We start from the raw sequence: 115,343 nt of genomic DNA on the forward strand, positions 1-115,343 counted from the left end.
TCCCGATCAACACAAGTCTGCCGTCGAGGGCCAGGGCGTTTATATTTTGCTCCCAATAAGGGGCTCCGACAAAGTCCAGTATAAGATCGACCCCGTCAGGCGCCGCTTTTTTTACCTCCGGAAGAAAAGGACCTTCTGTATAATTGATGACGGTATCAGCCCCCAAAGAACGGCAAAGGTCGAGTTTCTCTTGCGACCCGGCGGTGACAATGATGTTGGCGCCGACTTCTCTAGCAAGCTGAATCGCGGCAGTACCGACGCCGCTTGCACCCGCGTGAATCAATATGCTTTGTCCTTTCTGCAGCTTCCCCAAGTCAAACATATTCATATACGCTGTTAAAAAAACTTCCGGAATCGCGGCTCCTTCTTCAAATGACAAGTTTTCCGGAACCGGCATGGCCATCCCTGCCGGAATAGCCGCATATTGGGCATAACCGCCTCCGGGAAGAAGGGCACACACACGGTCCCCTTTATTCCAACCCTGAACATGCTCTCCCATCTCTTCTACAATTCCAGCCATTTCCAGACCCAAAATAGAGGATGCACCGGGTGGCGGCGGATAATGTCCGCGTTTTTGCAACAAATCGGCCCTGTTTAAAGCAGTCGCCTTTACCCGAATAAGAAGTTCATCAGGGGCAATGTCCGGTTTTTCTGTAGTTCCAATCTTTACATTTCCTTTTTCATCTACAAGGATTGCTTTCATCATGACCCTCCGTTCCAATTTGAAAAATCAAAACTAATGTAAATATGCGCTATCTCTGTTATCGTATAAAAATAAACATGTTTTTTCCAGAATATCGGGTTTCTAAAAAGAGGTTGATGAAGTAATGAACGAATTTTCCACAATGACAAAACAAGCTGCAAATCAGAGAGTATTTCTTGTATGTGCCATCATATTTATTGCTTTTAACTTGCGGCCAGCCATTACCTCTGTCGGTCCGCTTGTTAGTTCGATCCGCACAGATCTCGGGATGTCCAACGGGGTGGCTGGAATGCTTACCACTTTGCCTCTGCTGGCATTTGCCGCACTTTCGCCTTTTGCCCCTATAATTGGAAGGAAACTGGGAAATGAACTCGCCATATTAATAGGTATAGGGTTGTTGGCCGCCGGCATCATCATTCGTTCAAGCGGAAGTGTCGGCACGCTTTTTTTCGGAACAGTCCTGATCGGCATTGGCATTGCCATAGGCAATGTATTGTTGCCAGGCATTGTTAAGTTGAAATTTCCTGATAAAGCGAGCTTTATGACAGGCGTATATACGACGTCGCTCGGAATTTTTGCAGCCCTCGCTTCCGGACTCAGCGTTCCTTTATCGGAAAATCTCGGATGGGGTTGGAAAAATGCTTTATTGGCCTGGGCTTTGTTAGCGGTCATTGCGTCTGTTGTTTGGCTCCCGCTAACTCGTAAGCAAAAGGAAGAAAAAGGGAAAATCCATATCGTGCGGTCTAATGGTAGCTTATTTCGCTCCAAGCTTGCCTGGCAAGTCACATTTTTTATGGGGTTGCAGTCATTTTTATTTTACTCTCTGATCACATGGATTCCTGAAATTGCTTATAGCCATGGGTTTAGTCGCACGATGTCGGGCTGGATGTTGTCAATTCTCCAGTTTGCGGGTTTGCCGGCTTCTTTCATTGCCCCGGTGATTGCCGGCAAGTTACAAAACCAAAGAGGTATCGTACTTGTGATCGGCTCTATTTATTTGATTGCTTATTCCGGTCTTTTGGCGGGGGGCGGCCAAGCGATGTTGACCGTTTGCATCATATTATTGGGATTTGCCCAAGGAGCCGGCTTTAGCATGGCTTTGACTTTCTTTGTTTTGCGTGCAAAAGATGTGATGGATGCAGCACGTTTGTCCGGGATGGCACAATCTTTGGGATATTTAATGTCCGCTATCGGCCCCATGTTAATTGGATATGAACTTGACTTGACACAATCATGGACATTGCCGATTATTACCCTTATGGGGGTCGTTTGCGGAATGACTTTGGCTGGTATTGGCGCAGGAAAAAATAAATATGTCCTGTAATTGCTTTTGGCGTACTTTTATGCAGGAATCTAGGGAGGGAAGAAAATGAAAAAATCTGAAATCGAATATAAAATTGCCGATATTAAAGCGGATTATGTCAGGCTTCAACATGACTTGGAAAAACTGGAATATGTAAAAGGAAACCTTCATCCGCTGGAAAGACAGCTCGAGGGATTGGAAATAGAGCTGAAGAAATGTTATCAACAGCTTGATGAACTCGAACTTGCCGAAAAAAAGATATAAAGTGAAACTTCATTCAGTAGGAGGTTTCTTCCAACTCCTACTGAATGTTAGTTGAACAAATCGGGCATTTAGGTGCCGTTTTCTCCCACTTAGACCGTTTGCATCAATTCAGGTTTTGAAGTGGGAGTATTACGGCACTTTATATGCGGGATAAAGTACACATCAACAATTTCTTGCATAGGCTGGAAGAAAGAAACAAAAGCTAAAGTTTGAGGAGTGAAAAAGTGAACGCGAAAGTATTGCGGTACTTTGCCGGCGGAAATACCGCAAAGGGTTTTTACTGTTTGTACGACAGTAATTTGCGGGAACTGGATCGCGTATTTATTTTATCCGGAAAATCACATGTCGAAAAATCACGGTTAATCGGGGAGTTATTGGCTGACTGGATCGGAAAGGGTTTTGATTTGGAAGTAATCCACCGGCCAAGTGATCAGGACGCCGTAGAAGGTTTTATCATCCGTGACCTCGGATTCGGCATCGTGGATGGGGATCCGCCGCGTAATGTAGGAAAACATTTTGTCGGTGACGGTTGGGAAACGATTGATTTGGATGTAATGGAAAAAAACCAGAATGAAACGGAAAAAATAATGGAAGATAAGAATCAAGCCCTGGTCAAAGCGTACGAGTGCTATGCGAAGGCATTGCGCATTCATGATGATTGGGAAAAGTTGTATATCGACAGAATGGATTTCGCAAAAGCGGACGATGTGGCACAATCGTTAATCGAGAAATTATTTGGAGAAACATCCAAAGGATGTACAGGGACAGCCCGACGTCGATTTTTAGGAACAACAACGCATCAAGGCTCGTTTGATTTTGTTGAAAATATTACGGAAGGTTTAACGAAAAGATATTTGTTAAAAGGCCGGGCGGGAACGGGCAAGTCGACATTGCTGAAAAAAATTGTCGCGCAGGCTGAAAAGCGGGGTTATGACATGGAAATCTATCATTGCGGCTTTGATCCGGAAAGCTTGGATATGGTTCTTGTAAGGGAATTAGGCTGGGCTGTTTTTGACAGCACCGCACCCCACGAATATTTTCCATCAAGAGCGGGAGACGAAGTCATCGATATGTATGAATTGACGATCGCTCCAGGGACAGATGAATTAATAGCGGAAGAGGTCGCTAAAGTGGAAAGCAAATACCGTGAACAAATGGCAAAAGCACAAAAGTTTCTGGCCGAAGCCAAACAGTTTCAGGATCAACTGGACACAATTTATCGACAACAATCTGATCAATCCCGCTTATTAGAAATTTACAAGGATATTTCAAATGAAATAACCCACTTGGCCAACAACTTGGAAGAACATTAAAAACTACTTGACTAGAGGTAAGAAGGCGCTGTCCAGAAAGTCAGCCCAGACTGATTTTTCTGCGACAGGAGGTTTCTAAAAAGCCCTTAAAATAAATCAGGCGGAGGAAAACGGTTTGTTTTCCTTCGCCTGATTTTGTGTTTTTCGGGTCTCCCCTTGAAAGTAGCTGGCAAATGCCCGCCACTTTTAGGAAGTTGTGGGCCAGGGCCACAATCCCGAATTCCACGTGGATCTTTTTGAGTCCCCGCAGGGAGAATCGACGGAACGACCGATTGCCCTTGATGTGACCGAACACATTTTCTATCTCGGTCTTCCGCCTGGAGTAGATTTCTGCGTTCTCTTCACATTCAAGGGCTGTCTTCGCCTTTGCCTCCATCTCTTCATAGATCATATTTAAATGAACCTGCCGGTTGCCTTTGGCTTTTGTGCATTGGGCTTTTGGCGGGCAATCGGAACAGTCCTCGCATTCGTATATCTTATAGCTTTGGATATGGCCTGAGGTATTCTTTTTATTTTTGTATGTTATAAAAACCACTTTCCGGCCATTTGGGCAGATGAACTGATCATCATGCGCCAGATACAAATCTTTATACTCATCGTAGGTGAAAGTATTATCCAAAACACCTTCTTCTTGGAGAGTTTTAAATTCTTCTTCAGTGATGTTTTCTACGAGACCTTCGTGCGGCTCATTTTCTGCTGCATTCACTTGAACAAATGAAGATAAGAAAACCGAAAAGAGTACTGCTCCAAATAAAATACCTATTTTTTTTCATAAATAAAACCTCCCTTTTTTATTTAATATAGTATAATATAAACAGAATAATGTGAAATTTCTTATTTTAGGAAATGTAAAAAGGGATGATATTATTATGAGATTAGTTCTTATTATTTTTGGGTCTATCATTATAATCGTTGCTGGTTTTATTATTTATAAATACCCCATTCAAAAAGCGATAACTACTAATAAAGTCTTGGAACACGTTAAAAGTAAGGGGTTGGATGAGGATGATTTCATATCTATGGAAACCTTATACGATTCAAAAGTAGGAGAATATTATGTGGAAATTGTATATAAGGATGAACCGGATATCTCTTATATTTATATTTATAGAAAAAAACAAAAGCCTCCGATTATTGTTATCAAACAGTCGTAAGATAGATGACTTAACCCCTGGTAAACATGAAGAAAATTAAAAAATGAAAGAATTAATAAGGTTTGTCATATTTGAATTTGGAGTCAATGTTCTCGTTCGTTTTACATGATTCAACCAATAAATCGATCTTGCTTATTTGGATGGAAATATCTATATATAACTGCATATGAGGCGTCATCACAGAAACATGTGGGTATTTAATATTGCAGAACCTAATGCCTCAGCAGTAGTAATACTAAACTTCTTTGCTAATGGAACATGCTTCCACTTCTGCGTTCTGTATCTCCTGCGACGATCACACGCTTGTTTTGCAGAGAGCTATCTCTTACTTTTCCACAGAAGCGTAAAAGGTTCTTTTCTTGCAACACACAACCTTCTCCTTGCCAACCGACAGGCAGAATGTTGACAAGCTTATATTGAAAACGAAATAGTCAAAAAATAACCCTCCATAATCTGTTTTTCGGAAAATCTCAAGCAGTGACATTGGTTGAAGAATTGAGCTTAATAAGGTTTGAGGAAATTCAATGAATGAGAAGATTCATTTTAGAGGTTTATGTTTTTCGATAATGATATGAATAAACGATCCCTAACCGAAAGTTAAAATGGATAAAACCTTATGAAGGGATAGCTTTGTTTGAGGAATTTCTTTCAATGTCCATAATGTATATGCCTAGAGGGAGAGGGATCACGTATCATTTTATCTTCCCTGATACTGTCATAGGCTACTAGCTGATTCATAAAGTTTTTACAAAAATAAACATTTCGTTAGCAGGCTCTTGTATCTTGGTACCCACTAAATGAATGGATTTTATCATCTCCTTTATACGTTAGCAGTACAAACCGAGGCTTTGGGTTGTGCTGCTCATTTTTATTTTTAATAACGCTTTCAATTGTTTGTCTTTTCAAGAAAAACAATGTATTATATTTTTACTAGGTAAATAGTATAATATTGAAACACCATATTCATTTTGTTTTTCTGAGGTGAACAATTGTGTGTTCCATTATAATCAGGAGGGATGACGATGTCGGAAGCATTAAAGCAGTTTTTGGAAAAGAATGTAACCGCTTTACGTGAGCAAGGCCTCTATAACGAAATTGATACGGTGGAAACGCCTAACGGACCGGTTATCAAAATGAATGGAAAAGAGCAAATCAATTTATCCTCCAATAATTATCTTGGTTTGGCAACGGATGAGCGCTTGAAAGAAGCGGCTATTACCGCTGTCAAAGAATGGGGGGTCGGAGCGGGGGCTGTCAGGACGATTAACGGAACGCTCACACTCCACGATAAGCTGGAAGAAACACTTGCCCACTTTAAAGGAACAGAAGCGGCCATTTCGTTTCAGTCCGGTTTTAATTGCAATATGGCTGCGATATCAGCCGTCATGAATAAACATGACGCAATCTTGTCGGATGAATTAAATCATGCTTCCATTATTGACGGGTGCAGGCTTTCACGCGCAACCATCATCCGATACAATCATTCGGATATGGACGATTTGCGCAAGAAGGCAAAGGAAGCGAAGGAGTCGGGCAACTATAGCAAAATCATGATCATAACAGACGGTGTTTTTTCCATGGATGGCGACATTGCCAAGTTACCTGACATCGTGGAGATCGCCAAAGAGTTTGACTTGATTACGTATGTGGATGATGCGCATGGCTCCGGTGTTCTTGGAAAAGGAGCCGGAACAGTGAAGCACTTCGGCTTGGAAAAAGAAATTGACTTTCAAATTGGCACATTATCCAAAGCGATCGGTGTGGTTGGCGGGTATGTTGCGGGAAAAAAATTAGTAGTTGATTGGTTGAAAGTCAGCTCCAGGCCTTTTTTGTTTTCAACGGCTGTTACGCCCGCGGATGCTGCGGCAGCGACAAAAGCGATTGAGGTTTTGATGGAAAGTACAGAATTATGCGAACGTCTTTGGAAGAATGCCCGCTACTTACAAGATGGATTGCGATCGCTGGGATTTGATGTTGGAAAAAGTGAAACGCCGATCACGCCATGTATCATTGGAGAGGAAAAAACAACTCAACAATTTAGTCGACGCTTATTTGAAGAAGGCATATATGCCAAGTCCATTGTTTTTCCTACTGTGCCAAAAGGAACCGGTCGCGTACGCAATATGCCGACAGCGGTACACACGAAAGCCATGCTGGACCGTGCCATTGCGGTATATGAAAAAGTCGGCAAGGAACTCGGTGTTATTTAGCGTGAATTTACTCATATGAACGGACAGTAAGACTTTCCTTCTTCTATCCAATCTGGAAGGAGGTTATCTCCAACAAGCGCTCAATTGCTAAAGGGCGCTGTGGCGACAAGAAAAGGAAAGCCTTGGTATCGTCATCGCAAGGATTTTTCGAGGAAGGCGCTTTCCGAGCTTGCCAACGGGACATGACGATCTTAACCTTTGTTCTACTTTTGATCAGCGGGACCCGATGATTGAAGTTTCGCCTTATTCGTGAACCAAGGGGGAATTTTTTAATGAAAAGAATCTTGGTGACTGGCGCGCTTGGCCAAGTTGGTTCAGAACTTGTTTTAAGGCTGCGGCAAGAATATGGCAAAGAACATGTTCTTGCGACAGACATCCGGACATCCTTGGGGGAGGTCGTAGATTCGGGGCCGTTTGAAATAGTGGATGTGACGAACGGGGAAAAATTGCAGGAAGTCGCAAGTAGTTTTAAAGCAGATACGATCATTCATTTGGCAGCCCTGTTATCCGCGGTGGCCGAAACGAAGCCGTTAGTCGCTTGGAATTTGAATATGAATGGCTTGATCAATGCACTTGAAACTGCCCGGCAATTGAATATGAAAATTTTTGTTCCCAGTTCAATTGCCGCTTTCGGCCCGTCGACACCAAAAACGAATACCCCACAAACAACGATTCAGCGGCCGGAAACGATGTACGGTATTAATAAGGTGTCGGGTGAACTTTTATGTGAATATTATTTTAAAAAATACAAGGTGGATACGCGTGGCGTTCGTTTCCCTGGGCTTATCTCCCATCTGGCTCCTCCAGGCGGCGGAACGACGGACTATGCCGTTGAAATATATTACGACGCGGTGCAAAAAGGATCTTATATATCGTGTATTCAAAAAGGCACATACTTGGATATGATGTATATGCCTGATGCGCTTGAAGCCATTATCAATCTGATGGAGGCGGACCCTAACCGGCTCAAACATCGCAATGCCTATAATATTACTTCCATGAGCCTCGATCCCGAGGCCATCGCAAAGGAAATCCAAAAACATATCCCGCATTTTTCCATCCAGTATAAAGTGGAACCGATCAAGCAAATAATTGCCGACAGTTGGCCGAATTCTCTTGATGATACGTGCGCCCGTACCGAATGGGGGTATAATGCGGAATATGATTTGTCGAAAATGACTGCGGATATGCTTGATAAAATTGAAGCAAAACTGGAAAGAAGTCCTTCCTGACCATGGCTGGGGGGCTTCTTTTTTTGTATAATGGACATATTGGCAATTGGAGGTTTGTAATGTTGCTGAAAAAAGCAAAAGACCTGTTGCGGTCATATTTTGGATATGAACAATTTCGCCAAGGTCAAGATGTCATTATTCAACATGTATTGGGAGGACATGATACGCTCGGTATCATGCCGACAGGAGGAGGGAAATCCGTTTGCTACCAAATCCCGTCCCTTATGTTGCGCGGGATTACTCTGGTCATTTCCCCGCTTATTTCGTTAATGAAAGACCAGGTGGACGCGCTGGAAAAGTTGGGCATCCCCTCAACCTATATTAACAGCAGTATTTCTGATGAAGAAATGAGAGAGCGGCTTTCAGGTGTTTATCATGGAAAGTTCAAATTGATTTACATTGCGCCGGAACGTTTGGAATCCCCAAGTTTTTTGCGGCTTTTACGCCAGGTTCATATCTCTCTTATTGCCGTTGATGAAGCCCACTGTATTTCTCAATGGGGCCATGATTTTCGGCCAAGCTATTTAAAAATCCAAAAGCTGATTGCCGGTATCCGTCCGAAACCTGTCGTACTCGCCTTGACGGCCACTGCCACTTTGCAGGTGAGGGAGGACATTCGCCAACTGCTCCATATAAAAGAAAAACATGTCGTTGTGACTGGTTTTGCACGGGAAAATTTGCATTTCCATGTTGTTAAGGGCCAAGATCGTGATCTGTTCTTAATGGATTACCTAAAGAAGAACAGCGGCCAAGCCGGTATTATATATGCCGCGACGAGAAAAGAAGTGGAGCGGTTACAACGCCAATTGGCGGGAAAGGGAATAAAGGCGGGAAAATACCACGCGGGCATGTCGGAAACAGCGCGCAGCCAATATCAAGAACAGTTTCTATACGATGATATTCAGGTGATGGTCGCCACAAACGCATTCGGTATGGGGATTAATAAATCAAATGTCCGGTTTGTTATCCACTATAACCTTCCGGGCAATCTTGAAGCATATTACCAGGAAGCCGGACGGGCGGGCCGCGATGGTGTTGATAGTGACTGCATTTTACTTTTTTCCCCGCAGGATAGTCACATTCAGTCGTTTCTAATTGAGCAATCGGAGATGGACGAACTCCGAAAAGAAAATGAATATGGCAAGCTGAGAAAGATGATGGCTTATGGCCATACGGAATCTTGTTTACAGCAATATATACTCCATTACTTTGGTGAAGAGTCGTCGGCGGAGTGCGGACGATGCGGAAACTGTACGGATGACAGGGAACAAATAGATGTCACCGTTGAAGCGCAAAAAGTACTTTCATGCATTTGGCGCATGAATGAGAAGTTTGGAAAAACAATGATCGCAAAAGTGTTGACTGGCTCTTCTGATCAAAAGATCAGGAGTTTTGGTTTTGACAAGCTGTCAACGTACGGAATCATGAGTGAAAAAACGCAAAAGGAAACAGCCGAGCTGATCGACTTTTTAACAGCAGAAGGGTATTTGCGGCCAACGGATGGAACATATCCCGTTTTGATGCTTACTGAGAAAGCAGCCGAAGTATTGCGGGGGAATCAGCAAGTCAAACGGAAAGAAAAAGTGAGTATTTCACAAGTTGTGGAAGATAATCTGTTGTTTGATGCGTTGAGAAAGCTCCGCAGGGATATTGCCGCTTCCGAACGAGTGCCTCCATATATCATTTTTTCAGATACGACCCTAAAAGAAATGAGCGCGCATCTTCCCATGACGGAAGAAGAAATGCGCCAAATCAAAGGAGTAGGAAGGAAGAAGCTGGAAGCATACGGCGCCGCTTTTCTGGCGGAAATTGCCCGGTACTGCCAACATTCGAGCAGCTAAGCGCGGGGACACGCCTAGTCACCATATTACATATGAGATGCGGAATCAAGGCATGGAGATAGCAGAAATTGCTCAAGTCCGGCAATTGTCTGACCGGACAATTGAAACCCACTTATTAACATGCCCGGGGGATAACCTGCCGATTAATGGGTCGACGTTCGTTCCGGAACATTATGAGGAAATCATCGCAGAAACTGTGCGGGAAGCGGGAATGGAAAGGCTGACCCCGATTAAGGAGCTTCTCCCGGAGGAAGTCAGTTATTTCATGATAAGGGCCTATTTGGAAAAACAAAAAACAGTTTAATCAAACGTTTGAATGGAAGCTGTAATCCAATCAAACGTTTGATTGGATTACAGGAAAAGCATCCCCAGGCTGATGATGATTCCGCTTACAAAAAGGGTGATGATACAAAAACCCATGATATCCCGTGCTTTTAAACCAGCAATCGCAAGGGCAGGAAGTGCCCAAAAAGGCTGGATCATATTGGTCCACGCGTCTCCCCATGAAACGGCCATCGCTGTTTTCGGAACGGATGCCCCCATTGTTTTTGCGGCTTCCAGCATGACGGGAGCTTGAACCGCCCATTGGCCCCCTCCGGATGGCACAAAAAAGTTGACGAGTCCCGCACTCCAAAAAGCAAAGCAGTAAAATGTAAACTCATTGGAAATGGCAACAAATGCTTCAGACATTACGGTTGCCAGTCCTGAAACGGTCATCATTCCCATAATGCCGGCATAAAACGGAAATTGGATAATGATTCCGCCAGCCCCTTTTACAGCCTCGGAAACCGCTCTCAAAAACGCTCCCGGAGTTCCGTGAAAAAGAATCCCAAATATTAAAAATGTAAAGTTGACGATATTCAAATTCAATTGAAATCCGTTTTTTGAAAAATAATAGACTAAAAATATGATGCCAAAAATACCTGTCAATATGGATACCATTCGGCTATTTTCCAGTCTGACAGCAGGGGTTAGTTGCTCTTTTTCAAGTGTCGCTGCCTGTAGGTGATCCGCTCCTTCCAACAACTTCGGATCGATCGTTACCGTCTGGTTTTTATCGGGCATCATCATGCGGTTTAATAAAGGAAGAACAATAAACAGTGCAAGCAGGATGATCATATTAAATGAAGCAAAAATCGTCTCACCTGTTGAAATAACTCCAATTTTATCCTCAAACGGATGACCGGGTGTGGCGATGGATAAGGGAATAGAGCCTGAAAAACCGCCGTGCCAAACGATGAAACCGGTGTAAGCGCTTGCTATTAACAGGCGATAATCCACATTTTGCACTTTTTTCGCCAGCTCTTTGGCAAAAAGAGCGCCGATCACAAGCCCAAATCCCCAATTAATCCAGCTTGCCAGCGTGGAAATGACGGTTACAAGGATGATGGCAGAACCTGGAGATTTTGCAAGCGCGGCAAGGTTACCAAGTATTCTTTTAAAAACACCGCTGCTTGCCAGCACGTGTCCTGTTACGAGAACAAGCACCATTTGCATGGAAAATTCGAGCAGCCCCCAAAAGCCTTCACCCCAAAACTGGATCATTTGATACGGTGTGCTGTTCGTGAAAATAAGGCCAAGAATAAAGACGATAAACGATAATAGAATAACAAAGAGGAAGGGGTCAGGCAAATACCTTTGCATTAACCCGGTTGAAAAGCCGATCAACCTCTTCAAGACTATCAACCTCCATATATGGATTGGTCTTACTTCATGTAAGGTATATTCTACATTGTTTTGTAAAAATCCTTTATGATTGCCAGCCTTTGTGAGTTTTCGTTGCATTTTCAGTTTATTTTCGATAGAATACAAGCCGATATCAAGGGGGCATGACAGCCCTTAACAGAAGGAGACTTGTCATTGATTAAATGTATTGCCACCGATATGGACGGAACGTTGCTCAACGCCAATCAGGAAGTGAGTGAAGCCAATCAGGAAGCGATTCAGGAGGCGCGGGCGAGAGGAATAGACTTTCTTGTGGCCACTGGAAGATCTTATCATGACATGCGTTACGTGCTGGACCATACAAATATTGACTGCCCGGCGATTTTACTGAATGGAGCAGAAATTCGTGATGAAAATGGGGAGGTTGAATACGGGGTCGGACTCGATGAACAAACGGCAAATACCGTTGCTTCCGTGCTCAACAGGGCCGGTGTGTATTTTGAACTGTACACGAGCCAGGGAACGTATACGACGAGTTTTGAAAAAGGGATTCAGGCAGTGATGGATATTTATCGGACGGCAAATCCGTCCCTTGAAGTCTCCAGTTTAAGAAATAGAGTAGAAAAGCGTTTCAAAAAAAGAGCTATTCAGATCGTGGATAACTATAACGGAATTTTTGCCGCCGAAGATTGCGTCACCTATAAGTTTTTTGGCTTTTCAAAAGATATGGGACTGCTTGCCGATTTAAGCAAACGGCTGGAAGTCATTAAGGGAATAACGGTTACCGCGTCAGGGCGCCACAATATCGAAATTACGCACCGGGATGCCCAAAAAGGGTCCGCTCTGAAAAGATATGTGGAAAAACGGGGGATTTCCATGGAAGAAACGATGGCCCTGGGAGATAACTACAACGATTTATCGATGCTCAGGATGGTGGGACACTCGGTGGCAATGGGGAATGCTGAACAGGAAGTAAAAGACGCTTGTCACTATGTGACAGGGTTAAATACGGAAGACGGAGTGGCGGAAGCCATTTATAAGATACTTGAGGAAATGCCGATTTCATAACGATAAGCCTGTAGGAAAATGCAGCAAAAGTACCCGATAGTGCAGCACTTAAAAGTTGCCTATGGGGTACATTTTATTTTTCTTTTCGCATGCTGTTTACAATACTTGATCTTTTTCCCAGTTGTACGTCCAAAAACGTTCGTTTAACATTCTCTCTACCCAGGCCGGATTTTTTGCGGCAACTTGTTCGAGCATTTCATCCATCATCCACGCAGTTTGTGAGATGTGCGCCTTCAGGACGTCGGCTTTTTGATCCCAAACATCGCTGACGTCGTGGATGATGTCGGCTTTTCCGAGTTCCTCTTCGTGATTGTTGGAAAAGGCGACACAGTGCAGTTTTGGCCGTTTATCCTTCGGCAGCCTGCGGACGGCTCTGACAACAGCCCGGGCGGTTGCTTCATGGTCCGGATGTACGGAATAACCTGGGTAAAACGAAATAATCAAGGATGGGTTTAACTCTTCAATCATTTTGAAGACCATATTGGCCAATTCTTCCTCATTTTCAAATTCGAGTGTTTTATCCCGGTAGCCCATAAGCCTAAGATCTTGAATACCCATAATATTGACTGCCTTTATAAGCTCCGCTTTTCTGATTTCAGGCAGTGACTCTCTCGTGGCAAAAGGTGGATTTCCCAAGTTCCGCGCCATTTCGCCAAGTGTCAGGCATGCGTAAGTGACCGGCGTGCCGTTTTGGATATGTTTGATGATCGTTCCCGATACGCCAAAGGCTTCATCATCGGGATGCGGGAAAACAACAAGGACGTGCCGTTCTTTTTCCATTGGCGTCAGCTCCTTTTGAATCTATTTAAAAGGTGTTTTGCTTATTTGCAAGGCAACGGCCAATTTTCCGGAATAATCATGGCCGGCAAGAAGAAGTCTTCCGAGATCATCCACTTCAAAATGTGTCAAGCCCTCCGCATAAATCCATCCAATCGGGAGCTTTAAGCCTACTCTATAAGGACCGTCGCCTGTAATCTTTCCATGTTCATAACATACTTCAGCATTGCGAATAAACGCACCTGATGAGAAAAATGACGCATCTTTATGGGAAGCGTACGCACCGTTTGTTGTTTCCAAATGGATGAACACCGCTTCTCCAGCAAAGCGATTGATCATATGTTGGACTTGCTGAATATTGATCTCTTCCAAGTTGTTTACCTCCTTCACCCGTGAGCCTATGCTCATTTTACTAAAAAATGAATGGAATTACGAAAGATAGGATTTTTACGATGGGAGAGTGTCAACTCTTTTTCAATGATTCAACAATCAAATGAATATCGCTAAAAAAAGATTTTCAGCGTTTTCTCAGAAAAAAACACCCGGCAGAAAGGGCATCCGCCGGGGTTCCTTGATGTTCCTATTTATTTATGAAATGGACACCAAACAGTCCTTCAGAACGGGAATGGTTATTCATATTTATGAAGCGCGCCGTGCATGACTGGACCGACATATTGGTTTAATTTCCATCCATGCTTAATGGCGGCCGTAACAAATTCTTTTGCGGCAAGGACGGCATCCTTAACAGATGTTCCTTTTGCCAAGTTTGCTGTAATAGCAGCGGCAAATGTACAGCCGGCTCCATGATTGTATGTTGTATCGAGCTTGTCTTTTTCCAATAAGATAAATTCTTTGCCATCATAGAACAGGTCTGTGGCTTTATCCGTCTGTAACCCTGTTCCTCCTTTAATGATCACATGTTGAGCACCGAGTTCATGAATTCTAGCGGCCGTTTCTTTCATGTCATCGACTGTTTTGATCGGCCCAGTTTGGGCGAGCTGCCACGCTTCAAACAAGTTGGGCGTGACGATGGTGGCGCGGGGAACGAGCAATTCGCGCATCGCGTCGGTATTTTCCGGCTGAAGGACTTCGTCTTCACCCTTACAGACCATAACGGGATCGATGACGACATTTTTCAATTTGTGTTCATCTATTTTTTTGGCACCAAGCTCGATAATATCTACTGAACCGAGCATGCCCGTTTTCATCGCGTCGATTCCAACAGAAAGGATCGTGTTTAACTGCTTTTCTACGATTTGGACATCAATGGGGAAGACTTCATGGTTCCAGTGATTGTTGGGATCCATTGCCACAATGGAAGTGAGTGCCGTCATGCCGTACACATCATTTTCTTGGAAAGTTTTTAAATCCGCTTGTATACCGGCTCCTCCACTGGAATCGGACCCAGCGAGTGTCAAAGCTTTTTTCATGTAAATCGTGCTCCTTCCAATTTAAAGGTTGTACCAGTCCCACTATTATATACCTCTCGCGGGAAAAAGAAAATTCCCACACACCATGTGAATCAAGCGTATGCTTGACATAGATTTTGAGCGCGCTTAAACAAGCACTCCGCGTCCCAAGAACCAAGAAGAACGTCATTTCTGTTATAATGATGACAATCTCATTTTTCTAACACCATTTTTTTGTTGTTCAATAGGGCTTGCCGAAATGACGGGTTTCCGGTGCGAACTATCATGGCATTTTTGAAAAACAGCAAGTGGATTTTTTGGCGCATTATCAGATGGCACAGGATTGTGACATATAGAGAACCCGCGCTGCCGCTTGGAGGACAACCTGCAATATGCTCATCCCTATTTGTTTTTTCTCAATTCGGACAGGATTATTTACCAGAGGGACTACTTAGTTCTTACATTCGGGAGGCATAATATGGAAACCATTATTTTGGCCGGGGGAAAATCAAGTCGAATGGGACAAAATAAAGCGCTTATGCAAGTAGGTGGGCGCCGCGTGATAGACCGGCTCATTGCCGAATTCGAGCCTGTGTCAAAAAAAATCATAGTGATCGCCAATAATGTGAAAACTTATAAAAACCTGAATGTGCGTGTCCTGGAAGATGAAGCTGCATTTAGGGGGCAGGGACCGCTTGCGGGGATCTATACAGGGCTGCATACCGCTGGAAACGGACCGTGCCTGATTGTAGCCTGCGACATGCCGTTTGCTTCTGCAAAACGGGGGTGCCAATTGATTGATCTTTTAAAGAAAAATGATCGGGATGCTGTTATACTAAGAGATTCTGAACGGATCCACCCGCTTTTTGGCGCTTATAATGCTCGAATTGCCGAAGTGGCAAAAGCGGCATTGGAGGAAGGGAAACGGTCGGTAAAAGCATTGCTTGACCGGATTGATGCCGAATATATGATAGTTGATGATGGTACTCTGGATATCTGGAATATGAATACAATGGAAGACTACATAAAAGCTGGCGAATTGGCCAAAGGGAGTGAGAAAAATGACATGTGAGATTACGAGAGAGCCCATCAATATAAACGACGTTTTTCAAAAAGTCGTTCGAAGAGAAGCAGGAGCCGTGACAACGTTTATCGGTACTGTACGCGAGCTGACACATGGAAGGAAAACCCTTTATTTGGAATATGAGGCTTATCAGTCTATGGCTCTTAAAAAGATGGAACAAATTGTCAAGGAAATGAAGGAAAAATGGCCTGTTGTCGAGGTGGCCATGGTCCATCGAATCGGCCGGCTTGAAATAACCGATATCGCCATTGCCATCGCTGTTTCCTCTCCCCATCGCCCGGAAGCATATGAGGCAAACAGATATGCAATTGAAAGAGTAAAGGAAATGGTTCCGATTTGGAAGAAAGAGCATTGGGAAGATGGGGAGGAATGGATCGGCAACCAACAAGGAACGAAAGAATATGCGACAGGGAAACCGAAGGAAGGTGATTTGGTTGAATAAAGTACTGTTGTTTGCCCAACTTAAGGAAAATGCCGGTAAAAGTTTCATAGAAATCAATGCGGCCGGCAAAACAGTCGGGGAATTGCGTGCTTACCTTGAAAAAAAAGCGTCATTGGGTAGTTTGGACGGTATTATGATTGCCGTCAATGAAGAATTTGCCAAAGATGAAAAGGTCATCGGGGAACATGACGAAATCGCGTTAATTCCTCCTGTCAGCGGAGGGTGATGATAATGACCACCCCAGCAGGCCGTTATTCTCGTCAGGAGTTATTTAAGCCGATTGGACCCACCGGGCAAAAAGAAATTCGGAACAAAAGCGCGATTATTGTCGGCGTCGGAGCGCTCGGAACAAACACGTCCGAACTTTTGACAAGGGCCGGAGTCGGAAAGCTGATTTTGATTGACAGGGATTATGTAGAAATGAGTAATTTGCAGCGCCAGCATTTGTTTACAGAGGAAGACGCCAGGAAAAAGTGGCCAAAAGCGGAGGCGGCAAAAGAGAAGTTGGCGCTTATTAATAAAGAAGTGGATATAACCGCGATTGTTGCCCAGGCAGATGCTCCTTTGTTAGAAAATGTGATAGATGGCGCGGATTTATTAATAGATGGAACGGATAATTTTGAAACAAGATTTATCATGAATGATTTGGCACAAAAATACCGGATTCCTTATTTATTCGGCTCCTGCCTTGGCAGCTTTGGCATGGCCTTTTCCATCATGCCGGATGTGACACCATGCCTTCAATGCTTGATAAAAAAAATCCCATTACAGGGACAGACATGTGACACCGTTGGCATTATCGCGCCAGCGGTTCAAATGGTAACAGCCCACCAGGGGGCGGAAGCGTTAAAAATTTTATCTGGCAATGTAGCGGCGGTTAATCAGGCGTACGTTTCCTTCGATTTGTGGGAAAACAACTACTTATCACTAAAGACGGATGCTTTAAAAGAAAGTGGCTGTCGTTCATGCGGAGAAGAGCCGGCATACCCGTTTTTGGACCCGGCCCATGAAATGAAGGTGGCTGTTTTATGTGGCCGTGATACGGTGCAAATCAGGCCGGCAGACCAGAGAGATTTTCCTTTGGAGAAAATGGTCAGGCAATGGCGTTCAGCGGGATATGAGGTAGGCGGCAACCCTTTTCTTGTTTCCGTTCGCAAGGGAGGAGCGAGAGCTGTCTTTTTTCGCGATGGCCGTGCGCTTATTCATGGCACAAGCAACCCAGATACAGCCCGCAAAATTTACCATTCTTTAGTAGGGTAGTAATAGGGCCGGTTTTTCGCCTCTGCGAGTGCGTGGATTGAAATACCATGGTTTAAGTCAAACCGCTCAGCCACTCTACATGGCGCGTGGATTGAAATCGTTTCAATGTCAATGTCTAGCGTCTGGCCTCGTACGTCACACTCTACCTGAGTGCGTGAATTGAAATTTGGCCAAAGCGCTTGTATTCGGCGCGCACTCTACATGAGTACGTGAATTGAAATAGCGATAGCCAAAGGTATTCCTATATCGAAGTCGTCTCACTCTATATGAGCGCGTGAATGGAGCATAAGCATTTTTTGATAATAAGTCGCACTTTAAAAGAGGTGACGGCTTCATCATTCTTATGGAGAGAAGACACCCTTTTCATCTCAAGAACTGCAAAAGCAGGTGAAGTGGTTCACCTGCTTTTAGCCAATCGATCTATTATTTTTTTGCTACCAATACGATTTCTCCGCCGTCCAATACTTTTTCATATTTCTCGGCTTCTATTTCGGTTAGCCCAACTGCTTCCAATTCGGAACGAAGCTCATCTCCTCTTTCGCGGAATACGTTTGTTACCGTGTTTACTAAGCCTTGTTCAGATATTCCGACTTTTCCCGTTTCCAAAGCATCCGCCAAATCCTTTTCCCGTTCCTCGCCGTGGGCAAATACATATATATTTTCCCGATCGTAGCCTTCGGCTGTTAACTGGTTAATGATTCCTTTTGCCTGTAACCCATTTTCACATACTTTTACTGTATTCATAAAAGACACCTCCGAAGTCTTTTTGGGGAACGAATGGATCCACCAGTATGTATATATCCGGGGACGTTTCACATCAAACATCATCATACGCATTTCAATTTCCTTCTCTTTGAAAATATGCAAGAATAAATGGGGATAAAGGAGGAGTTAGCGTGTCAAAAAAAATTTTGAAAAACGATTGGTGGCCGCTTTTAAAAGAAGAGTTTCAGAAACCTTATTATTTGAATTTGCGGTCGTTTTTGATTGAAGAATATAGAGAAAAAGTGATTTATCCATCCATGCATGATATTTTTAATGCTCTGCATTTTACCGCTTACAACGATGTGAAAATAGTTTTGCTGGGTCAGGACCCTTACCATGGACCGGGACAGGCGCATGGCCTTAGTTTTTCCGTAAAGCCGGATGTCCGCATTCCTCCATCTTTGCAAAATATTTTCAAAGAATTAGAGAATGATCTGGGCTGTTATATTCCGAATAACGGCTATTTGGTGAAGTGGGCCAAACAAGGAATCTTGTTATTAAATACGGTCTTGACAGTAAGGGCCGGACAGGCCCATTCTCATCGCGACAAAGGCTGGGAAATATTTACGGATAAAGTTATTTCGTTAGTGAATGAACGTCAAAAGCCGGTCATTTTTATCCTTTGGGGGAGACCCGCGCGAGAAAAGCTTCGTTTGATTGATACAAAAAAACACAAAATCATTCAGTCTCCCCATCCGAGCCCTTTGTCAGCAAGCCGCGGGTTTTTCGGAAGCCGGCCCTTTTCCAAAGCGAACGCATTTTTACAAGAATGGGGCGAAGAACCGATTGATTGGCAAATTCCCAATTTGTAACGCTTTTGATTTTTTGGCGAAATGTCCTTATGCTTGTAAGGGAGAAAAACCAATAGTGAGCATGTAAAGGGGATGTGTCCGTGTACGTTACATATAAAGCATTTATTGATAAAATGGAACAAGAGTTGTCAAAGGCGAAACAAGCAGAAAGCGCAAAAGAAATCCGCAGCCGCATGTCCGCTGTCAAGGCTCTTGCTGAATTGGTCCTCGAAGCTGGCGGCCAGGAAGTAAGCCAAGAGCAGAAATGTCAACAAGTTTCGCCGCAACCAATGAATGACCTTGGTGCCAAAGTTTTGGAAGATGAAGAAGCAAATGGAGAATCCATTTTTGATTTTTAAGGATAGGAGCGTAGGCGGATGAAGACATTCATTATTTTAGGAGCAATCAATGCATTTCTTTCTGTTGCACTCGGGGCTTTCGGTGCACACGGACTAGAAAATAAGCTTGAACCCAAATATTTGGAAATATGGAAAACGGGTGTTCAATACCAAATGTTCCATGCTATGGGTCTCATTGCGATCGGTATCATTTCCGGGAAGATTGGGGCAAGCTCTTTGCTTTCATGGTCGGGCTGGCTGATGCTGATTGGCATCATTTTGTTTTCCGGCAGCCTATACGTCCTCAGTACTTCGGGGATTAAGGTGCTTGGGGCGATTACACCGTTTGGCGGGGTCGCATTTCTTGTTTCCTGGGTTTTGCTCATCGTGTTTTCAATAAAATATGTATGACAAAAAAATCTCGGATCTGTACAGGTCCGAGATTTTTGTGCGTTTTAACGTGCCGTACCTGCCCCGAAAGGATATTCGTACTCAATTGGTTCGTCAAACGTGACATAATCAACGTACACCATCGGGATTAAATATCTTTTTCCTGTTTCCGGGTCACTAATAATGAGGTGATCACGACCGGCCGCCTCAATCAGTCCCCGAAAAATCATCGCGTTCCATTCCTTATTATTTTCAAATGTAGCGTGCACTTCAACAAGTTTCCCTTTGTTTATGCGAAGTATATTTTCAATGTATGACTGTTCTATTGGAAGCATACCGGGAACATCGATGCCACCTTTAGTCCCTGTTACAGGTGTTGGAACTTGGAGCGGCTGCGGCGCTTGAGGCGGCATCATTCCATAATAAGGCTGTTGGCGGTACAGCATTTGACCATGCGGGTAATATCCGGCCACTTGCGGTTGGTTTGGTTTAGCCAAAAGGACTCCCTCCTCCAAAAAAAGTGAATCATTCCTGAATGAAATGCTCTTTCATATGTATGCAAAGTGGAGGGGGAGCATGCCAATAAAAAACCCCCATCCAAGCAAATGGGGGGGATAGGTTCATTTTACATGTAAAAACTGATCTATTTGACTGTCTTCAAGCAGATGTCCAACAAAAAATGAACCGAATTCGCCATAGCGCGCACTTACTTCATCGAAGCGCATTTCGTATACAAGCTTTTTAAATTGCAACACATCGTTGGAAAAGAGGGTAACGCCCCACTCGTAATCGTCAAACCCGACAGAACCGGTAATAATTTGCTTTACCTTCCCGGCGTATTGGCGACCGATCATTCCGTGGCTGTACATGAGGTCTTTCCGTTCTTCCATTGAAAGCATGTACCAGTTGTCATTGCCCTCTCGACGCTTGTCCATCGGATAAAACGAAACGTATTTCGTTTTGGGCAAGATCGGATATAAACGGGAACGGACATACGGGTTTTCGTATGGGTCTTCATCAGAGTCGCCCGCCAGATAACTGCTTAATTCAACGACGGAAAAATAGGAATAAGCCGGCCTTGTGTATTCCGCGATTGTCAGTTTATTAAATTCGTTTTCAAGATTATTCAGTTCTTCCATAGTCGGACGTAAAATCATTAGCATGAAATCCGCTTTTTGACCTATAATCGTATACAAGGCATGGCTGCCTTCTTTGCGTTCCTGTACATGGTCAAGTTTGTCGAGGAATAATTTAAACTCGTGGATGGCGGCTTGCCGTTCATTATTTGATAATAATTTCCAAGCCGCCCAATCGATCGTCCGAAAATCATGAAGTGTATACCAACCGTCCAGTGTTTGTGCCGGTTCACTCACATTGATCACTCCTATACTTTATAATCCATTATTACTATAGCACAGTTTATCCATTTCCTGAATGCACATCCCTTTCACTCAAAAGGGAAGTTGGACAGGAATGGCTTTGTTGAAAGAGTGTAAAATAAATATGTGATCTTCGGATGATTCTCTTGGAGGGATAAATATGGAATCTTTATTTAATGAATTACGATTGAAAGCGGCCGGATGGGATAAAAAAATTGTTTTTCCGGAATCAACGGATCCGCGAATTTTGGCTGCGGCTGGTCGATTGGCAAGGGATAAGCTGCTTACACCTGTGTTAATCGGCGATAGGGAAGAGATTGCAAGCTGTGCCCAAAAATTAGATGTTTCCCTGCGGGAAATGGAAATATACGAACCACAAAACGCTGCCGACATGGATGAAATGATCGGCGCACTGGTGGAACGCAGAAAAGGAAAGTTGACGGAATCAGAGGCAGCGGATGTTTTGCTCAATGTGAACTATTTTGGAACGATGCTCGTTTATTTAAATAAAGCCCATGGCTTAGTGAGCGGCGCAACACATTCTACCGCCGACACGGTTCGGCCCGCACTTCAAATCATTAAAACAAGAGAAGGGGTCGGCAAGGTTTCCGGAGCATTTCTCATGATGAGGGATGAAGAAAAATATATCTTTGCCGATTGTGCGATCAATATTGACCCAACCAGCCGGGAGCTGGCGGAAATAGCAGTAGAAAGTGCCAAAACGGCCCAAATGTTTGATGTAGATCCCCGTGTCGCCGTCCTCAGCTTCTCAACGAAAGGATCGGCTCACTCCGAAGAAACCGAAAAAGCGGCAGAGGCGGTTCGTCTGGCTAAAAGCATGGACCCCGATCTTGTCATCGACGGTGAATTTCAATTCGATGCCGCTTTCGTACCGGCTGTAGCGGCTAAAAAAGCACCAGATTCGGTTATTCAAGGGGATGCGAACGTTTTTATTTTTCCGAGCCTGGAGGCGGGGAATATTGGCTACAAAATGGCGGAACGGCTTGGAGGCTTTGCGGCAGTTGGTCCAATCCTCCAAGGACTAAATGCCCCCGTGAACGACCTTTCCCGAGGATGCAGCGAAGAGGACGTATTTAGACTTGCGCTCATAACAGCCGCCCAATCAGCAGGGCAAACGTAATGGCATCAAGAGAGACAAGAGGAGAGAACTGATGGGAGAACATAAGTCTTTATTATACCAAGATCAATGGCGTTTCATTGATCAATCGGGGCTCGCCCCCCATTTTAACGCATTGGATTCGTTTGCGATTGATGATACCCTTTGCCAGTCGGTAGGTAGCGGAAATTCTCCGCCAGTTGTCAGAACATGGGTACATGATGATACAGTCGTGTTGGGGATTCAAGATACGAAGCTTCCACATCTTGAAGAGGGGCTGCGGTTTTTGCAAGAAAAAAATATAAAATGGATCGTGCGTAATTCAGGCGGATTGGCTGTGTTACTTGATGAGGGGGTACTGAATATATCTCTCATTATTCCGGATACAGAACGCGGCATTGACATTAATCGCGGATATGATGCCATGTGGGAGCTTGTTAAAATGATGTTCCACGAGTATTCATGCCGGATTGAGACAGGGGAAATCGTCGGCTCTTATTGTCCGGGAAGCTACGATTTAAGTATACGGGGGAAAAAATTTGCCGGTATTTCCCAGCGGAGAATCCGAAATGGTGTCGCTGTTCAAGTGTATTTGTGTGTTTCGGGCAGCGGCTCGAAACGGGCGCAGTTATTACAGGAGTTTTATACGCATGCAAAATTCAATGAATCAATGAAATATACGTTTCCGGCGGTTGAGCCAAGTGTCATGGCTTCTTTGTCCGAGTTGTTGAATCAGAGGCTTACAATAACAGACGCTATGCAACTGTTATTAACCACGTTAAAGAGGACGAGCGGTCAAATTTTTATGAGCAGCCTTCAAGGGAAAGAGCTGGAGTGGTATCCTCATTATTTTGAGCGGATGCAAGACAGAAACAAGAAATTTATGGGGGCATAAAGAGAAGGAGTTTACGATTGCCTAAAATGCGCTTTTAGGCAAGGTAAGTAAAGTTTAAAAGGAGACGACAATTTCCAATCCTGCGGGACAATCGAGAGTACGAATAGAGATGGATAGTGGCCATCTACCGCTTCAATAACGACCATGTGCTGTTTCTTCAAACTCTATGTCGCTCATTAAAATAAAAAGCTTCTCTTTTTCCTGCAAGCTAAAGAGACTGGTACATAAGCAAATACGAAATAGCAAAAACCGAACAATTCATTTAAAATTGTTCGGTTTATTTGTGTTAAAAAAAACCCTATCACCGCTACGTCAACATATTTCGCTTTCCGCGGTATCACTTCAGTTCAACTTGTACGTAAATGGAGCAAGGTATTTGCTTATGCGAGTATTACTCTGCTAGTTTCTCCAGATTGCCGTTTCGGTCCATTTTAAAGGTAGTGGCCGAGCGATCATCCTCGTCAAACAGGACAAGCTTCCTTGCGCGGTTCAAAATTTTCATCAATGTCTCATAATCTTCCTGCATTGTTACAGATGTGTTCTCCAGTTCTTCCACTTTTTGTGCCAGCTCTTTATTTTCGGCCTTTAGATCGTTCAATTCTCTTTTTAATCTCTCATTCTCACTTCTTACAATTTCAACATGAAATTCCGAATGATGGAGTTGCTGTAAATAGGCGATCACGTTGCCGAGATTTAATTCATTGCCCAGTGGGGTTGTCTGATCGTTTGATATCGTTTGGTCCTTAGTAACTTTTGATGCAGGTGTACCGATTATCTCCGTTCCTGCGCTTTGATCCGTCACCGGAGCTTGGATATCTTCCAAAGAAGGAACCGGCGGCTGATACAAAAGCTTTTTCTTTCCTCCCTGCTCTTTTCCTAACAGTCTTTGTCGTTGTTTTCGTTGTTTTTTGGCCAAATCAAGTGCTTTTTCATATTGTTGGCGGACAACAGCATTCCACCGGAATCCGCAGGCCGCGGATGTTCGATTTAATTTGTCCCCAACTTCTTCAAAAGCATTTAATTGTGTACTGCCTTCACGGACATGTCGAAGAACGGTCTCAGCCAAAAGCAAATCATTTTCTTCTGTCCAGGCATCTTGACGTGTTTTCATTATAACCAACTCCCTTTGAACTTTTTTGGTTAGTTAAAGCATGTACAAGAAAAATGGTTTTTATACCAAAATCGCAAAATAATAATAGTTTTTGATGAGACGTTCCAATTTAATCTTGCTTTCTTGTATAGAAGAAAAAATACGTTGCTTGGGAAAAAGCGCCTTTTTGGCGTCCGTAGGAAAGGACGTCTGGAAGGGCAAGGGGAAGCGACATGAAAATCGCCATTTAAGCTGGTCGAGGGAAAGGAAGTCTAAAAAAGGCAAGCGGTAGGGAAGTCGCCAGCTTGATTCTGCTGCGGGTAAAGAAGTCCGAGTGCAGGTGAAAAGAGAAGGAAGCCGCGCTTGAGTCAGCCGCTGGAAAGGACGTTTCGAGTGCAGGTGAAAAGAGAAGGAAGTCGTACTTAAGCCTGCCGCGGGAAAGGAAGTCCGAGTGCAGGTGAAAAGAGAAGGAAGTCGTACTTAAGCCTGCCGCGGGAAAGGAAGTCCGAGTGCAGGTGAAAAGAGAAAGAAGTCGTACTTAAGCCTGCCGCTGGAAAGGACGTTTCGAGTACCAGTAAAAAACAAGGAGGTTCCCGCTTAAGCCTGCCAAGTACAAGGCAAGCCGCCACCACAAGAAAGGATTCGTCAGCATCTCATCGCAGGAAGAACAAGCGCTGGTTTCGAGGACGTCGCCTAGTGCCTGCTATTCAGGGAAGTGCAAAGCGCTCGGGACAATTAGCATGATTACGCACAAAGAATGAACGCAGGCTTCGAGAAGGATGTGACGAAGAAATGATAGCCCCGGTTCCCATGGCTGACTTATCTTTATGCCCTGAGTATCACTGATCCCATCATGAAATAGTGTTAACCCGCTGAAGAAACTGCACGAGTTTCACACCCACTTTCCTGTTTTAGACTTGCCTTGGTGCGGGGATTGATAAGTGTGGCTTAGTCCAGAGGTGAATGTGGAAGGAGCTTGCGCTTGGCTATTCTTTTATAAAAAGGTGAATTTTTCGGTAGCCGGGTGTTCTTTCTTTACTTGTCGAAAACCGCTATAATAAAAACATGATAGATAGGAAGAGGAGAGCCGATAGTGGATTCCAGCATTAAATTAAGCGAGGAAAAAGTGTTTAAAGATCCCGTTCACGGATACATACATGTCAGGGATAAGCTCATCTGGGATCTGATTGGAACTAGGGAATTTCAGCGGCTGCGCCGTATTAAGCAGCTTGGCACGACTTATCTCACCTTTCACGGGGCTGAGCATAGCCGGTTCAGCCATTCGCTTGGGGTGTATGAAATTGTCAGAAAAATTATTGATGAAGTTTTTGAAGGACGGCCGGAATGGAATGCGGATGAACGTTTGCTGTCACTTTGTGCCGCCTTGCTCCATGATTTAGGACATGGACCTTTTTCTCATTCATTTGAAAAAGTGTTTCGCCTTGATCATGAGAATTTTACAAAACAAATTATCCTCGGAGATACAGAAGTTAACGAGGTACTTACATTTATTAGTGACGACTTCCCGCAAAAAGTAGCTGAAGTTATTCAAAAAACGTATCATGATAAGCTCGTGATCAGTTTGATTTCCAGCCAAATCGATGCAGACCGGATGGATTATTTGCAAAGGGATGCTTATTTTACCGGCGTAAGCTACGGCCACTTTGATATGCAGAGAATCATGCGTGTCATGCGCCCTCGCGAGGATCATGTCGTGTTTAAATGGAGCGGCATGCATGCGGTTGAAGATTATATTATGAGCCGGTACCAAATGTACTGGCAAGTTTACTTTCATCCGGTGACCCGAAGTGCCGAAGTGATTTTAACAAAAATACTCCAAAGGGTAAAAGCACTGTACAAATTGGGGTATTCCTTTAAGAAAGAGCCCTTACACTTTCAATCTTTATTTGAAGAAAAAGTGACACTCGCCGATTACTTAAAGTTGGATGAACCGGTCATCTTGTATTATTTCCACATGTGGGAAGAAGAGGACGACCCTATATTATGTGATTTATGTCACCGCTTTATGAACAGAAATTTGTTTAAATATGTAGAGTTTGATCCGGCCCAACAATATAAGGTGCTACGTGAACTGGAGGATTTATTTCGGGATGCGGGCATTGATCCGGAATATTATTTGGCGATTGATTCATCATCAGATTTGCCTTATGATTTTTACCGTCCGGGAGAGGAAGAAGAGCGCTTGCCGATTCATTTATTGATGCCTAATGGCGAACTTTCCGAGCTTTCCAGGGAATCGGCGATTGTCCAAGCGATTTCGGGAAAAAGGCGGACCGATCATAAATTGTATTATCCCAAAGATTTGCTCCAACGCATGTCTGGGGAAAATAAAAGTGCTGAGCGCATTCTTTCTATCCTGCATAGATTTTAGAATGCAGACAGATACGAATGAACGTATTGGAAAAACTGTAGCGGGGGTTGAACGATATTTATGCTTCACGATCATCAAAAATTAATGGCGGTTTTTGCTAAGGCCGGTGAAATTGTCGGCAGAAAAAAACTGCAAAAAATGATATTTATCGCAAAAAAAATGAATTTTCCCTTTGAAGAAAAGTTTGAGTTTCATTTTTACGGGCCTTATTCTGAAGAATTGACGCTGAGGGTTGAAGAACTTTGCAATTTTGGCTTTATTGAAGAAAAGAAAGAGGATAAGGGAGGATACAGCCAATATCGTTATATGATCACGTCATCGGGTCGTGAATTTTTGGAATCCGAATCGGTCAATATCCCCCTTCTTGAAGAATGTTTGACCGATATGAACGAACAAAGCGCCCGATTCCTCGAGCTTGTTTCGACTATATTATACTTCGAACATCTTCCTAAAAATAAAGTCGCAGAAAAAATTGCCGAGCTAAAAGGAAAACAAAATTACTCCTTGGAAGAGATTGACGAGGCTTATGATTATATACAATCATTGAAAAAGACAGTTTATCCGAATTAACATTCGGAAAGACTGTCTTTTTTTTAGCGTTGGAGGTTACATAAGCAAATAACAAGTACATCTGGGCAGACACTTTCCATTTAAACGATTAAAGGTCGCTGTATCTTTTGCCTCCAACGGCATAATGGTTTTTCGTCATTTCTTCTATTACAATCGTTACGGAATCAGCCGAAGCTCCCGTTGTTTCCGAAATGGCTTCCGTTACTTTTTCCACCAATGCTTTTTTCTGTTCTTCTGTCCGTCCTTCAAACATTTTGATGGTTACCAATGGCATTGTTTGTTCCTCCCCGAAAATATGATTCTTATGAAAAAGTGTATGCTTTTCACTCGCTCCTTTCAAGCAAAGAAACACAATGAATGAGTAAAGTTCATTTATTTTGTATAATATGAACAATAGACTTTAAAAAGGGGCTGGATACGTGGAAAGATTTTTAAGGTTTCCGCTGGAACAAATTCCGATCGTGGCGGCGGTATTGCTCATAGCTTTTACGGTACATGAATTCGCGCATGCCTATACCGCATATAAATTTGGAGATCCGACGGCAAAACAACAGGGCAGACTTACATTGAATCCTATGCACCATCTTGATCCGATAGGGACATTACTTATCTTTATTGCCGGGTTTGGCTGGGCGCGCCCAGTGCCAGTCAACCGCTATTATTTTAAGAATCCCCGGCTTGCGGGCATTATTGTTTCATTGATGGGACCGGTGAGTAATTTTGCCCTTGCTGTTCTCGGGTCTGCCATATTTTTCATATTGATGGTGACGGGTGTTTCTGCGCAACTGCCCATCTTTGTAATCCAATTTTTCAACCTGTTTATTTGGATGAACGTCTTGCTGTTTGTGTTTAATTTACTGCCCCTTCCGCCGCTTGATGGGTATCGTATTGTGCAAGACCTTGTTTCACCGGGCGCAAGAGCAAAAATGACGCAATATGAGCAATACGGTTCAATCATATTTTTAATTTTAGTCATTACTCCACTGTCACATTATACAATTCACCCCATTTTAAACACGGTCGTCCCTTTTTTTGTGAACAGCATACATAATGTATTTGCGCTGTTTTTGTGATAGGGAAAAGGAGGAGTTATGAAATGGAGAAAAAGAGAAAAGTTGAGTTCAATATCATTAAAGATGATCCTACCATGGGACATAAAGGCTTCGGAATCGGTTCGCTCAGCCTGGAAAATATTACACCGATTATGATTGATGTCGAGGAAGAAGAAGTCTGGATTGAGGAGCAGGCAATGCATGCCCGCAGTAAAACGGAACGCGGTGTTAAGTATTTGAAAGACAAAAGCGAGTTCCCCCAAGAGGGAGCAAAGAAATACTGGGTCGTATGGGTCGCCGTGGACATTAAAGAAGAAGGCCCGTATTATGCGGGAGTTACTGCTTGTGAACTGTGGATCAACCGTCCCGCCCGCCGCGGCTATAAATCAATGCCGGAGCATGTCAATCATTTAGATAAAGCAATGAAGGGGAGGGTGATCGTCCACAACATGGATCAACGATCAAGAAAAGTCCTCGCCGACTTTTTGAAAAATCACGATGAGAAAATGTGGCTGAACTCTAGTGAAGAACTAAGAAAAGAATTTGCTAAATAAATGGTCCAATCTTCTATCTTTTTGAACAATCTATGACAGTTAAAAAAAAATGTTATAAGCCAGCTTGCCGATTCATGGGAAAGCAAGTAAACTTAAAGATAGTTTGCACATGGCAAACTGGGACAAAAAAAAGCGCTGGCTAGCGCTTAAAAAAGCTTGGGGCCGCACACCCCAAGCACTTTTTGTTTCAAAATGATAAAAAATGTTCTTTTATATATCTCATTATCTAAAAAACCTAACCGTGACCGAATCTGCCGGACAGGAAGTCCAAGTGCAGGCAAAGCGACAGGACGCGGCCATTTGAGCCAGAGCCGCGAGACAGGACGTCGCCGCCTGAGCCTGCTGCCGGCCTAGGCGCCCTGGTGCGGGCGTGGCAAGCAAGGACAAGAAGAGCTTTGTAAGGTCTTATCATAGTACTAGGGACAGAGAGAGTGGTGAAGATTCGACTAGTATCTGTCCACTCCCGGCTTCACTTTGTACTCTCCGGCAAAGATTATGGGGATGTTTACCTTTTCGGGATAGCTTCACGGAGCTTGCTCGAAGGTAGGTGTGAGAGGATTCAACAATATTCCCGCTATACGCATTCTTTGTCGCGACGTTTCCTTTATCCTTGTGGGAGCAATGCTCGGTCTTTCATACCTATCTCCTCGTTAACATAAGCCAATCCCAGTAGCTGAAAAAACTTCGCTTACGGATTGTCCATGTTTTCGAAGAACTGCTCAAGTCGGTTCAGTATACATCGATAAAAAACAGGGATACATGTTTATGCCTTCGTATAATGGAGATCCCAAATAATGCCGAATGGGTCTTTTACTTTTGCAAATTTCGCTCCCCAAAAAGTGTCCTGCAGTTTCATGGAAATGGATCCTTTTTCAATCAACCGCTGATAAATCGTTTCGATCTCTTTCTCACTTTGTAATTCGAGTGTTAACGAAACTTGGTTGCCAGAGATTATATGATTTTCCGGCAAAGTATCCGATACCATCAAAATAAGATTGCCTTTTTGAAACTTCGCATGAATGACTCTTTCCTCAGCTTCTGGAGGGGACGGAAAATCTGCTTCGCCAAAGGTCATGATTTCTACTATCTCACCATCGAAAACATCCTTATAATATTCCAGTGCTTCTTTCGCATTTCCACCAAATGTAAAATAAGGAGTTGCCTGATACTTCACTTTTCTTCACTCCAATCAAAGTTTTGATTCTCAGTCTTTTTCATTATAAACTGAAAAAGTCTCATTACTAGCATCTTTTCATCTTGAACAGGAATAGGGAGTGATCACCTTGCTAGCTCATATAAAAAAGTATTATGTACAAATTTCCTTAGTCGTACTGCTTACACTTGGAGCTATTATGTTGGAGCTTCTGCTGCCGACACTCATGGCTAATGTCGTCGATATTGGAATTGTAAAAGGTGATATTCCTTACATCTTAAAAACCGGGGGCCTTATGGTCATTTGTGCATTGGCAGCTGTTTTGCTCATGACGGGGGTTTCATTTTTTGCATCACGGACAGCCCTTGGTTTTGCAAGAGATGTCAGGCGGGACTTGTTTGTCACCGTCGAAAATTTTTCTGTCCAGACGTTTGAAAAAATCGGAACAGCTTCCTTAATTACAAGATCAACGAACGATGTGAAGCAAGTTCAAGATGTATTAAATATGGTTTTGCGCATGATGACACGCGCTCCTCTTATGCTCGTTGGAGGAATTGTTTTGGCGGTTGCGAGGGAGCCGGGCCTTTCGGTTGTTTTTCTCGGTTCACTGCCGATTTTGGCGTTGCTGATTTTTTTCATATCCAGAAAAGCCATTCCGTTATTTGCAGCGTTGCAAAAAAAGACAGATAAACTGAATCTCGTTGTCAGACAAAGCCTGACGGGGGTCAGGGTCATCCGGGCTTTTAACAATGTTGAACATGAGAAGCAGCGGTTTCATGCCGCGAATGAAGATTTTCGAGATACCGGGATTCGAGTCAATAAAATGATGGCCGTTCTTTTTCCGGTCATGATGATTGTTATGAATTTCACGAGCATCGCGATCGTCTGGTTCGGTGCTGTCAGGATTGACCAGGGCCTCATGCAAGTTGGAAATTTAATGGCCTTTTTACAGTACGCCATGATGATTTTAATGTCATTAATTATGCTTTCTTTTGGCTTCATCATGATTCCCCGGGCGCAAGCTTCTTTAAAGAGGATCAATGAAGTACTCCTTATGGAAAATGATATTTTGGACCCGGAAACACCGAGAACCAGGAGAAACCTAAACGGAGTCATCACATGTAAAGACGTCTCGTTTCGGTACGCCGGAGCCGAAAAACCCGTATTAAAAAATGTATCATTTGAGGCCAAGCCCGGTGAAACGACGGCAATTATTGGAAGCACGGGTTCGGGAAAATCAACACTTCTGAAACTCATACCAAGACTTTATGATGTTGAAGAAGGCACTGTCTCGATTGATGGGGAGGATGTCCGGAACATCTCCCAGCAAGAGTTGAGGAAGAGGATCGGTTATGTGCCCCAAAAAGCGATGTTATTCAGCGGCACAGTGGCAGACAATTTGCGCTATGGGAAGGAAGATGCGACCGATCAGGAAATGTGGGAAGCGCTAGATATCGCGCAAGCTTCCGGATTTATAAAAGAAAAAAATGAAGGATTACATTTGTATGTCGAGCAGGGGGGAGCGAATTTTTCAGGTGGACAAAAGCAGCGGCTTTCGATTGCGCGGGCCATTGTTAGAAGACCTGACATTTATTTATTTGATGATAGCTTTTCAGCACTAGATTTTAAAACGGATGCAAAATTGCGGAGTGAACTTTTCAACATTGCGAAAGAGGCTACGATCATCATTGTCGCCCAGCGTGTCAATACGATCATCCATGCAGATCAAATCATTGTGTTAAATGAAGGGGAAATAGCAGGCATTGGAACACATAAGGAGCTGTTTGCAGAAAATCAAGTTTATCAGGAAATTGTATTATCCCAACAAGCCGGGGAGGAAGGGGCATGAGTAAACAAAGCAGGCGCCCGAGCTTCCGTCCAGGGCCGGGTGGCCCGCGACATGGGATGGCCCCGGGTGAAAAACCTAAGGAATTTAAAAAAACATTGAAAAGGTTGCTGTTTTATTTAAAACCAAGAAAGGTTCAACTGACTTTCGTAACTATAGCAGCCATTTTTTCAACATTGTTTAACGTCATTACACCAAAGTTGTTGGGGGATGCGACGACTTCCATTTTTGCGAGTGTTACAGGCGGTACGGGAATTGACTTTCCTTTCTTAAAGCAATTGCTCATGCTGTTGCTTGGTTTATATGTTATTTCTTCCCTCTTTACTTATTTACAGCAATATTTAATGGCTGGGGTCTCCCAGAAAACGACGGCTGATCTCAGAAAAGCCGTAAATGAAAAGCTCACCCGCTTGCCGCTCCGTTACTATGACCGGCATCCGCATGGTGATATTTTAAGCCGTGCTATCAATGATATTGACAATATTAACAACGCCATTCAACAGGCGCTTTCGCAAATGATTACCTCGTTCATCAGCATTGCGGGAATCATGATCATGATGTTGGTGATTAGTCCGACATTGACCCTTGTGATTTTGATTACTTTTCCATTGAGTGTCCTTGTCATCAGGTTGATTGCCTCCTTCTCCCAGAAGCATTTCGTTGGGCAGCAGATGGAACTGGGAAAAATCAACGGGCACATTGAAGAAATGTTCTCAGGCCACCAGGTGGTTAAGGCGTTTGGACATGAAAAAAGAGCGATAAAAGAATTTGATGAAGTGAATGAACGGCTTTACGAGTCCGGCTGGCGCGCTCAGTTTATAAGCGGGATCATGATGCCGATGATGTCATTTGTCGGGAACTTGGGATTTGTCTTTGTAAGTATTTGTGGAGGTCTTCTTGTTTTGAACGGGAGCATTCGCATCGGGGATGTGCAAGCTTTTATTCAATATTCACAGCAACTTTCGCATCCGATGACACAGGCTGCGGGAATCGCCAATATGGTGCAAACGGCAGTCGCTTCGGCAGAACGGATTTTTATATTGTTGGATGAACCGGAGGAAAAACAGGAAGTGCCGGTGAATAAGGATCTTGGTAAAGTTCAAGGTAAAATTACTTTTGAGCATGTTCGCTTTGGTTATGAAGAAGGGGAACCGATTATCAAAGATTTAAACCTGGAAGTGGAACCTGGCCAAAAGATTGCCATCGTTGGACCTACAGGTGCCGGCAAAACAACAATTATCAATTTGTTAATGAGATTTTATGAGGTTGATAGCGGAAGCATCTGGATAGATGATATGGATATTCGCGATCTTACGCGTGAACAAGTCCGATCGCTGTTTGGCATGGTGCTTCAGGATACGTGGCTTTTTAACGGAACAATCCGGGACAATATTGCATATGGGCGTAATGGCGCGGCAGATCGAGACATTATCCAGGCTGCCAAGAGCGCTTATGCCGACGACTTTATCCGGACATTGCCCGATGGGTATGATACGGTTCTGGAGGAGGATGCCTCGAATATTTCACAGGGCCAGCGCCAGCTCATTACGATTGCGCGGGCCATTTTGGCCGACCCGAAAATGTTGATTCTCGATGAGGCGACAAGCAGTGTCGATACGAGGACAGAAATGAATATTCAGCGGGCGATGAATCAATTGATGTCAGGCCGCACAAGCTTCATCATCGCCCACAGGCTGTCAACGATACGTGACGCTGATGTAATCCTCGTGATGAATCGGGGCGACATTATCGAAAAAGGGACACATACAGAACTGATGGAACAAAACGGATTTTATACGGATCTGTATAAAAGCCAATTTGCATAGCCGATTTCTGATGCCAACATGAGAAAGCGGAATGCCTAAGGGATAAATTGGCCGAGCCGCTCCCCATTTTCGGTTGAGCGGGCCCGTCCAGGGAGGAAACCGCAAATCTGATCATGACTCCGGGCAGATCGTGCCCGTTTACCAGAGAGAACGAAAAAACGGTCATCAGTACTTTGAAATAGAGGGAGTCCGATCAGTCGAGCTTTCGGCTTTTGGACACCCTCTTCTTCTATTTAAAAACATGGTGAGATCAACATTTGTACATTTTACCTTTTAAAGGAGCATTCTTTGCTGACTGTTCCACTCTGTCACTCGAATATTTTTTCCCACCACCGCTTTTTCGCTTCTTTTTTCCGTGGAGATGTTTCCAAAGGTTCATCTTCCAAGTGGATGATGCAATGTTCGGCCGGCTCCGTTCCTTTTACAAAGTAAGTGTTGCGAAATACTGGGCAGGAGGTAGTGGCGATCTTTCCGCTTGTCGGGTCAATCGGGACAGCTACAGTATTGGCCGGAGGCAAGAAGGCATGATCTTTTTCATCCTGTCCTTCCAGAGCCTCTTCCATAAAGCGAATCCATATATTTTTGGCGTACAACTTGTCTGCGGTTGACGTCATTTCTTTTCCTTGATCGTATCCGGTCCAAACTACGGACGCCAGTTTTGGGGTAAATCCCGCCATCCAGCTGTCAGCATTTGTTGAACCGGACTTGCCGGCATATTCGCGGGACATTTGATTGACAACCGATGCACCTGTTACAGAGGCATAGCCGCTTAGCTTCGGATCAAACATCCCTGTCATCATATGGCTTAATACAAATGTGAGTTCCGGCTTTAACACCTTCTCTTTAAAAGCGGGTGCTTCGTAGATGACTTTCCCGCGGTAATCTTCCACTCGTGTGATAAACACGGGTTCAACCTGTGTCCCGCCGTTGGCAATCATGCTGTATGCATTGAGCAGTTCAATTACTTTCACCCCCGATGCTCCCAGTGCCAGGGAAGGAACTTTTTTTAATTCGGATTGAATACCCATTTTTTTGGCTGTTTCGATCAGTGCCTCTTGTCCCAGGAACAAGTGAGTTTTGACGGCGTACACGTTGTCTGATACGGCAAGCGCCTGGGCCATCGTTACTTCTTCATTCGCATATTGGTTGTTAAAATTATGCGGAGTATATTCTTGATGCATCCCGTCTAATCTGAACGTTGTCGGTTCGCTGCGCAGCATTGTGGATGGTGTAAATCCGCGTTCCAATGCCGCGTAGTAAAGGATCGGCTTGATCGTTGATCCCGGCTGCCTGACTGCTTGCACCGCCCTGTTAAACGGGCTTTCATTGTAGTCTCTTCCACCGACAAGCGCTTTGACATATCCAGTGTCAGGTTCCATCGCAGCAAATCCAACCTGTATTTCCGATTGATCGGATATGGTTTTCTGAACAATTTCTTCGGCAATTTTCTGATAATGTACATCCAATGTCGTAAACACTTTTAAGCCGCCGAGTTCAACAATCCGATTATCCAAGCCTGCTTTTGATGACAATTCTTTTTTTACAACATCATAAAAATAGGGCGCGAAATCTGTTTTATGGTGCGGATGTTTTCCGATGAAATGAAGCTTTTCCCTTTTCGCAGTCTCTTTTTCTGCAGCAGAGATTTTCCCCGTTTTCTCCATGGCCGTTAAAATCAGATGCTGTCTTTCTTTTGCCTTTTTAGGTGAGACAAGGGGAGAGTAAATCCCCGGTCCTTTCGGAATCCCAGCAAGCATGGCGGATTCCGCCAGAGAAAGCTCATTCGCGCTTTTTCCAAAGTAAAATTGACTGGCGGCTTCAATGCCATAGGCACCATGACCGTACGAAATTGTATTCAAATAGCCTTCAAGAATATCATCCTTGCTGTAATTAAACTCTAGGCGTATCGTATAAAATGCTTCCAGCAGCTTTCTCGTCCATGTTTTCTCCAACGTTAAAAATAAATTGCGGGCGTATTGCTGGGTAATCGTACTTGCTCCTTGGACTTTGCCCATGGATTTGATGTTGGCAAGCATGGCTCCGCCTATTCTTTTTACATCGAAACCTTTATGTTCATAAAATGTCCGATCCTCAATCGCAATGATGGAATCAATGGCATCGGGAGAGACATCCTCGAGCGAGACCCAATACCTTTTCTGCCCGCTGTTGCTTTCCCCGATAACCGCTCCATCCGCCGCATAATATAAAGTCGATTGTGGGATGGAGAGCGGAGGGGGACCCAGCACCTTTATCCATAAGAAAAAAGATAGAAGCAAAATGCCAACAGCAGTTGCCCCCATTAAAAATAAAAAGAAAAAAATGCGTACCGTTCTCCATGTCTTTTCCTTTGTTACTGCCTCCATCCCTTTCACCCCCGAAAATTCTAGTAATCTTCTTTCAACAGTATGAGAGAAAACGGCCAAATTTATTCATCAAGCGCGTAATTTTGGTAAAAAATAAGGCCGATTTTAAAAAGGGGGTGGCATCTTACAATAAAAGAAGGGCTTACAACATTATAAGAACGGACCTTCAATGAACTGATTTTAGCAAGCGGGACGACTGGATTGTTTCGAAACAAAATACGCAAAAAAATGAACCTTTTGCAAATAACATTGTCGTTCCATGGACTTTCTGCCGGGTTTTTCCTATAATATAAAGGTTATATTAAGCATAAAAGGAAGTGATGGCATTGACGGCTGAAGCAGAAATACCAGTCAAAATCCATCTCATAACAAAAATCCGGCTTGATGATGAAGAGGAAACGTACGAATTGGTCGTTTTTGGACATTATTTTAAAAAAAATAATAAAGTCTATTTAACATATGATGAAGTCCAAGAAGAAGGGACAGTTCGTTCAGTTGTAAAAGTGGATGAGGATGAGGCCACGATCTTAAGAAAAGGCGTCATAGACATGCGCCTCAAATTTTGTTTGAATGAACAAAAAAGCGGGTCCCACATGAGCGAATTTGGAAGCCTTTTGTTATCGACCAATACGAGGGGCATCTTCTTTGAAGAAAGCGCCGAGAAATGTGAAGGCACTGTAAAGCTGCATTACGATTTGTTTATGCAGGGTGCCCATGCGGGTGAATATGATATGGAGATCAATTATAAGGAGGAATAGGTGACTATATGAATGTTGTTGAGAAGATTCAGGAAAGTTTAAAGCAGGAAATTGCAAACGCCGTCTTAAAAGCGGGTTTGGCTGCAAGAGAGCAATTGCCTGAAGTAATCTTGGAAACACCTAAAGACAAATCGCATGGAGATTATTCAACAAATATGGCCATGCAACTGGCTAGAGTGGCGAAAAAAGCCCCTCGTCAAATCGCTGAAGAAATCAAAGATCATTTCGATGGAACGAAGGCATCTATCAAGAAAATTGATATCGCGGGACCAGGCTTTATTAATTTTTACATGGATAATAGTTACTTAACAGACTTGGTGCCTGCTATTTTGGAACAAGGCGAGCAATATGGACGATCCAATGCGGGAAAAGGAGAGAAAATTCAGGTTGAGTTTGTTTCGGCCAACCCGACCGGAGATTTGCATCTGGGCCATGCCCGCGGAGCAGCTGTAGGGGATTCCCTTTGCAATATTTTAGATATGGCGGGTTATGATGTATCAAGGGAATATTATATTAATGATGCCGGTAATCAAGTACATAATCTTGCGTTGTCGGTGGAAGCCCGTTATTTTCAGGCGCTCGGAATAGATAAAGCAATGCCTGAAGACGGTTATCATGGCCAGGATGTCATTGAAATCGGGAAAGAATTGGCAGAACGGTACGGAGATGAATTTGTCCATAAAAGCGAGGAAGAGCGGATTGGCTTTTTCCGCAAATACGGCCTGGACTTTGAACTGAAAAAATTGAAAGACGTACTGGAACAATTTCGGGTTACGTTTGATGTGTGGTATTCCGAAACGTCTTTGTACGAAAGTGGAAAAATAAAGGACACATTGAAACTGCTTGAGGAGAAAGGACATCTGTACACGAAAGACGGGGCCACATGGTTTCGCTCTACAGATTTTGGCGATGATAAAGACCGTGTATTAATCAAAAAAGACGGTACTTATACGTACATCACGCCGGATATTGCTTACCATTTGGATAAACTGAACCGTGGTTTCGATAAGCTGATCAACATTTGGGGGGCGGACCACCATGGTTATATTCCCCGGATGAAAGCGGCGATTGAAGCATTGGGATTTGATCCTGGGCGCCTAGAGGTGGAAATCATTCAGCTCGTTCACTTATATCGTAACGGAGAAAGAGTGAAAATGAGCAAGCGTTCCGGAAAATCTGTCACAATGAGTGATTTGATTGAAGAAGTAGGCCTAGATGCTGTCCGATACTTTTTTGCGATGAGAAGCGCGGATACACATATGGACTTTGACCTCGACCTGGCCGTGGCGGAATCGAATGATAATCCCGTTTTCTATGCCCAGTATGCCCACGCCCGGATTTGCAGCATATTGCGCTCGGCTGAAGAGAAAGGCCTGTCTATTGAGGGCGACATTGACTTCTCAAATCTGAAAAGCGAAAAGGCTGTGGAACTGCTCAAAAAGCTTGGTGAATTTCCGCAAGAAGTAGCAGAAGCGGCTGCCAAACGCATCCCGCATCGCATCACAAATTATATTTTTGATTTGGCGTCGGCTTTCCACAGCTATTACAACGCTGAAAAAGTATTGAATGAAGATAAGCCGGAAGAAACAAAGGCAAGGCTCGCTTTAGTAAAAGCTGTGCAAATTACGATGAAAAATTCCCTTACCCTTGTCGGAGTAGCAGCGCCGGAAAAAATGTAAACCAAATGAGGAGCGAAAACGCTCCTAAGCTTGTAGAGAAAGTAAGTAATATTTTTTCTATAAGCTTTCTTTATATCTAAGTATATAGAAGATGCATCAGCTTCATTTAGAAAACGACTCTCACCCAGCTAGACTTGCCTGTCTAGCTGGGTGGCAATCTTCTAGGAGCAGAAATGCTCCTTTTTTGTTACATTCGATTACCGAACTCGCCTGTTCATTCGCATATTCCTATAATGATATGGTTCGGTCAAGCTGACTAATGTTCTCGAAAATATCGGCTGAAAAAAGGCGTCATTTTTACATAAATTGGGAAAGTAATTGGTTGAGCTACATCAACCGATCTGTGTTACCTCAAAAAAGTTTTTAGCTGTATTATCGACGTAGGTTTGTTTTCAAGGCAATCTACTGGATCTTTGTAATCTTATGTATGATGCAAAATCAATATATATCTGGCACTATATACCATATAATCAATCATTTGATTAGTTCCTTTCCCCTCTCAAAAGCTCGCCCCCAATAAATGGAGGAAAAATACCAACAATATCCAGTTGACTGTCTCAATCTAGGCATTTTATATTAAAGTAAAGCCTAAGTAAGGGAAGTGCTATCAACAACGATTATACTGTTAGGATTTATTTTGGTGTCATGCTTGGCGCAAAAGCCGCCATGTCACTATTGAAAACGCTTAGCCTACCTTGTAGCCTACGACTATGATTTTGTACCGGTAAAGAAATCAAAAGCTAGATGATCATTAACCAGGAAAAAGCCAAAGCTAGATGATCATTAACCAGGAAAAAGCCAAAGATACGCGTGTTATTGCACAGCTCGTGAAGGGTGGTCGATACTCTGTACATAATCTTGAGGGCCTAATACTGAATGATAAATAAAAGTGCAATGAAATGTAGGTCATTCATTATTTTTCAATTTCTGTCTATTTGCTTTTGAAACATTCATATTGATTACAGAGGCTATGTCATTCAAGTGCAAGCCCGTTAATCTTTTCCACAAGCTGAAAAGCCCGTTTAACTCCAACACTACTACGTTGCAAGCATTTCTTCGGAACATTTCACGAATATCAAAAGGAAGTGGAAATCAACTCAAAGATGCGCCAAGCTGCTTTTCCATTACAACTCTTAAACTCGTAACTCATTTACCATTCGTTATTTAGTTAGTTGATCTCTTAGGATCAGACCTTCTACTTGCTCGATTTATAAATAGGTGTTTAAAAGCATTTGGAAGATATTTTAATGATATAGAGGGGGGCTTTTTCCATGATAAAAAAACTATTAACAGGTGTCATGATTTTAGCTATCATACTAAGTCCAATTGCGCCAAAAAATGTGTTAGCTCAACCAAAAGAAGATTTAACATCTATTACATTTTCAAATTGGATCAGAACATTGGGCTCTCAATATCCGTTATTACAATCATACGGGTTAGTTATCCTAAAACAACCAAACATAAATATAAAAAACATGAGCAGTTTAAATAATCATCAACAAATCGCAAGGTCGAATGTGCGTGAATGGCTTGATTATTACAGCCCCAAGTTAATCTACTTAAACGAGTCCTTGAATAGTTTAAGTCAAAGGACAGATCAGTATTATAACCGTTTATATCAATTAGCAGGACAAATTGATAATGAACAAGAAAAAAAAGAATTTTTAAATCGCTTTAATCGACTACAAGATACTGTGGAAGATATTCAAATCAGTATGCAAAACACATCTACTGATTTGAATACATACAAAGGGTTATTGATTTCGGACAATCAAGCCTTGGCGGAAAGAGCTGAAAAAGCGATTCATGAACTAAGTGGAGACAACGGCGAAGCTGTAAAACTAGGAGAACAAATTAAAAAGCTCTTGGCAGAAATCCAAGAAGAATTATTAAAAATATTAAACAATCCCGAATAAGTATCAGAATTTTCATTTAATTTCGGTAAGCAAATTTACGACTTAGTTAAAACGAGTGGTAATACAAAGACCATTGATGTTGCGTCCTTAGAAGCTCTGGGGAAAGTATTGGTGAACGCTAAAAGCTTTGAAACAAAACAATATGCTAGATCTATCCAGCAAAAACACGAAGAGCTGCTAGTGCTTATGAAAAAGCTATCAGAAGTTGAAATGCAAATCACAGAAGTTACTGTCATGGAAGACCAAATAGTTGGTTTTGAAGCAATGGTTAAACGCGAAGTAACTATTTTAGATAAAGTTGCTAATGAATTTACTGCTTTAAATAATGTTATGAATAGCCTGGCAGAGGATGTAGAATCAGGATCTATAACTCCTGCCGAATTACAAAAACAATTGAAATACCTCAAAGCTATTATTCGTGACATTGACGAACAGACGAAACAATTTGAAGGTTTCACCACAAATATCAAATAAATTAGCTCTTTCAAGGAGGTGCCAAAAGTGGCCAAAAAAATGTATAAGCCTATTATGGTAATTGTCACGGCGGGAACAGTTGCATTTAGTATGATTGCGCCTTCTTATGCTAGTGCAGAAGCGGCGAAACAAGAAGCTGTACAAGTGAGCCAGACTGACAGTTATAAGAAATTTCAATTAGGACCGGACGGCCTTCGCGAAGCCATAAAAACAACAGGCTCTAATGCACTTGTTATGGATCTGTATGCACTGACCATCATTAAACAGCCAGATATCAACCTTAAAAATGTTAGTGTCATAGCCATACCTTTGCAAACAAAAATAGTGGAGGATCAAAGTAATGCGAGAGAAAATGCCAAGACATGGCTTGATCAGTTAAAACCACAATTAATACAAACCAATGAAAATATCATTAACTATGACAATAAGTTTGAAGGCTATTATGAAAAACTATTAGAAGCGGCAGATCAAAAAGATCCAGCAGCTTTAACCGCAAGGTTAACCAGACTATCCGACAGTGTTATGGAAAACAAGCAGGCGGTAGATAAACTAATTGTTGATCTAAAAAAATTCAGAGAAAAATTAGAATCGGACACAAAAAATTTAAAGGCCCATACCAATGAGATAACCACTATTTTAGCGAGTCAAGAAACAGGTATCCCGCTTCTTAAGAATCAAATAGAAACATACTATGACGCTATAAATAAATATAACAATATTCTAATTGGCTCTGCGGTAGCAACTGCCGTCGGTCCACTTGCAATAGTTGGTGGAGTAGTTGTATTAGTCACAGGTTACGGAACGCCACTAGGTGTTGGGTTAATAGCCGGAGGAATCGGATTAACCGGTGGCGGAACAGCAGGAATTGTATTAGCTAAAAAAGGTATAGATGAAGCAGAGGCACAGATTAAAGCTCTCACAGGAGAGGTTACAAATGCTGAAATCCAATTAGCCGGTGTAACCGCCATAAAACAACAAATGCAATATTTAACGGATACCATCGACATTGCGATCGATTCATTACAAAACATGTCTACACAGTGGAACACAATGGGCGCGAAATATAAAAGTCTAATTCGTAATATCGATGTCTTAAGCCCACAAGAATTTGATCTTTTAAAAGAAGACCTGCAAATTGCCAAGGCAAGCTGGAAAAATATTAAAGGCTATGCCGAAAATTTATACGTGGAAGAGATTAAAGTAGTCGATAATCAATAGCTTCAAAAGCCAAACACCCGATTAACATTGAAAAAGCGATAAATGAAATGAAATCTTTTTAAGGAAAACTTCTCTTCTTGCAGGAGCAGAGATGCTCAGTCTTTTTAGACGGGGTTCAGCTGGCACTGCTTATGCAAGAAGCCTTTCCTTGAAAATGGAATGTATTCCTTTAGAGCTTGTCTCAGCAGATGTTTATTTTTGATATAACTAAAATATTGGAAATATTATTTCCAACTCCAAATGGGTGATAGACATGAATAGGAAATGTTTTAGAAAAACTTTGGTTATCATGATAATCACTATTTTTACAATAGCCTGTATAACACCAAAAAGTGTGGTATTTGCCCAACAACAAACTGAAAATAAACTCGGACCTGACAATTTTCAGGAAGCGTTGAAAGATGCAGGTTCAAATGTAGCGATATTGGATTCCTATGCTCAAACAATCTTGGATAAAGAACTGCCAACTTTAAATGGTATAACCTCCATCAATGATGAATTAAGAGGCAATATCACAAAAAATCTGACGAGCGCACAAGCAAACGCCAATGATTGGTTAAATGATATAAAACCTAATATGAGACAGTCGATCAAGACGGTCGTCAACTTCAATGATGTGTTTCAAAACCATTACGATAGCATGTTGGAGGCTATTGAACAAAAAAACAACCAAAAATTAGAAGCCGAAATATCCCAATTATATCAGAGTATACTGGAATATAACCAAAAAGTGGATGTAATGGTGGAAGATTTAATGAAGTTTCGAGACAGGTTAAGTAACGATGTCAGGAGCTTGAAAGGAAACGTGAACGAGCTGCAAACCAGTCTTTCCACATCAAATGCGGATATCCCATTAATGAGAAAACAAATTGAGTATTACAACAGTGTTATTAGTAGTGCGAACGGAAAAATAGCTGGTGGTGCCATACTATGCTTAGCTTTAATTACTTGTATAGCTGGTGGACCAATGATTGATAGCGCTGTTAAAGAAAAAAATCATGCGGATGAGGAAATAGCTAAACTAGAAGAGAAAATAGCTGGAATAGAAAAGGAACTGATTCTTGTAACAGATATACAAAGCAAACTAAATTATATGGCAGACACTACTGATAAAGCCATTAACTCACTCCAAAGTATATCCAACCTCTGGAATGTAATAGGGGCAAAATATCGTAACCTGTTAGATAATGTAGATAATTTTGACTCAAAAGATTTTGAGTTATTAAAAGAAGATTTGCAAATATCAAAAGCCAGCTGGGAACAATTAAAACAAGTAGCGGATAATCTGTATACTGGACTAGAAAATAATAATATTATAGAAGAGGTTCAATAGGGTCTCCTTAATAACTAAGGTTTCCCTTTTTTTTTGTCAAAGTTATATGCAAGAGTAGGCGGAAATCTATACGAACACATTACTGATCAACTTGTATTATGATAAAGATTTTTTTCATTTGGCGGCAAGTTAAATGGTCGAAGCCAAAATAAATCTATCCAGTGGGGAGATGCGATTCAGCGGAACAAGGCTTTTCCCCTCGAGCGCTGATCATCCACGGAACACCTGAATGTAAGTGAGCAAGAGACAGTAGAAGACAAATTTCAGAAAATCCGTATCTTCCACTCTTCATTCGCTTGTCATCTTTTTTTTGAAAATGAGCCATTTGGCGCACTTCCGAAACGGCTAGGCCTCCATCAACAACCAAGCAACCAATGAGTCGTAAAAACACAGATAAAAAACCTCTCCGGAAGATCAGGGGGAGGATGATTCTTCCGATAGATGACCAAGACCAAACAGGCTGTTCAGGTTCGGGTAGCGCTGGCGAACAAGGGAATTGCCGGATCAATCAAGGAAACTTGCTGCTGGATGCCATTTGCGCCCTAGAGGACACCCAGGAGATTTCCGTTTACTGAACGAAAGGGTGAAAAGCTGGAAGGAATGACCGATACAGTCCATGGGTTTATTGTTCTATTTGGCAAGTGAAAAAATGTATGAACTGGCAATGTAACATCCATGCGACTTGCCAACAGTCTTGCGAATGCAATAAAGATTTTCGATAACAGAAGGTCGGTCAAAAGCAATAAGTGAGCATGATGACGAACCGGTCGCTTCCAGCTTTCGTTAAAACCGGGTCTCCAAAGCTTTCGATCCAAATAGGTATCCAAGACCGAGAAAAGAAGAAAAGCATAAGTGTGAACCAATCCATGAACCAGAGCATCAGCTGTATTTATTTGGCATACCACTAGAAATCTATAAGCGTGGTTAGTGAGTGTGGTTTTTAAAGATGATAAAGCACCAACAGCTCTGCCCATGTTTTCTGGTACACATTGTGGAGCGGAAATGCATCTTGGGCACTATAAAGGGCTGGCCCTGGAAAAAACAGTTTATGCGCTATAACAACCCTTTTATCAAACCTCCAATCCATTCTATTATCCGGAAACGGATGTTCACCGCTTGAAGGTCGCGGTGACTTAATTGTGTCGATTGCATGATGTCTTCGGCAATTATTTTTTTGACATGGGCAATAAATTCATGGTCGTATATAAAGCAATTGATTTCCTTATTTAACAATAAGCTTCGATAGTCGAAATTGGCTGTGCCGATGTCACAAACAGCATCATCAAACAAGAGAACTTTCGCATGGAAAAATCCTTCTTTGTATTGATATACGGTGCCTCCTTTGGCCAGTATCTTCCGCAGGTAGGGAAATGATGCTTCTTTGACGATGGGATGGTCGGACATTCTTGGTACAAGAATCGTCACTTTTACATTGTTTTCCAAAGCTTTTTCAAGAGAAGCCATGACTTTTTTCGGTGGAATGAAGTAAGGGGTGCCAATGAAAATGCTGTTAGTAGCCTTTTCAATATGGCGGATGATTTCCTCTTCTGCACCAACCCCTTCTGTTGGGAAAAAGCGATGGGTAATAGGCCCTTCAGCGAGCGAAGGGAATAAAGCTTGTTCATCGAAATCTGTTACCCCCGTCGCTCGTTTCCAATCCCGCAAAAAAACGCTCTGTAAATCGGCTGTCCCCGTTCCTTCAATGCGCAAGTGATAGTCCCGCCAAGGAGAAAGAAGTGAATCAAGGTCAATGTACTCTTCTCCAATATTATAGCCCCCCACATAACCGATCTTTCCATCAATCACAGTGATTTTCCGGTGGTTGCGGCGTTGGAGGGTAAAAAAGAGAAACGGCAGGCGAGGGGTGTTGCAATAATGCACTTCGACCCCGTTCCTCCGGGCTTTTTGGATGAGTTGTTTGGACACCGTTCTTGATCCAAACCAATCGAGCAGCAGCCGGACTTTGACACCACTTTTTGCACGGTCCATCAAAATGTCGAAAAACAGCTTGCCAAACGAGTCGTTTCTTACTATGTAAAATAATACGTGAATGCTTGATCGGGCGTTATAGAGGTCATCAAAATACTGGATAAACAAGTCAGTTCCCCGGACAAGCAGTGTGATGTCGCTTTTTCTCAAGGGGGATTGCGGCGGTTTGCCTCTTTTTCGGGCAATAAAGCGGCCGATATAATAGTCGGTCATGCAAAATGAGACTAAAATGATAACAATTGCTGTAAAGCAGGCAAGCCACTTCAATGAGAACCCCCCTCCTGTCCATGAATATATGCCCGTTTAGTATTCCCATTTTGGAAAAGGAAAAAGCTGTGAAACGAAAGTTTTTCATGTATAATATCTGTATAACTCCATATGTTTAGGCAATCGGTGGCTTTTTGTTGAAAATCTGTTTCGGAACATTCAGTAAAAAGCTGAAAAGGGAAGTTGGTGCAAATCCAACGCGGTCCCGCCACTGTAAAATGGGAGCGTCCTGAGATAACCCACTGTGTTTTGGTACGGGAAGGGGCAGGAAGCGATGATCATAAGCCAGGAGACCTGCCGATTTCACCTCTACAAGTCAACCTGCGAGGATGGGGAGATGAAGCTCGGATAAATAAAGTATGATTTTATCTGGCACTGGTTGTGTCTTTCCTGAACATCTCTGCATGGAGGTGTTTTTTATTTTTAAAAAGAAATGGGGATGGATTTGGTGAAAAGAATACATATGTTATTAGCCGCGCTTTTCCTTGTGGCCGGGCTGTTGGCTGGCTGCGGAAGCAAAGATGAACCAAAGAATGAAAGCGTGGAACCTAAGACGACGGATGAAGCCAAGGAAACGGGTTTTCCGATAACGATTAAAGATGGAGTGGACAAAGAAGTCACGATTGAAAAGAAACCGGAAAGAATCGTTTCGCTGATTCCGAGCAATACGGAAATTGTGTATGCAATCGGTGCAGGCAATGAAGTGGTGGGTGTTAATGAGAACGACGATTATCCTGAGGAAGCGGCGAAAAAAGAAAAGGTTGCCGGAATGGAGTTAAATGTGGAAAAAATCATTTCTCTCGAACCGGATCTTGTTCTTGCCCATGGATCAGGAATGGACGTATGGGAAGGCGGATTAAAGCAGCTTGAGGAAAGCGGTGTGACAGTTCTTGTTGTACATAACGCGCAGAGCTTTAGTGATACGTATGAAACGATTGAGATGATTGGGAAAGCCACGGGACATGAAAAAGAAGCAGAAGAAGTCGTACAAGAAATGAAATCCAAACTGGAAGAAATCAAGGAAAAAGCAGAGAAGATTCAAGAAGAAGAGAAGAAGTCGGTTTTTGTCGAGCTCTCCCCTCCTCCCGAAATGTATGCAGCCGGGAAAAACACCTTTATGGATGAAATGCTGGCTATTATTAACGCGAAAAACGCTGTGGAAGAAGAAGGGTGGCCAAAAATGAATGAAGAGGCCATTATTGCGATGAATCCCGATGTGATCATCGTCAATTATAGTTATGTGGAAAATGCTACCGATGCAGTAATGGCACGCACTGGCTGGCAAGATATGAACGCGGTAAAGGAAGAACGGGTCATTGCGGTCAACGAAGATTTGGTGAGCCGATCCGGCCCACGTTTGGCTGAAGGAGTAGAGGAGCTTGCAAAGGCTGTTTATCCGGATGTTTTCAAAGAATAATCCTTTTTTTCCCTATATCATTGCGATCGGGCTGTTGATTGCCGTAATGCTTGTCAGTATCTCGACGGGTTCCGTAAAGGTGCCCATACTGGATGTTGCACGCATTATTGGCAGTGAAGCTTTTTACCTTCCGATCGAATTTCCCTCTGATCCCATGTATACGAATATTGTCATGAATATTCGTTTGCCCCGCGTCGTGCTTGCCGGACTGGTGGGAGCGGCTTTGGCGATTGCCGGAGCTGCTTTTCAAGGGCTGTTGCGCAATCCACTGGCGGACCCTTATACGCTCGGTGTTTCATCGGGCGCTTCAGTTGGCGCGGTCATTACACTTTTTTATCAATTGTCCCTGCCTTTGGTTGGAATGTATACACTGCCGCTATTAAGCATTGTTTGCGCATTTATTACCGTCATTTTGGTACTTTCTTTTGCGCGCAGCATTGACAGAACGATGAAAGTGGAAACGATCATATTGACGGGGATTATTTTTAGCTCTTTCCTTGGCGCCTTTATCTCGTTGATGATTGCTTTATCCGGAGAGGAGCTGCGCCAAATCATCGGCTGGCTTTTGGGAAGCGTCTCGATGAGGGGCTGGAGCTTTGTGAAAATTATTTTGCCGTTTTTACTGGTCGGCAGCCTTATTCTTTTTTGGAACGCGCGTGAACTGAATGCGATCGCTTTTGGAGAAGAACGGGCCAAACATCTTGGCGTCAACGTAGGCCCAAGAAAGGTGGCCGTCTTGGCGTCCAGCTCTGTCCTGACAGGGGCGGCTGTCGCAGTGTCGGGAACGATCGGTTTTGTGGGTCTTGTCATTCCCCATCTGGTGAGAATTGTCTGGGGGCCGGACCATAAACACTTGCTTCCGCTTTCTGTTTTGGCGGGAGCGTCTTTCCTCATCTTGGCAGATCTTGTGGCTAGAACGATCATCGATCCTGCCGAGCTTCCGATCGGAGTGATTACCGCATTGATCGGGGCCCCGGTGTTTGCCGTCATTTTAATACGAAGAAAATTAGGGAAAAGAAGCTGAAGGCTGTCCGGTTTGGGCAGCCTTCCTTTATTGTGTAAAGGAAAACCATAGGATGGGCGTGTGGTTCCGAATAGTTTATTGCGAGGGTTAAAAAAAGCTTCGCTTTTACAGGTAGAAGCAAAGAGAAAAAATAAAAAGGATAGGGCATTTTGGGGTTAGCCGGAAGAGTAGGACGGTTGGCGAACTTTCAGCAATAGAGGCTTTCATCCCTAAAGTAAACCACCCGTTTACATGAACGAATTTTGATGAATCATAATAGAATTTCTCGAATCCATAGCAGGTTCCATCTTGACTGAATGCTCATTCATTATATAATGGTAGTAACAAGATTCGGAAAAGTGCCGGTTTTAAAAATAGATGAGAAGGGGGCACCAACTGTTATGGATGGATTGCTATTGCTGAATTGGCTTGCTTTTGTATTCGTAACCGCTTACGGCGTTTACTTGTTTGTGTATGTGGTAAGAACACGGATTCAATTTATTAAACTGGGAAAAAAAGAAGAGTTTGATCGCAATGTGAAAGAAAGGCTTAAAAATATTTGGACGTATGTGTTTGGGCAGAAAAAGCTTTTAAAGGATAAAAAAAGCGGCATTATCCATGTGATGTTTTTTTATGGTTTCATTCTCGTGCAATTTGGGGCAATTGATTTTATTTGGAAAGGGCTTGCACCGGGATCCCATCTTCCGCTTGGCCCTCTTTATCCGGGATTTACTTTTTTCCAGGAGCTTGTCACGCTTGTCATTTTAGTGGCGGTGGCCTGGGCGTTTTACCGCCGTTACATTGAAAAGCTTGTGCGCTTAAAGCGGGGATTTTATGCTGGGCTCGTATTGCTTTTTATTGGCGGACTGATGGCTTCCGTCCTTCTGGGGAACGGAATGGCCCTCATCTGGGAAGGGGAAAATCTTACATGGACGGAGCCTGTTGCGTCAGGCATTGCGGCACTGTTTGGCTGGATGAGCCCGTTCGCAGCGGCGGTTGTGTTTTACGTCGCGTGGTGGGTGCATCTGCTTCTATTACTCGCTTTCTTAGTATATGTGCCTCAATCGAAGCACGCCCATTTAATTGCCGGTCCGGCTAATGTGTACCTGGAGCCGCTTGACAACGACGCGAAGTTGAAGCCGATTGATTTTGAGGATGAGTCCGCCGAGACATTCGGTGTAGGAAAAATTGATGAATTTACAGATCTTCAGCTTCTTGACTTATACGCGTGTGTGGAATGCGGCCGCTGTACAAATATGTGTCCTGCGACAGGTACAGGAAAAATGCTGTCGCCGATGGATATTATGATTAAGCTGCGTGACCATTTGACGAATTACGGGGCAGCTGTTACAAGAAAGCAGCCTTGGGTGCCGGCATATGCATTTGCCAATACGCTTGGAAACAGAATCGCAAAAGCGGGCAGCACAGAAGGAGCCGAGGAAGCCGCAGCGGCATTGGAGTATCAGCCGAGCATGATCGGGGATATCATTACAGAAGAGGAGCTGTGGGCGTGCACAACATGCCGGAACTGTGAAGACCAGTGCCCGGTTATGAACAAACACGTAAGCCACATTATAGATATGCGGCGTTATCTCGTTTTAACAGAAGGAAAAATGGACCCTGATGCACAAAGAGCGATGCAAAATATTGAAAGACAAGGAAACCCGTGGGGATTGAATCGAAAAGAGAAAGAAAATTGGCGAGATTTGCGTGATGATGTTCATGTTCCGACGGTGAAAGAAATGAAGAAATCCGGCGAAGAATTTGAATACTTGCTTTGGGTTGGTGCAATGGGGGCTTTTGACAACAGAAGCCAGAAAATTGCTCTCTCTTTCGCCAAACTGTTGAATGAAGCCGGCGTTAAGTTCGCGATTCTCGGAAACAAAGAGAAAAACTCCGGAGATACGCCGCGCCGCCTTGGAAATGAGTTTCTATTTCAGGAATTGGCTGCGGCCAATATTAAAGAATTTGAGAAAAACAATGTGCGAAAAATTGTAACAATTGACCCGCATGCATATAATATTTTTAAAAATGAATATCCCGACTTTGGTTTGGAAGCGGAAGTATATCACCATACAGAATTGCTTGCGCAATTGGTGGCGGAAGGACGCTTACAGCCAAAGTATGAGGTGAATGAAAAAATCACTTTCCATGATTCTTGTTATCTTGGAAGATATAACGAAGTGTATGATCCGCCGCGTGACATTTTAAAATCAATTCCCGGGGTAACCCTTGTGGAAATGGAGCGCACCCGGGAAAACGGGATGTGCTGTGGAGCTGGCGGCGGATTGATGTGGATGGAAGAAGATACAGGCCAGCGGATTAACGTGGCCAGGACAGAGCAGGCTCTTGTAACAGACCCTTCCGTTATTAGTTCTGGTTGTCCATATTGCTTGACGATGTTGTCAGATGGCACGAAGGCAAAGGAAGTGGAAGACACTGTACAGACATATGATGTGGCAGAGCTTCTTGAAAAAGCCGTCTGTGGGGAAGAGAAAAAGGAGGCTTCATAATGGTCAAGGTGCTTCAACAGAAGCGCCTTCCCGTTGGCTCTTAAGTTGAGCGAGCGTTCAGTCAATTTAATGTAAACGGTTTATCAGCTGGCAGTGAGGTTCCGCCCTTGGCATAAACGCGCTAAAACGATTGGAGGATAAGCTTGTAAGTTCCAATAATACACTTTTTTCAGATTATCAATCTACCGGCATGAACATGAAAATCTAACGATTGACATTATGAAAGGGAGGGATTGAATTTGTGAACAAGTTGATGTTGTTTATAAAAATAATAATTACTGTTTTAGGTCTGATATTAATCTTCACCGGTTTAGGGAATGACAGTATTTGGTTTGCAGTTTTTGTGGCACTTGTTATCATTTTTATCATTTTTGATTCTGCTTTGGATTTTTTTAAAAAAAGAAATCCTAAATGAATCTGTAGAAAAGTCATAGCATGGCAGAGCATATACTCAGTGGATGCAAGAGGAAGAAAGTGAACGTGGCGGGTGTCTCTCATGGCTTGGAGTGGTAGCGGGAGCAGAAAAACGTTGGTAACTTTGCAGCACTCGAACCCTCTTTAGCCCAGAGTTGAATCCAGTTGCCAATAACCGCCGAACAAGTAAAAGCTTCGGTAGCGACACATCGAGGGATTCCGATCACAAATCACAAAAGGATGGCGGCGTACAGGATGTACGAATGTAAGTGAAGCGCTAATCAGCCGTATCGTCAGCGCATGAAGGATAAGCGTAAGGTCGTCACTGGTTGAGTTTACAACAGGACGCTTTCAATCTGGGCCTTTGTTTCATTTTTTATCACTGGGCGGATTGCGTTTCGCAAACTAAGAATACCACATCGAGAAGCAATATCTGCATGCCCCCCTGTGGGCTTAACCTCATTTATCCCGCATGTCAGGTGCCATATACACCGCTTCAAGACCTGAGTTGATACAAAAGAGTCTAAGTGGGAGAAAACAGCACCTCAATGCCTGATTGGTTCAACTAACATTCAGCAGGATATGGAAGAAAACTTCTACTGACTGAAATTTAGCTTTATTGAAAAAATTTTCATAGATGAAAAGATGTTAATAAAAAGGAGTGGGATTGATGACAAGGTCAGTAATGGTAGCCGGAGCGCGTACGCCATTTGGAAAATTCGGAGGGGCACTCGGTTCTTTAACAGCATCCGATCTTGGAGGAATTGCTGTAAAGGAAGCTTTGCGGCGTGCGAACGTACAGCCTGGAGAAGTCGAAGAAGTGATTTTGGGAACGGTCTTGCAGGGTGGACAGGGGCAGATTCCATCGAGACAGGCGGCAAGGAAAGCCGGTGTCCCTTGGGAAGTTAAGACGGAAACGATCAATAAAGTGTGTGCGTCCGGAATGAGGGCCATTACGCTAGCGGATCAAATCATCCGAGCTGGTGATGAAGAAGTGATTGTCGCTGGAGGAATGGAGTCGATGTCCAATGCACCCTATGTTCTGCCAAAGGCACGATGGGGGTATAAAATGGGTGATGCTCATTTGGTCGACTTAATGATTTACGACGGATTGACGTGTGCCTTTTCCGGGGTTCACATGGGGAATTACGGAAATCGTACGGCCAGAGAGTTTGAGATTACAAGAGAAGCCCAGGATGAATGGGCGCTTAGAAGCCAAAAACGGGCGTTTGCCGCAATGGAAAAAGGGGTGCTGGCCGAAGAAATCGTTCCGGTCGAAGTCCCGCGGCGAAAAGGAGAGCCACTCATTGTGACGGAAGACGAAGCGCCGAGAAAAGATACTACTTTGGAGAAACTTGCGAAACTAAAGCCGGCCTTTGATGGGGACGGAACGATTACGGCAGGAAATGCACCGGGTGTCAACGATGGTGCGGCGGCGGTTGTATTAATGAACGAAGAGCGGGCGAAACGAGAAGGAAAGGAACTGCTCGCATACATCATCGGTCACGCAGAAGTCGCAGTTGAAGCAAAAGACTTTCCTCAGACACCGGGACTCGTGATTCATAAGCTGCTTGAAAAAACGGGTAAGACCTTGGAAGAGATCGACTTATTTGAAATTAACGAGGCATTTGCAGCTGTCGCTTTGACGAGTGGCAAAATTGCCCATCTTGATCATGAAAAAGTGAATGTAAATGGCGGGGCGGTAGCTTTGGGACATCCAATCGGCGCAAGCGGCGCCCGAATTTTGATAACGCTCGCATACGAATTAAAGCGGCGCGGCGGCGGACTGGGCATCGCCTCAATTTGTTCCGGCGGAGGCCAGGGAGATGCTGTCATGATTGAAGTGCCCAAAACAAACTGAGGGAGGAAAAACGATGGAAATTCAAAACGTATTCGTTGTAGGAGCGGGACAAATGGGTTCAGGGATTGCCCAAGTATGCGCGCAGGCTGGTTATCAAGTTTTTTTAAATGATCTGCAAACAGATATTGTTGATAAAGGACTAAGCGTTATTGAGAAAAACCTGGATCGGCAAGTGCAAAAAGAGAGAATAACAGAAAACGAGAAATATAACATTATCGGCAACATCACCACATCGACCGATGTAAAGGATGCGGAGAAAGCCGATGTCGTCATCGAAGCAGCTATTGAAAATATGGAAGTCAAGACACGGATTTTTGAAACACTTGATAAGCATGCTCCTGCCCATGCTATCTTGGCGTCAAATACATCTTCACTCCCGATTACGGAAATAGCAGCTGCAACAAAGCGGCCGGGGAAAGTAATCGGCATGCACTTTATGAACCCCGTCCCAGTCATGCAACTCGTTGAAATTATCCGGGGGCTCGCCACGGAAGATGAAGTGTACCAGTCGATCGAAAGCATGACGAAAAGTTTGAAAAAGGTCCCTGTTGCAGTGAATGATTTTCCGGGATTTGTTTCAAACCGGGTACTCATGCCCATGATCAATGAAGCCATTTACACATTGTATGAAGGGGTGGCCACAGAAGAAGCGATCGATGAAGTGATGAAGCTAGGCATGAATCATCCGATGGGACCGCTCACTCTTGCAGATTTTATCGGACTGGATACCTGTCTATACATTATGGAAACCCTTCATGAAGGGTTCGGCGACGATAAATACCGCCCATGCCCACTATTGAGGAAATATGTGAAAGCGGGTTGGCTCGGCAAAAAGGCGGGACGCGGTTTTTACAAGTATGAATGACCGCGCCGGGATACATCAGGGAGGGAATGAGCATGGACCTTCGGTTGACGGAAGAACAATTGATGATGAGGAAAATGGTTCGCGAGTTTGCTAAAAGCGAGATAGAACCGTTTGTAGAAGAAATGGAAAATGGAAAGTTCCCGCGACAGATTTTAAATAAAATGGGAGAGCTCGGCTTGATGGGAATTACTGTTCCGGAACACTATGGCGGATCCGGCATGGACTTTATCTCCTACATTATTGCCATAAATGAGCTTTCCAAAGTAAGTGCTACAGTAGGAGTTATCTTATCCGTCCATACATCTGTTGGTACAAACCCGATATTAAAATTTGGAACGGAAGCGCAAAAGAAGAAGTATGTTAGAAAATTGGCCACGGGCAAGGCGCTGGCCGCATTCTGTTTGACAGAGCCGGGGGCAGGATCGGATGCCGGCGCGATCAAAACGAGCGCGGTCCGTAAAGGAAATGACTTCATGATTAACGGCTCTAAAGTCTTTATTACAAACGGCGGCGAAGCAGATATTTATATTGTTTTTGCCGTAACAGATCCGAGCCGGGGAAAACGGGGCGTTTCAGCTTTTATCGTTGAAAAAGGCACGCCCGGGCTTGTGATCAGCAAAGATGAGAAAAAAATGGGACTCAATGGATCAAGAACCGTTGCCATCACGTTTGAGGACATGAAAGTTCCGGCAGACAATCTGCTCGGTGAAGAAGGAAATGGTTTTAAAATCGCTCTGTCGAATTTAAATACCGGCCGTATCGGCATTGCGGCCCAGGCGCTTGGCATCGCAGAAGCGGCGTTAGAAGCCGCGACGAAATATGCTACGGAAAGAAAACAGTTTGGAAAGCCGATATCAGAACAACAGGGAATTGCTTTTAAACTGGCGGACATGGCGACAAATGTGGAAAGCGCCAGGCTTCTTGTGTACCGGGCTGCGGCGATGTGTTCTTCTAGCGAACAGTGTGTCAAAGAAGTATCAATGGCCAAATTGTTCGCTTCCAAAACAGCGGTGGAGACGGCCATTGAGGCAGTTCAGGTGTTCGGGGGCTACGGTTATACGAAAGAGTATCCCGTTGAAAGGTTTTTCAGGGATGCCAAAGTGACAGAAATATATGAAGGTACGAGTGAAATCCAGAGAATGGTGATTAGCAAACATTTGTTGAACTAAAGGAGTGGTTGGGATGAATTTTAAATTGAGTGAAGAGCATGAAATGATTCGAAAAATGGTGCGGGACTTTGCGGTAAACGAAGTGGAACCAACAGCAGCGATACGTGATGAAGAAGAACGCTTTGACATGGATATATTCAAACAAATGGCTGATCTCGGACTGACAGGCATCCCCTGGCCGGAACAATATGGCGGGATTGGCAGTGATTATTTAGCTTATTGTATCGCAGTAGAAGAATTATCACGTGTTTGCGCTTCCATTGGCGTGACGCTTTCGGCTCATACTTCTTTGGCGGGCTGGCCGGTATATAAGTTCGGTACAGAGGAGCAAAAACAAACATATTTGAAGCCAATGGCTGAAGGAACAAAAATGGGCGCATACGGATTGACAGAGCCGGGGTCAGGATCAGACGCGGGGGCTATGAAAACGACAGCGCGCGATGACGGGGATCACTTTGTCTTGAACGGATCGAAAATATTTATTACAAACGGAGGAATTGCGGATATATACATTGTTTTTGCATTAACGGACCCGAACGATAAACGGAGCTCCACCGCTTTTATTATTGAAAAAGACTTCGAAGGCTTCTCTGTGGGCAAAAAAGAGAAAAAACTCGGGATTCGCTCTTCACCGACGACCGAAATCATTTTTGATGAGTGTAAAGTGCCGAAGAAAAATATGCTGGGGGAAGTAGGGCAAGGATTCAAAATAGCGATGATGACGCTGGATGGCGGCAGAAATGGAATCGCCGCCCAAGCAGTCGGCATTGCACAGGGGGCACTTGACGCGGCGCTGGCTTATGCGAAGGACCGAAAACAGTTCGGAAGGCCGATAGCCGATAACCAGGCCATTTCTTTCAAACTTGCCGATATGGCCACGGCCATTGAAGCTTCCCGTCTATTAACATACCAGGCTGCTTGGCTGGAGTCTGAAGGTTTGCCTTACGGAAAGGAATCAGCCATGTCAAAGCTGATGGCGGGGGACACCGCGATGAAAGTAACAACGGAAGCGGTGCAAATTTTCGGCGGGTACGGCTATACGAAGGACTATCCGGTCGAACGATACATGCGCGATGCGAAAATCACCCAAATATATGAGGGAACACAAGAAATTCAAAGGCTTGTCATTTCTAGAATGCTGACAAATTAAATGAGAAAGAAGGTGAATATACCGTTGACAGTAAAACGGACAATAAAAGCCTCTGTCAAAGATGAGCGGTTGATCGAAAAAAGAAGAAACCAGATGATCCGCGGTGCTGTTTCTCTTTTTAAGAAAAAAGGATTTCACCGAACGACAACGAGGGAAATTGCCAAGGCTGCCGGCTTCAGCATCGGTACGCTCTATGAATATATTAGAACGAAGGAAGATGTCCTGTTTCTCGTCTGTGACAGCATTTATGAGCAGGTAAAAGAGCGTTTTTACAGCATTGACCTGAAAGCGGGAACATTGGAAAGCCTGAAACTGGGAATTGACCATTATTTCCGAATCGTGGACGAAATGCAGGATGAAGTGCTTGTCATGTATCAGGAAGCAAAAGCTTTAACAAATGGAGCTTTGGCATATGTATTAAAGAAAGAGTTGGAAATGGTCGGGATGTTTGAGGAATTGATCCGGCGCTGTGTTGAAAATGGGGAGCTGGAGATCAATAATGAGCAGCAGCAATTATTGGCGCACAATATTTTTGTCCAAGGACAAATGTGGGGATTCAGGCGCTGGGCATTGCAAAAAACATGTACGATTGATGAATATATTCAACTCCAAACCGATTTGCTTTTTTCAGGGATAAAAGGATTCAAGAAACAAGTAGAAGTGGGAGGAGAATGACGAATATGGTAACTGATGTATACAGGCCGAAAAACCACATCCGATTTGTAACGGCATCCAGCTTGTTTGACGGGCATGACGCTTCCATTAATATTATGCGGAGAATCTTACAGTCAAGCGGTGCAGAAGTCATCCATCTGGGACATAACCGTTCGGTCGAAGAAGTTGTTCATGCTGCCATTCAGGAGGATGTTCAAGGGATTGCAGTATCTTCTTATCAGGGGGGGCATGTTGAATATTTTAAATATATGCATGATTTATTAAAAGAAAAAGAAGCACCCCATATTCGGATATTCGGAGGGGGAGGCGGCGTGATCATTCCCCGTGAAATAAGGGAATTACATGATTACGGGATAGCGCGGATTTTTTCTCCCGATGATGGCAGGGAACTTGGCCTGCAGGGGATGATCAACTTGATGTTGCGGGAATGTGATTTTCCGACAATTCCCCAATCTCTGCCCGAAGAAGTGGAAAAACTGCAAACGGGGGACATATCGGCGGTCTCCAAACTGATTTCCATCGCTGAACAGAAGGTGCTGGACCCTGACTTGGACGCATACGGGGAAATATTTTCAGAAATAAAACAGCTGGCCCGGGATGTTCCAGTGCTTGGAATAACAGGGACGGGCGGCGCCGGTAAAAGTTCATTGACGGATGAGCTGATCCGCCGATTTCTTCATGAGCTGCCAGAGAAAAAAGCGGCTATTCTTTCAGTAGATCCGACGAAACAGAAAACCGGCGGCGCGCTTCTGGGCGACCGAATTCGAATGAACGCCATCTTCTCACCAAGAATATACATGAGAAGTCTTGCTACAAGAGGATCGAAAAATGAATTGTCACAAGCGATCAAAGATGCGATCAACGTTGTAAAAGCATCCGGGATGGACCTTGTGATTGTCGAAACGAGCGGGATCGGGCAGGGGGATGCGGAGATTCGGGAGATAAGCGACGTATCGATGTATGTCATGACAAGCGAATTCGGGGCGCCAACCCAACTGGAAAAAATTGATATGATCGACTTTGCCGACCTTGTCGTTATCAACAAATTTGAGAAAAAGGGTTCAGAGGATGCGTTAAATCAGGTACGTAAGCAATATCAACGCAGCCATATGTTATTTGACCGGGATTTGGATGAAATGCCTGTATATGGCACGATAGCGAGCCAGTTTAATGATCCGGGTACGAACGCCTTATTTGCCGCACTAATGGAAAAAATCAATGAAAAAGCCGGAACGGATTGGCAAACAACTTTTTCCACTTCGGAAAAAGTTGAAAAGAAGGATGTCATTATTCCGGTCAGCAGGCAGCATTATTTACGGGAGATTGCCGATACAGTCCACCGGTACCATAAAGCGGCAGAAAAACAGGTCCGTATTGCCCGGAAGCTGTTCCAATTGGAAGGTGTAATCGCCGCTTTAAAAGAGGAAGAGGCAAATGGTGAAGCGCTGGAGGCTCTTCAAACTTTAAAAGAAGAGACCGCCAAGCAGCTTACCCCGGAATCAAAGGAAGTACTAGAATCATGGGAAAAGAAAAAAGAAGTATACGCCGGGGAAAAATATGTGACAAAAATCCGCGATCGGGAAATTGTTACGGAGTTGACTGTAAAAAGCCTTTCAGGTCTCTCCATACCAAAGGTCGTTCTTCCAAAATATGAAGATTACGGAGAAATTTTAAAATGGGTATATAAGGAAAACGTGCCCGGCTCCTTCCCTTACACAGCAGGAGTGTTCCCATTTAAACGCCAAGGAGAAGATCCGAAACGCCAGTTTGCCGGAGAAGGAACGCCGGAAAGAACGAATCGCCGTTTCCATTATTTATCAAAAGACGATCCGGCCAAGCGGTTAAGTACCGCTTTTGATTCAGTCACGTTATATGGGGAAGATCCGGATTACCGCCCGGATATTTACGGCAAAGTCGGTGAGAGCGGCGTGAGCATTTGTACACTTGAAGATATGAAAAAGCTGTATGCCGGCTTTGATTTATGCGCTCCCACTACATCCGTTTCCATGACAATTAACGGTCCTGCGCCGATTATTTTGGCCATGTTTATGAATACGGCGATCTTTCAACAAGTTGAAAAAAGAAAAGAGGAGCTTGGCAGGGAATTGACGCCAAGTGAACAAGAAGAAGTAAAGGCATGGACCTTGCAAACTGTTCGCGGTACGGTTCAGGCCGATATTTTAAAAGAAGACCAGGGGCAAAATACATGCATTTTCTCAACGGAGTTTGCCTTGCGCATGATGGGCGATATTCAGCAATATTTTATTGACCATAAAGTAAGAAATTACTACTCCGTGTCCATTTCCGGATATCATATTGCCGAAGCTGGAGCCAATCCAATTTCCCAACTGGCTTTTACACTTGCCAACGGTTTTACGTATGTCGAGTATTATTTGAGCCGCGGCATGCATATTGATGATTTTGCACCGAATCTGTCCTTCTTTTTCTCAAATGGGCTTGACCCTGAATATACAGTGATCGGGAGAGTGGCGAGACGGATTTGGGCGGTTGTCATGCGAGAAAAATATGGAGCGAATGAGCGAAGTCAAAAGTTGAAATATCACGTGCAGACATCGGGCAGATCGCTGCATGCCCAGGAAATTGACTTTAATGATATCCGCACAACGCTTCAAGCTCTCATGGCCTTGCAGGACAACTGCAATTCCCTTCATACAAATGCGTATGACGAAGCCATTACGACACCGACGGAAGAATCTGTCCGCAGGGCAATGGCGATTCAAATGATTATTACAAAGGAACACGGTCTTTCCAAAAATGAAAATCCGCTTCAAGGTTCGTTTATCATTGAGGAATTGACGGATCTTGTCGAGGAAGCTGTATTGAAAGAGTTCGAGAAGTTAAATGACCGCGGAGGCGTTCTTGGCGCGATGGAAACACAATACCAGCGCAGTAAAATTCAGGAAGAATCGATGTATTACGAAATGCTCAAGCACTCTGGGCAGTTGCCGATTATCGGTGTGAACACGTATCTGAATCCAAATCCCCCATCTGAGCAAGAATTGGACAATATGGAGTTGGCCCGTGCTACAAAAGAGGAAAAAGAAACACAAATCCAAAACCTGCGGCAATTCCAGGAGAAACATGAAGACCAAGTAGAAACAGCACTGAAAAAATTAAAAGAAACGGCCATGAAGGGCGGCAATATTTTTGCCGAACTAATGGAGACAGTTAAAGTGGCCAGTTTGGGACAAATTACCAATGCGCTGTACGAAGTTGGCGGCCAGTACCGAAGAAATATGTAGTCGCGTATATGGATTTTTATCGTATAACAGGATAAAATTATAACTATAAATTGTTCCATGACTGGATGTGGGTGCATGAAGTTCGGGGTCAAGGTGTTAGGATATTCGATTGCAGTTGCCGTAAGTTATTATTTGTACCAAAGCCGTCTTGGGGCCATTCCTTTTCTAGCAGCCTCCGCAGTCATGTTTTATTTAGGGTACCGACTATCAAGCCCCATATTCAAGAATGAGAAAACCCGTCCTAAAGAACAACCGCCCGAGACGGGGAAGTAGCATCCATGGCTTCGTTTAAGGCCACGGATGTTTTTCTTTTGTGCAGCCATGTCTAATTTGTCATAAATTTATTTAAAAATAAATTGACAAGAGGGCGGGAATCTATATAATTGAAATTGAGAATCGTTATCAATTCTTATTCAGTCAAGGAGTTGTTCACTAGTGAGAAAAATAGTAGCTTTTGTACTTTGTGTCTTTATGATGACACTTGCAGCGTGTGGAAATCAAAATTCGGCTCCAAAAGATAATGAGTCGGATAAGCAGAATAAAAAAGAAGAAACAAAAGAAAAGGTTGTTAACTTATATTCAAGCAGGCATTACGATGTCGACGATGAATTATACGGAAAGTTTGAAGAAAAGACAGGCATTAAGGTAAACGTTATCAAAGGTGAAGCAGATGAGCTGCTTGAGCGTATTAAGCGGGAAGGCGATGCAACCCAGGCCGATTTGTTTTTGACGGCGGATGCCGGCAGGCTGTTCCGTGCGAAAGATGCTGATGTTCTGGAATCTGTCGAAAGCGATACGCTTGACAAGCAAGTTCCCAAGAAATTCAGAGATAATGACAAAACTTGGTACGGTTTGACAAAAAGAGCGCGAATTTTAGTGTATAATAAAGATAAAGTAAAAGAAGACGAGCTTTCCACATACGAAGATTTAGTGGATGAAAAATGGAAAGGGCGCATTCTTGTTCGTTCCTCCGAAAATATTTACAATCAGTCATTATTGGCTTCCTTTATTGAAATTGACGGCGAAGAAAAAGCGAAAGAATGGGCTGAAGGTATTGTGAAAAATATGGCGAGAAAACCGGAAGGCGGAGACCGTGACCAGGCTAAAGCAATTGCTGCTGGTGTGGGTGACGTCGCCATTATGAACACATACTATTTTGGCCAGATGCTCAATTCCGAAGATCCGGAAGAAGTGAAAGTGGCTGAGCAGCTCGGCGTTTTCTTCCCTAACCAGGAAACAACGGGAACACATGTGAACATCAGTGGAGCCGGCGTTGTCAAAGGGTCAAAAAATAAAGAAAATGCCATTGCCCTCCTTGAATACTTAACAAGCGAAGAGGCGCAAGGAAAATTTGCGGAAGCAAACTATGAATATCCAGTAAATGAAAAAGTTGAACCATCCGAGTTATTAAAGTCATGGGGAGAGTTTAAAGAACAAGATATTCCTCTTTCAGTACTTGGCGATAACAATGCCAAGGCACTCATGGTCTTTAATGAAGTAGGCTGGCAATAAGGAATATGACCCTTGCCGTTTGGTGCGGCAAGGGGCGTTGCTATATTAATGGGGTGTAAGTTTCGTGCGAAAGTTGGTTAATGTAAACGGTTGGACGGTCGCTGCCGCCATCATTATCATATTGTTGTTTTTGCCGAATTTGGCGATCGTTTCAGGCTTGTTTACGCCGTCAAATGAAAACTGGGAGCATATTAAGGAATTTGTGCTGTATAAATATCTGCAGACATCTCTCATTCTTGTACTCTCAACCGCTTTTTTGACAATTGCCATTGGGTTGAGTCTCGCTTGGCTCATTGCCCAGTACAACTTTCCGCTGCGGAACTTTTTAAAATGGGCGCTCATTTTGCCCCTTTCGATTCCGCCATTTATCGGTGCTTACACCTATCATGGCATTCTCAATTATACGGGTATTATTCAAAAAACACTCCGGAACCAATTTGATATGTCCTTGGATCCGAATTATTTTAACATCATGAATATACCAGGGGCTATTTTTATCTATACATTTTTTTTATATCCATATGTATATACCATTACGAGGATTTTTCTGTCACAGCAGACGGCTTCCCTCATTGAAAGCGCGAGAGTGTTAGGGAAAGGGCCATGGCAAATTTTTTTCCAGGTTGTGCTTCCCATTTCGAGAGCAGCCGTCGTTGGCGGTGCCAGCTTAGTCATATTGGAAGTACTGAATGATTACGGTGTGGTCAAATATTACGGTATTCAAACGTTCAGCACAGCCATTTTTCAAGCTTGGTTTGGGCTTGGTGATGTCGGAACTTCAATCAAACTCGCCGGTACATTGATGGTCCTTGTCATTTTGATTCTTATTGTGGAGAAGCTATTGCGTGGCAGGAAGCAATTCAGCTTTTCTACAACGAAAATCAGGCCGCTTCCGCTTGTCCAATTGACCGGCATGAAAGCCAAATTGGCTTCCATATACGGTATGACCGTTTTAAGCTTTGGTTTTTTCATACCGGTTTTGCAATTAGTCGATTGGCTTGTGCTTACATGGGGGAAAATCCCATTCCAGGAATTTTTCACATATGTGAAAAATTCAGTCTTTGTGGCGGGAACCAGCGCCGCCATCATTATCGCTTTCGCGCTCGTTGTCGGCAATTTCAGCAGGCTTGTTCACGGAAAAGTGGCGAAAACAATGCCAAAGGTAACGGTGCTGGGCTACTCCATCCCTGGGGCGGTGATTGCCGTAGCGGTCGTTACGACCTTTATTGCCATTGATCAGATGCTTGCTCCCATTTATCAAAGAATGGGCCTGCAAACGACGCTTGTGTTAAGTGTTAGCATTGTGATGCTCATCACCGCCTACATTATTCGGTTTTTTGCGATTGGCTTTCATTCGATTGAATCTGGTTATGATAAAATAGGAACAGATTTTCGCGATGCTTCACGCCTGCTTGGCATGGGGCTGACAAAAACATTCATCAAAGTGGATGTTCCTTTGATGAAAGGCGCCATTATTAGCGGATTTATTCTTGTTTTTATTGATATATTAAAGGAAATACCGTTGACATTAATCCTTCGGCCGTTTAATTTTGATACCTTGTCCACAAAAGCGTTTCAGTACGCGAGTGATGAAAAAATCATGGAAGCGTCCCAGGCTTCCCTGGTGATTGTTGCTCTTAGCGCTTTGTCTATCTTTGTCTTTCACAAGCTACTTGAAAAGGAGCCGCGATAAATGTTTATTTCGATAGAAAACGTCTGCTTTTGTTATGACCCGAAAGAAAGAGCAGTGGATGGATTTTCAATGAAAATTGAAAAAGGTGAAGTAGTTTCTATACTGGGGCCGAGCGGGAGCGGAAAAAGTACCTTGCTTCGTTTATTTGCCGGATTGGAAGTGCCTTGTGAAGGTTCTTTTACAATCGAGGATGAAGTCATATTCAATGATAAATCATTCATTCAGCCCGAAAAGCGCGGGATCGGCATGGTGTTTCAGGATTATGCCCTCTTTCCTCATATGACCGTCGAGGAAAACATCGCGTTTGGCCTGAATAAAATGAAGAAAGCGGAGAAAAAAGCAAGAGTGGCCGAAGTGCTTGAGATCGTCGAATTAACGGGATATGAAAAAAGATACCCGCACCAGCTGAGCGGGGGCCAGCAGCAGCGGGTGGCCATCGCCAGAGCGATTGCTCCGAATCCCAACCTTCTTTTGCTTGATGAACCGTTTAGTAATTTAGATGCCGAGTTGCAAGTGAAAATCAGAAAGGACTTGCGCAACATCTTAAAGGCTGCCGGCATTACCGCCATCTTTGTCACCCATGACGAGAATGACGCCTTGGCAATTGCCGACCGGATTGTTCAATTAAAAGATGGAAAAATTGTCCATAGCGGGAGGCCGTGCGATATTCTTGGCGCCCAATCCTGGTCTGGAAAAAACGTGCAACACCTTGAGAAAGAAGATCTCATTGAAGTTTAAAAAACTTTTCCAAACTCTTCGGAGTTTGGATTTTTTTTTGCTGTTTTTTTGAATTCGGGCTTTTTTTCATCTTAATAGAGAAATAAACATGAAAAGAGTAGCATAAACGAAAGATATTTGTTTATAATGTTGAGTATGGATTTTTAACTATAAGGCTATTGAGAGCCATTTAAATACATATAGCGGAAAGGTTGTGCGATGATTGAACTTGCAAAATTTAACGTTGGAAGAACGGGAAGAAATGTCACTTATTGAAATTGCACAGTATTTGTTGGAAGAAAAAAAGGAGGCTTTACCATTTCAGGAATTGGTTGCTCAAATTGCCAACTATTTGGAGCTTTCGGATGAGGAAATGTCTTCGCGAATGCTACAATTTTATACGGATTTAAACGTGGACGGACGCTTTTTGACATTGGGTGAAAACCGCTGGGGCCTGAAAGAGTGGTATCCGTTTGATCAAGTAGACGAAGAAATCATCGCTCCCGTCAAACCGAAGAAGAAAAAGAAAGCAAAACGGGCCTTTGAAGAAGATGAGGAGTTGCTCGAACTGGAAGAAGAAGATCTTGAATACGACATGGATCTTGAAGATGAAGACGTAGAAGAAGATGAAAGCCTGGAGGCGCTTCGAGAGGAAGAAGAAGCGGAATATGAAGAAGAAGAAGAATTGTTGGATGACGAGGATTATGAACTGGAAGAAGAGGAGGAAGACGTCGATTTAGAAGAAGAAGAAGAGGAAGAATAAAATCTTGACTTCTCTTCTCCTAATCTGTAGTATTTTATTTGGGCTCCTTGAAAAAGGATATACAGATAATATGTAACGCTCCCGTACAGCAATTTGTGGCGGGGCGTTTTTTATTTTAGTAACTTTGGGAAACATGAGGAAGGATAAGGAGGAAAAGTTGTGTCTAAATATATATTTGTAACAGGTGGTGTCGTTTCCTCACTCGGAAAAGGGATTACGGCTGCCTCACTCGGGCGCCTTTTAAAAAATCGCGGATTGAATGTGACGATTCAAAAATTTGATCCTTATTTAAACGTGGATCCTGGCACGATGAGTCCTTACCAGCACGGAGAGGTTTTTGTGACAGAAGACGGGGCGGAAACCGACCTGGATTTGGGACATTATGAAAGATTTATTGATATTAACTTAAATAGATACAGCAATGTTACAACGGGAAAAATCTACTCGGAAGTGATCAGAAAAGAGCGGCGGGGGGATTATAACGGAGGAACGGTTCAAGTGATCCCGCATATTACAAATGAGATAAAAGACCGCATCTTCCGGGCAGCCGAAAAGACCAAAGCAGATGTGGTCATTACGGAAATTGGCGGCACAGTCGGAGATATTGAATCTTTGCCGTTTTTAGAAGCGATCAGGCAAATGAAAAATGATGTTGGCCGGGAAAATGTCATGTATATTCATTGCACACTTGTTCCTTACATTAAAGCAGCCGGCGAAATGAAGACAAAACCGACGCAGCACAGTGTAAAGGAACTCCGGAGTCTCGGTATTCAGCCAAACGTCATCGTCGTACGGACAGAAATGCCGATCTCCCAGGACATGAAGGACAAAATCGCCTTGTTCTGTGATATTGAAAAAGAGGCGGTTATCGAAGCACATGACGCAAGCACGCTTTATTCCGTACCGCTTTCATTGCAGGAGCAGCATTTGGATCAAATCGTTTGTGATCATTTAAAAATTGTTTGCCACGAAGCGGATATGGCAGGCTGGAAACTCCTTGTTGAAAAAGTACAAAACTTGTCCAAGACGACAAGGATTGCTCTTGTTGGAAAATATGTGGAGCTCCAAGATGCCTATATTTCGGTTGTTGAAGCATTAAAACATGCTGGTTATGCATTTGATGCAGATATAGACATCAAATGGTTGAATGCTGAATTCGTTACGAAAGAAAACGCGGCGGAAGTGCTTGCTGATTGCGATGGGATTCTTGTTCCAGGCGGTTTTGGTGACAGGGGTATCGACGGTAAACTTGCGGCGATTCAATATGCCCGTGAAAACCACGTTCCATTTTTCGGCATTTGCCTCGGAATGCAATTAGCTTCTATTGAATATGCGAGGAATGTATTGGGGCTTGAAACGGCTCACTCTTCCGAGATTAATCCAGCTACGGAACATGCGATTATCCACTTGCTTCCGGACCAAGATAGGCTGGGAGATTTGGGCGGAACACTCCGGCTTGGGTTGTACCCATGTAAATTGCAAGATGGGACAAAAGCCCGTGAAATGTATCAAGAAGAATTGATTTATGAACGTCATCGCCACCGTTATGAATTTAACAACGAATACAGGGAGCAGATGGAAAAAGCCGGTTTTGTATTCTCGGGAACAAGCCCTGATGGAAAATTGGTGGAAATTATTGAAGTTGCTGATCATCCATGGTTTGTGGCAAGCCAATTCCATCCAGAGTTTACATCTCGCCCAACGAGGCCGCAACCACTCTTTCACGGCTTTATCCAAGCAGCATTAACAGTAAAAAAATAGTCGATGTATGAAAAAGCTGCCTTCATCACAAGGGCAGCTTTATTTATATTCTTCCAGCATATCGTCTATGTTGAATTTGAGACCATAATAAATATACAAAGCGGACATTAAGGAAGGAATACAAACGCGGTTCCCGTCTTCAGCAGGAAGAATGGGCTTGATTACGTGAGTATTGATATGTATATCAGCTAATTGTGATAAACATTCCGCACCATCTTTTACCGTACCGGCAACAGATACAAATGGAATGCCTTTTTCTGCAAGAGTTTTCCCAAGAGAAAGCGCATCTTGATCATCGGATAGGCGTGTGAAAACAATCACTCTGTCCGTGTGGGACAATTGTGATGATTGTTCAAGCTTTTTCGTTTTTTTCATCGGCTCGGGTCCATTCAAGGCATTCATGACGACTCCTTCCATTTCGCCATACCCTTTTATAAAGATAGAACCTTCCCCGACAGCTGCTTGGGCCAAAAGCCGGGCTCCGTCTTCTAATGGAAATTCTTCTTTCTCTCTAACGCTGGAAAATACGCCGATCAGTTGCGTGGATAGCATTTTCAACATATATGTTGCTCCTTTTTGGAAAAATATACATATATTATAGGCACATTTATGGAATAGCAAAAGAAATATGATCCGGTTGAATACTTTAGAAGGAAAAAATGTAACTCATATCGAACTTAACATACTATAGAAAAAATATTAAAAATAAATATATAATGCTAGTATTTTATACTTAATGGAGGGGTTTATTGAGGAATATAAACAATAGGGGGATGAATATATTGAAACAAAAAGTGTTAATAGTCGATGACCAATTCGGAATAAGAACATTACTGAATGAAGTGTTGCAAAAAGAAGGTTATGAAATATATCAGGCTGCCAATGGTCTTCAGGCATTGCATGTTATGAAACAACATGCTCCCGACCTTGTTCTTCTTGATATCAAAATCCCTGGGATGGACGGGCTTGAAATATTGAAAAAAATGAAGGAAATAAATCCCGAGATCCGCGTCATCATCATGACGGCGTACGGGGAACTGGATATGATAGAAAAAACAAAAAAGCTCGGAGCCCTTGCCCATTTTTCCAAGCCGTTTGATATTGAAGAAATCCGTACTGCAGTCAAACAATACGTATCCTAACAAATAAAAAACCACATAAATCTTTTCTCCTTTCGGTCTCCGCTCTTCATTGGTATTCAACCAAATAATCTGTTATGATGAAACTGCGAAAATTGGGTACAGTTTCATGTGGTTGTGCAGGCAGTCCCAATGTAAAAGGAGGAAAAAGTTGTGCCATTAGTATCGATGACAGAAATGCTCAAGCGAGCAAATAAAGAAAAATACGCAGTCGGCCAATTTAACCTGAATAATTTGGAGTTTACCCAAGCGATACTTCAAGCTGCTCAAGAAGAAAAATCACCCGTTATTTTAGGAGTATCCGAGGGAGCTGCTCGTTATATGGGTGGATTTAAATTGGTCGTACAGATGGTAAAAGCGCTTATGGAAGAATATGGAATTACGGTCCCTGTTGCTATTCATCTTGACCATGGTTCCAGCTTTGAAAAATGCGCCAAGGCGATTCATGCCGGTTTTACATCTGTCATGATCGACGGCTCACACTTGCCGCTTGACGAAAATATTGCATTGACGAAAAAGGTGGTTGAACTTGCCCATCTGTTTGGCGTTTCAGTGGAAGCGGAATTGGGGCGGATCGGCGGACAAGAAGACGATCTATCTGTCGATGATGCAGAAGCTTCGTATGCCATTCCTGCCGAGTGTGACCAACTCGTTCGTGAAACCGGAGTAGATTGTTTTGCGCCGGCTCTTGGATCGGTACACGGTCCTTATAAAGGAGAACCTAAGCTCGGATTTGACCGTATGGAAGAAGTGATGAAATTAACGGGAGTGCCACTTGTGCTTCATGGCGGTACAGGCATTCCGCTGAAGGATATTCAAAAAGCCATTTCCTTGGGAACGGCAAAAATTAACGTAAATACAGAAAACCAAATGTCTTCCGCGAAACGCGTACGGGAAGTATTGCGCGACAATCCGGAAATGTACGATCCGAGAAAATATCTCGGCCCTGCCAGAGAAGCGATCAAAGATACCGTAAAGGGCAAAATGCGTGACTTTGGCTCAGCCGGTAAAGCGTAATGGATTCTGCGGCAACATAATGGTTGCTGTCGTCAGCCATTCGGTAAGACCGAAACCGCCAGTGAGAGTATGGCGGTTTCCCTTTATTCTATTATAAATGTGAAGGAGTTGTGTAGCTTGAAGTTTTTTCTCGACACAGCCAACATCGACGAGATCAAAAAAGCCAATGAATTCGGCATCATAGATGGAGTCACAACAAACCCTTCCTTGGTTGCCAAGGAGAATATTTCGTTTCACGACAGGCTCAGAGAAATTACATCTATCATTCCCGGGTCTGTCAGTGCCGAAGTAATCGCGCTTGATACGGAAGGTATGGTAAAAGAAGGCCGGGAGCTGGCAAAAATCGCTCCCAATATTACCGTCAAAATACCGATGACGCCGGATGGTATGAAGGCTGTTAGTATACTATCTAAAGAACAGATCAAAACGAACGTCACTTTAATTTTTAACGCCAATCAGGCGCTCGTTGCCGCACGGGCAGGAGCGACTTATGTTTCTCCGTTTATCGGGCGCTTGGATGATATCGGCCATAGCGGGGCGAGTGTAATCGGAGAAATTGCGGACATCTTCTCCATTCATGGCCTCGATACGAAAATCATCGCCGCTTCCATCCGCCATCCGCAACATATTACCGAAGCCGCTTTAAATGGAGCGCACATCGCCACACTGCCCTATAAAGTATTGGTCCAGCTTTTTAAACATCCGTTAACAGATTGGGGCATTGAAGCCTTTTTACGGGATTGGGAAGCTAGAGAAAAAGGTGATTCATAATTACTTTTTTTACACGTGCGCTACATGTTTCTCCGTAAATTGTTTATAATAATGGGTATGATGCCTTTTTTTTCAAAAAAAGTTGGCCAACCAGGAGCGAAAGGAAGACTAAAATGGAAAAGCTTAAGATTGCCGGCGGGTACCCTTTAAAAGGAACAATTAAAGTGAGTGGGGCAAAAAACAGCGCAGTCGCCCTCATACCGGCCACAATCCTTGCTGAATCACCGGTAAAAATTGAAGGCCTACCCAACATATCAGATGTCGATACATTGAGAATTTTATTAGAAGAAATAGGCGGGGTTGTCTCTTTGCGGGATGATGTGATGCATGTCGATCCACGCAATATGTTATCTATGCCGCTTCCGAACGGGAAAGTGAAAAAGCTGCGTGCATCGTATTATTTAATGGGTGCTATGCTCGGCAGGTTTAAAAAGGCAGTCGTTGGACTTCCAGGCGGTTGCCACCTTGGACCGCGTCCAATTGACCAGCATATCAAGGGCTTTGAAGCGCTGGGGGCAAAAGTGACAAATGAGCAAGGGGCGTTGTATCTTCGTGCCGATGAATTGACCGGAGCCAGGATCTATTTGGACGTTGTCAGTGTGGGCGCCACAATCAACATCATGTTGGCGGCTGTAAAAGCCAAGGGTCAGACAATTATCGAAAACGCGGCAAAGGAACCGGAAATTATTGATGTGGCAACACTTTTGACAAATATGGGTGCCAAGATCAAAGGAGCGGGAACAGACGTTATCCGGATTGAAGGTGTGGATAGGCTGGATGGCTGCCAACATACTATTATCCCTGACCGCATTGAAGCAGGCACTTATATGATCTTAGGTGCGGCTATCGGCGAGGGAGTTCTCATTGATAATGTGATACCGCATCATTTGGAATCATTGATCGCTAAGCTTCGTGAAATGGGCGTGCCGGTTGAGACAGGGGACGAGCAAGTTTTCATCGGCCAGTATGAACGGCTAACGCCTGTAGATGTAAAAACGCTTGTCTATCCCGGATTTCCAACTGATTTACAGCAACCGATCACGGTCCTGTTAACGAAAGCAGAAGGATCGTCAATCGTTACCGACACGATCTATTCCGCAAGGTTCAAACATATCGATGAACTGCGAAGAATGAATGCGGACATTAAAGTGGAGGGCGGTTCCGCGATCATCAACGGTGCTACAACCTTGCAGGGGGCAAAAGTAAAAGCTTCCGACCTTCGGGCAGGTGCCGCGCTTGTCATCGCCGGATTAATTGCTGAAGGAATTACTGAATTAACGGGTCTTGAGCATATTGACAGGGGATATAGCGGGCTTGTTGACAAGTTAAATGGTCTGGGAGCGACCATTTGGCGTGAAAGAATGACGGAGCAGGAAATTGAACAATTGAAAAGTTCTTGAATTTTTTTCCAGCAATCGATGATCCTGTTAATTTTTTCATAGGGGCTATCACATTTAGCATAATGTGTTATACTATTAAACGGTTATGATGTTTAATTGCCAAAACGACGGGAGGAAAGTCGATGGAAAGAAGTTTATCTATGGAACTTGTACGAGTGACTGAGGCCGCTGCGCTTAAATCGGCTAGATGGATGGGGCGCGGAAAAAAGAATGAAGCAGACGATGCAGCAACAACGGCGATGCGTGCTGTTTTCGATACGATCCCAATGAGAGGTACTGTTGTCATTGGAGAAGGCGAAATGGACGAGGCTCCCATGCTTTATATTGGCGAAAAACTTGGTACGGGCGAGGGGCCGCTAGTCGATGTCGCGGTTGACCCGCTGGAAGGAACGGATATTGTAGCTTCCGGGGGATGGAATGCTTTATCTGTCATTGCCATTGCCGATGGAGGAAACTTGCTGCACGCGCCTGACATGTATATGCAAAAAATTGCCGTCGGACCTGAAGCAGTTGGACAAATTGATATAAATGCCCCTATTCTGGATAACTTAAAAGCTGTAGCAAAAGCTAAAAATAAAGATATCGAAGATATGGTGGCGATTGTGCTTGACCGCCCCCGACATGAAGCTATTATCACAGAGTTGCGGGAAGCCGGAGCTAGAATCAAGCTAATTGGCGACGGTGACGTTGCTGGAGCCATTAACACGGCCTTTGACACAACTGGGGTCGACATTTTATTTGGAATGGGCGGTGCCCCCGAGGGCGTTATTGCCGCAGTCGCATTGAAATGTCTTGGCGGCGAATTACAAGGCAAACTCATGCCTCAAAATGATGCGGAATTAGCACGTTGTAAAAAAATGGGTATCGATGTAAATCAAGTTCTAACAATGGAAGACTTGGTCCGTGGTGACGATGCAATATTTGCCGCTACCGGAGTCACTGATGGGGAACTTTTGAAAGGCGTCCAATTTAAAGGAGCCTACGGCTCCACCCATTCTGTCGTTATGAGGGCAAAATCGGGAACCGTGCGCTTTGTAGAAGGCCGCCACAGCCTCCGTAAAAAACCAAATATGGTCATGGGAAGTTAATATAATGGAGGGTTTTTTCCCTCCTTCCTGATTTTTTCATGTTTTTATAAATCTCATAGCCTTATATCTTATTCTTCTTACCCTCTGTAATTACCAAAGTCATTCCTTCCATTTATTCTCTTGTAACATCACTTGCACCTTAGATTTCATGTAATGTCGTATGTATCTTGACTTGAGGACGCGGAAAATGTAGCAGATTATGATGGAAGCAGAAAATGAAAAAATTGAAAAAGCGTGGTGTAGAAATGGCCGAATTAACCATCTCTCTGCTGGAAGATATGAAACTGAAAGAACTTTATGAGTTGGCACGTGAATATAAAGTTTCATATTACAGCAAACTGACGAAGAAAGAATTAATTTTTGCAATATTAAAAGCACGGGCTGAACAAGAAGGTTTCTTTTTTATGGAAGGCGTTTTGGAAATTATCCAATCCGAAGGCTTTGGATTTTTAAGACCGATCAACTATACGGCAAGTTCTGAAGACATTTATATTTCAGCATCGCAAATTCGCCGTTTTGATTTGCGCAATGGCGATAAAGTGTCAGGTAAAGTGCGCCCACCGAAGGAAAATGAACGCTATTACGGGCTGCTCCATGTTGAAGCGGTGAACGGAGATGATCCGGAAAGCGCCAAGGAACGTGTTCACTTCCCGGCATTGACACCTCTTTACCCAGATAGACAAATGAAGCTGGAAACCACTCCTTCCAACTTATCTACAAGGATTATGGATTTGATATCCCCGGTTGGGTTTGGCCAGCGCGGCTTGATCGTTGCACCTCCAAAAGCCGGTAAAACAATGCTTTTAAAATCCATCGCCAATTCTATTACAACGAACCATCCTGAAGCGGAATTGATCGTGTTGCTCATAGATGAGCGACCTGAAGAGGTGACGGACATCGAGCGTTCGGTAGCTGGAGAAGTTGTCAGCTCGACGTTTGACGAAGTGCCGGAAAATCACATCAAAGTGGCTGAACTTGTTCTTGAAAGGGCGATGCGCCTTGTTGAGCATAAGCGGGATGTTATCATTTTAATGGATAGCATTACGCGGCTTGCCAGAGCATATAACCTTGTTATTCCACCAAGCGGGAGAACCTTGTCCGGAGGAATTGACCCGGCGGCATTTCACCGTCCGAAGAGATTTTTCGGGGCAGCCAGAAACATTGAGGAAGGCGGCAGCTTGACTATATTGGCCACTGCTCTTGTCGATACAGGTTCACGCATGGATGATGTGATATACGAGGAATTTAAGGGAACGGGAAATTTGGAGCTTCATTTGGACCGGTCTCTTGCGGAAAGAAGAATTTTTCCTGCCATCGATATCCGGCGCTCAGGTACGAGGAAGGAAGAGCTGTTGTTACCAAAAGACCAGCTTGAAAAAATCTGGAAATTGCGTAAAGCGATGTCGGATATGCCCGATTTTGCGGAAAAGTTTTTGCGCAAGCTGAAGCAAACCGAAACCAATGAAGAATTCTTTGAATTATTAACAACAAAATAAAATAGTGCAATTGCAATTTTTGTCTGTCCCTGTTATAATAAAAAATGTGTTTTTTTCAAACATCTGCGAAGCCAAGCTTCGGTTGGAATATAGAACTCTGTTTCAGCAAATGATTCAGGGCGTAAGGAGATGAAGGAAAATGAAAGCAGGAATCCATCCTGAATACAAAAAAGCAATTGTAAAATGCGCTTGCGGCAATGAATTTGAAAGCGGGTCTGTAAAAGAAAGTATTCGAGTTGAAATTTGCTCCGAATGTCATCCATTTTACACTGGCCGTCAAAAATTTGCTTCCGCTGCAGGACGCGTTGACCGCTTTAACAAGAAATACGGACTCAAATAAGCTAGTGAAAACGGGCAAGAAGGCTTGCCTGTTTTTTTATTGGGATAAAGGCATTACAGCAGGAAGGAGCAAGTATGATGAATCCGGGAATGCAAGGTGTTGTCGAAGTTATATGCGGCTGCATGTTCTCCGGTAAAACGGAAGAATTGATCCGCCGGGCTAAAGAGGCCCATTACGCCCAAAAAAAGGTCTTGTTATTTAAACCTCTGTTGGATAACCGTTATAGCAAACATGAAATCGTTTCACATAATGGTCTTTCCATTAAAGCGCATGTGATAAAATCTGCGGATGAACTATTAAAAAATGTTCCTGCCGAAGTAGATGTGATAGGGATTGACGAAGTGCAATTTTTTGATGATGACGTCATACTGGCAGTTAGCCGCCTTGCAGATGCGGGGCATAGGATAGTGGTTGCCGGATTGGATCAAGACTTTCGGGGCGAGCCATTTGGCCCGATGCCAAAACTGCTGGCGCTGGCAGAGCATGTGACCAAACTGCATGCCATATGTACAGTTTGCGGGGAGCCTGCCACTAGAACGCAGCGCCTGATTGATGGAGAAGCCGCTTTTTATGATGATCCAGTCATCCTGGTGGGGGCAGCGGATTCTTACGAAGCAAGGTGCCGGAATCATCATGAAGTTCCTGTAAGATCGATGAAAGAGCATTTGAGCTGATCACAAACACTGCTTTTACATATATTAATGATCAGAAGCGGATTCTTTTTCTTTAAAATGTTTGCTTGCATAAAGTGGGCGGTGTACTATAAAAAAAGATATGCAAAAACGTTGAGGTGAAGGCTTGTGTTTGATAGACTCCAATCCGTGGAAGACCGCTACGAAAAGCTGAATGAGCTGTTGAGCGATCCAGATATTGTCAGTGATCCCGAAAAGCTGAAAGAATACTCGAAGGAACAATCGGCGATTGCTGAAACGGTGGAAACGTACCGGGAATATAAGGAAGCGAAAAAAGAATATGATGATGCCAAGGAAATGCTTGATGATAAATTGGATCCGGAAATGCGGGAAATGGTCAAGGAAGAGATCGATGAACTGGCAGAACGGATCGAGGTGCTGGAAGAGCGCCTAAAGATATTGCTTATCCCTAAAGACCCAAATGATGAGAAAAACGTTATTATGGAAATCCGCGGAGCCGCGGGCGGAGACGAAGCAGCATTGTTTGCCGGTGATCTGTACCGTATGTACAGCCGCTATGCCGAAACAAAAGGCTGGAAAACCGAAGTTATTGAAGAACACTCTACTGGATTGGGCGGATTTAAGGAAATTATTTTTATGATCAACGGAACCGGAGCCTTTTCCAGGTTAAAATATGAAAATGGAGCGCACCGTGTCCAGCGCGTTCCGGAAACGGAGTCAGGCGGGCGGATTCATACGTCGACCGCTACAGTAGCCGTCTTGCCGGAAGCCGAGGAAGTGGAAGTCGATATCCATGAGAAAGATATCCGTGTGGATACGTTTGCATCAAGCGGGCCTGGAGGACAGAGTGTTAACACGACAATGTCTGCTGTTAGGCTTACTCATATCCCCACGGGCATTGTGGTCTCTTGTCAGGATGAAAAGTCCCAAATCAAGAATAAAGAAAAAGCGATGAAAGTTTTACGCGCCCGCATTTACGATAAATTCCAGCAAGAAGCTCAGGAAGAATACGATGCGAATCGAAAATCAGCAGTTGGAACGGGTGATCGGTCGGAACGAATTCGCACATATAATTTTCCACAAAACAGGGTAACGGACCACCGGATCGGACTAACGATTCAAAAGCTCGACCAAATTTTGGAGGGCAAACTGGATGAAATCATAGATGCCCTCATAGTGGAAGACCAATCCAAGAAATTAGAGAGCGTGGAATAGCGAATGTCTGATAAACAAACGATCTTCAAAGCCCTTCAATGGGCTTCTTCTTTTTTAAAGGAGCATGGCCGTGACCAAAATGCGGGAGAAATATTGCTTATGAACCAATTGAAATATACTCGTTCCCGGCTGCTTGCCGAGTTTCGGACGGAACTTTCCGAGAAGGATTGGGAACAATTCAGTCGGAACGTAAAGGAGCATGCTGCTGGCAGACCTGTGCAGTATATCATGGGCCATGAAGTGTTTTTAGGCAGGGAGTTTGTCGTAAATCCCCATGTTCTGATCCCGCGTCCAGAAACAGAGGAATTGGTTATCGCGGTTTTGAAAAAAATGGACAGGCTTTTTGGTGCTTCTAAACAGGGATTGCGGGTAGCAGATGTTGGAACGGGGAGCGGGGCAATTGCTGTAACATTAAAACTGGAGCGGCCCGGCCTCGCAGTATACGGAACTGATATTTCCGCGAGTGCGATTGACATAGCGAAAAAAAATGCCGACCGGCTTGGAGCGGCCGTACGGTTTGCGCAAGGGGACTTGCTTCAGCCCTTGATGGAGATCGGGCATAAATTCCATGTGATCGTCTCCAATCCACCATATATTCCACAGGGCGAAAAAGAGTGTTTGCCCGATGTTGTTAAGGATTATGAACCGGCATGCGCCTTATTTGGCGGGGAAGACGGTCTTGATGTGTACCGGCGATTCACCGAACAGCTTTCACATGTACTTGAAGATCGGGCGATCGTAGCTTTTGAAGTTGGTGCAGGGCAAGGAGACGCAGTCAGCCAAATGATGAGAGAACAATTTTCTGAAGGGGTAACAGAAGTGCTTTATGATATAAACGGTAAGGACCGGATTGTTTTAACCTCTTTATAATATTTCCGCATGATGTTTATAGCCTCCAAAATTTGTCCATACTGTCTCGTGAAGGGATGGGGTGGAACAGATGAGAAAGTATATGAATCAAAAATTCTATCAAAAAAATATGGCATGGCTCTATATGGTGGTCTTATCTTTGGCAACGGTTGCCAATCTTGCAATACCAATTCCGCCAGAAGAAAGGGCAGAGGCCGAAGAAATACAAGTCATTCCGCAAGAAGCGATCCGGCTGAGAATATTGGCAAACAGCGACGGCCACCAAGATCAAGAGGTGAAACGCTCCATCAGAGATGCTGTTAATCAAGAAATTACGACGTGGGTGGAGCATTTGACATCGATTGAAGAGGCGCGCAGATTAATCCAATCCCGCTTGCCGGAGATCGAACAAATTGCAAATCGTGAGCTTGAAAAAAGCTCCATTGATTATGGTGCCGAAGTAGAATTTGGCAACATTCAATTTCCAACGAAGCTATATGGAAACTATCTTTATCCCGCCGGAAATTATGAGGCGATTTTAATTACATTGGGAGAAGGAAAAGGAGCAAACTGGTGGTGTGTTCTATTTCCGCCGCTTTGTTTTCTGGACTTTTCCACAGGAGCGGCTGTTAATACCAACACGGATGAATCTGCGGATAAATCAGTCCAAGATGTTGAAAACGGGCAAAACAATGCTTTGATCGCTGAACAAGAGAAAGCGGAAAATGCAGAAAGTGCCGACTTCGCCGAACAAGAGAAAGTGGGAAAAAAAGAAAGTGGCGCTTTCGCTGAACAAGAGGAAGCAGGAAATGCAGAAAGTGCCGACTTCGCCGAACAAGAGGAAACAGGAAAAAAAGAAAGTTCTGCTTTCGTTGAAGAAGGGGAAGCGGGAAAGAAAGAAAATGGCGCTTTCGCTGAGCAAGAGAAAGCAGGGAAAAAAGAAAGTACCGCTTATATCGCTGAACAAGAGGAAACAGGAAAAAAAGAAAGTTCTGCTTTCGTTGAAGAAGGGGAAGCGGGGAAAAAAGAAAGTGGCACTTTCGCTGAACAGGAGAAAGCAGGGAAAAAAGAAAGTGCCGCTTATATCGCTGAACAAGAGGAAGAAACAGAGGTAAAGTTTTTCCTGAAAGAATTGTTCGATCGCTTTTGAATCTGAATCTCTCGAGTCGCTTGAGAGATTTTTTTTTTACAAATTAGAAATATATTTTTGCATGTATGATTCATATGAAGTAAACTGGCGTTGTCCAGCTTCGGTGCTTAGCGATTAGCAAACATCGAGCTTTTCCTGAGATCATCGCTTATTCGGGAAGTTTTGTTCAGCTCGTCTTAAAGTCGCGCGAAGCTATTCTAATGAAGCGAATGTGCAAAGCTTTGAAGCATGTGCTTTGTTCCTTGCATGACGGTGTGTTCTTGAATTCGTCAGAAGCTCTCCAGTTTACTTGTTGATGCTAAACGGGCTTTGTTTATGTTTGTTGTGTATCGTTTGCCCGGTTATGCACAGCCTTTATCCACAAAAAAGGATTAACTATCCACAATTTGTGAATAACTTACTTTTCAATCACTTGTTATGCTAGTTTTATATTCATAAATGATTCTTAAACTAGCAATAATAAACGGTAAGGCATTAATCAAACGTTATAAATTGAGGTGGCCTCATTGAAAACAACCTATTGGTCTGTGGATAATGATGTGAACAGTAAAAAAAACTATCCACAAATAGTAAAAGCAGCAGAGCTCATCAAAAAGAATGAAGTTGTGGCCTTTCCAACGGAAACAGTATACGGACTGGGCGCCAATGCTACATCTGATGAGGCAGTGGCAAAAATTTTTGCGGCAAAAGGAAGACCGGCAGATAACCCGCTTATCGTTCATATTGCAACTTTTCAACAATTGAAGCAAATTGCTGTGGATATTTCCGATACAGCCATGAAGCTTATGCGTACATTTTGGCCCGGTCCGCTCACACTCATATTCAACAAAAAGCCTGGAGCCGTGTCCCGCTTAGTGACCGCCGGGCTGAATACTGTCGCGGTTCGGATGCCGGACCATCCACTTGCAATGGCCCTTATTCGCGAATCAGGGCATCCAATTGCCGCGCCAAGTGCCAATAAATCCGGTAAGCCAAGTCCAACGACAGCTAAACACGTGCAAGATGACTTAGATGGTATTGTAGCCGGAATTGTCGATGGCGGACCCGCAGGGGTTGGAGTTGAATCAACAGTCGTTGACTGCACTGTAAGTCCCCCGGTGATTCTACGTCCAGGCGGTATTTCAAAAGAAGATATCGAAGCAGTTATTGGGCCAGTGGAAGAAGATCCTTCGATCGCCAGCTCAGTGTCCAAACCGAAGTCTCCAGGAATGAAGTACCGGCATTATGCTCCGGATGCACCGCTCTATCTTGCCGACGGTGAACAGCAGTGGATTCAACAGTTAATTGATGAAAAAATGGCCGCAGGGTTGAAAGTGGGTATACTGGCTCCGCAGGAAACCGCTTCGTTTTATAAGGCTGATGTTGTGGCACCCTGTGGCAGTAAAGCCGATCCAAAAAGTTCAGCCCAGACGCTTTATCAAGCTTTGAGGTCCTTTGAGAATTCAGGTGTGGATATCATATTTTCGGAAGTCTTTCCCCGTACAGGCGTGGGGGCAGCTATTATGAACCGTCTGGAAAAAGCGGCCTCCCATCGGTGGGTGAAACAGCATATGAAAGATCAGGACTGAAAGACAATTCTACTCTTTCGTTTCCGTGCATAAGCTCTTATAGGCACGTCCGAAGCGAAAGGGGTATTTTGATGATACTTCCAGAAATCATTACTTTAGTCATCATGGCTTTTGCGGTAGGAATGGACGCATTTTCCGTTTCACTCGGCATGGGAATTTTCAAACTGAGATTTCGCCAAGTTTTTTATATTGGAATGACAACGGGTCTTTTCCACATGTTTATGCCATTGTTTGGCATATTAACCGGGCATTTACTTTCAGAAACATTTGGCAAAATTACCGGTTACGTTGGAGGGGGCTTGTTAATGGTTTTGGGAGTACAAATGATACTATCCAGTTTTAAAAGCGAGGAACAAATGGCGATCGTCCCTCAAGGTTGGGGACTATTCATTTTCAGTTTCCTCGTCAGTCTGGACAGCTTTTCCGCCGGTCTCAGTCTCGGGATGTTCGGTGCCCGGGCAATGGCTGCCATGATCTGTTTCGGTATCGTGGCGGCATGTTTGACATGGAGTGGACTGATTATGGGGCGGAAAGTGCAAAGTTTGCTCGGGGTGTATGGAGAGATGTTTGGCGGATTCACTTTAATTTTGTTTGGGATAAAGTTGATTTTTTCATGAGATTATAAGTTATGAAGGCCAGCATTATCGTGCTTAGCTTGGTAGGCAATAGTACCTCGACTTACACTAAAAACGATTATATCGTTTTTTTTGTTTTTACTGACGGTTTTTTGTATTTCATATGTTAATCAATAGATGACACGCTGACTGGCCGGACTTTTTCATAAGGTTGATGAAAAAGCACTCTACATTTGTACGCAAAAAAGTGAATGGTTATAATAAGGTAAAAGAGGTAGGAGAAGATATGAATATTTTATTCGTTTGTACCGGGAATACATGCAGAAGCCCAATGGCTGAGGCCATTTTTCACCATATATGGAACGGAAAAGCAGATGCCAGATCTGCCGGACTGTTCGCTGCTGAAGGGAGCAAGGCTGCGGACCATGCGCTAAAGGTATTGAAAGAAAATAACATGAAGCTGGAGCACCGTTCAAAGCAATTGCAAGAAGAAGATATCCATTGGGCTAAATATGTGTTCACGATGACAGAGGGGCATAAACAAATGTTGATGGACATGTTTCCGGCGGCAGCGGACAAAATTTTTACTCTAAAAGAATATGTGAATGGGCGCAATGGAGATCTTGATGTGATAGATCCTTTTGGAGGAGACCTGGAAGTCTACCGTTCAACGTTCCAGGAACTTCGCGGGTTGATTGCCAGGTTGTCTATTGATTGTTGAATCTGTCAACTTGTGTAAACAAAGAAGAATCAAACAAATGAAAGGGGAATGTTACACGATGAAAGTGGCAATTGCATCCGACCATGGGGGAATATTGATTCGCAAAGAAATCATTAAAGTAATGGAAGAATTGAATATAGAATATGAGGATTTTGGTTGTGGAGACGAAAGCTCGGTCGACTACCCCGACTTTGCCGTTCCTGTAGCGGAAAAAGTGGCAAGCGGTGAATTTGACCGGGGCATTTTAGTTTGTGGAACAGGCATTGGCATGAGCATCGCCGCGAATAAAGTAAAAGGAATCCGCTGTGCTTTGGTGCACGATGTATTTAGTGCCAGGATGACACGTCTTCATAATGATACAAATGTACTTGCTATGGGAGAACGTGTGATCGGACCCGGTCTTGCCCGCGAGATTGCAAAGGTTTGGTTGGAAACGGAGTTTGAAGGCGGCCGCCATACAAGGCGTATCCAAAAGATTTCCGATTACGAAAATAGATAAGGGGAGAGATATACATGGAAATAGAACAATGGCGGAACGAGCTGCGGTTGATTCTCAAGCAATGCGCCAAGGAATTGCCGATTAGGCCTGGACAGATATTCGTCGTTGGCTGTTCCACATCTGAAGTGGCGGGAAAAAGAATCGGAACATCGGGAACGTTTGAAGTGGCAGTCATGATCTTTGAGCAATTGCAGGCTTTCGCTCAGGAAAAGAACATCCATTTGGCCTTCCAATGTTGTGAACATTTAAATCGCGCACTTGTTATCGAAAGGGAAACAGCCGAACTATTTCATTTCGATCAGGTAACGGTTGTTCCCGTTCGTGAAGCAGGCGGTGCCATGGCAGCACACGCCTATTCTCGCTTTCAAGATCCGGCCGTTGTCGAGTTTATAAAAGCGGATGCCGGTATTGATATAGGAGACACGTTTATTGGCATGCATTTAAAACACGTCGCAGTTCCGGTCAGAATCGGCCAAAGGTCACTCGGAAATGCCCATGTCACAGTGGCGGCCACTCGTCCAAAGCTAATTGGCGGTGCGAGAGCTGTTTATAATCGCGAAAAACTGAACAATCAATGCCATCACTAATAGAAATGTTCCGTTTTTGTCTCCAAAAAGTCAAAAATCCATTTGGCTCGGACATTACTTCATGTTAAAATGTAAACAAGAACGAAACGATGGATTATTATTACCGATACAAGGGGGAGCACAATGAGCAAGGTAAGCGAAAATAGGGCGGAAAGCGCTATAGCCAAACAGGATCCCGAGATATACGAGGCGATTCAAAAAGAATTGAAAAGGCAACAATCCAAAATTGAATTAATTGCATCCGAGAACTTTGTGAGTGAAGCGGTCATGGAAGCTCAGGGATCTGTTTTGACAAACAAGTATGCAGAAGGCTATCCGAGTCGCCGTTATTATGGCGGTTGTGAATATGTTGATATTGTGGAGGACTTGGCGCGTGACCGCGTTAAGAAATTGTTTGGCGCGGACCATGCGAATGTGCAGCCTCATTCCGGGGCACAAGCTAATATGGCCGTCTATTTTACTATTTTGAAACATGGCGATACGGTCCTTGGCATGAATTTATCCCACGGTGGCCACTTGACACATGGCAGCCCCGTCAATTTCAGCGGAATGCAATATCATTTTGTTGAATATGGGGTAGATGAAAAAAATCACCGTATCAATTATGAAGACGTGCGGCAAAAAGCATTGGAACATAAACCGAAGCTGATTGTTGCCGGAGCAAGTGCTTATCCCCGGGTTATCGACTTTGAAAAGTTCCGGGAAATTGCTGATGAAGTCGGCGCATACTTGATGGTCGACATGGCGCATATTGCCGGATTGGTTGCCGCCGGCCTTCATCCGAACCCGGTTCCTTATGCAGATTTTGTCACATCTACAACGCATAAAACTTTGCGGGGGCCTCGAGGCGGATTAATCCTATGCAAAGAACAATATGCCAAAGCGATCGACAAGTCTGTATTTCCGGGCATTCAAGGCGGTCCTCTTATGCATGTCATCGCCGCAAAAGCGGTTGCCTTCGGCGAAGCGTTGACAGACGATTTTAAAGCGTACAGCCAACTGATTGTTGAAAATGCAAAACAATTAGGCGAAAGCTTAAAGAAAGAAGGCATTGATCTCATTTCTGGCGGAACGGACAACCATTTGCTTCTCCTTGATGTGCGCTCTCTTGGTTTAACGGGCAAAGTGGCGGAAAAAGTCCTGGATGATGTCGGGATAACCGTTAATAAAAACACCATCCCTTATGATCCGGAAGGTCCTTTCATCACGAGTGGCATTAGGATTGGAACAGCGGCAGTCACTTCACGGGGCTTTGGAAAAAGCGAAATGGAAGAAATTGCTTCGCTTATTGCATTTGTCCTTAAAAACCATGACAAGGAAACAAAATTAAATGAAGCGCGTACTCGGGTAGAAACACTGACGGCCCGCTTTCCGCTTTACGTATAAAGTGAAACTTCATTTCTTGGTATGCCTTTCCCAAGAAATGTTAGTTGAACGAATCGGGCAATTAGGTGCCGTTATCTCCCACTTGGACCTTTTGTGTCACCCTCACGTTTTGAAGTGGGAATCTTACGGCCTTACATGCGGGATAAAGTGAAACTTCATTTTTTGGTATGCCTTTCCCAAGAAATGTTAGTTGAACGAATCGGGCAATTAGGTGCCGTTATCTCCCACTTGGACCTTTTGTGTCACCCTCACGTTTTGAAGTGGGAATCTTACGGCACCTTACATGCGGGATAAAGTGAAACTTCATTTTTTGGTATGCCTTTCCCAAGAAATGTTAGTTGAACGAATCGGGCATTTAGGTGCCGTTATCTCCCACTTGGACCTTTTGTGTCACCCTCACGTTTTGAAGTGGGAATCTTACGGCACCTTACATGCGGGATAAACTGTAAAAAGCTTCAAGCCTCCGGTGTTTTGGAGGCTTTTTCATATGTCGGTTTTTTGCCCATTATATGATCTTTATTTTCCTTGCCGAAAGAGAGCCTTTTATGTAAAATTAGCAGGGATATGCTGGCCAGAGCCGGGAAGCAGGTTCGATTGATCATCATGATAGAAGTTCGTATACTGCTCCGCTTCTGTTCCAACCAAAAAGCAAAGGAGAGATCTTATGGGCAGAGTGCATGTGATCGACCATCCTCTCATTCAACACAAATTAACTTATATTCGCGATAAGAACACGGGAACGAAAGAGTTTCGTGAACTTGTTGATGAAGTCGCCACGTTGATGGCGTTTGAAATTACGAGGGATATGCCTTTGAAAGAAATCGAAGTGGATACCCCTGTATGCAAAGCAAAATCTAAAATATTGGCAGGGAAAAAAATAGGCATTGTTCCGATTTTACGGGCCGGGATCGGCATGGTCGATGGTATTTTAAAGCTGATTCCCGCGGCGAAAGTAGGACACGTCGGATTGTACCGCGACCCGGAAACTTTAATGCCTGTCGAGTATTACTTAAAACTGCCGAGTGATGTGGAAGAAAGGTTTTTTATCGTTGTAGATCCAATGCTTGCTACTGGAGGAACTGCGGTTGAAGCAATTCGTTCTCTGAAAAAAAGAGGAGCGAAACAAATTAAGCTGATGACTCTTATCGCCGCACCGGAAGGAGTAAGTGCGATCGAAAAAGCCCATCCCGACGTAGACATATACGTTGCCGGACTTGATGAAAGACTGAATGAAAAAGGATATATCATCCCTGGATTGGGAGATGCCGGTGATCGTTTGTTCGGCACGAAATAGGGAGGCATATTCCAGTGGATAAGCGTGTGAAAGTATTATCCATTTTTGGGACGAGGCCGGAAGCGATTAAAATGGCTCCGCTTGTCAAGGAGCTTCAAGCGAGAAAAGAAGAATTTGAGGCAGTTACGGCAGTTACGGCCCAACATCGGCAAATGCTTGACCAGGTGCTGAATATATTTAAGATTAGGCCTGACTATGATTTGAATATGATGATGGATAGGCAAACATTGGTTGATGTCACAACGCGCTGCCTGACAGGGCTCGATAGCGTCATCAAGGAAGCTCGGCCCGATATTGTTCTTGTGCATGGCGATACGTCAACAGCGTTTGTAGCGAGCCTTGCAGCCTATTATAATCGAATTTTGGTCGGACATGTAGAAGCCGGGCTCAGAACATGGAATAAATACGCCCCTTTTCCGGAAGAAATGAACCGTCAGCTAACAGGCGTCATAGCAGACTTGCATTTTTCCCCGACGGAAACATCGGCGCGTAACCTTTTAAATGAGGGGAAAAGAGAAGAGTCCGTCTTCATAACCGGAAATACGGTCATTGATGCCCTGAAAACGACCGTTCAATCGGACTATCGGCATCGTACCCTTGATTTCATAGGCGGTGATCGGCTTATATTGCTGACGGCTCATAGAAGGGAAAACGTAGGGCAGCCGATGAGGAATATGTTCCAGGCAATACGGACGATGGTTATGAAGCATCCTGATATTCAAGTTGTTTATCCTGTTCATATGAATCCGGCTATCCGGGGAATTGCGGATGAGATCCTGGGGAATGACCCAAGGATCCACTTGACAGAACCGCTTGACGTTATTGATTTCCACAATTTTGCGAGCAGGGCTTACTTCATTATGACCGATTCGGGAGGAGTGCAAGAAGAAGCGCCATCGCTGGGTGTTCCGGTATTGATTTTGCGTGAGACAACTGAAAGACCGGAAGGAATTGAAGCCGGAGCGTTAAAGTTGGCTGGAACGGATGAAGAAACGATTTACCGGAGTGCGGAGGAACTGCTGACAGACAAAAGAGCTTATGAAAAAATGGCAAAGGCGAATAATCCATTTGGAGATGGAAAGGCTTCTGCCAGAATTGCTGATGCCTTAGCCTATCACTTCCATTTGAAAAAGCATCGGCCACAACCATTTACAACAGGTTAAAGCAGGAGACAAAGAGCCCATTCTTGTAAATGCCTCGGTGGTTGTTGTTACGATGCTTTATTTGCCAATAATGACGTCTAAACCCATATTTTAGTTGAATTTTGATGATTTTGTGACAAAGCCCTAAAGGAAAAATAGTTTGTTTTGAAATTCACACTAAACTCGTTGACATTGACATATGCCTATTGTATGCTAACAAAGGATATGAAGGGAGATTGTGATATATCTTTTTTCATGGGTTGTCAATTAGCGAAAAAGCACCTGAACAATAGGTGGGGATGCTGTATGAATAGGAAGAATCGTCATCCGCTTTATGGGATGGCCCTTTATTCTGCGATTCTCGCACAATTGGCAGGGTCGACCCTGGTAGGTGTATTTGCAGGGAATTGGCTTGATGACATAACCGGGAAGGAGCCGCTATTTTTAGTGGTTGGCCTCTTTTTGGGTCTAGCTGCCGGAGTTATGGCGCTTATATACACAATCCGACAATTTTTTTCGGAGGATTAGCATAATGGATGACCTCCAGCAGTTATTTAATAGACATCGGAAGTACATAATGTACTTGTTAGCAATTTTTGTATTGGGTTGGGGATTCACGAAACACCAATCTATTTTTATGGGATTGATCCTTGGTACAATTCTCAGTTTTTTTAATCTATGGTCGATGGTTCGCAGAACAAATCAGGTTGGAGAAGCCGTTTCAAAGGGGAAAACCGTACGTTCTTTAGGCACATTGTCGCGGATGGCTGCAGCAGTGCTTGCGGTTTTGATTGCGACGAATTATCCGGAAAGGTTCCATTTGATCAGCGTAGTGATAGGATTAATGACATCTTATGTTGTCATTATGATAGATGCTATAATTTCCCTCAGCTTTAGAAAAGACAAGCAGCGGAAGAGAGGTGAATCGGATGAATCATGAAGCGCCAATCAAAGAAATATTTGGATTATATTTTAATATGGGAAATGTCTTAATGATTAGCGTTGCCTCGGTTATTGTGTTTCTTCTCGCCTTCATTGGAACGCGCAGGCTTGCCATGAAACCGACAGGCATGCAAAACGTTATGGAATGGGTTTTTGATTTCGTTAGGGGAATCGTGAAAAGTACCATGGACTGGAAAACAGGTGGTCATTTTCATGTGTTGGGTGTTACCTTGATTTTATATGTATTTGTTTCCAACATGCTTGGTTTGCCTTTCGCGATCACGATTGATCATGAATTATGGTGGAAATCTCCAACGGCCGACCCCCTCATTACATTAACGTTGGCAACAATGGTTGTCGCGCTGTCCCATTATTATGGAATCAAACAAAGAGGACTTGGCAGTTACCTCAAAGGTTATGTACAACCGGTGTGGTTTTTGCTTCCGCTTAAAATTATCGAAGAATTTGCCAACACATTAACGTTGGGGCTTCGTCTTTACGGGAATATTTTTGCCGGTGAAATTCTCTTGGGCCTTCTTGCCGGAGGTCTTGCGGCACATGGTGTTGTTGGCTGGATTGCAGCAGCTGTCCCAACACTGGCTTGGATGGGATTCTCTATTTTTATCGGAGCGATACAAGCATTTATTTTTACAATGTTAACGATGGTCTATCTTGCTCATAAAGTAAGTGCGGATCATTAATATATATTGTTCATAACTATGGACATCCGAAATCTTCATTTTTTATATATTTTAAGGAGGAATTTTATCATGGGTATGTTAGCAGCAGCAATTGCAATTGGTTTAGCCGCTCTTGGGGCAGGTATTGGTAACGGATGGATCGTATCTCGTACAGTCGAAGGTATTGCACGTCAGCCAGAAGCACGTGGTGTGCTCCAAACAACCATGTTTATCGGGGTTGCGTTGGTTGAGGCCATTCCAATCATGGCGGTTGTTATCGCGTTTATGGTTCAAGGAAGATAAGGTTTTATTTATAGACAAGCATTTCGAAATGGCGAAGAAATACACTTCGCCATTTTTTAAGAAAAGCAAGGAGAAAGACCGGTTAAAGCCGCCTATCAGCCCCGAGACAAAGGAATCTAAGGGGACGGGAGCCAAGGCTGGTCTAACATATGCGCAGGAGGTTTATGGGGACAGTGGAAATAACTTCCCGGAAGCCTTTTGCGCGCTGATTTTTACCATTGACCTTTCATCGGCAAAAAGCCGGTTTAAAGTTTAATATCAGGAGCTTGGAAGGAGTGGAGCGGGCTTGTTAAAGAGTAGCTTTGTACTGGGAACACAAATTGGAGGAGTCCATTTTAACGGCGGCGATATTTTGTTCCAGCTTTTCATGATGCTTATTTTGTTGGCGCTTTTGAAAAAGTTTGCCTGGGGACCTTTAATGGGTGTCATGAGACAAAGGGAAGAACATATTGCCAATGAGATCGACTCGGCTGAAAAGAGCCGTGAAGAAGCGAATAAATTGCTTGAAGAACAGAAAGCATTACTGAAAGAAGCGCGCCAGGAAGCGCAAAACATGATTGAAAATGCTAAGCAACTAGCTGAAAACCAGCGCCAGGAGATTATGGATACAGCCCGCCAGGAAGCGGAACGTATGAAAGAGACTGCGCGTTTGGAAATTGAACAGCAAAAAGACAATGCAATGTCTGCGCTTCGTGAACAAGTTGCTTCATTGTCTGTCATGATTGCATCAAAAGTGATTGAAAAAGAATTGGATGCCGAAGCCCAAGGGAAACTGATCAATGAATATATTGAAAGAGCAGGCGAGGATCGATGAGTAATCCTGTCGTTGCCCAGCGGTATGCATTGGCTCTTTTTCAATTGGCTAAAGAACAAAATATGTCAGACCAAATCGTTGAAGAGCTGCGCACTGTAAAAAAGGTGCTTGTCCAAAATCCGGGTTTTATCCACCTTTTGCAGTCACCAAAGCTTTCTGTCAATAAAAAAAGAAACCTTATAAAAGAAGTTTTTCAAAATGCGTCACAATCTGTCATCAATACGATGATGCTGTTGACCGATCGGCATAGGGAGAATATCATTCTCGAAGTTGCCGAAATTTTTATCAAGTTGCTGAATGAAGAGCGCGGAATTGCGGAAACAGTCGTGTATTCTGTACGACCGCTGACTGCGGAGGAAACAAAGGCCATTTCTGAAACATTCGCGCCAAAAGTGGGGAAAACCGCATTAAACATTGAAAATATCATTGACTCCGAATTACTAGGAGGCGTTAAGGTCCGCATCGGAAACAGAGTTTTTGACGGAAGCCTTAAAGGAAAACTTGACCGACTTGAACGCACGTTAGTCAGTTAATATCAACTTGAAAAATGAGGGGTGAAATCCATGAGCATCAATGCTGAAGAAATCAGTGCGCTGATCAAGCAGCAAATTGAAAACTATGAAGCAGATTTGGAAGTAAGCGATGTAGGCACAGTTATACAAGTTGGGGATGGTATTGCCCGTGCCTACGGACTTGACAATGTAATGGCAGGGGAACTTGTGGAGTTCTCAAATGGTGTCATGGGAATGGCGCAAAACCTTGAGGAGAGCAACGTCGGTATCGTTATTCTCGGACCTTATACGGAGATTCGTGAAGGTGACGAGGTTCGCCGTACAGGGCGCATCATGGAAGTGCCTGTCGGAGAAGAACTAATTGGCCGTGTTGTAAACCCGCTCGGACAGCCAGTCGATGGCATGGGTCCAGTCAACACTGTGAAAACTCGTCCGATCGAAAGCCCCGCGCCAGGGGTTATGGATCGAAAATCAGTCCATGAGCCTCTCCAAACAGGGATCAAAGCGATTGATGCGCTTGTGCCGATTGGACGTGGGCAGCGTGAGCTCATCATTGGTGACCGTCAAACAGGTAAAACGACCGTTGCCATTGACACGATTTTAAATCAGCGCGATGAAAACATGATTTGTGTGTATGTTGCGATCGGACAAAAAGAATCTACTGTCCGTAATGCGGTTGAAACACTTCGTAAATATGGTGCGATGGATTACACCATCGTTGTGACAGCTTCTGCATCACAGCCCGCACCACTCTTATTCCTCGCTCCGTATGCGGGTGTAACAATGGGAGAAGAGTTCATGTATAACGGCAAGCACGTGCTTGTTGTATATGATGACCTTTCCAAACAAGCCGCGGCATACCGTGAACTTTCCTTGCTTTTACGCAGGCCTCCTGGCCGGGAAGCTTATCCGGGGGACGTATTCTATTTACACTCCCGTCTTTTGGAACGTGCTGCGAAGTTAAGTGACGCAAAAGGCAGCGGATCATTGACCGCTCTTCCATTCGTTGAAACACAGGCGGGAGATATTTCGGCTTATATTCCGACAAACGTGATTTCGATCACGGATGGACAAATCTTCCTGCAATCAGACTTGTTTTTCTCAGGGGTGCGCCCTGCGATTAATGCGGGTCTTTCCGTTTCACGTGTTGGAGGATCAGCACAAATTAGCGCCATGAAAAAAGTTGCCGGTACACTTCGCCTTGACCTTGCGGCATACCGTGAGTTGGAATCATTTGCCCAATTCGGTTCAGACTTGGATAAAACGACTCAGGCAAAGTTGGCACGCGGTCAGCGAACAGTGGAAGTACTTAAGCAAGACTTGAATAAGCCAATCAGGGTAGAAAAGCAAGTCATGATCTTATATGCTCTTACAAGAGGATTCTTGGATGACATTCCAGTTCAAGATGTACGGAGATTTGAAGAAGAATTGTACTCTTGGCTTGACCACAATCGCGCGGAATTGCTCGAAAGCATTCGCTCTACCGGGAAGCTTCCTGCTGACGAAGACATGGCTGATGCTTTGAACACATTCAAAAAAACATTCGCTAAAAGCGAATAATAGATATAATAGTGGGGAAATGGCGCCCAGTTTTCCGGCGGATGGAAGCTGCGGGCGTCTCCCTTAGAATGAAATGGCAGGGTGGTGAATCAAGTGGCATCATTACGTGATATCCAATCTCGTATTAATTCAAACAAAAAATCGAGTCAAATTACCAAGGCGATGCAAATGGTCTCGGCAGCCAAGTTGAATCGTGCCGAAACAAATGCGAAATCGTTTGTTCCCTATATGGAAAAAATTCAAGAGGTCGTAGCCAGTATAGCTCTTGGAAGTCAAGACGTCGAGCACCCCATGCTTGTATCCCGACCGGTTAAAACAACCGGATATTTGGTTATTACAACGGACCGAGGTTTGGCTGGCCCCTATAATAGCAACGTTTTGCGGGCTGTCCAGTCAAAAATTCAAGAAAGGCATAAAAACAATGATGAATATGCCATCATCGCGATTGGTCGTATGGGTCGGGACTTTTTCCTAAAAAGGAAGATGAATGTGGTATCTGAAATCATAGGTCTTCCTGATCAACCTTCATTTTCCGATATTATGGAGATTACGAAAAATACAGTGGCAATGTTCTCGGATGGTACGTTTGATGAGTTATATATGTACTACAATCACTATGTCAGTGCGCTCACCCAAGAAGTGACCGAGAAAAAAGTATTGCCTCTTACCGACTTGGGGTCTACTACAAAATTAATGTCCTATGAATATGAACCTTCCGCTGATGCCATATTGGAAGTGTTGTTACCGCAGTATGCGGAAAGTTTAATATACGGTGCCCTTCTTGACGGAAAAGCGAGTGAACACGCTGCCCGCATGACAGCAATGAAGAGCGCAACGGACAATGCGATCGAAATAATAGACAATCTTACTTTAACCTATAACCGTGCCCGCCAGGCAGCCATCACCCAAGAGATTACAGAAATTGTCGGCGGTGTGGCAGCACTTGAATAAGCTAGACGGGCTGTTAACAGTATTCATACTGGAATCCTCTGTTTTCAAGTATGATGTCAGCAAAGAGATCACCTTTGTTGAATACTGTTAAGCATTTCGAGGAATGTCACGGAATTTGAAAGAAAGCAAATTGTGCAAGCAAAATTCTAAAGCCGGACTGAATTGACGCCGAGCCGTCATTGATTAAAAATCACAACCCAGGTAGGAGGGGAAGTAATGAACAAAGGACAGGTTTTGCAAGTAATGGGACCGGTAGTCGACGTGAAATTTGCCGATGGCCATCTCCCTGAAATTTACAATGCGCTAAAGATAACATATGATGCAAAATCAGACACAGAAGTAAATATTGACCTGACACTGGAAGTCGCCCTTCATCTTGGTGACGATACAGTTCGTACAATCGCCATGGCATCTACCGATGGTGTTCAACGGGGCATGGAAGTTATTGATACAGGTGCATCCATTTCCGTACCTGTAGGTGACATTACCCTTGGGCGTGTTTTCAACGTTTTGGGTGACCCAATTGATTTAAACGAGGATATTGATGCAAGTGCAAGGCGCGATTCCATCCATCGTGACGCTCCAAAATATGAGCAGCTTTCCACTGAAGTGGAAATTTTGGAAACGGGCATCAAAGTTGTTGACTTGCTTGCTCCATACATTAAGGGTGGAAAGATCGGCCTGTTCGGTGGTGCCGGTGTAGGTAAAACGGTACTCATTCAGGAACTTATCAATAATATTGCCCAAGAACACGGTGGTATCTCGGTTTTCGCCGGTGTTGGAGAGCGTACCCGTGAAGGGAACGACCTTTACTTTGAAATGAAAGATTCAGGCGTTATTGATAAGACAGCGATGGTATTTGGTCAAATGAACGAGCCGCCTGGCGCCCGTATGCGTGTTGCTCTAACGGGTCTAACGATGGCTGAATATTTCCGTGATGAACAAGGACAGGACGTTCTATTCTTTATCGACAACATTTTCCGCTTTACACAAGCAGGTTCTGAAGTTTCCGCCCTTTTAGGCCGGATGCCTTCGGCAGTTGGATACCAGCCTACACTCGCTACGGAAATGGGTCAACTTCAAGAACGTATTACTTCTACAAACGTAGGATCAGTAACATCTATCCAAGCGATATATGTTCCCGCGGATGACTATACGGACCCGGCTCCGGCAACAACGTTTGCCCACTTGGATGCTACAACCAACCTGGAGCGTAAATTGTCCGAGATGGGTATTTATCCTGCGGTAGATCCGTTGGCATCAACATCAAGGGCTCTTTCGCCGGAAATCGTCGGAGAGGAACATTATGAAGTTGCCCGTAAAGTGCAACAAACCCTTCAAAGATACAAAGAGTTGCAAGACATTATTGCGATTCTTGGTATGGATGAGCTTTCTGATGAAGACAAATTGGTCGTTCACCGTGCGCGCAGGATCCAATTCTTCCTGTCGCAAAACTTCCACGTCGCTGAACAGTTTACAGGACAGCCGGGTTCTTACGTTCCTGTACAAGAAACAGTCAAAGGCTTTAAAGAAATCCTTGAAGGAAAATATGACCATTTACCTGAAGATGCATTCCGTCTCGTTGGACCAATCGAAGATGTGCTGAAAAAAGCCGAAGAAATGGGCGTTGAAGTTTAACTAGGGACGAGGAGGCGATAACATGAACGTTTTAAAAGTGAGCATTGTTACTCCGGACGGTCCCGTTTATGAATCTGAAGCTGAAATGGTCAGTACGAGAGCTGAAACAGGTGAGCTGGGTATTCTCCCAGGGCATATCCCTTTAGTTGCGCCGCTTGAAATTGGTGCAGTTCGCTTAAAAAAAGCGGATAAAACCGAATATGTTGCGGTCAGCGGCGGCTTTCTTGAAGTTCGTCCGGAAAAAGTGACGATTCTTGCCCAATCCGCTGAAAGAGCTGAAAGCATAGATCTTGCCCGTGCTCAGGCTGCTAAAGCAAGAGCAGAGAAATATTTACAAGCAAAGCGTGATAATGTAGACTTTAAACGGGCAGAACTGGCATTAAAACGAGCCATGAATCGAATAGCTATTTATCAGAATAAGTAAAAGTGACACATGTTTTTACAACACCTTCTGGTCAGACAGATCGGAAGGTGTTGTTGTGAACGATCTTTATATATGACAAGTAGGGAGGAAGGATCTATGATCGACGGGTTGGAAATTGGACAACAGGCCCTCGTGAGCATCATTTCCCATCTTGTATTTATTGGCATTACATTTTGGGCTTTACAAGCACTCCATTTTGACAAACTACTAAGCGCTAATCGTGTCTTCCAAGCAAGATTGTTGTACATCATTTTAACAATCGCCATCGGTTCTTCTGTCAGCAATTTTTTTCTTGATTATCTCAACTGGTCCAGACAACTTCAATTCCTTTTATAATATAGCCCTTTTTGCCTATTTAAAATTTTTGATTTGTTGTTATGATTTGAAACAGGTGAAGAAAATTGTCGAAATAGGATATACTATAAAGTAGTATTTGTCTTTTTTTGATGCTTTTCTCTCAGTATGACATCCTTCTTGGTGGCAACACTGGTATCAGGGAGGGGAAATACGATGAGAAAAGAATATTTCTTTCTTTTTTTGCAAATGATGGTTATGATCAGTTTGATTGCCTCTTTTATCGGGAATAACACCAATGCGGCCAATTATGGAAATATGGACATGGATCACTTGGCACGTGGGGTTTCCCAAAATTCAGGTGCGATCATTGAATGGTCTCTACATACAAGAGAAACGATTGATCTTTCGGAAAAGGATCGGTTCATACATAATTTGAAAAGTCAGTTTCCCGGATGGGTTTGGACTGTTTCTTCAGAGAACGGTTTAGACAACGTGACGGGGCGTATGGAACATGACGACTTTCGAGAAACGATCAAAGTAGTCACCATGGAAGACGGAGGTTCATCTTATAGTTTATACGAAGTGACGGGGAAGGTGTGGAACACCCGCATTTCCAAGAAAATAGAAAAAATCCTCCAGTCCAGAACAGACCAATTATTTGAAAATAATGTACTTGTTTTCTCTTGTATCAAAGGCGTATTCAATGAAGATACCGGAAATTTGGCAAACGATTTGCTGCTATTTTTCCAGGCTGAGGAAAAAGAGGCGCTAAAAGAAAAAGATTTTTACTCTATTTCTGCTAACTCCTCTCTTTTTTCACAATCAATTTCGCTAACTGAACATGAAATGAATCTGCAGATCGGACTGCGCAATAACGAGACGGGAAGCACATCCTTCGTGATAGGCACACCCATCTTAACAAATGAATATTAATATTAAGAAAATGGACGCGGAGGGGAACACTCTTGGAAAAAATCATCGTCCGCGGCGGAAAAAGGCTCAGCGGCACCGTAGTTGTAGAAGGCGCCAAGAATGCTGTCTTGCCTGTTATCGCTGCATCCCTATTGGCTAGCGAAGGAAAAAGTATCATACGAAATGTACCGACTCTCTCCGATGTATTTACAATTGGTGAAGTGTTGCGTCATTTAAATGCAAAAGTACATTTTGAGAATAAAACGGTATATGTCGATGCTTCGGATGAATTGCAACATGAAGCGCCTTTTGAATATGTTCGTAAAATGAGAGCTTCCGTTCTTGTCATGGGTTCTCTCTTGGCCAGACAAGGAAAGGCACGGGTTGCACTTCCAGGAGGATGTGCGATCGGATCTCGTCCCATTAACCTTCATTTAAAAGGATTTGAAGCGTTGGGAGCCTCTGTTGAAGTCGGTAATGGCTTCATTGAAGCATCAGCAACCCAGTTAAAAGGTGCAAAAATTTACCTGGATTTTCCCAGTGTCGGTGCAACTCAAAATATCATGATGGCCGCCGTTTTGGCCAAAGGCACAACCATTATGGAAAATTGCGCGAAGGAGCCGGAAATTGTTGACCTCGCCAATTATCTAAATAAAATGGGAGCCGTTGTAAAAGGCGCCGGAACAGCAACGATTAAAATTGAGGGAGTCGAAAAGCTTTATGGAGCCGACCATACGATCATTCCAGATCGGATAGAGGCCGGGACTTTCATGGTGGCCGGAGCCATAACCGGAGGCAATATTGTTGTAAATGGAGCAGTTCCAGAGCATCTTGCTTCTCTTATCTCCAAACTTCAAGAAATGAATGTAGAAATAGTCGAAGAAAAAGATGGGCTTCGGGTGATAGGTCCGGATAAACTAAAGGCTGTCGATCTTAAAACGATGCCTTACCCGGGCTTTCCGACAGACATGCAATCTCAAATGATGGCGCTATTGCTTTGTGCACAGGGTACAAGTGTCATTACGGAAACTGTATTTGAGAACCGTTTTATGCATGTGGAAGAATTCCGCAGAATGAACAGCAATATCAAAATAGAGGGGCGTTCGGTCATCATTGAAGGACCGAGCAACTTGCAAGGTGCAGAAGTCGCGGCAACCGATTTGCGGGCAGCCGCCGCACTCATCATTGCCGGACTTAAGGCCGAAGGCTATACACGCGTAACAGAATTAAAGCACTTAGACCGTGGCTACTTGGATTTTCATAAAAAGCTGCAAATGCTCGGAGCCGATATTGAACGTGTTCAAGTTGAAGCAGATGAGTTTGGTTTGGAAGAACAACACTTCCAGCCCAACATAAGCTTAAACCCCTAATGAATCGATTGATCATAAGGGGCTGGGACATAAGCAAATACGAAATAGCAAAAACCGAACAATTCATTTATAATTGTTCGGTTTATTTGTGTTAAAAAAATCCCTATCATCGCTACGTCAACATATTTCGCTTTCCGCAGGTCTCTTCAGCTTCCTCGGAAAGCAAAGGTCGCTTTCCTTCGGAATCTTCAGCTCGAGCTATTCCCGCATGAGTCTACCTATTTTGACTACGCTATAAGCTTGCGTATGATACCTAGGACAATTTATCCGGCATGTAAGGTGCCGTAAGAGACTCCCCCTTCAAAATCTTGAGTAAATACAAAAGGTCTAAGTGTGAGAAAACGGCACCTAAATGCCCGATTGGTTCAACTAACATTCAGTAGGAGCCCTATTGAATGAAGTTTTACTTTATTCTTCGTTTTTTCATCAGCTGATTTAGTTGTGTCCAGACTCTCTGTCGTACATAAGCATAAATGCTTGTCCTCTTGAATAAGTTGAATTAAGGCGGTCAATCCGGGCCGCTCTAATTTCATATTGGAGGCATCGGGCATGAAATCACTGAAAACAGCTTTAGTCATTTCCTTTCTTGTATTAGTAGTTTCTTTCTTAATTCCTTCTTTACTTGTCTTGCCTTATTCCAATGAAAGAGCAGGGGCCAAACTGGATGAAGAAAAAAGTTCTACCGAGCAAAGCGTTGATAAAGCCAATCCGGCTGCAGAAGTCGCTGTTTTGCGTACAGCGACGAATACAGTGGAAAAGCTCCAGCTGGAAGAATATGTAGAAGGGGTGGTCGCATCGGAAATGCCTGCGGAATTTGAAGAAGAGGCCCTAAAAGCACAAGCTTTAACCGCAAGAACGTACATCGTCAATCATCTTCTAAGTTCAAAAGACGATCGTATTCCGCAAAATGCCGATGTTTCGGACACTGTCAACCATCAAGTGTATAAAAATAAACAAGAATTAAAACAGCTTTGGGGAAAAGAATTTGATTGGAAAATGAAAAAGATTAAAGAAGCCGTCGAGGCGACTAAAGGAAAAATACTTACGTATCAAGACAAACCGATTAATGCCTCCTTTTTTTCAACCAGCAACGGTTACACAGAAAATGCGGAAGAATATTGGAGCAATTCCGTTCCTTATTTAAAAAGTGTAGAAAGTCCCTGGGATGCCGACTCACCGAAGTTTCAGGACAGAAAAGTGTTTAGTGTTCAAGAGTTTCAACAAAAGTTGAACATTCGTCTTGAGAACAGCAATGATGTGGGCACGGTCACAAAGCGAACATCGGGAAAAAAAGTGGCGGAAGTGTCCATTGCGGGAAAAACATTTACCGGCAGGGAAATTCGTGAAAAACTCGGTCTTCAGTCAACTGATTTTAGTTGGAAAAGGAAAGGAGACACGATCATTGTCTCAACAAAAGGCTATGGACATGGAGTGGGGATGAGTCAATACGGTGCCAATGGAATGGCTAAAGAAGGAAAAAAATATGAGGAAATTGTCCGCCACTATTATCAAGGAATTTCCATTTCAAATGCCAACAGCTACTTTGATAAAATCATGGCAAGCAGTCAATAACGAGCCGGCCTCGACATGAGGCCGGATTTTTTGTACCTTTGATAAAATTACATGTTCCATTCGATGAATAAATTTTTAGTATTTCGGAAAAATAAGATGTTAATTTCTCATTTTTGAGTATATAATTCTGCCTTTTTGTTCACAATGATGGCAGAGGTGATGAAAATGAGAGAGGAAGAAAAGAAACGATCTTCTCTAAAAAACTTTTTTAAAAAGCGGTGGGTGTTTCCGGCCATTTATCTTGCAAGTGCTGCATTGCTCATTTCGGTGCTGTTTTGGTATCAAACGGCAGGAAATAAAACAACGGATGATCAAAACCTGGCTAAAGACAGCCAAGATTTAACGGGAATGTCAGGCGAGGATTCAGCCATTGAAGTGAACCAGGCTTTTGAAAATGTCGCAATGCCTGTCAAAAACGAAGATGAAGCTCAAATTGTCACGCAATTTTTCGATACAAATGCATCCATGGAAGAGCAAGAAGCTGCACTCGTCGTTGATGGAAGCACATACCGTCCAAACATGGGTGTTGACATTGCCATGAAAGATGGGAAAGAATTTGAAGTGGTTGCTTCACTTAGCGGAAAAGTGGTTTCCGCAAGACAAGACTCCCTGCTTGGAAATGTCATCGAAATCGAGCATGACAATGCCGTCAAAACCATTTATCAATCTGTAAAAGACATGAAAGTGAAGTCCGGAGATAATGTAAAACAAGGAGATGTCCTTGGAACTTCTGGAACGAGCCAGCTTAATAAAGAAGCGAAAAATCATGTTCATTTTGAGATTAGAAAAGACAATACGGCACTCAACCCGATTGATTTCTTTGGCCAGCCATTTACCGCTTTTGAAAAAGTAGAAAAACCGGCTGATACGTCCGGTGAAAAAAATAACGAGGTTGAAGAAAGTACCGGTGGTTCAGAAGAAGAAAAAGTGAATGAAAGTACCGGTGATTCAGAAGAAGAAAAAGCGAATGAAAGCACCGGTGGTTCAGAAGAAGAAAAAGCGAATGAAAGCACCGGTGGTTCAGACGATGAAAAAATGAATGAAAGCACCGGTGGTTCAGATGATGAACAAACAGAAACCGGAAAAGAATTACAACCAGAAAAAGAAACGGAAGAATAATATAATCAAAATAGGAGGCAAGCAGATGCGCTTGTCTTTTTTATTTTTCATAAAGAAATCAAGGTGAAGTGATCGTTGCAAATGGGGCTCAACTGCCCAAACGCCCGATTTGTTCGGAACTGCAAAAGAAAAAACGATGGCAGCGACACATCGCAGTTTTTGAAAGGGGCGATCACAAAGGTGTTGCGGCGTACAGGTCGTATGAGTGCACCGAAAAGGAAGTTTCGGCATCGTAAATCGCACCAAGAAAAAGCGTAAGCTTTCTAGCACGTTCCCGCTTCATCTTGCCAACAGGACGCTTTGATCTTAGCCTTTGTTGCGCTTTTGATCTAGGGTTTAGAGTTTTGCAGGTTAGGAATGCTTCGTCGTGTAGCGGCGCCTGCACGCTCCATATCTGATGGGCTTCTTTCGGCTGATTGCAGTCATTGGGTACGTTGCTAAACGGGCGCTTCTGCTTTTCTGCTACTTCTGAGCGTGGAAGAATGAACCCGGAGACCTAAGACGCGACATCACATACCCCTCTTCATTGCAATTTCACTTTGTTTTTTACGTAAGTGTTTGCAAGCGCTTATTATTTGAATGAATTTTCTCCTATCCTTGTCCTTATTGGCTATTTCGAGCATATATCACGTGCAGGACAAATAAGATGATACAAACACCAACAAAAAATAGAGAGTGCTTGAGGTGAGTAATCGTTAATATGGATCCCACATTCTGTTAAATATTTGTTTAATTCCTGTAAAAGTAATTTTCTTGTAAAAAGTGATTCTCCAGCCGCGCAGTATGCTTGTTTCCGAAAAAGCAGACCCAGCAACTTTTTGATAAAACGAGTCTCATTTCACACTCCTCACATCCAATTCAGGGAGGGCGAGTGGTGTGCACGATTACATCAAAGAACGTACAATCAAGATTGGAAGGTATATCGTGGAGACGAGAAAAACAGTTCGCATGATTGCGAAGGAGTTTGGCGTATCCAAAAGTACTGTCCACAAAGATTTAACCGAGCGGCTGCCGGAAATCAATCCGGAATTAGCCGTTCAAGTCAAAAGTATATTAGAGTACCATAAATCAATCAGGCATTTACGAGGAGGAGAAGCGACAAAGCAAAAATATAAAAAGGCAGAATTGCAAAAATAATTTGAAATAAGGCAAAATGCCTTCTCAGCTTGTAGTGAAAATAAGTATTTTTTCTCTACAAGCTTTCTTTATATCTAAGTATATAGAATGCATCTATTTGAAAACGACTTCCGCCCACCTATACTTGCGCGTCTGGATGGATGGCAATCTTCTTCATGTCAGAAGGCAAGGCTAACTATATAAAGTCAATACTGTTATTGGTATATTCCATCCATTTTCTCAGTGAAAATTAGGCATGACAAAAAAGCTTGATGATTCAAAATTGTAAATTTGGATCATCAAGCTTCTTTATAATCCTCATCAGTTTTCATTAGATAAAATATGACTCATTAACTTCTTTGCTATGTGGCTAATCTGGGACAAAACCCTGTAAAAATGAAGTAAACCGCATGGAATCAAGTTTAAAACCTTGATTTCACGCGGGTTTTTCTCACGATTTTTACGAATATGAATCAGCTTTCAACTTATGTCCCAGCCCCTTTTCTCTATTTCGGATTTGCTTATGTCCCAGTCCTTTTTGCACTTGTCATTTTGTGTAAGAAAATCAAAAAACTTGTCAAGTTTTTTGTAAACGATCTCCTTTTCATTTCAAAGGTATGATAAAATATTACATTAGGGAAATCTAACATAGGACGAATTACATACATAACTTTTTTATTTAAATATTGAAGGTAGGGATTCGAATGTTCGCAAAAGATATCGGCATTGACTTGGGGACGGCAAACGTTTTAATACATGTAAAGGGACAGGGCATTGTATTAAATGAACCGTCTGTAGTGGCTATAGACCGCAATTTAAACAGGGTACTCGCGGTCGGAGAAGAAGCTAGACGCATGGTTGGCCGCACACCCGGAAACATTGTCGCAATCCGTCCTTTAAAAGATGGAGTCATTGCCGATTTTGATGTTACTGAAACCATGTTAAAGCACTTTATCAACAAGTTAAATGTCAAGGGCTTTTTATCCAAGCCACGCATTCTGATTTGCTGTCCAACAAATATTACGAGTGTGGAACAAAAAGCAATCAGGCAAGCTGCTGAAAAAAGCGGTGGAAAAAAAGTGTATTTGGAAGAAGAACCGAAGGTAGCCGCGATTGGAGCAGGAATGGATATTTTCCAGCCAAGCGGAAATATGGTCATTGACATCGGCGGAGGAACAACGGATGTGGCGGTTCTGTCCATGGGTGATATTGTTACATCCGCATCGATTAAAATGGCCGGAGACAATTTTGACAATGACATATTGAATTACATAAAGAAAGAGTACAAGCTCTTAATTGGTGAAAGAACAGCAGAAAACATCAAAGTGGAGATCGGAACGGTATTTCCGGGGTCCAGAGATGAAAAAATGGAAATACGCGGCCGTGATATGGTAACAGGACTGCCAAGGACGATTACTGTACGTTCTGGTGAAATCGAATGTGCATTAAAAGAATCCGTGGATGTCATTGTTCAGGCTGCAAAAAATGTGCTTGAAAAAACACCGCCCGAGCTTTCTGCTGACATTATCGACAGAGGGGTCATTCTTACTGGCGGGGGAGCCCTTTTACATGGAATCGACCAGTTGCTTGCTGAAGAGCTCCGGGTCCCGGTTCTAATTGCAGAGCATCCGATGGATGCTGTTGCGGCAGGTACTGGGATCATGCTTGAAAGTATAGACAGAATTGCCAAGAGAAGTTTCGTTTAACAAGGAGGCGTATTTATGTTAAGAGGCTTATATACTGCCGCATCAGGCATGTATGCTTCACAGCGGAAAACAGAGTTGTTGTCCAATAATATGGGGAATGCGCAAACACCAGGCTATAAAGCCGACCATGCATACTCCCGGGCCTTTCCAGAAATGTTGTTGGACAGGATTGATTCGTCGGGCATGACACGGAACCAGCGGGTGGGATCACTAAATACCGGAGTATATGTTCAAGAAATCATTCCCCGTTTTATACAGGGGGATTTGCGGCAGACAGACCGCGCAACCGATTTAGCTTTGTCGGACCGCGGGATGGGGAACGTCCTGTTTTCGATTGAGCAAGACGGCCAAGTAAAATATACAAGAAATGGCCGTTTCACTGTTGATTCATCCGGGTACTTAACGACAGAAAGCGGGTATTATGTCTTGGATGAAAACTCAAATCGGATTCTCTTGAACAGCGATCAATTTCAAGTCGACGGAGAAGGCCGAATTATTGAAAATGGAGCTCAGGTCGCACGGCTCCGTCTGGCTGTATCTGAAAATCCGGAAACCCTTCTTAAAGAGGGAGACGGAATGTATAGAACAGAGAACGGGGAGCTTCTGCCGCTGGCGGCAAACCAAACATATGAGGTTTCCCAAGGCTTCATTGAAGGATCGAATGTTGATCTAACAAGATCCATGACTGACATGCTGACCGCATATCGCGCTTTTGAAGCCAATCAAAAAGTGCTGCAAGCTTATGACAAAAGCCTGGACAAAGCAGTCAATGAAATTGGAAGGCTCAATGGATAATAAGAAGGTGAATGTACAGTGAATAGAACAATTATTACAGCAGTAAACACATTAAATCAGTTGCAACAGCAAGTTGAATTGGTTAGCAATAACATCGCCAATTCAAGCACCACCGGTTATAAAAGACGAGAAGCTTCTTTCGCTGACTTAATAGCCCAGCAAATAAACAATCAGCCCAATACAGCAGCTGAAGTCGGAAGAACATCTGCTTTCGGAATACGTCAATCAGTCGGTGCCAGATTATCACAAACAGCCATGATCGCTGCACAAGGGCCTTTAAAATCAACCGAGCGCCAGTTGGATATTGCTTTTACAAAAGAGAATCAATATTTAAAAGTGCGTGCCCAAGATGGCTCCATCCAGTTTACCAGAGATGGCGAACTTGGATTTCAATTGAATGGGAACGGCGAGTATATCTTGACGACGAAAGAAGGAAATCCCGTTCTTACGGAAGACAATCAGACCATCACTGTTCCGGCTAAAGTGGAACAGTGGACGATGATACAGCCGGGCTTGTTTGAAGCCCGGTTGGCAAACGGACAGCAAATGAACTTCCGTTTGGGCGTTATTTCGTTAAACAATCCACAATTTATGGAGCAAAAAGGCAATTCGCTTATTGGGATTCCGGCTGATTTGGAAGGGGCAGTAAACCCGAATATAATATATACGGAATTAAATGGGGCAAGAAACAATGAAATTTCCATGCAATCGGGCGCACTGGAGTTATCCAATGTTGATATCGGAAAAGAAATGACTGACTTAATGACTGCACAACGTTCAATGCAATTTCAATCAAGAACTGTAACGCTTGCCGACCAAATGATGGGACTAGTGAATGGGATCAGGTAACTCTCGATCGGCCGATACGAAGGGGTTCTACTATGTCAGCTAAATTTTTACGTAAAGAAGAAGCAAAAGCGATCCATAAAAAAGAAAAGCGGCATGAAGAGAAAAAAAAGGAATGTTCCCCGGAAAAAATTAAAGTACGTCTCATTCCCATTTGGTTGCGGACGATCATTGTCCTTCTTTCCATTTTCATCTGCTTGATAACTGGGGTAGTCGTCGGATACAGTGTCATTGGAGATGGAAAGCCGCAGGATGCCTTGAAAAAATCAACTTGGACCCATATTATTGATTTAGTAAATAAAGATCGTTGATGAGACTGGGACACAACTAAATCAGCTGATGAAAAAACGAACAATAAAGTGAAACCATTCATTGCTAGTTGAACCAATCGGGCACCTTACATGCGGGATAAAGTGAAACTTCATTCAGTAGGCGTTTTTTCATCTCCTACTGAATGTTAGTTGAACCAATCGGGCATTTAGGTGCCGTTATCTCCCACTTAGCCCTTTTGTATTCACTCAATATTTTGAAGTGGGAGTCATACGGCACCTTACATGCGGGATAAAGTGAAACTTCATTCAGTAGGCGTTTTTTCCTCTCCTACTGAATGTTAGTTGAACCAATCGGGCATTTAGGTGCCGTTATCTCCGACTTAGCCCTTTTGTATTCACTCAAGCTTTTGAAGTGGGAGTCATACGGCACCTTACATGCCGGATAAAGTGAAACTTCATTCAGTAGGCGTTTTTTCCTCTCCTACTGAATGTTAGTTGAACCAATCGGGCATTTAGGTGCCGTTATCTCCGACTTAGCCCTTTTGTATTCACTCAAGCTTTTGAAGTGGGAGTCATACGGCACCTTACATGCCGGATAAATTGTCCCAGTGTATCATATACGCAAGCTTTTAGCGTAGTCAACATATGTAGACTCCTGCGGGAATAGCTCGAGCTGAAGATACCCGCAGGAAAGCGACCTTTGCTTTCCGAGGAAGCTGAAGCCGTGCCCGCGGAAAGCGAAATATGTTGACGTAGCGATGATAGGGACTTTTTTAACACAACTAACCCGAACAATTATAAATGAATTGTTCGGCTTTTGCTATTTCGTATTTGCTTATGTCCCAGCTTTTTTTAATATGAGGAGGAGTCGAAATATGCTTGATATTAACCAAATAAAAGAAATTATTCCTCACCGTTATCCATTTTTACTTATTGACCAAATTTTGGAAGTGGAAGAAGGAAAACGGGCTGTTGGCATAAAAAATGTAACGGCGAATGAGGATTTTTTTAACGGGCATTTCCCGGACTATCCTGTTATGCCCGGAGTCCTTATCGTAGAAGCATTGGCGCAGGTAGGGGCTGTTGCGATGCTTAAAAAGGAGGAAAACAGGGGAAAACTTGCTTTTTTTGGCGGAATTGACAAATGCCGTTTCAAACGGCAAGTAAAACCTGGAGATCAGTTAAGACTGGAAGTGGAGATGATCCGTGTCAAAGGGCCGGTCGGCAAAGGAAAAGGGATTGCCACCGTCAATAATGAAGTCGTTTGTGAAACGGAAATCATGTTTGCCCTAGGAGAATAATGGCTATAAAAAAGCAGAGAGGGTATTTTTTTGTGAATTATTCCTTTCTAACATATTTTTTTGAAGTATTTTGGGGATTTTGGGAAAGCTAATGTCAGGCCTAAAAGGGTCCAACAGAAAACGGAAAATCGGCAATGCCGATCTGCCCGGAATTATGCGGGACGAATAAAATCTGAAAGGAGCTTACCAAATGAGTCCAAAAGTGTCAAAAATGATTGGAGGAGCAGTACTTGCGTCATTGCTGTTAGTTGGATGCGCAAATAATGACAATGACAAGGAGCCGAACGATAATAACAACGGGGTAGTCGAGGATAATAACGGAACGAACGACACCAACAATGGTGTAAATGACGGAGACAACAATAACAACAACGACAACAATGACGGTAACAACCTCGATGACAACGGCAAGATGAATGATGCGGATAATGATTTAAATAACGATCCGAACATGGATGACAACGAAAACAATCAATAAAAAAGCGGGGTCAATGCCCTGCTTTTTTTATTTTGACTTTTTGATGCTGCCAACAGGTTTTTTCCCTATCTTCATTCTTACTTTAAATTCGGCCAGCAGTTCTTCACCTTCCAAGCCTTCTTTAATCAAATCGTCGAGGAGAAGTTCCAAATACTCATTGCGCCTTTTACTCAAGCGACCGGAGAAGAGCACACTAATATGTTCCTCCATATCCACGATCTGGTGTATTTTTACAGTGAATGGGGCCGGATCATTGGCTGCATGGGTAATGATAACCCGGATTTCAAGCGGCATATTTTGTTCACGCAACTTTTCGAAATACGGTTTATATTGTGCATCGATAAATGCTTCAATCACCCAGCTCCCATCTTCATTTTCTTTATTGATGATTAAACCATCCTTCAACGGTATGTTTTTGGCATGTTTTTCCTCTAAAACTTGCAGGGCAACGATTTTAAAGGTTTTCAAATCGCGTCTCCTCCATACGTTTCTTTTATAAAATTATAACACTTAACCCATCCGTTGTATTGTGATATCCGGTTTTTGCCTATGAAAAGAAACATGTAAATTGATTTATTTTTATTGTTTGGCATCCAAAATCCGGAGTAAAGCGATCAGTTCTAAGAAGATTTTCTAGTTTTCGGAGGGAGTTTTCACGAAAAAATGAATTTTTCCTATTTTACAACAGGTAATTGGACCTTATATACTAAGTATGAAAATAATGAAAGGGGTGATTGATTGATTAACCAAGTAACGTTGGTAGGCAGGCTGACAAAGGATCCCGAGCTGCGGTATACAATGGAGGGGAGGGCTGTGCTCAACATTATGCTTGCTTTAAACCGCCATTATAAAAATGCCAATGGTGAATATGACGCAGACTTCGTTCTATGTACTTTATGGAATAAGACCGCAGAAAACACTGCCAAATATTGCAGTAAAGGGTCCGTCATTGGTGTAATCGGTAAAATTCAAACGAGACATTATGAGGACCAAGATGGGAAAAGAGTATATGTGACCGAGGTAATGGCGGATTCTGTCAAGTTTATGGGCGGAAAGCCGGCACGTGAAAGTCCTTCAAAATCGCCTGCTGAAACGCTTGAGTTTAAGGAGGTGAATGTTTGAAGCAGGTCCCCACGTATCAATCGCTGGAAATACTGATCAGCGACCTCATTTTTATGCTGGGCAAAGCCAACGAAAAAATCCATTCTCTCACTGATCGGGTTTACCAGCTTGAGCTTTTGCATGAACATTTTCCCGGCCATCCCACTCTTTCCAAACAACATATTTCCCTCGAGAAAAAATAACAATAATGGTTGATTCTATCCTTTCTATATCAACTCTCCGCATCATATCCTCATTTTGGCAGACCAGCAGGTAAAAGCTGGTCTTTTTTCTCATGGAACCATTCATGTTGTGGTATGAATAAAGACATCCAGGCTGAGTGCTTGCCGCCTGGATGCATTGAGTTCGATCCATTTACTTTTCTTCCGTAACATAGTGGTTTCATTTAGGGATCCAAAAGGTGTGCCCGTTAAAAACGACAATGCCGGGCAATGTTTCTTCACGGCCATTTACTTTTCTTTTATTTTGATTAGCAGGGTATTCGACAACAGTAGTTCCTTTCCTGGCAATAAATACGTCGCCGCTATTCGCTTTTCTTTCACTCCTCGTTTCATATCCTTTATTTTCGTAATATTGTTGGGCAGGGATGAATCTTTTTTTCGTGAACTCAGAAAGGGAGCCAAGCTCCAGATGTGCCACTACTTTGGCGGGAAGGTCGGTATTATTAATGAGCCCGGTAGGCTTTTTGGGCCCGTATGCGTATAGAAAAACGTCCTCTCCAGAGTGGCCGCGAGTGGTGAATCCAAGATGTGCCCGTTCTGCCATCAGGGTGACAAGTTCCTTTTCAATGTCTTTGCTTTCCTTGATCTTCTTGATGTTACTTTGGGCTAGATTGTCCAAACCATAAAGATGGAGGACTTCTTCTAAATTGGAGCGGTCATGTTTCAATTGCGAAACAGCTCCCGTGACAGTTAATGAGGCTTTTTTTAAGGGGGCGACAAACTTTTCCGCCGGCGTCTCGGCATATGTTTCGTCTGTTTGCTCATTTCCCATCGTTAAACCGCTGTTCCCATGATCGGCAACTGCGATTAAAAGCGTGTTCCGATGTTTCTTGGCAAATGCCAGCGCTTCCTTTACTGCTGCATCAAAAGCCAGTACCTCGCTTATCATGCCTACTGGATCGTTTTTATGTGCTGCATAATCCACTTTGCTTCCTTCAATAAATAGAAAAAAACCTTCCGGATGATTGGATAGCGCGCCTAAAGCTTTTTTTGTCATATCAACGAGGGATGGTTGTTCCGGATTCAGCGTTGGCCGATCGAGGTCGTACGCCAAGTCTTCTTCGGCAAAAAAGCCGTATAGCTCGTTTTCTTTTGCTTTTTGCAATTCGGATTTTGTCTGGACCATACGAACATCCCTGTTTTCATTTACAAATGCATATTTTTTGCCGCCGCCCAGCAGGATGTCGATGTTTTGGTGTGCTTGCTGTTGGCCGATTTCATGCATGTTATCACGGCTCATTGTGTGGGATGAAAAAGCGGCCGGAGTGGCATGCTGGACAGGGGATGTAGCTACAATGCCAGTTGCAAGTCCTTTCGCTTTCGCTGCTTCCAGTATGGTTGCTACTGGACGTCCTCTTATTTTTCCATCAGTGTCTTGATAGGGCACCATCCCTATATAATCTTTTAACGTTTTATGACCGGTGGCCATGGCGGAGGCTGCTGCGGCCGAATCTGTAATCGCGGATTGGTAGGAATATGTTTGTACGCCGCCAGTTAAGATGGAATCGAGTGCGAGCGGCTCTCCTTTATAATGTCTCGCCAATGTGATCACGTCGGCGTTTGTACCATCCATCACCATAAAGATGACATTCTTTTGCTTCTTGCTCGCTTCGTTATCTTCTTCTTTCCAAGGAGTGGAAAAGGGTAGCCCGAATAATAGCAACATCATCAATATTTTTCTGACCATTTAAACACTCCCCCAGAGTTATAAATGATGTTTATTATTCGGGTAAAAACGGTATTTTATTCGTAAAAAAGAATTCTACGGAATGATCACAACAAAAAACCGCAGCTTATCAATTGCTGCGGGAAAAGTGATTAATAAAACTTTTTATAACTGTCAAATTTGCTCTTCCAATAAGAATTGTTTACATTTGAAATTTCTACGCCATTGCTGCCGGCGTGGACGAATTGTCCGCCGCCAATATAAATCCCAAGATGGGAAATACCACTTTTATATGTATTTTTGAAAAAAACCAAATCCCCTGGCTGTGGGTTGTTTATAAAATAAGAACGGTTATAATATCCTTCTGCGCTTGTTCTGCTAATGCTTTTTCCTGACTGTTTAAATACGTAGTGAATAAAGCCGCTGCAGTCAAATCCGGCAGGTGAAGATCCTCCCCAAGCATATTTCGTTCCAACCAAACTCTTTGCGGTATCAATGACGCCCGATCCGGTTTGTTTAACAGGCTGCGGCTTGGTTGGGGCCGGGCTGGCTTGTTGCGGGGGTTGGCTGCTTCCTGGTGATGTCCCACCGCTTACTTTCAGTGTTTGTCCGGCAAAAATCAAGTCAGATCTCAGCCCGTTTATCTGTTTAAGACGGTTAACGGTTGTCCCATAACGGGCGGCAATTTTGCTTAATGTATCTCCAGCCACAATTTTATATGTTCCACCGCTGTTACCGGAACCCGAGCTTGGTGCTGGTGTTGGTGCCGGTGAGTTTTGAGCAGGTGATCCATTTGCGCTTCCAGACACTTTCAAAACTTGCCCGACTCGAATAAGATCCGAACTTAAGCCGTTCAAAGATTTTAATTGAGCGACGCTCGTATTGTGCATGTTTGCTATTTTAATTAAATAATCTCCGGACTTGACGGTATATGTAGCGCTTGATCCGGAAGAACTTCCAGTACTGGAAGAAGATGGTCTTGCGGCGGGTGCTGCCGATTGGTTTGATGTAGATGTGGCGTCAATTTTCAATACTTGCTTTGGGAATATAATATCGGTATTTAATTTGTTTATTTCCTTGAGACGGGATACGCTAGTTTTAAACTGATTAGCTATTTTCCAAAGACTGTCCCCCGGCTTAACCTCGTAAGATGATGCAGAGGCTTTTCCAGCAAAAGTAGTCGCCATAATAGCTACCGTAGCAGCGCCTACCAGCTTTTTCCTCATATTTGTATTCCCCCTAAGTTTTGAATGGCTTTTCAGCCAGTTTAACATAAAAAATCCACATTTCATGAAAATAATACAAAATGTTACATTATTTTAATAAAGAAACCATATATTTCCAATAGCTACGAAATGTAATTCTTTTCATCCTGAGGGTGATATCATAAAATGAAAGAAGAGATGTATTCCAGGAGGTTATAAAGTGAAAAAGAATAACAATATTGAGACACAAGTAATACACGCGGGGTATAACCCGTTAGAGCATTCAGGCAGCCTGACCCCGCCTTTATTCCAAACATCAACGTTCTCTTTCCCGACAGCGGAAGAAGGGGAGTCCCGTTTTGCCGGTGAATCAGAAGGGCATATTTATTCACGGTTTGGCAATCCGACCATTGCCATACTGGAAGAAAGAATGGCGGCGCTGGAAAATGGGGCAGCCGCACTCGCTTTTACTTCAGGAATGGCTGCAGTAAGCGCCACATTATTTCATTTAACGAAATCCCATGACCACATTTTATGTTCGGATGGCATTTATGGTTGTACGTTTGGGCTTTTACAACTGTTAAAGCAAAAGTATGAAATAGACCATGACTTGATCAATATGGATGACGAAGAAACGTTGCGTAAATCAATTCGCCCAGAAACTGCGGTTATTTATGTTGAAACGCCGATTAACCCGACCATGAAGCTTGCCGATCTCGAAATGATTGTAAAAGTGGCGAAAGAACATGGTATTCGAGTGGTTGTGGACAACACGTTCTGCTCCCCGTATTTACAGCAGCCGCTAACACTTGGTTGTGACTATGTTGTGCACAGTGCCACCAAATATATTGGAGGCCACGGGGATGTCATTGCCGGAATTATCGTTGGGGCCGACAAGGAAGAGATGGCGGAAATGGCCGCGTCTGTCAGAAAAGATATCGGAGGGATTATTTCTCCATTTGACGCATGGTTGCTCATACGTGGTTTAAAAACGCTGGCAGTCAGATTAGACCGCCACTGCGACAATGCTAAAAAAATTGCTGAAACATTAAAATCACATCCAAAAGTCGGAAAAATGTTTTATCCCGGGGATGAGGAGTTTCCACAATATCAATTAGCCCAAAAGCAGATGAGACGTTCGGGCGGCATGATCAGCTTTGAAGTGAAAGGTACGAAGGAAGAGGCGCAGGCTATTTTAAACCGCGTACAGCTCATCAAGCTCGCGGTCAGTCTGGGAGACACCGAAACGCTTATTCAACATCCCGCATCGATGACCCATGCCGGAATATCGAAGGATGAGCGTGAAAAGATGGGCATTTCCGACACATTGATCCGGCTGTCCGTCGGTTTAGAAGCTTGGGAAGATATTTGGGCTGATTTGAAACAGGCACTTGATGGAATAAAATAAAATTTGAAGACAGCTTGTCTGTATACAGGGCAAGCTTTTTTTCTGATCATGATGAGCTTTCATGACGATGTGTTACGTGCTGGTTGATTTTCTCATTGTCATAAAAAAAGAGGGACTGCTATAATAAAAAAATGTCATACTGAGTTTTAAGGAAGGATAAATGTCTGGGTGCTGACAGATATGCGCCACCCTTTAAAACCTCAGGACTTCAATGAGAAGATCGGCATGTAAAGGAGGAAGCTTGAATGAACGTGTTAATATGTAAAACCGCTGTAGAGGCAACAGAACAGGCATATGATATTTTTAAAAGAAGCTTCGGAAATGGGCTGAAGACACTTGGTTTGGCAACGGGAAGCACGCCCCTAAAATTGTATGAGAAGATTCGTACTTCAGGATGGGATGTTTCCCATGTCACGACAGTAAATCTGGATGAATATATCGGGCTCTCGCCGGATAGTCCTCAAAGTTACAATTATTACATGCAAGAAGAATTGTTTAAATACATGAACTTTAAAAATACGTATCTACCAAATGGAATGGCAGAAGACCCGCAGGAAGAATGTGAGCGATACGAGCAAATCCTCAAAGAAAATCCCGTTGATTTGCAAATATTGGGAATCGGCCCCAACGGCCATATCGGCTTCAACGAACCGGGAACATCCTTCCATTCTCTTACTCATGTTGCCGAACTGACCCCTTCTACACGTGAAGCAAACAAACGATTCTTTGAAAAGGACGAAGAAGTCCCCACTAAGGCCATTACAATGGGCATCTCATCAATCATGGCTGCCAAGGAAATTATCATGCTTGCGTTTGGAGAAGGAAAAGCAGATGCTGTGCGCAAGATGGTAGAAGGTCCCGTATCGGTCGATTGTCCAGCGTCTGTTTTGCAAAAGCATGAACACGCTTGGGTCATCTTGGATGAGGGTGCTGCCGAAAAATTGAAAAGATAAATATAAAACCGAACCCCGGCCCGATATGCTCTCCTTTAAGCAGACAGGTAAAAAATTGAAAACCTGGATGCTAAAAGGGGAGCAGTTCAGCCAAAGCAGAGGTTCGGTTTTTATCGTTCGTCGCAGCTTCTTTTTCTGTTTGTTTCCGTGATCTTGCGTTGTGAAACCGCATCCTGTTCGTAAATATAGCTTCCCTAAAAAAAGACTTGGGTCTTAAAAAGCTGAGAAACCTTCTATTGATTTTCATTAAATTTTAGCAGGTGAGGAAGGAGCTCAGTGAGCGCTTTTTGGGTTTTCTCGGATGCATACGACAAATTGACAAGAGCGCTTAGCAATTTCGGATTTTTTTGAAGCATTTCAATGACGCGCTGCATATCGGCATCTCGGGAATGTTCCCGCAAAACAAGGGGCGGGTATTCTTTTCCTGTCGGATCACCAAACATCATCCGCATCAATTGCTCATCGGGAATGGAATAGGCACGTTTAAAATCTTTTAACATGTCTATTGTAATTTGTCTTTTTCCTGTCTCATAAAAAGAAAGGGCGGTTTGGCTGATATGAAGACGGCGTATGGCCTCTTCCTGGCTTAATTTTAATATTTCCACGCGATATTTCCTTAACTCTTCATGAAAAGCCATCGTCATCCCCCGTTAACTTTTTTGTCTAAACATAACGGGTTTTTTCTTCTCGAAAGCTTGATATTCAATTTTGTAATAAAATTTCCTATTTCATTTTAAAATAATGAGAATTATACAATAAAAGTCTGTTTTCTTTATGGGTACTTTTAACTATGATAAAGGTAACGGGAGAAGGGGGTGAATGGTAGTGTCTGCGTTTGTCAAAATAAAAAAGGTAATTGCGAAAGGCGGTTTGATAGGAAAAAATATGGCATTGGTTTGTAAGGGGACGAGGGTTGAGGGTACACATATATTTCTAATGAAGCCAAAGTTTCATTTCTATGACTCACTCATTAGCAACACTCCTCTGGACCCTCATCATTCGGAGTCCTTCCGTTTATCTCCCCTCCACGTTGAAACAACCATCATGATTGAAATAAAGGCCGATGTTCACAAATGGCGAGCGGCAATATCCATAGATTTGAACAAATGGAAATTTTTTGTGGACCCCTATTTGGACGAGACCGGCTTCTTTCCGCAGAGAATGGCCTACATGCTGCTTGCGTCTTTCGGATTGAAAAACAACCGCCATGAACTAAGCTTCGCAACATTGGCCACGATGAGAAATTCCTACGTAAGATACATAAGAAGTCCTCATCTCCATCGGGATCAAGGCGGTAAAGAAGGGCCGGAATCAAAAAGCTGAGGTACTCCTTTCACCCAATGAATGTTCAGAAGCATTTTCCAATCATTATTCAAAAATAATTCAAAAATACAGATCATTGATACGATCATATTTGTAAACGGATACATTATTTTATTACCTTTCAAACAGCTACAAGATTCTGAAAAATGGTTGACGAAACCCCGAAACCACGGTATTATTTAGAACAATGTATCCCACTAAAGTATAGTAAATGGGTAAGTTTGAGAGGGGCGAAAAATGGTGAGTGAGCAATGGATTTTCCTCGACGGCGAATTAGTAACGAAAGAAGATGCCGTTGTTTCGGTATATGATCACGGATTCCTGTATGGGGACGGTGTTTTCGAAGGTGTTCGATCATACAATGGAAACATATTTCGACTGAACGAACACTTAACCAGATTATACGAATCTGCAAAATCAGTGATGATAGATATACCGTATACGAAAGAGGAAATGACTCAGGTTCTAATAGAAACTCTCCGGAAAAACAATCTGAAAGATGCCTATATTCGTCTCGTTGTTTCCCGTGGAGTCGGGGATTTAGGGTTGGATCCAGCAAACTGCAGAAAACCTTCTGTCATTGTCATTGCTGAACCGCTCCGTATTTTCCCGAAGGAAATGTATGAATCGGGAATAGAAATCGTAACGGCCTCGACACGGAGAAACCGTTCAGATGTCTTAAGCCCGATGGTAAAATCCTTAAACTACTTAAATAATATTCTTGTAAAAATAGAGGCGAATCTTGCCGGAGCACATGAAGCTCTTATGTTAAATGATCAGGGATATGTGGCGGAAGGTTCAGCTGATAACATCTTTCTCGTAAAAGATCAGAAGCTGTATACGCCCCCTGGACATATTGGAGCGCTCGTAGGAGTTACGAGAAATGTCATTATCGAAGTTGCTCGTGAAAAAGGCTATGAAGTATTGGAGTCTGTTTTTACATTACACGATGTTTACACAGCAGATGAAGTATTTTTGACCGGTACAGCCGCGGAAGTCATCGCAGCCGTAAAAATTGATGGCCGCGTGGTCGGAGACGGAAAACCTGGCCCGGTTACAAACGACTTGCTTGAAAGTTTCAGAAAAATAACAACAACAGACGGAGTCAAAGTTTACGACGAGGCTCTACATGTAAGCTAAGACAGATAAAAGAGAAGGAAGCGGGGATTGACATGCGGAGCGACATGATAAAAAAGGGGATAGACCGAGCCCCGCACCGGAGCTTGCTTTACGCAACGGGTGTAAAAACAAAAGATTTGGATAAACCGTTTATCGGTGTTTGTAATTCATATATTGACATCATTCCAGGGCATAAGCATTTACGGGAATTTGCCGAAGTGGTGAAGGAAGCCATTTGGGAAGCCGGAGGCGTTCCGTTTGAATTCAACACAATCGGCGTCGACGATGGCATTGCCATGGGACATATTGGAATGCGTTATTCACTGCCCAGCCGGGAACTGATCGCGGATGCTGCGGAAACGGTTATCAACGCACACTGGTTTGACGGTGTATTTTATATTCCCAACTGTGACAAAATCACACCGGGAATGCTCATGGCGGCTTTCCGGACAAATGTCCCGTCGATATTTGTCTCGGGCGGTCCGATGGAAGGCGGGATGTCTTCAGATGGTGATCCGTTGACTTTAACTTCTGTTTTTGAAGGAGTCGGAGCCTATCACGCCGGAAAAATGACAGCGGAGAAATTGCTAGACATTGAACAGAATGCATGTCCGACATGCGGCTCTTGTTCCGGAATGTTCACAGCAAACTCCATGAATTCCTTAATGGAAATGCTGGGGGTTACCATTCCCGGAAACGGAACAATTGTCGCCACATCAAATGAGCGTCACCGTTTAATCAAAGAAGCCGCCAAAAATTTGATCCGCATGGTCAAGGAAGATGTCAAGCCAAGAGACCTTGTGACCGAACGGACCATTGATGATGCATTTGCACTTGATATGGCCATGGGCGGCTCAACAAATACGGTTCTCCACACATTGGCTATTGCACACGAGGCAGAAATAGATTACGATTTATCTAGAATTAACGAAGTAGCCAAACGTGTTCCTTATTTGTCAAAAATCGCTCCAGCATCTAACTACACGATGCAGGACGTCCACGAAGCCGGTGGAATCAGTGCCATCATTCGCGAATTATGCGAGATGGGCGCTGTTGAGCGTGATCGTTTGACCGTTACTGGCAAAACCGTTTATGAAAATGTGAAAGACAGCGTCATTACCAATCCTGAAGTCATACGGCCAAGGGAGAAGGCATATAGTCCAGTTGGAGGA

Annotated in this window: 111 protein-coding genes, 1 pseudogene and 1 riboswitch (2 of these 113 only partly in view); of the genes and pseudogenes, 93 read left to right on the top strand and 19 right to left on the bottom strand. The window is 43.5% G+C overall.

Going from position 1 to position 115,343, the window contains the following annotated elements:
• Positions 1–706, bottom strand: the 5' portion of a protein-coding gene (locus tag NST31_RS12665; protein ID WP_339160984.1) for an NAD(P)H-quinone oxidoreductase. 272 nt of this gene lie to the left of the window's left edge; only the first 706 of its 978 coding nucleotides appear in the window; its start codon is at positions 704–706; the stop codon falls past the left edge of the window.
• Between the two features lie 121 nt (positions 707–827).
• Between NST31_RS12665 and NST31_RS12670 the strand changes: the two genes are divergently transcribed.
• The 3 genes from NST31_RS12670 to NST31_RS12680 all read left to right on the top strand — a co-directional run bounded on the left by NST31_RS12670 (position 828) and on the right by NST31_RS12680 (position 3,583).
• Positions 828–2,027, top strand: coding sequence for an MFS transporter (locus tag NST31_RS12670; protein ID WP_339160987.1), 1,200 nt, complete (start codon positions 828–830; stop codon positions 2,025–2,027).
• A gap of 45 nt (positions 2,028–2,072) precedes the next feature.
• Complete coding sequence (locus NST31_RS12675; protein ID WP_339160989.1) at positions 2,073–2,270, top strand: SE1832 family protein; 198 nt, start codon at positions 2,073–2,075, stop codon at positions 2,268–2,270.
• A gap of 224 nt (positions 2,271–2,494) precedes the next feature.
• Positions 2,495–3,583 carry a hypothetical protein gene (locus NST31_RS12680; RefSeq protein ID WP_339160992.1) on the top strand — a complete coding sequence of 363 codons (1,089 nt, stop codon included), beginning with the start codon at positions 2,495–2,497 and terminating at the stop codon, positions 3,581–3,583.
• A gap of 40 nt (positions 3,584–3,623) precedes the next feature.
• On the opposite strand, the gene NST31_RS12685 is transcribed toward NST31_RS12680, so the two are convergent.
• Positions 3,624–4,289 carry a transposase gene (locus NST31_RS12685; RefSeq protein WP_339160994.1) on the bottom strand — a complete coding sequence of 222 codons (666 nt, stop codon included), beginning with the start codon at positions 4,287–4,289 and terminating at the stop codon, positions 3,624–3,626.
• Between the two features lie 163 nt (positions 4,290–4,452).
• Here NST31_RS12685 and NST31_RS12690 point away from each other — a divergent pair, with 163 nt between their 5' ends.
• The 4 genes and pseudogenes from NST31_RS12690 (at position 4,453) to recQ (ending at position 10,324) form a co-directional block, all read left to right on the top strand.
• Complete coding sequence (locus NST31_RS12690) at positions 4,453–4,737, top strand: DUF3139 domain-containing protein (protein WP_077109690.1); 285 nt, start codon at positions 4,453–4,455, stop codon at positions 4,735–4,737.
• A gap of 1,016 nt (positions 4,738–5,753) precedes the next feature.
• On the top strand, positions 5,754–6,947 hold the full coding sequence (locus NST31_RS12695; protein ID WP_339160998.1) for a glycine C-acetyltransferase: 1,194 nt from the start codon (positions 5,754–5,756) through the stop codon (positions 6,945–6,947).
• 272 nt (positions 6,948–7,219) lie between these two features.
• Positions 7,220–8,179: an L-threonine 3-dehydrogenase gene (locus NST31_RS12700; RefSeq protein WP_339161001.1), complete on the top strand. Its 960-nt coding sequence runs from the start codon at positions 7,220–7,222 to the stop codon at positions 8,177–8,179.
• A gap of 59 nt (positions 8,180–8,238) precedes the next feature.
• Positions 8,239–10,324, top strand: a pseudogene (gene recQ, locus NST31_RS12705) (DNA helicase RecQ).
• Between the two features lie 47 nt (positions 10,325–10,371).
• On the opposite strand, the gene NST31_RS12710 reads toward recQ, so the two are convergent.
• Complete coding sequence (locus NST31_RS12710; protein WP_339161004.1) at positions 10,372–11,697, bottom strand: short-chain fatty acid transporter; 1,326 nt, start codon at positions 11,695–11,697, stop codon at positions 10,372–10,374.
• Positions 11,698–11,880: 183 nt separating this feature from the next.
• On the opposite strand from NST31_RS12710, the gene NST31_RS12715 reads away from it, so the two are divergent.
• Positions 11,881–12,753, top strand: coding sequence for a Cof-type HAD-IIB family hydrolase (locus tag NST31_RS12715; protein WP_339161007.1), 873 nt, complete (start codon positions 11,881–11,883; stop codon positions 12,751–12,753).
• Positions 12,754–12,849: 96 nt separating this feature from the next.
• Here the strand turns inward: NST31_RS12715 and bshB2 are convergent, their stop codons facing one another.
• The 3 genes from bshB2 to pdxK form a co-directional block, all read right to left on the bottom strand.
• The gene (gene bshB2, locus NST31_RS12720) at positions 12,850–13,533 is read right to left on the bottom strand and encodes a bacillithiol biosynthesis deacetylase BshB2 (RefSeq protein WP_339161010.1); all 684 of its coding nucleotides are present in this window, start codon (positions 13,531–13,533) and stop codon (positions 12,850–12,852) included.
• A 21-nt stretch (positions 13,534–13,554) separates the two neighbouring features.
• The gene (locus NST31_RS12725; RefSeq protein ID WP_077109683.1) at positions 13,555–13,902 is read right to left on the bottom strand and encodes a YojF family protein; all 348 of its coding nucleotides are present in this window, start codon (positions 13,900–13,902) and stop codon (positions 13,555–13,557) included.
• Between the two features lie 257 nt (positions 13,903–14,159).
• The gene (gene pdxK / locus NST31_RS12730; RefSeq protein ID WP_077109682.1) at positions 14,160–14,966 is read right to left on the bottom strand and encodes a pyridoxine/pyridoxal/pyridoxamine kinase; all 807 of its coding nucleotides are present in this window, start codon (positions 14,964–14,966) and stop codon (positions 14,160–14,162) included.
• Positions 14,967–15,417: 451 nt separating this feature from the next.
• On the opposite strand from pdxK, the gene NST31_RS12735 reads away from it, so the two are divergent.
• The 4 genes from NST31_RS12735 to NST31_RS12750 are packed head-to-tail and all read left to right on the top strand — an operon-like array spanning position 15,418 to position 17,725.
• The gene (locus NST31_RS12735; protein ID WP_077109681.1) at positions 15,418–16,011 is read left to right on the top strand and encodes a molybdenum cofactor guanylyltransferase; all 594 of its coding nucleotides are present in this window, start codon (positions 15,418–15,420) and stop codon (positions 16,009–16,011) included.
• Positions 16,001–16,465, top strand: coding sequence for a molybdenum cofactor biosynthesis protein MoaE (locus NST31_RS12740; RefSeq protein WP_077109680.1), 465 nt, complete (start codon positions 16,001–16,003; stop codon positions 16,463–16,465). Before NST31_RS12735 ends, NST31_RS12740 begins: the two co-directional genes overlap by 11 nt.
• The gene (gene moaD / locus NST31_RS12745) at positions 16,458–16,691 is read left to right on the top strand and encodes a molybdopterin converting factor subunit 1 (RefSeq protein WP_077109679.1); all 234 of its coding nucleotides are present in this window, start codon (positions 16,458–16,460) and stop codon (positions 16,689–16,691) included. The genes NST31_RS12740 and moaD overlap by 8 nt, the downstream gene beginning before the upstream one ends.
• A 5-nt stretch (positions 16,692–16,696) precedes the next feature.
• Positions 16,697–17,725, top strand: coding sequence for a ThiF family adenylyltransferase (locus NST31_RS12750; RefSeq protein ID WP_077109678.1), 1,029 nt, complete (start codon positions 16,697–16,699; stop codon positions 17,723–17,725).
• A gap of 423 nt (positions 17,726–18,148) precedes the next feature.
• Here NST31_RS12750 and NST31_RS12755 read toward each other — a convergent pair whose 3' ends face one another.
• On the bottom strand, positions 18,149–18,469 hold the full coding sequence (locus NST31_RS12755; RefSeq protein ID WP_077109736.1) for a general stress protein: 321 nt from the start codon (positions 18,467–18,469) through the stop codon (positions 18,149–18,151).
• A gap of 152 nt (positions 18,470–18,621) precedes the next feature.
• On the opposite strand from NST31_RS12755, the gene NST31_RS12760 reads away from it, so the two are divergent.
• The 3 genes from NST31_RS12760 to NST31_RS12770 all read left to right on the top strand — a co-directional run bounded on the left by NST31_RS12760 (position 18,622) and on the right by NST31_RS12770 (position 20,030).
• Positions 18,622–19,302, top strand: a complete 681-nt coding sequence (locus NST31_RS12760) for a uracil-DNA glycosylase (protein WP_339161016.1) — start codon at positions 18,622–18,624, stop codon at positions 19,300–19,302.
• Between the two features lie 80 nt (positions 19,303–19,382).
• On the top strand, positions 19,383–19,640 hold the full coding sequence (locus NST31_RS12765; RefSeq protein ID WP_077109676.1) for a YwdI family protein: 258 nt from the start codon (positions 19,383–19,385) through the stop codon (positions 19,638–19,640).
• An 18-nt stretch (positions 19,641–19,658) separates the two neighbouring features.
• Complete coding sequence (locus tag NST31_RS12770; RefSeq protein ID WP_077109675.1) at positions 19,659–20,030, top strand: DUF423 domain-containing protein; 372 nt, start codon at positions 19,659–19,661, stop codon at positions 20,028–20,030.
• A gap of 44 nt (positions 20,031–20,074) precedes the next feature.
• On the opposite strand, the gene gerQ is transcribed toward NST31_RS12770, so the two are convergent.
• Both gerQ and hemQ read right to left on the bottom strand, forming a co-directional pair.
• A complete protein-coding gene (gene gerQ, locus NST31_RS12775; RefSeq protein WP_339161022.1) occupies positions 20,075–20,506 on the bottom strand; it encodes a spore coat protein GerQ in 432 nt (143 codons plus the stop codon).
• Between the two features lie 123 nt (positions 20,507–20,629).
• The gene (hemQ, locus tag NST31_RS12780) at positions 20,630–21,382 is read right to left on the bottom strand and encodes a hydrogen peroxide-dependent heme synthase (protein WP_339161024.1); all 753 of its coding nucleotides are present in this window, start codon (positions 21,380–21,382) and stop codon (positions 20,630–20,632) included.
• A 166-nt stretch (positions 21,383–21,548) separates the two neighbouring features.
• On the opposite strand from hemQ, the gene pta reads away from it, so the two are divergent.
• On the top strand, positions 21,549–22,529 hold the full coding sequence (pta, locus tag NST31_RS12785) for a phosphate acetyltransferase (protein ID WP_339161027.1): 981 nt from the start codon (positions 21,549–21,551) through the stop codon (positions 22,527–22,529).
• 31 nt (positions 22,530–22,560) lie between these two features.
• The gene (locus tag NST31_RS12790; protein ID WP_339161030.1) at positions 22,561–23,400 is read left to right on the top strand and encodes a lipoate--protein ligase family protein; all 840 of its coding nucleotides are present in this window, start codon (positions 22,561–22,563) and stop codon (positions 23,398–23,400) included.
• A gap of 391 nt (positions 23,401–23,791) precedes the next feature.
• Here the strand turns inward: NST31_RS12790 and NST31_RS12795 are convergent, their stop codons facing one another.
• Positions 23,792–24,511 carry an RsfA family transcriptional regulator gene (locus NST31_RS12795; protein WP_339161032.1) on the bottom strand — a complete coding sequence of 240 codons (720 nt, stop codon included), beginning with the start codon at positions 24,509–24,511 and terminating at the stop codon, positions 23,792–23,794.
• A 1,069-nt stretch (positions 24,512–25,580) separates the two neighbouring features.
• Between NST31_RS12795 and NST31_RS12800 the strand changes: the two genes are divergently transcribed.
• Entirely contained in the window at positions 25,581–26,882 is a 1,302-nt protein-coding gene (locus tag NST31_RS12800) for an HD domain-containing protein (RefSeq protein ID WP_339165551.1), read from the top strand.
• 60 nt (positions 26,883–26,942) lie between these two features.
• On the top strand, positions 26,943–27,452 hold the full coding sequence (locus tag NST31_RS12805; RefSeq protein WP_205178882.1) for a YwgA family protein: 510 nt from the start codon (positions 26,943–26,945) through the stop codon (positions 27,450–27,452).
• 88 nt (positions 27,453–27,540) lie between these two features.
• On the opposite strand, the gene NST31_RS12810 is transcribed toward NST31_RS12805, so the two are convergent.
• A complete protein-coding gene (locus NST31_RS12810) occupies positions 27,541–27,726 on the bottom strand; it encodes a 2-hydroxymuconate tautomerase (protein ID WP_077109666.1) in 186 nt (61 codons plus the stop codon).
• Positions 27,727–27,871: 145 nt separating this feature from the next.
• Between NST31_RS12810 and NST31_RS12815 the strand changes: the two genes are divergently transcribed.
• Both NST31_RS12815 and NST31_RS12820 read left to right on the top strand, forming a co-directional pair.
• Positions 27,872–28,525: a site-2 protease family protein gene (locus tag NST31_RS12815; protein ID WP_205178884.1), complete on the top strand. Its 654-nt coding sequence runs from the start codon at positions 27,872–27,874 to the stop codon at positions 28,523–28,525.
• A 23-nt stretch (positions 28,526–28,548) separates the two neighbouring features.
• Positions 28,549–29,058, top strand: a complete 510-nt coding sequence (locus NST31_RS12820; RefSeq protein ID WP_077109664.1) for a YwhD family protein — start codon at positions 28,549–28,551, stop codon at positions 29,056–29,058.
• A gap of 763 nt (positions 29,059–29,821) precedes the next feature.
• Here NST31_RS12820 and NST31_RS12825 read toward each other — a convergent pair.
• Positions 29,822–30,232, bottom strand: a complete 411-nt coding sequence (locus tag NST31_RS12825; RefSeq protein ID WP_077109663.1) for a VOC family protein — start codon at positions 30,230–30,232, stop codon at positions 29,822–29,824.
• Between the two features lie 100 nt (positions 30,233–30,332).
• On the opposite strand from NST31_RS12825, the gene NST31_RS12830 reads away from it, so the two are divergent.
• Together NST31_RS12830 and NST31_RS12835 are read left to right on the top strand one after the other, a co-directional pair.
• Complete coding sequence (locus tag NST31_RS12830) at positions 30,333–32,060, top strand: ABC transporter ATP-binding protein (protein ID WP_077109662.1); 1,728 nt, start codon at positions 30,333–30,335, stop codon at positions 32,058–32,060.
• A gap of 56 nt (positions 32,061–32,116) precedes the next feature.
• On the top strand, positions 32,117–33,883 hold the full coding sequence (locus NST31_RS12835) for an ABC transporter ATP-binding protein (protein ID WP_077109734.1): 1,767 nt from the start codon (positions 32,117–32,119) through the stop codon (positions 33,881–33,883).
• A gap of 308 nt (positions 33,884–34,191) precedes the next feature.
• On the opposite strand, the gene NST31_RS12840 is transcribed toward NST31_RS12835, so the two are convergent.
• Positions 34,192–36,246 (bottom strand): PBP1A family penicillin-binding protein, encoded by a 2,055-nt coding sequence (locus NST31_RS12840; RefSeq protein ID WP_077109661.1) that lies wholly within the window; start codon positions 36,244–36,246, stop codon positions 34,192–34,194.
• A 326-nt stretch (positions 36,247–36,572) separates the two neighbouring features.
• Between NST31_RS12840 and NST31_RS12845 the strand changes: the two genes are divergently transcribed.
• The 7 genes from NST31_RS12845 to NST31_RS12875 all read left to right on the top strand — a co-directional run bounded on the left by NST31_RS12845 (position 36,573) and on the right by NST31_RS12875 (position 44,199).
• Positions 36,573–37,004, top strand: a complete 432-nt coding sequence (locus NST31_RS12845; RefSeq protein WP_083717229.1) for a DUF1934 domain-containing protein — start codon at positions 36,573–36,575, stop codon at positions 37,002–37,004.
• 8 nt (positions 37,005–37,012) lie between these two features.
• Entirely contained in the window at positions 37,013–38,683 is a 1,671-nt protein-coding gene (gene argS, locus NST31_RS12850) for an arginine--tRNA ligase (protein WP_339161039.1), read from the top strand.
• A gap of 1,271 nt (positions 38,684–39,954) precedes the next feature.
• The gene (locus tag NST31_RS12855; protein ID WP_339161042.1) at positions 39,955–40,599 is read left to right on the top strand and encodes an HBL/NHE enterotoxin family protein; all 645 of its coding nucleotides are present in this window, start codon (positions 39,955–39,957) and stop codon (positions 40,597–40,599) included.
• A 111-nt stretch (positions 40,600–40,710) separates the two neighbouring features.
• On the top strand, positions 40,711–41,073 hold the full coding sequence (locus tag NST31_RS12860; RefSeq protein ID WP_339161044.1) for a hypothetical protein: 363 nt from the start codon (positions 40,711–40,713) through the stop codon (positions 41,071–41,073).
• Positions 41,074–41,100: 27 nt separating this feature from the next.
• Positions 41,101–42,291 (top strand): HBL/NHE enterotoxin family protein, encoded by a 1,191-nt coding sequence (locus tag NST31_RS12865; RefSeq protein ID WP_339161047.1) that lies wholly within the window; start codon positions 41,101–41,103, stop codon positions 42,289–42,291.
• Between the two features lie 253 nt (positions 42,292–42,544).
• Complete coding sequence (locus NST31_RS12870; RefSeq protein WP_339161050.1) at positions 42,545–43,624, top strand: HBL/NHE enterotoxin family protein; 1,080 nt, start codon at positions 42,545–42,547, stop codon at positions 43,622–43,624.
• A 425-nt stretch (positions 43,625–44,049) separates the two neighbouring features.
• On the top strand, positions 44,050–44,199 hold the full coding sequence (locus NST31_RS12875; protein ID WP_171973787.1) for a hypothetical protein: 150 nt from the start codon (positions 44,050–44,052) through the stop codon (positions 44,197–44,199).
• A gap of 478 nt (positions 44,200–44,677) precedes the next feature.
• On the opposite strand, the gene cls is transcribed toward NST31_RS12875, so the two are convergent.
• Positions 44,678–45,880 carry a cardiolipin synthase gene (gene cls, locus NST31_RS12880; protein WP_236017005.1) on the bottom strand — a complete coding sequence of 401 codons (1,203 nt, stop codon included), beginning with the start codon at positions 45,878–45,880 and terminating at the stop codon, positions 44,678–44,680.
• Between the two features lie 108 nt (positions 45,881–45,988).
• Positions 45,989–46,197, top strand: a riboswitch (cobalamin riboswitch).
• Between the two features lie 131 nt (positions 46,198–46,328).
• On the opposite strand from cls, the gene NST31_RS12885 reads away from it, so the two are divergent.
• From NST31_RS12885 to NST31_RS12955, 15 genes are all read left to right on the top strand, one after another.
• Positions 46,329–47,297, top strand: coding sequence for an ABC transporter substrate-binding protein (locus tag NST31_RS12885; RefSeq protein ID WP_077109730.1), 969 nt, complete (start codon positions 46,329–46,331; stop codon positions 47,295–47,297).
• Positions 47,260–48,321, top strand: coding sequence for an iron chelate uptake ABC transporter family permease subunit (locus NST31_RS12890; protein ID WP_077109656.1), 1,062 nt, complete (start codon positions 47,260–47,262; stop codon positions 48,319–48,321). The genes NST31_RS12885 and NST31_RS12890 overlap by 38 nt, the downstream gene beginning before the upstream one ends.
• A gap of 380 nt (positions 48,322–48,701) precedes the next feature.
• The gene (locus NST31_RS12895) at positions 48,702–50,813 is read left to right on the top strand and encodes a 4Fe-4S dicluster domain-containing protein (RefSeq protein WP_205178888.1); all 2,112 of its coding nucleotides are present in this window, start codon (positions 48,702–48,704) and stop codon (positions 50,811–50,813) included.
• 241 nt (positions 50,814–51,054) lie between these two features.
• Positions 51,055–51,228 carry a hypothetical protein gene (locus NST31_RS12900; RefSeq protein WP_339161055.1) on the top strand — a complete coding sequence of 58 codons (174 nt, stop codon included), beginning with the start codon at positions 51,055–51,057 and terminating at the stop codon, positions 51,226–51,228.
• A gap of 669 nt (positions 51,229–51,897) precedes the next feature.
• Positions 51,898–53,088: an acetyl-CoA C-acetyltransferase gene (locus tag NST31_RS12905; RefSeq protein WP_339161057.1), complete on the top strand. Its 1,191-nt coding sequence runs from the start codon at positions 51,898–51,900 to the stop codon at positions 53,086–53,088.
• Positions 53,089–53,101: 13 nt separating this feature from the next.
• Positions 53,102–53,953 (top strand): 3-hydroxybutyryl-CoA dehydrogenase, encoded by an 852-nt coding sequence (locus NST31_RS12910; protein ID WP_339161059.1) that lies wholly within the window; start codon positions 53,102–53,104, stop codon positions 53,951–53,953.
• Positions 53,954–53,985: 32 nt separating this feature from the next.
• Positions 53,986–55,122 carry an acyl-CoA dehydrogenase gene (locus tag NST31_RS12915; RefSeq protein ID WP_339161062.1) on the top strand — a complete coding sequence of 379 codons (1,137 nt, stop codon included), beginning with the start codon at positions 53,986–53,988 and terminating at the stop codon, positions 55,120–55,122.
• Positions 55,123–55,135: 13 nt separating this feature from the next.
• Positions 55,136–56,272: an acyl-CoA dehydrogenase gene (locus tag NST31_RS12920; protein ID WP_077109650.1), complete on the top strand. Its 1,137-nt coding sequence runs from the start codon at positions 55,136–55,138 to the stop codon at positions 56,270–56,272.
• A 24-nt stretch (positions 56,273–56,296) separates the two neighbouring features.
• Positions 56,297–56,947 (top strand): TetR/AcrR family transcriptional regulator, encoded by a 651-nt coding sequence (locus tag NST31_RS12925; protein WP_171973785.1) that lies wholly within the window; start codon positions 56,297–56,299, stop codon positions 56,945–56,947.
• On the top strand, positions 56,944–60,210 hold the full coding sequence (gene icmF / locus NST31_RS12930) for a fused isobutyryl-CoA mutase/GTPase IcmF (RefSeq protein ID WP_205178892.1): 3,267 nt from the start codon (positions 56,944–56,946) through the stop codon (positions 60,208–60,210). Before NST31_RS12925 ends, icmF begins: the two co-directional genes overlap by 4 nt.
• A gap of 435 nt (positions 60,211–60,645) precedes the next feature.
• Positions 60,646–61,722, top strand: a complete 1,077-nt coding sequence (locus NST31_RS12935; RefSeq protein ID WP_205178894.1) for a Fe(3+) ABC transporter substrate-binding protein — start codon at positions 60,646–60,648, stop codon at positions 61,720–61,722.
• A 64-nt stretch (positions 61,723–61,786) separates the two neighbouring features.
• On the top strand, positions 61,787–63,415 hold the full coding sequence (locus tag NST31_RS12940) for an iron ABC transporter permease (RefSeq protein ID WP_339161066.1): 1,629 nt from the start codon (positions 61,787–61,789) through the stop codon (positions 63,413–63,415).
• Complete coding sequence (locus tag NST31_RS12945; protein WP_339161069.1) at positions 63,416–64,153, top strand: ABC transporter ATP-binding protein; 738 nt, start codon at positions 63,416–63,418, stop codon at positions 64,151–64,153.
• Positions 64,154–64,355: 202 nt separating this feature from the next.
• Positions 64,356–64,895 (top strand): DNA-directed RNA polymerase subunit delta, encoded by a 540-nt coding sequence (rpoE, locus tag NST31_RS12950; RefSeq protein WP_339161072.1) that lies wholly within the window; start codon positions 64,356–64,358, stop codon positions 64,893–64,895.
• A 159-nt stretch (positions 64,896–65,054) separates the two neighbouring features.
• Positions 65,055–66,656, top strand: coding sequence for a CTP synthase (locus NST31_RS12955; RefSeq protein WP_339161075.1), 1,602 nt, complete (start codon positions 65,055–65,057; stop codon positions 66,654–66,656).
• 39 nt (positions 66,657–66,695) lie between these two features.
• On the opposite strand, the gene NST31_RS12960 is transcribed toward NST31_RS12955, so the two are convergent.
• Positions 66,696–67,217, bottom strand: a complete 522-nt coding sequence (locus tag NST31_RS12960; RefSeq protein ID WP_205178902.1) for a DUF2529 domain-containing protein — start codon at positions 67,215–67,217, stop codon at positions 66,696–66,698.
• A gap of 221 nt (positions 67,218–67,438) precedes the next feature.
• On the opposite strand from NST31_RS12960, the gene NST31_RS12965 reads away from it, so the two are divergent.
• From NST31_RS12965 to NST31_RS13165, 41 genes are all read left to right on the top strand, one after another.
• A complete protein-coding gene (locus tag NST31_RS12965; RefSeq protein ID WP_077109640.1) occupies positions 67,439–67,798 on the top strand; it encodes a response regulator in 360 nt (119 codons plus the stop codon).
• Between the two features lie 150 nt (positions 67,799–67,948).
• Positions 67,949–68,812 carry a class II fructose-1,6-bisphosphate aldolase gene (gene fba, locus NST31_RS12970; protein ID WP_077109639.1) on the top strand — a complete coding sequence of 288 codons (864 nt, stop codon included), beginning with the start codon at positions 67,949–67,951 and terminating at the stop codon, positions 68,810–68,812.
• A 117-nt stretch (positions 68,813–68,929) separates the two neighbouring features.
• Entirely contained in the window at positions 68,930–69,583 is a 654-nt protein-coding gene (gene fsa, locus NST31_RS12975) for a fructose-6-phosphate aldolase (protein ID WP_205178904.1), read from the top strand.
• Between the two features lie 113 nt (positions 69,584–69,696).
• The gene (locus NST31_RS12980; RefSeq protein ID WP_205178912.1) at positions 69,697–70,983 is read left to right on the top strand and encodes a UDP-N-acetylglucosamine 1-carboxyvinyltransferase; all 1,287 of its coding nucleotides are present in this window, start codon (positions 69,697–69,699) and stop codon (positions 70,981–70,983) included.
• A gap of 122 nt (positions 70,984–71,105) precedes the next feature.
• Positions 71,106–72,071 (top strand): class II fructose-bisphosphatase, encoded by a 966-nt coding sequence (glpX, locus tag NST31_RS12985; RefSeq protein WP_205178914.1) that lies wholly within the window; start codon positions 71,106–71,108, stop codon positions 72,069–72,071.
• 245 nt (positions 72,072–72,316) lie between these two features.
• Positions 72,317–73,567 carry a transcription termination factor Rho gene (rho, locus tag NST31_RS12990; protein ID WP_077109728.1) on the top strand — a complete coding sequence of 417 codons (1,251 nt, stop codon included), beginning with the start codon at positions 72,317–72,319 and terminating at the stop codon, positions 73,565–73,567.
• A gap of 139 nt (positions 73,568–73,706) precedes the next feature.
• Positions 73,707–73,907, top strand: coding sequence for a 50S ribosomal protein L31 (gene rpmE, locus NST31_RS12995; RefSeq protein ID WP_205178925.1), 201 nt, complete (start codon positions 73,707–73,709; stop codon positions 73,905–73,907).
• A 74-nt stretch (positions 73,908–73,981) separates the two neighbouring features.
• Positions 73,982–74,581, top strand: a complete 600-nt coding sequence (locus NST31_RS13000) for a thymidine kinase (RefSeq protein ID WP_205178927.1) — start codon at positions 73,982–73,984, stop codon at positions 74,579–74,581.
• A gap of 126 nt (positions 74,582–74,707) precedes the next feature.
• Positions 74,708–75,775 (top strand): peptide chain release factor 1, encoded by a 1,068-nt coding sequence (gene prfA, locus NST31_RS13005; RefSeq protein ID WP_339161080.1) that lies wholly within the window; start codon positions 74,708–74,710, stop codon positions 75,773–75,775.
• A 3-nt stretch (positions 75,776–75,778) separates the two neighbouring features.
• Entirely contained in the window at positions 75,779–76,645 is an 867-nt protein-coding gene (gene prmC, locus NST31_RS13010; protein ID WP_339161083.1) for a peptide chain release factor N(5)-glutamine methyltransferase, read from the top strand.
• Between the two features lie 70 nt (positions 76,646–76,715).
• Positions 76,716–77,774 carry a stage II sporulation protein R gene (spoIIR, locus tag NST31_RS13015; protein WP_339161084.1) on the top strand — a complete coding sequence of 353 codons (1,059 nt, stop codon included), beginning with the start codon at positions 76,716–76,718 and terminating at the stop codon, positions 77,772–77,774.
• A 506-nt stretch (positions 77,775–78,280) separates the two neighbouring features.
• Entirely contained in the window at positions 78,281–79,342 is a 1,062-nt protein-coding gene (locus NST31_RS13020; protein ID WP_339161087.1) for an L-threonylcarbamoyladenylate synthase, read from the top strand.
• A 71-nt stretch (positions 79,343–79,413) separates the two neighbouring features.
• Positions 79,414–79,959: a manganese efflux pump MntP family protein gene (locus NST31_RS13025; protein WP_205178946.1), complete on the top strand. Its 546-nt coding sequence runs from the start codon at positions 79,414–79,416 to the stop codon at positions 79,957–79,959.
• 244 nt (positions 79,960–80,203) lie between these two features.
• Positions 80,204–80,638, top strand: coding sequence for a low molecular weight protein arginine phosphatase (locus NST31_RS13030; RefSeq protein ID WP_077109725.1), 435 nt, complete (start codon positions 80,204–80,206; stop codon positions 80,636–80,638).
• 58 nt (positions 80,639–80,696) lie between these two features.
• A complete protein-coding gene (gene rpiB, locus NST31_RS13035) occupies positions 80,697–81,137 on the top strand; it encodes a ribose 5-phosphate isomerase B (protein WP_339161089.1) in 441 nt (146 codons plus the stop codon).
• Between the two features lie 14 nt (positions 81,138–81,151).
• A complete protein-coding gene (locus NST31_RS13040; RefSeq protein WP_339161092.1) occupies positions 81,152–81,724 on the top strand; it encodes a TIGR01440 family protein in 573 nt (190 codons plus the stop codon).
• Positions 81,725–81,847: 123 nt separating this feature from the next.
• On the top strand, positions 81,848–83,110 hold the full coding sequence (glyA, locus tag NST31_RS13045) for a serine hydroxymethyltransferase (RefSeq protein WP_339161094.1): 1,263 nt from the start codon (positions 81,848–81,850) through the stop codon (positions 83,108–83,110).
• A gap of 664 nt (positions 83,111–83,774) precedes the next feature.
• Positions 83,775–84,404 carry a uracil phosphoribosyltransferase gene (upp, locus tag NST31_RS13050; protein WP_077109629.1) on the top strand — a complete coding sequence of 210 codons (630 nt, stop codon included), beginning with the start codon at positions 83,775–83,777 and terminating at the stop codon, positions 84,402–84,404.
• A 14-nt stretch (positions 84,405–84,418) separates the two neighbouring features.
• Positions 84,419–85,567, top strand: coding sequence for a UDP-N-acetylglucosamine 2-epimerase (non-hydrolyzing) (gene wecB / locus NST31_RS13055; RefSeq protein WP_339161096.1), 1,149 nt, complete (start codon positions 84,419–84,421; stop codon positions 85,565–85,567).
• 285 nt (positions 85,568–85,852) lie between these two features.
• Positions 85,853–86,074: an AtpZ/AtpI family protein gene (locus tag NST31_RS13060; RefSeq protein WP_339161097.1), complete on the top strand. Its 222-nt coding sequence runs from the start codon at positions 85,853–85,855 to the stop codon at positions 86,072–86,074.
• Between the two features lie 4 nt (positions 86,075–86,078).
• The gene (locus NST31_RS13065; protein WP_339161099.1) at positions 86,079–86,486 is read left to right on the top strand and encodes an ATP synthase subunit I; all 408 of its coding nucleotides are present in this window, start codon (positions 86,079–86,081) and stop codon (positions 86,484–86,486) included.
• Positions 86,476–87,189 carry a F0F1 ATP synthase subunit A gene (gene atpB / locus NST31_RS13070; RefSeq protein ID WP_339161100.1) on the top strand — a complete coding sequence of 238 codons (714 nt, stop codon included), beginning with the start codon at positions 86,476–86,478 and terminating at the stop codon, positions 87,187–87,189. Before NST31_RS13065 ends, atpB begins: the two co-directional genes overlap by 11 nt.
• Positions 87,190–87,258: 69 nt before the next feature.
• The gene (atpE, locus tag NST31_RS13075) at positions 87,259–87,471 is read left to right on the top strand and encodes a F0F1 ATP synthase subunit C (RefSeq protein ID WP_077109624.1); all 213 of its coding nucleotides are present in this window, start codon (positions 87,259–87,261) and stop codon (positions 87,469–87,471) included.
• 286 nt (positions 87,472–87,757) lie between these two features.
• Positions 87,758–88,285 carry a F0F1 ATP synthase subunit B gene (gene atpF / locus NST31_RS13080; protein WP_339161102.1) on the top strand — a complete coding sequence of 176 codons (528 nt, stop codon included), beginning with the start codon at positions 87,758–87,760 and terminating at the stop codon, positions 88,283–88,285.
• On the top strand, positions 88,282–88,818 hold the full coding sequence (locus NST31_RS13085) for a F0F1 ATP synthase subunit delta (protein ID WP_339161104.1): 537 nt from the start codon (positions 88,282–88,284) through the stop codon (positions 88,816–88,818). The genes atpF and NST31_RS13085 overlap by 4 nt, the downstream gene beginning before the upstream one ends.
• Before the next feature lie 30 nt (positions 88,819–88,848).
• Positions 88,849–90,357: a F0F1 ATP synthase subunit alpha gene (gene atpA / locus NST31_RS13090; protein ID WP_339161106.1), complete on the top strand. Its 1,509-nt coding sequence runs from the start codon at positions 88,849–88,851 to the stop codon at positions 90,355–90,357.
• Positions 90,358–90,450: 93 nt separating this feature from the next.
• On the top strand, positions 90,451–91,308 hold the full coding sequence (gene atpG, locus NST31_RS13095) for an ATP synthase F1 subunit gamma (protein ID WP_339161107.1): 858 nt from the start codon (positions 90,451–90,453) through the stop codon (positions 91,306–91,308).
• 216 nt (positions 91,309–91,524) lie between these two features.
• Positions 91,525–92,946 carry a F0F1 ATP synthase subunit beta gene (gene atpD / locus NST31_RS13100; RefSeq protein ID WP_077109619.1) on the top strand — a complete coding sequence of 474 codons (1,422 nt, stop codon included), beginning with the start codon at positions 91,525–91,527 and terminating at the stop codon, positions 92,944–92,946.
• A 22-nt stretch (positions 92,947–92,968) separates the two neighbouring features.
• The gene (locus tag NST31_RS13105; RefSeq protein WP_339161109.1) at positions 92,969–93,370 is read left to right on the top strand and encodes a F0F1 ATP synthase subunit epsilon; all 402 of its coding nucleotides are present in this window, start codon (positions 92,969–92,971) and stop codon (positions 93,368–93,370) included.
• 96 nt (positions 93,371–93,466) lie between these two features.
• Positions 93,467–93,706, top strand: coding sequence for a DUF1146 family protein (locus NST31_RS13110; RefSeq protein WP_077109617.1), 240 nt, complete (start codon positions 93,467–93,469; stop codon positions 93,704–93,706).
• A 174-nt stretch (positions 93,707–93,880) separates the two neighbouring features.
• Positions 93,881–94,600, top strand: a complete 720-nt coding sequence (locus NST31_RS13115; protein WP_339161111.1) for a YwmB family TATA-box binding protein — start codon at positions 93,881–93,883, stop codon at positions 94,598–94,600.
• 32 nt (positions 94,601–94,632) lie between these two features.
• Entirely contained in the window at positions 94,633–95,949 is a 1,317-nt protein-coding gene (gene murA, locus NST31_RS13120) for a UDP-N-acetylglucosamine 1-carboxyvinyltransferase (RefSeq protein WP_339161112.1), read from the top strand.
• Between the two features lie 549 nt (positions 95,950–96,498).
• Positions 96,499–97,521, top strand: a complete 1,023-nt coding sequence (spoIID, locus tag NST31_RS13125; RefSeq protein ID WP_339161113.1) for a stage II sporulation protein D — start codon at positions 96,499–96,501, stop codon at positions 97,519–97,521.
• Positions 97,522–97,680: 159 nt separating this feature from the next.
• On the top strand, positions 97,681–98,640 hold the full coding sequence (locus NST31_RS13130; protein WP_339161115.1) for a peptidoglycan DD-metalloendopeptidase family protein: 960 nt from the start codon (positions 97,681–97,683) through the stop codon (positions 98,638–98,640).
• 876 nt (positions 98,641–99,516) lie between these two features.
• Positions 99,517–99,777 (top strand): sporulation transcriptional regulator SpoIIID, encoded by a 261-nt coding sequence (gene spoIIID, locus NST31_RS13135; RefSeq protein WP_077109611.1) that lies wholly within the window; start codon positions 99,517–99,519, stop codon positions 99,775–99,777.
• 683 nt (positions 99,778–100,460) lie between these two features.
• The gene (locus tag NST31_RS13140) at positions 100,461–101,462 is read left to right on the top strand and encodes a rod shape-determining protein (RefSeq protein WP_339161116.1); all 1,002 of its coding nucleotides are present in this window, start codon (positions 100,461–100,463) and stop codon (positions 101,460–101,462) included.
• 15 nt (positions 101,463–101,477) lie between these two features.
• Positions 101,478–102,257 carry a flagellar hook-basal body protein gene (locus NST31_RS13145; RefSeq protein WP_339161118.1) on the top strand — a complete coding sequence of 260 codons (780 nt, stop codon included), beginning with the start codon at positions 101,478–101,480 and terminating at the stop codon, positions 102,255–102,257.
• Between the two features lie 18 nt (positions 102,258–102,275).
• Positions 102,276–103,106, top strand: a complete 831-nt coding sequence (locus NST31_RS13150) for a flagellar hook-basal body protein (RefSeq protein WP_339161120.1) — start codon at positions 102,276–102,278, stop codon at positions 103,104–103,106.
• 32 nt (positions 103,107–103,138) lie between these two features.
• Complete coding sequence (locus tag NST31_RS13155) at positions 103,139–103,414, top strand: DNA-directed RNA polymerase subunit beta (protein WP_339161121.1); 276 nt, start codon at positions 103,139–103,141, stop codon at positions 103,412–103,414.
• A gap of 836 nt (positions 103,415–104,250) precedes the next feature.
• Positions 104,251–104,676: a 3-hydroxyacyl-ACP dehydratase FabZ gene (fabZ, locus tag NST31_RS13160; RefSeq protein WP_339161122.1), complete on the top strand. Its 426-nt coding sequence runs from the start codon at positions 104,251–104,253 to the stop codon at positions 104,674–104,676.
• A 190-nt stretch (positions 104,677–104,866) separates the two neighbouring features.
• Complete coding sequence (locus tag NST31_RS13165; protein WP_339161123.1) at positions 104,867–105,154, top strand: hypothetical protein; 288 nt, start codon at positions 104,867–104,869, stop codon at positions 105,152–105,154.
• Between the two features lie 27 nt (positions 105,155–105,181).
• Here NST31_RS13165 and NST31_RS13170 read toward each other — a convergent pair whose 3' ends face one another.
• The gene (locus tag NST31_RS13170) at positions 105,182–105,622 is read right to left on the bottom strand and encodes a YwpF family protein (protein ID WP_339161124.1); all 441 of its coding nucleotides are present in this window, start codon (positions 105,620–105,622) and stop codon (positions 105,182–105,184) included.
• 270 nt (positions 105,623–105,892) lie between these two features.
• Between NST31_RS13170 and ssb the strand changes: the two genes are divergently transcribed.
• Positions 105,893–106,276: a single-stranded DNA-binding protein gene (gene ssb / locus NST31_RS13175; RefSeq protein ID WP_077109603.1), complete on the top strand. Its 384-nt coding sequence runs from the start codon at positions 105,893–105,895 to the stop codon at positions 106,274–106,276.
• Positions 106,273–106,458, top strand: coding sequence for a hypothetical protein (locus NST31_RS13180; protein WP_339161127.1), 186 nt, complete (start codon positions 106,273–106,275; stop codon positions 106,456–106,458). Before ssb ends, NST31_RS13180 begins: the two co-directional genes overlap by 4 nt.
• Before the next feature lie 199 nt (positions 106,459–106,657).
• On the opposite strand, the gene NST31_RS13185 is transcribed toward NST31_RS13180, so the two are convergent.
• Both NST31_RS13185 and NST31_RS13190 read right to left on the bottom strand, forming a co-directional pair.
• Positions 106,658–108,184, bottom strand: coding sequence for an alkaline phosphatase (locus tag NST31_RS13185; protein WP_339161129.1), 1,527 nt, complete (start codon positions 108,182–108,184; stop codon positions 106,658–106,660).
• 131 nt (positions 108,185–108,315) lie between these two features.
• On the bottom strand, positions 108,316–109,389 hold the full coding sequence (locus NST31_RS13190; RefSeq protein ID WP_339161131.1) for a LysM peptidoglycan-binding domain-containing protein: 1,074 nt from the start codon (positions 109,387–109,389) through the stop codon (positions 108,316–108,318).
• A 199-nt stretch (positions 109,390–109,588) separates the two neighbouring features.
• Here NST31_RS13190 and megL point away from each other — a divergent pair, with 199 nt between their 5' ends.
• Entirely contained in the window at positions 109,589–110,776 is a 1,188-nt protein-coding gene (gene megL, locus NST31_RS13195) for a methionine gamma-lyase (RefSeq protein ID WP_339161134.1), read from the top strand.
• A 245-nt stretch (positions 110,777–111,021) separates the two neighbouring features.
• Positions 111,022–111,729, top strand: a complete 708-nt coding sequence (nagB, locus tag NST31_RS13200) for a glucosamine-6-phosphate deaminase (protein ID WP_339161137.1) — start codon at positions 111,022–111,024, stop codon at positions 111,727–111,729.
• Positions 111,730–111,962: 233 nt separating this feature from the next.
• On the opposite strand, the gene NST31_RS13205 is transcribed toward nagB, so the two are convergent.
• Positions 111,963–112,367 (bottom strand): helix-turn-helix transcriptional regulator, encoded by a 405-nt coding sequence (locus NST31_RS13205; protein ID WP_339161140.1) that lies wholly within the window; start codon positions 112,365–112,367, stop codon positions 111,963–111,965.
• 187 nt (positions 112,368–112,554) lie between these two features.
• On the opposite strand from NST31_RS13205, the gene NST31_RS13210 reads away from it, so the two are divergent.
• From NST31_RS13210 to ilvD, 3 genes are all read left to right on the top strand, one after another.
• Positions 112,555–113,052, top strand: a complete 498-nt coding sequence (locus NST31_RS13210; RefSeq protein ID WP_339161144.1) for a hypothetical protein — start codon at positions 112,555–112,557, stop codon at positions 113,050–113,052.
• A 240-nt stretch (positions 113,053–113,292) separates the two neighbouring features.
• Positions 113,293–114,192, top strand: coding sequence for a branched-chain-amino-acid transaminase (gene ilvE, locus NST31_RS13215; RefSeq protein ID WP_339165552.1), 900 nt, complete (start codon positions 113,293–113,295; stop codon positions 114,190–114,192).
• A gap of 32 nt (positions 114,193–114,224) precedes the next feature.
• Positions 114,225–115,343, top strand: the 5' portion of a protein-coding gene (gene ilvD, locus NST31_RS13220; protein WP_339161146.1) for a dihydroxy-acid dehydratase. It continues 546 nt past the right edge of the window; the window shows 1,119 of its 1,665 coding nt (coding positions 1–1,119); its start codon is at positions 114,225–114,227; the stop codon falls past the right edge of the window.

The organism is Siminovitchia sp. FSL W7-1587 (genome assembly GCF_037963795.1).
GTDB lineage: Bacteria > Bacillota > Bacilli > Bacillales > Bacillaceae_C > Siminovitchia > Siminovitchia thermophila.

Bases quoted from the DNA above. Each gene is read 5' to 3' on its own strand.
- NST31_RS13165 (WP_339161123.1), top strand. From the start codon at position 104,867: ATGAGTCCAAAAGTGTCAAAAATGATTGGAGGAGCAGTACTTGCGTCA.
- NST31_RS12750 (WP_077109678.1), top strand. From the start codon at position 16,697: ATGACCACCCCAGCAGGCCGTTATTCTCGTCAGGAGTTATTTAAGCCG.
- spoIIR (WP_339161084.1), top strand. From the start codon at position 76,716: ATGAGAAAGTATATGAATCAAAAATTCTATCAAAAAAATATGGCATGG.
- bshB2 (WP_339161010.1), bottom strand. From the start codon at position 13,533: ATGGAAAAAGAACGGCACGTCCTTGTTGTTTTCCCGCATCCCGATGAT.
- NST31_RS12870 (WP_339161050.1), top strand. From the start codon at position 42,545: ATGAATAGGAAATGTTTTAGAAAAACTTTGGTTATCATGATAATCACT.
- NST31_RS12675 (WP_339160989.1), top strand. From the start codon at position 2,073: ATGAAAAAATCTGAAATCGAATATAAAATTGCCGATATTAAAGCGGAT.
- nagB (WP_339161137.1), top strand. From the start codon at position 111,022: ATGAACGTGTTAATATGTAAAACCGCTGTAGAGGCAACAGAACAGGCA.
- NST31_RS12920 (WP_077109650.1), top strand. From the start codon at position 55,136: ATGAATTTTAAATTGAGTGAAGAGCATGAAATGATTCGAAAAATGGTG.
- NST31_RS12740 (WP_077109680.1), top strand. From the start codon at position 16,001: ATGACATGTGAGATTACGAGAGAGCCCATCAATATAAACGACGTTTTT.
- NST31_RS12945 (WP_339161069.1), top strand. From the start codon at position 63,416: ATGTTTATTTCGATAGAAAACGTCTGCTTTTGTTATGACCCGAAAGAA.
- NST31_RS12980 (WP_205178912.1), top strand. From the start codon at position 69,697: ATGGAAAAGCTTAAGATTGCCGGCGGGTACCCTTTAAAAGGAACAATT.
- NST31_RS13190 (WP_339161131.1), bottom strand. From the start codon at position 109,389: ATGAGGAAAAAGCTGGTAGGCGCTGCTACGGTAGCTATTATGGCGACT.
- fabZ (WP_339161122.1), top strand. From the start codon at position 104,251: ATGCTTGATATTAACCAAATAAAAGAAATTATTCCTCACCGTTATCCA.
- NST31_RS13185 (WP_339161129.1), bottom strand. From the start codon at position 108,184: ATGGTCAGAAAAATATTGATGATGTTGCTATTATTCGGGCTACCCTTT.
- NST31_RS12910 (WP_339161059.1), top strand. From the start codon at position 53,102: ATGGAAATTCAAAACGTATTCGTTGTAGGAGCGGGACAAATGGGTTCA.
- spoIID (WP_339161113.1), top strand. From the start codon at position 96,499: ATGAAATCACTGAAAACAGCTTTAGTCATTTCCTTTCTTGTATTAGTA.
- NST31_RS12840 (WP_077109661.1), bottom strand. From the start codon at position 36,246: ATGGAGGCAGTAACAAAGGAAAAGACATGGAGAACGGTACGCATTTTT.
- icmF (WP_205178892.1), top strand. From the start codon at position 56,944: ATGACGAATATGGTAACTGATGTATACAGGCCGAAAAACCACATCCGA.
- rho (WP_077109728.1), top strand. From the start codon at position 72,317: ATGGCCGAATTAACCATCTCTCTGCTGGAAGATATGAAACTGAAAGAA.
- NST31_RS13060 (WP_339161097.1), top strand. From the start codon at position 85,853: ATGAATAGGAAGAATCGTCATCCGCTTTATGGGATGGCCCTTTATTCT.
- pta (WP_339161027.1), top strand. From the start codon at position 21,549: ATGGAATCTTTATTTAATGAATTACGATTGAAAGCGGCCGGATGGGAT.
- NST31_RS13140 (WP_339161116.1), top strand. From the start codon at position 100,461: ATGTTCGCAAAAGATATCGGCATTGACTTGGGGACGGCAAACGTTTTA.
- NST31_RS12690 (WP_077109690.1), top strand. From the start codon at position 4,453: ATGAGATTAGTTCTTATTATTTTTGGGTCTATCATTATAATCGTTGCT.
- NST31_RS12960 (WP_205178902.1), bottom strand. From the start codon at position 67,217: ATGTTGAAAATGCTATCCACGCAACTGATCGGCGTATTTTCCAGCGTT.
- NST31_RS12895 (WP_205178888.1), top strand. From the start codon at position 48,702: ATGGATGGATTGCTATTGCTGAATTGGCTTGCTTTTGTATTCGTAACC.
- rpiB (WP_339161089.1), top strand. From the start codon at position 80,697: ATGAAAGTGGCAATTGCATCCGACCATGGGGGAATATTGATTCGCAAA.
- upp (WP_077109629.1), top strand. From the start codon at position 83,775: ATGGGCAGAGTGCATGTGATCGACCATCCTCTCATTCAACACAAATTA.
- NST31_RS13145 (WP_339161118.1), top strand. From the start codon at position 101,478: ATGTTAAGAGGCTTATATACTGCCGCATCAGGCATGTATGCTTCACAG.
- atpB (WP_339161100.1), top strand. From the start codon at position 86,476: ATGAATCATGAAGCGCCAATCAAAGAAATATTTGGATTATATTTTAAT.
- NST31_RS12670 (WP_339160987.1), top strand. From the start codon at position 828: ATGAACGAATTTTCCACAATGACAAAACAAGCTGCAAATCAGAGAGTA.
- rpmE (WP_205178925.1), top strand. From the start codon at position 73,707: ATGAAAGCAGGAATCCATCCTGAATACAAAAAAGCAATTGTAAAATGC.
- prmC (WP_339161083.1), top strand. From the start codon at position 75,779: ATGTCTGATAAACAAACGATCTTCAAAGCCCTTCAATGGGCTTCTTCT.
- NST31_RS12875 (WP_171973787.1), top strand. From the start codon at position 44,050: ATGATTCTTCCGATAGATGACCAAGACCAAACAGGCTGTTCAGGTTCG.
- NST31_RS12820 (WP_077109664.1), top strand. From the start codon at position 28,549: ATGGAGAAAAAGAGAAAAGTTGAGTTCAATATCATTAAAGATGATCCT.
- NST31_RS12805 (WP_205178882.1), top strand. From the start codon at position 26,943: ATGCTTCACGATCATCAAAAATTAATGGCGGTTTTTGCTAAGGCCGGT.
- argS (WP_339161039.1), top strand. From the start codon at position 37,013: ATGAATGTTGTTGAGAAGATTCAGGAAAGTTTAAAGCAGGAAATTGCA.
- NST31_RS13205 (WP_339161140.1), bottom strand. From the start codon at position 112,367: ATGGCTTTTCATGAAGAGTTAAGGAAATATCGCGTGGAAATATTAAAA.
- glyA (WP_339161094.1), top strand. From the start codon at position 81,848: ATGAGCAAGGTAAGCGAAAATAGGGCGGAAAGCGCTATAGCCAAACAG.
- atpA (WP_339161106.1), top strand. From the start codon at position 88,849: ATGAGCATCAATGCTGAAGAAATCAGTGCGCTGATCAAGCAGCAAATT.
- NST31_RS13105 (WP_339161109.1), top strand. From the start codon at position 92,969: ATGAACGTTTTAAAAGTGAGCATTGTTACTCCGGACGGTCCCGTTTAT.
- NST31_RS13115 (WP_339161111.1), top strand. From the start codon at position 93,881: ATGAGAAAAGAATATTTCTTTCTTTTTTTGCAAATGATGGTTATGATC.
- NST31_RS12915 (WP_339161062.1), top strand. From the start codon at position 53,986: ATGGACCTTCGGTTGACGGAAGAACAATTGATGATGAGGAAAATGGTT.
- NST31_RS12790 (WP_339161030.1), top strand. From the start codon at position 22,561: ATGGGAGAACATAAGTCTTTATTATACCAAGATCAATGGCGTTTCATT.
- atpD (WP_077109619.1), top strand. From the start codon at position 91,525: ATGAACAAAGGACAGGTTTTGCAAGTAATGGGACCGGTAGTCGACGTG.
- NST31_RS13085 (WP_339161104.1), top strand. From the start codon at position 88,282: ATGAGTAATCCTGTCGTTGCCCAGCGGTATGCATTGGCTCTTTTTCAA.
- NST31_RS12810 (WP_077109666.1), bottom strand. From the start codon at position 27,726: ATGCCATTGGTAACCATCAAAATGTTTGAAGGACGGACAGAAGAACAG.
- NST31_RS12905 (WP_339161057.1), top strand. From the start codon at position 51,898: ATGACAAGGTCAGTAATGGTAGCCGGAGCGCGTACGCCATTTGGAAAA.
- NST31_RS13040 (WP_339161092.1), top strand. From the start codon at position 81,152: ATGGAAATAGAACAATGGCGGAACGAGCTGCGGTTGATTCTCAAGCAA.
- atpE (WP_077109624.1), top strand. From the start codon at position 87,259: ATGGGTATGTTAGCAGCAGCAATTGCAATTGGTTTAGCCGCTCTTGGG.
- NST31_RS12770 (WP_077109675.1), top strand. From the start codon at position 19,659: ATGAAGACATTCATTATTTTAGGAGCAATCAATGCATTTCTTTCTGTT.
- NST31_RS13110 (WP_077109617.1), top strand. From the start codon at position 93,467: ATGATCGACGGGTTGGAAATTGGACAACAGGCCCTCGTGAGCATCATT.
- NST31_RS13155 (WP_339161121.1), top strand. From the start codon at position 103,139: ATGTCAGCTAAATTTTTACGTAAAGAAGAAGCAAAAGCGATCCATAAA.
- NST31_RS13000 (WP_205178927.1), top strand. From the start codon at position 73,982: ATGATGAATCCGGGAATGCAAGGTGTTGTCGAAGTTATATGCGGCTGC.
- NST31_RS12795 (WP_339161032.1), bottom strand. From the start codon at position 24,511: ATGAAAACACGTCAAGATGCCTGGACAGAAGAAAATGATTTGCTTTTG.
- NST31_RS13030 (WP_077109725.1), top strand. From the start codon at position 80,204: ATGAATATTTTATTCGTTTGTACCGGGAATACATGCAGAAGCCCAATG.
- NST31_RS13130 (WP_339161115.1), top strand. From the start codon at position 97,681: ATGAAAATGAGAGAGGAAGAAAAGAAACGATCTTCTCTAAAAAACTTT.
- NST31_RS12755 (WP_077109736.1), bottom strand. From the start codon at position 18,469: ATGAATACAGTAAAAGTATGTGAAAATGGGTTACAGGCAAAAGGAATC.
- NST31_RS13065 (WP_339161099.1), top strand. From the start codon at position 86,079: ATGGATGACCTCCAGCAGTTATTTAATAGACATCGGAAGTACATAATG.
- NST31_RS12695 (WP_339160998.1), top strand. From the start codon at position 5,754: ATGACGATGTCGGAAGCATTAAAGCAGTTTTTGGAAAAGAATGTAACC.
- glpX (WP_205178914.1), top strand. From the start codon at position 71,106: ATGGAAAGAAGTTTATCTATGGAACTTGTACGAGTGACTGAGGCCGCT.
- NST31_RS12835 (WP_077109734.1), top strand. From the start codon at position 32,117: ATGGCCCCGGGTGAAAAACCTAAGGAATTTAAAAAAACATTGAAAAGG.
- NST31_RS13025 (WP_205178946.1), top strand. From the start codon at position 79,414: ATGATACTTCCAGAAATCATTACTTTAGTCATCATGGCTTTTGCGGTA.
- NST31_RS12700 (WP_339161001.1), top strand. From the start codon at position 7,220: ATGAAAAGAATCTTGGTGACTGGCGCGCTTGGCCAAGTTGGTTCAGAA.
- NST31_RS12735 (WP_077109681.1), top strand. From the start codon at position 15,418: ATGGAAACCATTATTTTGGCCGGGGGAAAATCAAGTCGAATGGGACAA.
- NST31_RS12855 (WP_339161042.1), top strand. From the start codon at position 39,955: ATGATAAAAAAACTATTAACAGGTGTCATGATTTTAGCTATCATACTA.